The 115,343-nt window shown below is 44.4% G+C and carries 95 protein-coding genes and 1 pseudogene (1 of these 96 cut by a window edge); 44 read left to right on the forward strand and 52 right to left on the reverse strand.

Annotated elements, in window-relative coordinates:
• The first annotated feature begins 225 nt into the window (after positions 1–225).
• From pspA to R7Q39_RS03640, 7 genes and pseudogenes are all read left to right on the forward strand, one after another.
• The gene (pspA, locus tag R7Q39_RS03610; protein ID WP_005378119.1) at positions 226–897 is read left to right on the forward strand and encodes a phage shock protein PspA; all 672 of its coding nucleotides are present in this window, start codon (positions 226–228) and stop codon (positions 895–897) included.
• A gap of 14 nt (positions 898–911) precedes the next feature.
• Positions 912–1,145, forward strand: coding sequence for an envelope stress response membrane protein PspB (pspB, locus tag R7Q39_RS03615; RefSeq protein ID WP_005378117.1), 234 nt, complete (start codon positions 912–914; stop codon positions 1,143–1,145).
• On the forward strand, positions 1,138–1,527 hold the full coding sequence (gene pspC, locus R7Q39_RS03620) for an envelope stress response membrane protein PspC (protein WP_025766867.1): 390 nt from the start codon (positions 1,138–1,140) through the stop codon (positions 1,525–1,527). Before pspB ends, pspC begins: the two co-directional genes overlap by 8 nt.
• A 161-nt stretch (positions 1,528–1,688) precedes the next feature.
• Positions 1,689–2,720 carry an efflux RND transporter periplasmic adaptor subunit gene (locus tag R7Q39_RS03625; protein WP_318075784.1) on the forward strand — a complete coding sequence of 344 codons (1,032 nt, stop codon included), beginning with the start codon at positions 1,689–1,691 and terminating at the stop codon, positions 2,718–2,720.
• A 1-nt stretch (position 2,721) separates the two neighbouring features.
• Positions 2,722–3,820: pseudogene (locus R7Q39_RS03630) on the forward strand (efflux RND transporter periplasmic adaptor subunit).
• Entirely contained in the window at positions 3,817–6,927 is a 3,111-nt protein-coding gene (gene vmeI, locus R7Q39_RS03635) for an efflux RND transporter permease subunit VmeI (RefSeq protein ID WP_318075785.1), read from the forward strand. Before R7Q39_RS03630 ends, vmeI begins: the two are co-directional and overlap by 4 nt.
• Positions 6,928–6,999: 72 nt before the next feature.
• Positions 7,000–7,566: a DNA-3-methyladenine glycosylase I gene (locus R7Q39_RS03640; protein ID WP_005378109.1), complete on the forward strand. Its 567-nt coding sequence runs from the start codon at positions 7,000–7,002 to the stop codon at positions 7,564–7,566.
• Positions 7,567–7,590: 24 nt separating this feature from the next.
• On the opposite strand, the gene R7Q39_RS03645 is transcribed toward R7Q39_RS03640, so the two are convergent.
• The 4 genes from R7Q39_RS03645 to cls form a co-directional block, all read right to left on the reverse strand.
• Entirely contained in the window at positions 7,591–8,451 is an 861-nt protein-coding gene (locus R7Q39_RS03645) for a lipase secretion chaperone (protein WP_054574032.1), read from the reverse strand.
• Positions 8,452–8,463: 12 nt separating this feature from the next.
• Positions 8,464–9,369 (reverse strand): esterase/lipase family protein, encoded by a 906-nt coding sequence (locus R7Q39_RS03650; protein WP_054574033.1) that lies wholly within the window; start codon positions 9,367–9,369, stop codon positions 8,464–8,466.
• A gap of 248 nt (positions 9,370–9,617) precedes the next feature.
• Positions 9,618–10,823 carry a cystathionine beta-lyase gene (locus R7Q39_RS03655; RefSeq protein WP_017820862.1) on the reverse strand — a complete coding sequence of 402 codons (1,206 nt, stop codon included), beginning with the start codon at positions 10,821–10,823 and terminating at the stop codon, positions 9,618–9,620.
• A 211-nt stretch (positions 10,824–11,034) separates the two neighbouring features.
• A complete protein-coding gene (gene cls, locus R7Q39_RS03660; protein WP_005378105.1) occupies positions 11,035–12,489 on the reverse strand; it encodes a cardiolipin synthase in 1,455 nt (484 codons plus the stop codon).
• Between the two features lie 430 nt (positions 12,490–12,919).
• On the opposite strand from cls, the gene R7Q39_RS03665 reads away from it, so the two are divergent.
• From R7Q39_RS03665 to R7Q39_RS03675, 3 genes are all read left to right on the forward strand, one after another.
• The gene (locus R7Q39_RS03665) at positions 12,920–14,290 is read left to right on the forward strand and encodes a sodium-dependent transporter (RefSeq protein WP_042522154.1); all 1,371 of its coding nucleotides are present in this window, start codon (positions 12,920–12,922) and stop codon (positions 14,288–14,290) included.
• A gap of 82 nt (positions 14,291–14,372) precedes the next feature.
• Complete coding sequence (locus R7Q39_RS03670; RefSeq protein WP_054574035.1) at positions 14,373–15,065, forward strand: TIGR01621 family pseudouridine synthase; 693 nt, start codon at positions 14,373–14,375, stop codon at positions 15,063–15,065.
• Positions 15,066–15,096: 31 nt separating this feature from the next.
• Positions 15,097–16,038: a class I SAM-dependent methyltransferase gene (locus tag R7Q39_RS03675; protein ID WP_054574036.1), complete on the forward strand. Its 942-nt coding sequence runs from the start codon at positions 15,097–15,099 to the stop codon at positions 16,036–16,038.
• Positions 16,039–16,251: 213 nt separating this feature from the next.
• On the opposite strand, the gene R7Q39_RS03680 is transcribed toward R7Q39_RS03675, so the two are convergent.
• The 9 genes from R7Q39_RS03680 to R7Q39_RS03720 all read right to left on the reverse strand — a co-directional run bounded on the left by R7Q39_RS03680 (position 16,252) and on the right by R7Q39_RS03720 (position 26,537).
• Entirely contained in the window at positions 16,252–17,307 is a 1,056-nt protein-coding gene (locus tag R7Q39_RS03680; RefSeq protein ID WP_161441608.1) for a hybrid-cluster NAD(P)-dependent oxidoreductase, read from the reverse strand.
• An 80-nt stretch (positions 17,308–17,387) separates the two neighbouring features.
• Entirely contained in the window at positions 17,388–19,049 is a 1,662-nt protein-coding gene (gene hcp, locus R7Q39_RS03685; RefSeq protein WP_161441607.1) for a hydroxylamine reductase, read from the reverse strand.
• 174 nt (positions 19,050–19,223) lie between these two features.
• The gene (norR, locus tag R7Q39_RS03690) at positions 19,224–20,753 is read right to left on the reverse strand and encodes a nitric oxide reductase transcriptional regulator NorR (RefSeq protein WP_161441606.1); all 1,530 of its coding nucleotides are present in this window, start codon (positions 20,751–20,753) and stop codon (positions 19,224–19,226) included.
• 202 nt (positions 20,754–20,955) lie between these two features.
• Positions 20,956–21,435, reverse strand: coding sequence for a glycine zipper 2TM domain-containing protein (locus tag R7Q39_RS03695; protein ID WP_005386695.1), 480 nt, complete (start codon positions 21,433–21,435; stop codon positions 20,956–20,958).
• A gap of 123 nt (positions 21,436–21,558) precedes the next feature.
• Positions 21,559–22,170, reverse strand: coding sequence for a CDP-alcohol phosphatidyltransferase family protein (locus R7Q39_RS03700; protein WP_318075786.1), 612 nt, complete (start codon positions 22,168–22,170; stop codon positions 21,559–21,561).
• Complete coding sequence (locus R7Q39_RS03705) at positions 22,163–22,810, reverse strand: ATP-binding cassette domain-containing protein (protein WP_017820855.1); 648 nt, start codon at positions 22,808–22,810, stop codon at positions 22,163–22,165. Before R7Q39_RS03705 ends, R7Q39_RS03700 begins: the two co-directional genes overlap by 8 nt.
• On the reverse strand, positions 22,776–24,485 hold the full coding sequence (locus tag R7Q39_RS03710; RefSeq protein ID WP_017820854.1) for an ABC transporter permease: 1,710 nt from the start codon (positions 24,483–24,485) through the stop codon (positions 22,776–22,778). Before R7Q39_RS03710 ends, R7Q39_RS03705 begins: the two co-directional genes overlap by 35 nt.
• A 9-nt stretch (positions 24,486–24,494) precedes the next feature.
• Positions 24,495–25,655, reverse strand: coding sequence for an ABC transporter substrate-binding protein (locus R7Q39_RS03715; RefSeq protein ID WP_017820853.1), 1,161 nt, complete (start codon positions 25,653–25,655; stop codon positions 24,495–24,497).
• Positions 25,656–26,090: 435 nt separating this feature from the next.
• Positions 26,091–26,537 (reverse strand): META domain-containing protein, encoded by a 447-nt coding sequence (locus R7Q39_RS03720; RefSeq protein WP_005378077.1) that lies wholly within the window; start codon positions 26,535–26,537, stop codon positions 26,091–26,093.
• Positions 26,538–26,721: 184 nt separating this feature from the next.
• On the opposite strand from R7Q39_RS03720, the gene R7Q39_RS03725 reads away from it, so the two are divergent.
• Positions 26,722–26,970, forward strand: a complete 249-nt coding sequence (locus R7Q39_RS03725) for a DUF1289 domain-containing protein (RefSeq protein ID WP_005378062.1) — start codon at positions 26,722–26,724, stop codon at positions 26,968–26,970.
• A 134-nt stretch (positions 26,971–27,104) separates the two neighbouring features.
• Here R7Q39_RS03725 and R7Q39_RS03730 read toward each other — a convergent pair whose 3' ends face one another.
• Together R7Q39_RS03730 and ushA are read right to left on the reverse strand one after the other, a co-directional pair.
• Positions 27,105–27,326, reverse strand: coding sequence for a hypothetical protein (locus tag R7Q39_RS03730; protein WP_005386686.1), 222 nt, complete (start codon positions 27,324–27,326; stop codon positions 27,105–27,107).
• A 415-nt stretch (positions 27,327–27,741) separates the two neighbouring features.
• A complete protein-coding gene (gene ushA / locus R7Q39_RS03735) occupies positions 27,742–29,430 on the reverse strand; it encodes a bifunctional UDP-sugar hydrolase/5'-nucleotidase UshA (RefSeq protein ID WP_017820852.1) in 1,689 nt (562 codons plus the stop codon).
• 752 nt (positions 29,431–30,182) lie between these two features.
• Between ushA and R7Q39_RS03740 the strand changes: the two genes are divergently transcribed.
• A complete protein-coding gene (locus tag R7Q39_RS03740) occupies positions 30,183–30,698 on the forward strand; it encodes a GNAT family N-acetyltransferase (RefSeq protein WP_017634886.1) in 516 nt (171 codons plus the stop codon).
• A 147-nt stretch (positions 30,699–30,845) separates the two neighbouring features.
• Here the strand turns inward: R7Q39_RS03740 and rplY are convergent, their stop codons facing one another.
• The 5 genes from rplY to R7Q39_RS03765 form a co-directional block, all read right to left on the reverse strand.
• Entirely contained in the window at positions 30,846–31,124 is a 279-nt protein-coding gene (gene rplY, locus R7Q39_RS03745; RefSeq protein ID WP_005378066.1) for a 50S ribosomal protein L25, read from the reverse strand.
• A gap of 283 nt (positions 31,125–31,407) precedes the next feature.
• Complete coding sequence (locus R7Q39_RS03750; RefSeq protein ID WP_025766856.1) at positions 31,408–32,757, reverse strand: ATP-binding protein; 1,350 nt, start codon at positions 32,755–32,757, stop codon at positions 31,408–31,410.
• Complete coding sequence (locus R7Q39_RS03755) at positions 32,747–33,406, reverse strand: response regulator transcription factor (RefSeq protein ID WP_005378073.1); 660 nt, start codon at positions 33,404–33,406, stop codon at positions 32,747–32,749. The genes R7Q39_RS03750 and R7Q39_RS03755 overlap by 11 nt, the downstream gene beginning before the upstream one ends.
• Before the next feature lie 76 nt (positions 33,407–33,482).
• On the reverse strand, positions 33,483–33,908 hold the full coding sequence (locus tag R7Q39_RS03760) for a PepSY domain-containing protein (RefSeq protein WP_025766855.1): 426 nt from the start codon (positions 33,906–33,908) through the stop codon (positions 33,483–33,485).
• 95 nt (positions 33,909–34,003) lie between these two features.
• Positions 34,004–35,755, reverse strand: coding sequence for a DEAD/DEAH box helicase (locus tag R7Q39_RS03765; RefSeq protein WP_318075787.1), 1,752 nt, complete (start codon positions 35,753–35,755; stop codon positions 34,004–34,006).
• Between the two features lie 121 nt (positions 35,756–35,876).
• Here R7Q39_RS03765 and rsuA point away from each other — a divergent pair, with 121 nt between their 5' ends.
• From rsuA to R7Q39_RS03780, 3 genes are all read left to right on the forward strand, one after another.
• A complete protein-coding gene (gene rsuA / locus R7Q39_RS03770; RefSeq protein WP_005388670.1) occupies positions 35,877–36,578 on the forward strand; it encodes a 16S rRNA pseudouridine(516) synthase RsuA in 702 nt (233 codons plus the stop codon).
• 437 nt (positions 36,579–37,015) lie between these two features.
• The gene (locus R7Q39_RS03775; RefSeq protein ID WP_017820848.1) at positions 37,016–38,218 is read left to right on the forward strand and encodes a Bcr/CflA family multidrug efflux MFS transporter; all 1,203 of its coding nucleotides are present in this window, start codon (positions 37,016–37,018) and stop codon (positions 38,216–38,218) included.
• Complete coding sequence (locus tag R7Q39_RS03780; RefSeq protein ID WP_005378053.1) at positions 38,218–38,880, forward strand: DUF2913 family protein; 663 nt, start codon at positions 38,218–38,220, stop codon at positions 38,878–38,880. The genes R7Q39_RS03775 and R7Q39_RS03780 overlap by 1 nt, the downstream gene beginning before the upstream one ends.
• A gap of 30 nt (positions 38,881–38,910) precedes the next feature.
• On the opposite strand, the gene R7Q39_RS03785 is transcribed toward R7Q39_RS03780, so the two are convergent.
• A complete protein-coding gene (locus tag R7Q39_RS03785) occupies positions 38,911–40,362 on the reverse strand; it encodes a DUF2867 domain-containing protein (RefSeq protein ID WP_025766853.1) in 1,452 nt (483 codons plus the stop codon).
• A 94-nt stretch (positions 40,363–40,456) separates the two neighbouring features.
• Between R7Q39_RS03785 and R7Q39_RS03790 the strand changes: the two genes are divergently transcribed.
• From R7Q39_RS03790 to fabV, 8 genes are all read left to right on the forward strand, one after another.
• Entirely contained in the window at positions 40,457–41,833 is a 1,377-nt protein-coding gene (locus R7Q39_RS03790; protein ID WP_005378048.1) for an MATE family efflux transporter, read from the forward strand.
• 187 nt (positions 41,834–42,020) lie between these two features.
• Positions 42,021–42,692 (forward strand): ABC transporter ATP-binding protein, encoded by a 672-nt coding sequence (locus R7Q39_RS03795; RefSeq protein ID WP_005378040.1) that lies wholly within the window; start codon positions 42,021–42,023, stop codon positions 42,690–42,692.
• On the forward strand, positions 42,673–45,126 hold the full coding sequence (locus tag R7Q39_RS03800) for an ABC transporter permease (protein WP_005378038.1): 2,454 nt from the start codon (positions 42,673–42,675) through the stop codon (positions 45,124–45,126). Before R7Q39_RS03795 ends, R7Q39_RS03800 begins: the two co-directional genes overlap by 20 nt.
• The gene (locus tag R7Q39_RS03805; protein WP_025766852.1) at positions 45,126–46,250 is read left to right on the forward strand and encodes a lipocalin-like domain-containing protein; all 1,125 of its coding nucleotides are present in this window, start codon (positions 45,126–45,128) and stop codon (positions 46,248–46,250) included. The genes R7Q39_RS03800 and R7Q39_RS03805 overlap by 1 nt, the downstream gene beginning before the upstream one ends.
• A gap of 330 nt (positions 46,251–46,580) precedes the next feature.
• Positions 46,581–47,732 (forward strand): Na+/H+ antiporter NhaA, encoded by a 1,152-nt coding sequence (nhaA, locus tag R7Q39_RS03810; protein ID WP_005378034.1) that lies wholly within the window; start codon positions 46,581–46,583, stop codon positions 47,730–47,732.
• 717 nt (positions 47,733–48,449) lie between these two features.
• Positions 48,450–49,085 (forward strand): TetR/AcrR family transcriptional regulator, encoded by a 636-nt coding sequence (locus R7Q39_RS03815; protein ID WP_005378033.1) that lies wholly within the window; start codon positions 48,450–48,452, stop codon positions 49,083–49,085.
• 71 nt (positions 49,086–49,156) lie between these two features.
• Positions 49,157–51,439: an acyl-CoA dehydrogenase gene (locus R7Q39_RS03820; protein ID WP_005378031.1), complete on the forward strand. Its 2,283-nt coding sequence runs from the start codon at positions 49,157–49,159 to the stop codon at positions 51,437–51,439.
• Between the two features lie 174 nt (positions 51,440–51,613).
• Positions 51,614–52,816, forward strand: coding sequence for an enoyl-ACP reductase FabV (gene fabV / locus R7Q39_RS03825; RefSeq protein WP_005388648.1), 1,203 nt, complete (start codon positions 51,614–51,616; stop codon positions 52,814–52,816).
• Between the two features lie 78 nt (positions 52,817–52,894).
• Here the strand turns inward: fabV and R7Q39_RS03830 are convergent, their stop codons facing one another.
• Positions 52,895–54,577 carry an aspartate:alanine antiporter gene (locus R7Q39_RS03830; RefSeq protein ID WP_005378028.1) on the reverse strand — a complete coding sequence of 561 codons (1,683 nt, stop codon included), beginning with the start codon at positions 54,575–54,577 and terminating at the stop codon, positions 52,895–52,897.
• Positions 54,578–54,752: 175 nt separating this feature from the next.
• Positions 54,753–55,019 (reverse strand): GrxA family glutaredoxin, encoded by a 267-nt coding sequence (locus R7Q39_RS03835; RefSeq protein WP_005378026.1) that lies wholly within the window; start codon positions 55,017–55,019, stop codon positions 54,753–54,755.
• A gap of 377 nt (positions 55,020–55,396) precedes the next feature.
• On the opposite strand from R7Q39_RS03835, the gene R7Q39_RS03840 reads away from it, so the two are divergent.
• Positions 55,397–56,641, forward strand: coding sequence for an iron-containing alcohol dehydrogenase (locus tag R7Q39_RS03840; RefSeq protein WP_318075788.1), 1,245 nt, complete (start codon positions 55,397–55,399; stop codon positions 56,639–56,641).
• A gap of 76 nt (positions 56,642–56,717) precedes the next feature.
• Here R7Q39_RS03840 and R7Q39_RS03845 read toward each other — a convergent pair whose 3' ends face one another.
• The 5 genes from R7Q39_RS03845 to R7Q39_RS03865 form a co-directional block, all read right to left on the reverse strand.
• Positions 56,718–57,572 carry a MurR/RpiR family transcriptional regulator gene (locus R7Q39_RS03845; protein WP_005378021.1) on the reverse strand — a complete coding sequence of 285 codons (855 nt, stop codon included), beginning with the start codon at positions 57,570–57,572 and terminating at the stop codon, positions 56,718–56,720.
• A gap of 311 nt (positions 57,573–57,883) precedes the next feature.
• Positions 57,884–59,530 (reverse strand): pyridoxal-dependent aspartate 1-decarboxylase PanP, encoded by a 1,647-nt coding sequence (gene panP / locus R7Q39_RS03850; protein WP_151514695.1) that lies wholly within the window; start codon positions 59,528–59,530, stop codon positions 57,884–57,886.
• A gap of 211 nt (positions 59,531–59,741) precedes the next feature.
• The gene (locus R7Q39_RS03855) at positions 59,742–60,254 is read right to left on the reverse strand and encodes a hypothetical protein (RefSeq protein WP_017634875.1); all 513 of its coding nucleotides are present in this window, start codon (positions 60,252–60,254) and stop codon (positions 59,742–59,744) included.
• A 208-nt stretch (positions 60,255–60,462) separates the two neighbouring features.
• The gene (locus R7Q39_RS03860) at positions 60,463–61,368 is read right to left on the reverse strand and encodes a lysine exporter LysO family protein (RefSeq protein ID WP_005378011.1); all 906 of its coding nucleotides are present in this window, start codon (positions 61,366–61,368) and stop codon (positions 60,463–60,465) included.
• Between the two features lie 146 nt (positions 61,369–61,514).
• Complete coding sequence (locus R7Q39_RS03865) at positions 61,515–62,435, reverse strand: HDOD domain-containing protein (RefSeq protein WP_318075789.1); 921 nt, start codon at positions 62,433–62,435, stop codon at positions 61,515–61,517.
• Between the two features lie 370 nt (positions 62,436–62,805).
• Between R7Q39_RS03865 and R7Q39_RS03870 the strand changes: the two genes are divergently transcribed.
• Positions 62,806–63,393 (forward strand): TfoX/Sxy family DNA transformation protein, encoded by a 588-nt coding sequence (locus R7Q39_RS03870; protein ID WP_005378007.1) that lies wholly within the window; start codon positions 62,806–62,808, stop codon positions 63,391–63,393.
• Between the two features lie 193 nt (positions 63,394–63,586).
• Here the strand turns inward: R7Q39_RS03870 and R7Q39_RS03875 are convergent, their stop codons facing one another.
• The 3 genes from R7Q39_RS03875 to R7Q39_RS03885 form a co-directional block, all read right to left on the reverse strand.
• Positions 63,587–64,135: a hypothetical protein gene (locus R7Q39_RS03875; RefSeq protein ID WP_005378006.1), complete on the reverse strand. Its 549-nt coding sequence runs from the start codon at positions 64,133–64,135 to the stop codon at positions 63,587–63,589.
• Positions 64,136–64,426: 291 nt separating this feature from the next.
• Complete coding sequence (locus R7Q39_RS03880) at positions 64,427–64,924, reverse strand: response regulator (protein WP_005378005.1); 498 nt, start codon at positions 64,922–64,924, stop codon at positions 64,427–64,429.
• Positions 64,921–66,861 carry an ATP-binding protein gene (locus R7Q39_RS03885; protein WP_053349539.1) on the reverse strand — a complete coding sequence of 647 codons (1,941 nt, stop codon included), beginning with the start codon at positions 66,859–66,861 and terminating at the stop codon, positions 64,921–64,923. Before R7Q39_RS03885 ends, R7Q39_RS03880 begins: the two co-directional genes overlap by 4 nt.
• A gap of 186 nt (positions 66,862–67,047) precedes the next feature.
• Here R7Q39_RS03885 and R7Q39_RS03890 point away from each other — a divergent pair, with 186 nt between their 5' ends.
• From R7Q39_RS03890 to R7Q39_RS03900, 3 genes are all read left to right on the forward strand, one after another.
• On the forward strand, positions 67,048–68,316 hold the full coding sequence (locus R7Q39_RS03890; RefSeq protein ID WP_005378002.1) for a DUF945 family protein: 1,269 nt from the start codon (positions 67,048–67,050) through the stop codon (positions 68,314–68,316).
• 137 nt (positions 68,317–68,453) lie between these two features.
• A complete protein-coding gene (serC, locus tag R7Q39_RS03895; protein WP_262606587.1) occupies positions 68,454–69,548 on the forward strand; it encodes a 3-phosphoserine/phosphohydroxythreonine transaminase in 1,095 nt (364 codons plus the stop codon).
• 83 nt (positions 69,549–69,631) lie between these two features.
• Complete coding sequence (locus R7Q39_RS03900; RefSeq protein WP_318075790.1) at positions 69,632–70,963, forward strand: D-serine ammonia-lyase; 1,332 nt, start codon at positions 69,632–69,634, stop codon at positions 70,961–70,963.
• A 97-nt stretch (positions 70,964–71,060) separates the two neighbouring features.
• On the opposite strand, the gene cydC is transcribed toward R7Q39_RS03900, so the two are convergent.
• The 3 genes from cydC to trxB form a co-directional block, all read right to left on the reverse strand.
• Complete coding sequence (gene cydC, locus R7Q39_RS03905) at positions 71,061–72,782, reverse strand: heme ABC transporter ATP-binding protein/permease CydC (RefSeq protein ID WP_230238179.1); 1,722 nt, start codon at positions 72,780–72,782, stop codon at positions 71,061–71,063.
• A complete protein-coding gene (gene cydD, locus R7Q39_RS03910) occupies positions 72,775–74,562 on the reverse strand; it encodes a heme ABC transporter permease/ATP-binding protein CydD (protein WP_318075791.1) in 1,788 nt (595 codons plus the stop codon). Before cydD ends, cydC begins: the two co-directional genes overlap by 8 nt.
• A gap of 103 nt (positions 74,563–74,665) precedes the next feature.
• On the reverse strand, positions 74,666–75,625 hold the full coding sequence (gene trxB, locus R7Q39_RS03915; protein ID WP_005377991.1) for a thioredoxin-disulfide reductase: 960 nt from the start codon (positions 75,623–75,625) through the stop codon (positions 74,666–74,668).
• Between the two features lie 359 nt (positions 75,626–75,984).
• On the opposite strand from trxB, the gene R7Q39_RS03920 reads away from it, so the two are divergent.
• Both R7Q39_RS03920 and R7Q39_RS03925 read left to right on the forward strand, forming a co-directional pair.
• Positions 75,985–76,641 (forward strand): 2OG-Fe dioxygenase family protein, encoded by a 657-nt coding sequence (locus R7Q39_RS03920; RefSeq protein WP_005377989.1) that lies wholly within the window; start codon positions 75,985–75,987, stop codon positions 76,639–76,641.
• Entirely contained in the window at positions 76,625–77,860 is a 1,236-nt protein-coding gene (locus R7Q39_RS03925) for a cysteine desulfurase-like protein (protein ID WP_017820831.1), read from the forward strand. Before R7Q39_RS03920 ends, R7Q39_RS03925 begins: the two co-directional genes overlap by 17 nt.
• Before the next feature lie 90 nt (positions 77,861–77,950).
• Here the strand turns inward: R7Q39_RS03925 and R7Q39_RS03930 are convergent, their stop codons facing one another.
• Entirely contained in the window at positions 77,951–78,775 is an 825-nt protein-coding gene (locus tag R7Q39_RS03930; RefSeq protein WP_005377984.1) for a DUF2797 domain-containing protein, read from the reverse strand.
• Between the two features lie 336 nt (positions 78,776–79,111).
• On the opposite strand from R7Q39_RS03930, the gene R7Q39_RS03935 reads away from it, so the two are divergent.
• On the forward strand, positions 79,112–80,449 hold the full coding sequence (locus R7Q39_RS03935) for a GGDEF domain-containing protein (RefSeq protein ID WP_318075792.1): 1,338 nt from the start codon (positions 79,112–79,114) through the stop codon (positions 80,447–80,449).
• A gap of 142 nt (positions 80,450–80,591) precedes the next feature.
• On the opposite strand, the gene R7Q39_RS03940 is transcribed toward R7Q39_RS03935, so the two are convergent.
• The 3 genes from R7Q39_RS03940 to R7Q39_RS03950 all read right to left on the reverse strand — a co-directional run bounded on the left by R7Q39_RS03940 (position 80,592) and on the right by R7Q39_RS03950 (position 84,759).
• On the reverse strand, positions 80,592–81,962 hold the full coding sequence (locus R7Q39_RS03940; protein WP_318075793.1) for a DASS family sodium-coupled anion symporter: 1,371 nt from the start codon (positions 81,960–81,962) through the stop codon (positions 80,592–80,594).
• Positions 81,963–82,181: 219 nt separating this feature from the next.
• Positions 82,182–82,916 (reverse strand): vancomycin high temperature exclusion protein, encoded by a 735-nt coding sequence (locus R7Q39_RS03945; protein ID WP_005388862.1) that lies wholly within the window; start codon positions 82,914–82,916, stop codon positions 82,182–82,184.
• Positions 82,917–83,070: 154 nt separating this feature from the next.
• Positions 83,071–84,759 (reverse strand): NAD-dependent malic enzyme, encoded by a 1,689-nt coding sequence (locus tag R7Q39_RS03950; RefSeq protein WP_005377977.1) that lies wholly within the window; start codon positions 84,757–84,759, stop codon positions 83,071–83,073.
• 213 nt (positions 84,760–84,972) lie between these two features.
• On the opposite strand from R7Q39_RS03950, the gene R7Q39_RS03955 reads away from it, so the two are divergent.
• From R7Q39_RS03955 to R7Q39_RS03965, 3 genes are all read left to right on the forward strand, one after another.
• Positions 84,973–87,327: a helicase-related protein gene (locus tag R7Q39_RS03955; RefSeq protein ID WP_318075794.1), complete on the forward strand. Its 2,355-nt coding sequence runs from the start codon at positions 84,973–84,975 to the stop codon at positions 87,325–87,327.
• A 288-nt stretch (positions 87,328–87,615) separates the two neighbouring features.
• Positions 87,616–87,993 (forward strand): hypothetical protein, encoded by a 378-nt coding sequence (locus R7Q39_RS03960; protein ID WP_005377965.1) that lies wholly within the window; start codon positions 87,616–87,618, stop codon positions 87,991–87,993.
• Between the two features lie 329 nt (positions 87,994–88,322).
• Positions 88,323–89,996 (forward strand): alkaline phosphatase D family protein, encoded by a 1,674-nt coding sequence (locus R7Q39_RS03965; protein ID WP_182039658.1) that lies wholly within the window; start codon positions 88,323–88,325, stop codon positions 89,994–89,996.
• Positions 89,997–90,075: 79 nt separating this feature from the next.
• Here R7Q39_RS03965 and R7Q39_RS03970 read toward each other — a convergent pair whose 3' ends face one another.
• The 7 genes from R7Q39_RS03970 to R7Q39_RS04000 form a co-directional block, all read right to left on the reverse strand.
• Positions 90,076–91,179: a phosphoribosylaminoimidazolesuccinocarboxamide synthase gene (locus tag R7Q39_RS03970; protein ID WP_033905133.1), complete on the reverse strand. Its 1,104-nt coding sequence runs from the start codon at positions 91,177–91,179 to the stop codon at positions 90,076–90,078.
• A 203-nt stretch (positions 91,180–91,382) separates the two neighbouring features.
• Positions 91,383–91,775 (reverse strand): SulA-like leucine-rich domain-containing protein, encoded by a 393-nt coding sequence (locus R7Q39_RS03975; protein WP_005377962.1) that lies wholly within the window; start codon positions 91,773–91,775, stop codon positions 91,383–91,385.
• Positions 91,776–92,187: 412 nt separating this feature from the next.
• Positions 92,188–92,370 (reverse strand): hypothetical protein, encoded by a 183-nt coding sequence (locus R7Q39_RS03980; protein WP_005377960.1) that lies wholly within the window; start codon positions 92,368–92,370, stop codon positions 92,188–92,190.
• Positions 92,371–92,547: 177 nt separating this feature from the next.
• A complete protein-coding gene (locus R7Q39_RS03985; RefSeq protein ID WP_005388848.1) occupies positions 92,548–93,522 on the reverse strand; it encodes a J domain-containing protein in 975 nt (324 codons plus the stop codon).
• 76 nt (positions 93,523–93,598) lie between these two features.
• The gene (locus R7Q39_RS03990) at positions 93,599–94,258 is read right to left on the reverse strand and encodes an OmpA family protein (protein WP_005377956.1); all 660 of its coding nucleotides are present in this window, start codon (positions 94,256–94,258) and stop codon (positions 93,599–93,601) included.
• Between the two features lie 217 nt (positions 94,259–94,475).
• On the reverse strand, positions 94,476–95,171 hold the full coding sequence (locus tag R7Q39_RS03995; protein WP_005377954.1) for a DUF2786 domain-containing protein: 696 nt from the start codon (positions 95,169–95,171) through the stop codon (positions 94,476–94,478).
• 208 nt (positions 95,172–95,379) lie between these two features.
• Positions 95,380–96,060, reverse strand: a complete 681-nt coding sequence (locus R7Q39_RS04000) for a DUF3334 family protein (RefSeq protein WP_005388843.1) — start codon at positions 96,058–96,060, stop codon at positions 95,380–95,382.
• A 263-nt stretch (positions 96,061–96,323) separates the two neighbouring features.
• Between R7Q39_RS04000 and R7Q39_RS04005 the strand changes: the two genes are divergently transcribed.
• Together R7Q39_RS04005 and R7Q39_RS04010 are read left to right on the forward strand one after the other, a co-directional pair.
• Complete coding sequence (locus R7Q39_RS04005; RefSeq protein WP_230238184.1) at positions 96,324–99,359, forward strand: FAD-binding and (Fe-S)-binding domain-containing protein; 3,036 nt, start codon at positions 96,324–96,326, stop codon at positions 99,357–99,359.
• A gap of 73 nt (positions 99,360–99,432) precedes the next feature.
• Positions 99,433–99,894, forward strand: coding sequence for a methyltransferase family protein (locus R7Q39_RS04010; RefSeq protein WP_053306949.1), 462 nt, complete (start codon positions 99,433–99,435; stop codon positions 99,892–99,894).
• 110 nt (positions 99,895–100,004) lie between these two features.
• On the opposite strand, the gene R7Q39_RS04015 is transcribed toward R7Q39_RS04010, so the two are convergent.
• The 6 genes from R7Q39_RS04015 to hutC all read right to left on the reverse strand — a co-directional run bounded on the left by R7Q39_RS04015 (position 100,005) and on the right by hutC (position 107,483).
• Positions 100,005–100,730, reverse strand: a complete 726-nt coding sequence (locus R7Q39_RS04015; protein ID WP_017821813.1) for a DUF3581 domain-containing protein — start codon at positions 100,728–100,730, stop codon at positions 100,005–100,007.
• A gap of 335 nt (positions 100,731–101,065) precedes the next feature.
• The gene (hutH, locus tag R7Q39_RS04020; protein WP_206969815.1) at positions 101,066–102,601 is read right to left on the reverse strand and encodes a histidine ammonia-lyase; all 1,536 of its coding nucleotides are present in this window, start codon (positions 102,599–102,601) and stop codon (positions 101,066–101,068) included.
• Between the two features lie 11 nt (positions 102,602–102,612).
• A complete protein-coding gene (gene hutU / locus R7Q39_RS04025; RefSeq protein ID WP_054578031.1) occupies positions 102,613–104,310 on the reverse strand; it encodes a urocanate hydratase in 1,698 nt (565 codons plus the stop codon).
• Between the two features lie 73 nt (positions 104,311–104,383).
• Entirely contained in the window at positions 104,384–105,394 is a 1,011-nt protein-coding gene (gene hutG, locus R7Q39_RS04030) for a formimidoylglutamase (protein WP_053350426.1), read from the reverse strand.
• A 1-nt stretch (position 105,395) separates the two neighbouring features.
• The gene (gene hutI / locus R7Q39_RS04035; RefSeq protein WP_318075795.1) at positions 105,396–106,646 is read right to left on the reverse strand and encodes an imidazolonepropionase; all 1,251 of its coding nucleotides are present in this window, start codon (positions 106,644–106,646) and stop codon (positions 105,396–105,398) included.
• A gap of 129 nt (positions 106,647–106,775) precedes the next feature.
• On the reverse strand, positions 106,776–107,483 hold the full coding sequence (gene hutC / locus R7Q39_RS04040) for a histidine utilization repressor (protein ID WP_238966562.1): 708 nt from the start codon (positions 107,481–107,483) through the stop codon (positions 106,776–106,778).
• Between the two features lie 248 nt (positions 107,484–107,731).
• Here hutC and R7Q39_RS04045 point away from each other — a divergent pair, with 248 nt between their 5' ends.
• A complete protein-coding gene (locus R7Q39_RS04045) occupies positions 107,732–108,475 on the forward strand; it encodes a sporulation protein (protein ID WP_137281891.1) in 744 nt (247 codons plus the stop codon).
• A gap of 6 nt (positions 108,476–108,481) precedes the next feature.
• On the opposite strand, the gene R7Q39_RS04050 is transcribed toward R7Q39_RS04045, so the two are convergent.
• Positions 108,482–109,459 carry a DUF3187 family protein gene (locus R7Q39_RS04050; RefSeq protein ID WP_238966561.1) on the reverse strand — a complete coding sequence of 326 codons (978 nt, stop codon included), beginning with the start codon at positions 109,457–109,459 and terminating at the stop codon, positions 108,482–108,484.
• A 404-nt stretch (positions 109,460–109,863) separates the two neighbouring features.
• Here R7Q39_RS04050 and thrS point away from each other — a divergent pair, with 404 nt between their 5' ends.
• The 7 genes from thrS to R7Q39_RS04085 form a co-directional block, all read left to right on the forward strand.
• On the forward strand, positions 109,864–111,792 hold the full coding sequence (gene thrS, locus R7Q39_RS04055) for a threonine--tRNA ligase (protein WP_005395892.1): 1,929 nt from the start codon (positions 109,864–109,866) through the stop codon (positions 111,790–111,792).
• A gap of 3 nt (positions 111,793–111,795) precedes the next feature.
• Positions 111,796–112,347: a translation initiation factor IF-3 gene (infC, locus tag R7Q39_RS04060; protein WP_080276913.1), complete on the forward strand. Its 552-nt coding sequence runs from the start codon at positions 111,796–111,798 to the stop codon at positions 112,345–112,347.
• A gap of 120 nt (positions 112,348–112,467) precedes the next feature.
• Entirely contained in the window at positions 112,468–112,662 is a 195-nt protein-coding gene (gene rpmI / locus R7Q39_RS04065) for a 50S ribosomal protein L35 (protein WP_005377932.1), read from the forward strand.
• Positions 112,663–112,702: 40 nt separating this feature from the next.
• Complete coding sequence (rplT, locus tag R7Q39_RS04070) at positions 112,703–113,056, forward strand: 50S ribosomal protein L20 (protein WP_004727974.1); 354 nt, start codon at positions 112,703–112,705, stop codon at positions 113,054–113,056.
• A 189-nt stretch (positions 113,057–113,245) separates the two neighbouring features.
• Positions 113,246–113,563: a heavy metal-binding domain-containing protein gene (locus tag R7Q39_RS04075; RefSeq protein WP_005377919.1), complete on the forward strand. Its 318-nt coding sequence runs from the start codon at positions 113,246–113,248 to the stop codon at positions 113,561–113,563.
• Positions 113,564–113,929: 366 nt separating this feature from the next.
• The gene (locus R7Q39_RS04080; protein WP_005385480.1) at positions 113,930–114,739 is read left to right on the forward strand and encodes a helix-turn-helix domain-containing protein; all 810 of its coding nucleotides are present in this window, start codon (positions 113,930–113,932) and stop codon (positions 114,737–114,739) included.
• Between the two features lie 448 nt (positions 114,740–115,187).
• A protein-coding gene (locus R7Q39_RS04085; protein ID WP_005377913.1) for a TetR/AcrR family transcriptional regulator crosses the window boundary here: on the forward strand, positions 115,188–115,343 show its start. The gene runs 633 nt beyond the window's last position; the window shows 156 of its 789 coding nt (coding positions 1–156); the start codon lies at positions 115,188–115,190; its stop codon lies beyond the right edge, outside the window.

A 115,343-nucleotide genomic window follows, 5' to 3' on the forward strand; every position in this document is an offset into this window, starting at 1 on the left:
TTCTTATTTAACAGCCGAGCCATGATTTAGAGATAGAGTTGGTAAATTTCACCAACAGTTGGTGAAAAACATCATAGCACAATAGTGTGTAACGACAACAAAATGAATAACGCTCTGATTTAAAAGAAAATTATAAGTTGGCACGTTACTTGTTATATATTCAGGGAGACACAAGGTTAATCACCACCTTGTCGAGTTTTAATAGGAAAAAAGAGGAGTTCCGTTATGGGTATTTTTTCTCGATTTGCAGATATCGTTAACTCAAACATCAGTGCATTACTGGACAAGGCGGAAGATCCTGAAAAAATGATCCGTCTTATCATTCAAGAAATGGAAGACACACTTGTTGAAGTGCGTACTAACTCGGCTAAAGCGATTGCAGACAAGAAAGAGTTGGCTCGTAAGGTTGAAACGTTAGAAGAGCAAATTGGCGAATGGGGTCAAAAAGCGAGCTTAGCATTAGTTAAAGAGCGCGAAGATCTAGCTCGTGCAGCATTAATTGAAAAGCAAAAGCTAGAGCAAGTAATTAAAGGCCTCCACACTGAGCAAACCTTAGTGGAAGAAACGATCGATAAGCTTACTGGCGAGATTGGTAAGTTGGAAAGCAAAATTGCTGAAACGCGCGCAAAACAGCAAGCACTAGCAATTCGTAACCAAACTGCATCTAACCGTCGTGATGTGCAAAAACACCTGCACACTAGCCGTACTAATGAAGCGATGGCGAAATTTGAGCAGTACTCACGTAAAGTGGATGAAATGGAAGCGGAAGCAGACCTATATGCTCAAACTGGTAATGCTAAATCGCTAGAACAAGAGTTTGCAGAGTTGCAGGCACAAGACGAAATTGAAAAAGAGTTGGCAAAACTGAAAGAACAGATGTCATCGAAAGATAAATAAGAAAGGAGCCATTTATGTCGGCATTTTTTATAGCAGGACCAGTGATTGTCTTTTTAATCTTTGTCGCTCCACTATGGCTCTTCTTACACTATCGCAGCAAACGCAAAACAGATAGTGCACTGTCGAGCCAAGATTTAGAGCGCCTTCAGGTACTATCTGAAAAAGCGGAAGCGATGCAGTCCCGAGTTGATACATTGGAGCGCATCTTGGATGCTGAGTCACCAACATGGAGACGCAAGTATGAATAATCGAGAACTGTATCGTGATCCAGTAAATGGCAAAATCTCCGGTGTTTGCGCCGGAATTGCCAACTACTTTGGTGCAGAAGTTTGGTTGATTCGTATTGTAGTGATTTCTGCAGCGCTGTTAGGTGGTACGTTTTTGGTATTGTTAGCGTACATCGCGATGGCGTTTATGTTAGAAAAGCAACCAGTAACGTATTCTGAAAATATCAGAGCGCAGCAAGAGCATACGCTCAAAAGTAAGCCTTGGCAGAAAGGGCAAAGCCCTGATCAACTGCTCAGTGTGTTGGAAAGGGATTTTGACCGTCTTGATGGCAAAATTCGTAACATGGAAGCGTATGTTACGTCTGATACATATAGGGTGAACAGAGAATTCAGTAAGCTCTAGGCATTTTGTATCCAAAGAAGATTTAACTGAAGCAGGCATAAAGCCTGCTTTTTTATCACAAATTACTAATTTTAAAGCACTATTAATCTTTTCTGCTCTGGAAGTTCGTTCAAAATTCATCTACTTTAAAAATAATCCCCCAATTTTTATGGATGAATGTAATGAGAAAATTGCTCATTCCTATTGCCATCTCGGCTGTCTTGTCGGGGTGCGGTAAAGAACTTCCTCCTGTTCCTGAACCTGAATCGCGCCCTGCGAAGCTATTTACAGTATCTGTTGGCAATGCCCAGTTTGAGCGACATTTTCCTGCCACGACGGAAGCTGGCGATAGAGCAGTACTGACATTTCGAGTTCCAGGGCTTCTTCAAACGATAGAAGTGAATGAAGGTCAAGTCGTCAGTAAAGGTGATGTTTTGGCATCATTAAACCCAGATGAATATTCTCTGCTCGAACAGCAAGCTCGGGCAAATTTTTTGCTCGCAGATGTGCAATACAAGCGATACCAAAAGCTACGTAAAGACCAAGTAGTATCTGAGCAAGATTTTGATGAGGCAAAAGCGAACCATAACTCGGCAAAAGCTCAATGGAATCAAGCAAAGGCAAACTTAAGATATACCAAACTTGTCGCGCCATATGATGGCACTATTTCGTACATTCCAGCAGAAAACCATGAATATGTTGCCGCGAAAGAAGGGGTGATGAATATTCAGTCCAACCAACTCCTCAAAGTGATATTCCAAATCCCAGACTATCTTCTAAATCGTTACACCCAGGGGAGCGATGTCTCTGCCAGAATGATATTTGATGCGTTCCCCGAGCGAGCCTTTGACTTAACCTTTCAGGAAATCGATACAGAAGCCGACCCTAAAACGGGCAGTTACAAAGTCACGATGGTTATGGAGCGGCCAGCAGAAATAGGCCTTTTGCCGGGAATGTCTGGCAATGCTTACCTCCTGTCCAAAAGTGCAGGAGCGACAAAGATTCCTAACTCCGCGTTGCTAGAAGAGAACGGCAAAACATACGTTTTGCGTGTCGATGAGCAAGGCATTGTGTCCAAAGCCGCAATTGAGATGAATGACAAAAATCAAGTGTTAGCTGGGCTTAACGATGGCGACCAAATCATTATCTCGGGTGTCAGTGTAATTGAACCCGGAATTAAGGTAAGAGCGTGGATTAAGGAAAGAGGGTTGTAATATGAAAGGAATCATCTCTCTAGCGACTTTACTTTCAACGCTTTTTCTCGTTGGCTGTGGGGATAAGGCGCCAGAAAAAGAGCTCGAAACGCCACGAGTTAGGGTTACGTCATTAGCGGGGAAACAAGGTGGACGACAACTTGTACTTCCCTGCGGTTGCGAATGCAGCGGATCGCTCTCATTTGAGCTTCAGAGTGGCAGGAGAAGTCAGCCGCATCATGGTAAAAGAGGGCGACAAAGTCACGAAGGGTGATGTTATTGCAACGCTAGATCCCACGGACTATGAATTGGATGTAGATAATGCGAGTGCGCGTTTTTCTGTTGTCGACAGTCAGTATCGCCGCTCACGCCCTTTGGTTGATAAAGGCCTATTAGCTAAGTCTCAGTTTGATGAAATTGCAGCACAACGACAAATCGCCTTAGCAGAGCTTCAGTTAGCCAAACTTCGTCTATCATTTACTGCCTTAAAAGCGCCCGTGGATGGGATTATTTCGCGAGTTAATATCGACCAATTCGAAAATGTTCAAGTCGGACAGCATATCGTTAATATTCACAGCTTGGAGCGAGTCGAAGTGTTGATTCAGCTTCCAGACCGCCTCTATGTGAACCAACCGCCAACGGAAGAAAGACTCACAGCGATCAAAGCATTGGTGCGCGTGCCCAGCGGTAACGAATATAACGCGACGGTAAAAGAATTTACGACCGAACCCGATCCAACAACAGGTACGTTTACTGTCACACTGTCGCTTCCTATGCCGGAAGAAGAGTACATCCTAGATGGTATGGCTGTTGAGGTAACGTCTAAAGACGAGAATGTTGGGCTTGATCTCAACCTAGGAATTAATGTCCCTATCGAAGCCATTTTTAATGCGGACGGTGACGAGCTAGGACGCGAAAATAAATTTGTTTGGGTGTTAAATGAGAACAATACAGTATCGCGCAAACAGGTGCGAGCAGGTAAGGCATCTAAAACGTCCATTCAAATCCTTGATGGTCTCATGCTCAAAGACAAAGTTGTGATTGCCGGTGTTTCTCGATTAAGGGATGGCATGAAAGTGGAAGTGATACAGGAAATGGCTACGCAGGAGGCCGGTCTATGAGCGATCTTAATAAATCAGCGCCTCAAAGTGATGATGATGTGACCGGTATTGCTGCGTACTTCATCCGAAATCGCGTCATCAGTTGGATGGTCGCACTGATATTTTTGATTGGTGGTATCGCCGCATTCTTTGGTTTAGGGCGTCTTGAGGACCCTGCTTTTACTATTAAAGATGCGATGGTAGTGACCTCTTACCCTGGTGCGACACCGCAACAAGTCGAAGAAGAAGTGACGTATCAAATCGAAAAAGCGATTCAGCAGCTTACTTATGTTGATGAAGTAAATTCGATTTCTAGCCGAGGCTTATCTCAAATCACGGTCACGATGAAGAACAATTATGGCCCTGATGATCTACCACAAATTTGGGATGAGTTGCGCCGTAAAGTGAACGACCTTAAAGGGACGTTGCCTCCAGGTGTGAATGAACCTCAAGTGATCGATGATTTTGGTGATGTTTACGGGATTTTGTTAGCGGTGACTGGCGACGGTTATAGCTATAAAGAGCTACTGGATTACGTCGATTACTTACGCCGAGAGCTCGAACTGGTTGATGGCGTGAGTAAAGTTTCGGTATCTGGGCAACAGCAAGAGCAAGTGTTCATCGAAGTATCGATGAAAAAATTGAGCAGTATAGGTCTTGCTCCGGATACCGTGTTTAATCTTCTTTCGACGCAAAACGTAGTTTCTGACGCAGGAGCGATCAGAATTGGTGATGAGTACATCAGAATTCAGCCGACTGGCGAGTTCCAGAGTGTGGATGAGCTAGGCGATTTGTTGATTACTGAGTCGGGTGCTCAGGGGCTCATCTTCTTGAAAGATGTGGCGGAAATAAAACGTGGTTACGTAGAAGTCCCGAATAATATTATTAATTTTAACGGAAGTCTTGCACTAAACGTCGGCGTTTCTTTTGCTGAAGGCGTCAACGTCGTTGAAGTCGGAAAAGCGTTTGATCATCGCCTTGCAGAGCTAAAGTACCAACAACCTGTTGGTATCGAAATCTCGGAAATTTACAGTCAGCCTAAAGAGGTGGATAAATCGGTTAGCGGTTTTGTTGTCAGCTTGGCTCAAGCTGTCGGTATCGTCATTATCGTACTTCTGTTCTTTATGGGGCTACGTTCTGGGCTACTTATCGGTTTAATCTTGCTGCTGACGGTGCTGGGTACGTTCATTTTCATGAAGTATCTCGCGATAGATTTACAGCGGATTTCATTAGGTGCCTTGGTTATCGCATTGGGTATGCTGGTGGACAATGCCATCGTTGTGGTTGAGGGGATTTTGATTGGTACTCAAAAAGGGCGAACTCGACTCCAAGCAGCGACCGACATTGTTACCCAAACAAAGTGGCCATTACTTGGGGCAACTGTGATTGCGGTAACTGCATTTGCGCCAATTGGACTGTCTGAAGACTCGACGGGCGAATACTGTGGCACTTTATTTACGGTTCTGCTGATCTCTTTAATGTTGAGCTGGTTTACCGCTATCTCGTTGACACCATTCTTTGCTGACATCTTCTTTAAAGGCCAGAAGATTAAACAAGGTGAAGGGGAAGAAAATGATCCATATAACGGGGTTATTTTCGTTATTTATAAAAAGTTTCTTCAGTTTTGTATGCGTCGTGCTTGGTTTACCGTTGTGGTGCTGATTGCGGGATTAGCGGCAAGTGTTTACGGGTTCACCTTTGTGAAGCAAGCGTTTTTCCCATCTTCGACAACGCCGATTTTTCAGTTAGATGTATGGATGCCAGAAGGAACTGATATTCGAGCAACTAACACAACGCTTAAAGAGTTAGAAAGTTGGTTAGCTAAGCAAGAGCATGTTGACCATATCACGACGACCGCGGGTAAAGGCTTACAGCGCTTCATGTTAACGTACGCGCCAGAGAAAAGTTATGCGGCTTATGGTGAGATAACCACTCGTATGGAAAACTACGAAGCGTTAAAACCATTAATGGCGAAGTTTCGAGAGTATTTAAAAGCCAACTACCCAGAAATCAATTACAAGCTCAAACAGATTGAATTAGGCCCTGGTGGTGGTGCAAAAATTGAAGCGCGCATTATTGGTTCAGATCCAACCGTCCTTCGTACGATAGCCGCTCAGGTCAAGGACATCATGTATGCCGATCCTCAGGCAACAAATATCAGGCATGATTGGCGTGAACGAACCCAAGTTCTTGAACCGCAGTTTAACGAGAGTCAGGCACGTCGCTATGGCATTACAAAATCAGATGTCGATGACTTCTTGTCTATGTCATTCTCTGGAATGACGATAGGCCTTTACCGAGACGGCACGACGCTCATGCCTATCGTGGCTCGCTTACCTGAAGATGAACGTATTGATATTCGTAACATCGAAGGCATGAAAATATGGAGTCCAGCACAGAGTGAGTTTATTCCACTTCAACAAGTCACAATGGGTTACGACATGCGTTGGGAGGATCCTATTATTGTGCGTAAGAACCGTAAGCGTATGCTCACTGTGATGGCAGACCCTGATATTCTAGGTGAAGAAACCGCATCGACGTTGCAAAAACGTTTACAGCCCCAAATCGAAGCGATTCAAATGCCTCCTGGCTATTCACTAGAGTGGGGTGGTGAATACGAATCTTCTGGTGATGCTCAAGAGTCGCTGTTTACTACCATGCCAATGGGGTACTTGTTCATGTTCTTGATCACTGTATTCCTATTTAACTCTATCAAAGAGCCACTCATTGTTTGGCTTACCGTGCCACTGGCGTTAATTGGTGTCACCACCGGTTTGTTGGCGCTCAACACGCCGTTTGGTTTTATGGCATTGCTCGGCTTCTTAAGCTTATCGGGAATGGTGCTCAAAAATGGCATCGTATTACTGGACCAAATTGAAATTGAAATGAAGTCCGGTAAAGAGGCTTATGACGCGGTCGTTGATGCTGCGGTAAGTCGCGTCCGTCCCGTTTGTATGGCTGCTATCACGACGATCCTTGGTATGATCCCACTGTTGCCAGATATTTTCTTCAAACCAATGGCGGTTACGATTATGTTTGGTTTGGGTTTTGCGACAGTCCTGACACTGATTGTCGTGCCAGTGTTGTATCGTTTGTTCCATAAAGTGGCAGTACCGAAACAGGCTTAGTGCTACTGATATAACGATGAAAAATATCGCGCCTCTAGCTCATCAGTTAGAGGCGCTTTTTAAGGAAGAATAATGACAGAACAAAAAACGTGTGCGTGGGCGATGAATCACCCATTAGAACGCGAATATCATGATTCCGAATGGGGCGTGCCAGTATATGACGACCAAGTCCTGTTTGAATTTATTACTTTGGAAGGTGCGCAAGCTGGGCTTAGCTGGATCACCATCCTTAAAAAACGCGAAGGTTACAGAGAAGCGTTCGAGAACTACGACCTAGATGCGTTGGAACAAAGAAATGAAGAACGCGCTGAATACATCGTGGAAAACTTCGATGTTGTGAGACATCGCGGAAAGATTAACTCGGTATTTAGTAATGCCAAAGCGGCTAAAGCGTTAATTGCTGAATACGGGAGTTTATCAGACGCGTTGTGGCAGTTCGTGGACGGTGAACCAATCGTCAATCAATGGCAACATATGAGTGACGTACCAGCTTCGACAGAGCAATCCAAAGCCATGAGTAAATTCCTAAAAAAGAAAGGCTTCAAGTTTGTCGGTGAAACCATCTGTTATGCTTTCATGCAAGCCGTCGGCATGGTGGATGACCATATCGTTGGATGTCCTAAAAAGCAGAATAAGTAACGTTTGGCGATTAAGCTAATGTTGTTAGTTCTGGCTATCATGAATACGTTCCAAAGCTTCGATTCGACGCCATTGAGTGGTATCGAAGCTTTGTTTTCTTAAAGCAATGATTTCTGCCTGTTTTTCGTCTTGCCCTAGAAAATCTCTATTCAGAATATTTTGACGCTGCTTTAAGTAAGTGGCGAGTTGAGTCTCAAATGATGCTCTTTGCTCATCAAGCTTTTGGAGCCTCTGCGCTCCGGCATCTCCTACCAGAGCAACACGGGCGATGTACTTGTCTTGTGAATCAAGCTGAGAAGCTTGCTCGAGCTGCTTTGCTAATGCGTTATTGCGTTCACTTTCTCGTATGTAATCCGGTTGTTCTGATAACGCTTGATTGAGAAGGTGTTCTTGACTCTCGCTATCCGATGCCTGTGTTTTAATCGTCAGCTTTTCTAAAGCAAGTTGGCGAAGTCGGTTTTCTTCGTCAAACAATTGGGTTATCTGCACCTCGTTAAAGTATTGAAGCTGTAAGTTCAGTATTGCTTCATTCAGCATGGTTAACTGTTCAAGCGTTAGGTGGTTGTGCTCAAAAGGCTCTAATGCAGAGAGTGCTTGCTTGTAGGAAAGGTAGGTTTGAAAAAGTTTGGCATCAATATTCAGAGTTTGCTTTGCTAAAGTGTCATCATTAACTTCCGCTTTGATCGTATCGAGATCTTCTTCGCCCAGCCGGCTAAGAGAATATTCGAAGAAGTCTTTTGGGGAAGAGACATCGGCGGCTATATCTTGCTGAGATTGCGAATGGTTAGAGGTTATCTCTTGTTGTTTGTCGCTTTGCAACAGAGAAAGCGCTCCCACGCCAAATATCGAGAGCAGGATAAAAGTGGTGAGAGCGACTTTCTTCATTGTGATGACCTCTTATAAACCTTGAAGTTTGAGACGATTTGCATGTTGGCGATAAAGCGTGACTGGATCGGTTTCAAAAAGATGATGAATACCGAGTAGGCCGTTAATTTCATCCAAATGGTTCATTTGATAATCATCACGTATGACTTTGCCCAAATGTGTGCTGCACGCACCAACTAAGCCATCATTTGGCCCATCAAAGGCTAAGCCAAGTACCATCATGGCAGCATCGGTCGGATCGAAAACGTTTGTAAAAGTGGATGATCCGGTCCATGAGTAGTAATAAACGCCATTTGAAGCCAGCAAGTCACCATTACCACATTCACTGGTAGGGACTCCCTCCGGGTAGTGTTGGTTAAACGCTAATGATCCTTCCGTGGTTAATGCTGCTAGTGAGGCTAAAGGGTCTTGGTCGAGATCAGAACCACCTGATAGAAGATTAATAAGAGTAGTTAAGCCTTGCGCCAGTTTTACCGCGAGCTGCTCACTACCCGAACCCTCAGATACGGTGCCACGAACTAAATCTGCCACTTTAGACCCTTTATTAACGCCTCCTATACTCGTAACTGATGCGACTAGGTCAGGACGGACAGAGGCAACATAGCGCGTTGTTGGACCACCATGACTGTGACCAATGAGATTGACTTTCTCTGCGCCTATTGCTGCAAGTAAGGTTTCTACTTGAGCAAGCAGTTGCTCCCCTCGAACTTCGCTGCTATTGGTCGCGGATACCTGTGCAACATAAACCGTAGCGCCATCTTTTGTTAAGGAATGTGGTATTCCGAAAAAGTAATCAACGCCTGCCAGGGTATCAAAACCAAACAAACCGTGAACCAGAACAATCGGATACTTGGTTTGGGTATAACCTGTTGCAGCGTATACGGAGGTTATTGGGACGGTAACTAAGGTAAAAAGCATTAGCGCTATAAATTTGAGTTTCAAAACTATCTCCTTGTGGTATGACCTCTTATGAATGATAAAAAGTAGGAGAGAAACTCTAAATTTGAAAAGCCTATTTATGGCACATTATTTCATTCTGTGACTGCTCAATTGAAAAACAACACAAATGATTAACATCAATTAATGGTTCGAGTGAATGTTAGTTAATTCTAATTAAGTCAGGGGTTTATAAAAACGCCCCGCAATGCAGGGCGATTCAATCATTGTTATAGGGAGACTTCTTTTTCAAGCATTAAGGCGTTATAACGCGCAAAACCAGCCTCTAAATCAGCGATCAAGTCATTTACGTCTTCTAAGCCAATATGAATACGAACCAAAGTACCTTCAAAGTGTGGGTGAGCTACGGTTCTCAGGCTGTTAAAGCTCTTAGGTTCGTTAGCTAGAATGAGGCTTTCATAACCGCCCCAAGAGTAACCCATACTGAAGTGTTTCATACCATCAAGCAGAGCCGTCGTCGCTTTTGGATAAGACGTTTTGAGAACAAATGAAAACAAGCCGTTTCCACCTGTGAAGTCTCGTTTGAAAAACTCATGGCCAGGGCTTGTTTCTAAAGCTGGATGGCGGACATGATCAACTTCTGGGCGAGAAGCGAGCCACTGAGCGACTTTTAAACTGCTTTCTGCGTGCTGTCTTAGGCGAACATCCAACGTGCGAATACCTCGAAGACCTAGGTATGCGTCGTCAGGAGAAACGCACTGACCCATCAGGTAGCTTTGTTCACGAAGCTGATCCCAATACTTTTCAGAAGCCACAGCAGTACCTAGCATGACATCTGAATGTCCAACGATATACTTAGTCGCCGCTTGAATGGAAATGTCTACGCCATGCTCGAAAGGAGAGAAGTTCACGCCAGCTCCCCATGTGTTGTCAAGCATCACAATGATATCTTGCTCGTGGGCAATGCGCGCTAATGTAGGTACATCTTGGACTTCCATGGTTATTGAACCAGGAGATTCTAAGAAAAGGACTTTGGTATTCGGCTGAATCAAGTCTCGGATACCTTCACCGATCATTGGGTCATAATAGGTGGTTTCGATGCCCATTTTCTTCATGATGGTGTTACAAAAGTCACGAGTTGGTTCGTAACAAGTGTCCACCATTAGAATGTGATCGCCAGTTTCAACGAAAGAGAGGATGGCGTTTGAAATTGCTGCCGTTCCACAAGGGTAAAGCGCGCAACCAGCTCCACCTTCAATCTCAACCATTGCGTCTTGGAAAGCAAAGTGCGTGTTGGTGCCTCGGCGACCATAAAACAACGTTTTGTTTGCACGATTAATGGTGGCTTGGTTCTTTTCTGCAACTGTATTGAATACCACAGTTGAAGCGCGTTGAACGGGTGGGTTTACAACACCATTTGTCCACTTTTTATCGCGGCCAGCGGTAATGAGTTTGGTTTTTTTTCCCTCTGACATAAAAGTTCCCTGTCTTAAAGATTGCGGTTTGGAATATTTAAAACATGGACGACGTAGGTTATGCAAGGGAAAAGTCAGCTATCAGCCAATAACAGCCAAGATGAACAGGTAATGATGTCGAGAGGTATCGTGTAGATAGGGAGCTAAAAGAACAAACCTCCAGCAGGATGCATGTAGCGCTGGAGGTTTTTTAGTCGGTGTATTTGAGGTATTAAAGGAGTGGATTGAAGAGATAGAACACTCGCTCTAAGAACCGAGAAAATAGGCTCCTTTTCTCCCATTCTTCCAATACAACAGTGTGAGATTGCTTAATATAGCTATCTTGTAACCAAGACATTTGCTTGGTGAACTCTTCGTCATCAACGGCGAGGGTCACTTCGAAGTTCAGCCACAAGCTGCGCATATCCATGTTTACGGTGCCAACTAAACAGAATTGGTCGTCAATTACGACAGATTTTGTATGCAGCAAACCACCATAAAACTCATAAATCTTGACCCCTGCACTCAAGAGCTCACTATAAAAAGCGCGTGACGCCCATTGTACCATCATAGAGTCATTTTTATGGGGAATAATGAGTTCAACGTCAATGCCTCGTTGTGCTGTCATCTTTAACGTTTCGAGTAAATCAGCATTGGGCACGAAATATGGTGTTGTGATTCGTACCGAGCGATTGGCTTGGTTTATTGCCAATGTTAATACTTGATAGATCAGATATTCCGGCATACCTGGGCCAGAAGGCACAACCTGAATAGGGTGTTGGAATTCACTCTCATCGATCTTGCATTCAGGTAGTCTCGGTAAATGACGTTCGCCAGTTTCGACTTCCCAATCCCAACAGTGGATGGCACTCAATACGTTTACCGTTGGTCCCGTAATGCGAACCATGATGTCCACCCAATGCCCGACGCCACTGTTTTGCTTGAAGTAAGCCGGGTCAACCAAGTTCATTGAACCTGTATAAGCAATTTCATCATCAATTACGATGATCTTGCGATGTTGGCGAAGATCAAGACGACGTAAGAAAATACGCCACATCTTCACTTCTAGCGCTTGAATAACTTCAATTCCAGCATCCTGCATCATTCGATACCAAGGACTTCTGAAAAAACGCGGGCTACCTGCTGAATCGAGCAATAGTTTGACATCTACGCCGCGTTTAGCCGCTTGGATAAGTGCAGAAGCGACAGAGTCAGCCAAACCACCCGGATGCCAAATGTAGAATACCATTCGAATACTGCTCTGCGCGTTTTCGATGTCTTCAATAATGGAATGCAAAATCTCATTAGGTGACTGTTGCAGCGACAATGTATTGCCGCTCAATGCGGGAAGACCAAGGCGGTTGTTACAAAGTTCATCGATTCGGTAGATGTGCCTTCCCATCGTTTCTGGGTTGTGCGCGTTACAGTCGTTAAGTTGACTGAACCACTTCTCGAATGGTGTAAACATCTCTTTCGCACGTTCGGCTCGTTTTCTGCCTAAGTTCAGTTCACCGAAGAGGAAATAACATGCGACACCCAGAACGGGAAGGATATAAATGATCATTAGCCAAGCTAAAGACACGCTCACTGCACGGCGCTTTAAAACGACACGAATGGTCACACCTGCGACCAGTAACCAATATAGCCCAATGCCAGCTAAAGTAAGAAAGTGATAAAACTTGTCCATATACGCTCAGAGTAATATGCCCTTCTAGGATATTAAGCATAAAAGTGGGTTGGGGGAATAGATTTCCCATTTAGACGTGGGATTGACCTTATATGAGGAACGAATTTCATAACAGCTGATTCTGTTATTTTAATGTGAAAAATAAGGTCATTCTTTAACTTTTGAACAAAAAAGCAGCATTTAACCTGCGTAACTCGACACTTGTGCGATAAATGTACTTTTTTGGGGTTCCAATTTTAAAGGGGAGCTGCTTTACTTTCTAGACATAGTGCGTCGAACGCTTATTTTATAAGTGTACAATAATTTTTACATAAACTTTTTAGACGCCTATCTCTATGCATACACAACAAACTAATTTTGGAGAAAAAGCGTGGCTACAACTAATACAGCAGCACCACGTGATACGTGGGGGTCTAAACTAGGCTTCGTAATGGCAGCAGCGGGTTCCGCTGTCGGTTTAGGCAATATATGGAAATTCCCTTACACAGCAGGTGAGAGTGGCGGCGGTGCATTCGTTGCTATCTATCTTATCTTTGTAATTTTTATCGGCTTTAGCGTGATGCTGACAGAGTTCGCTATTGGTCGTAAGACAGGTCTTTCTGCCGTAGGTGCATTCAAAACAACTGACCGACGCTGGACGTTTACTGGCGTTATGGGAGTCTTCAGTGGTCTTTTGATCATGGGCTTCTACCCTGTGGTTGGTGGTTGGGCATTGGCCTACATCTTTAAAGTGGGTGGTGGTCTACTCAGCGCGCCAGAAGCAATTGGCGACAGCTTTGGCGGTTTCATCTCAGATCCGATTCAACCTTTAATGTGGATGGGTGTTTACCTGTTCCTTAACGTCATGATTGTGATGAAAGGGATTTCGGGTGGTATTGAGAAAGCCGGTAAGGTTCTGATGCCGCTTCTGTTCTTAATCCTAATCGTTGTTTCTGTTAAAGGCTTGATGCTGCCAGGTGCAATGGCTGGCCTTGAGTTCTTATTCATGCCGGACTTTTCTAAAGTCGACAGCAACGTGGTTCTTGCTGCACTAGGACAAGCGTTCTTCTCACTTAGCTTAGGTATGGGTTGTATGATGACGTACGGTTCTTACCTGAAGAAGAAAGAGAACCTAGTTCAAACAACCGGTATGGTTACAGCGATGGATACTGGTGTCGCGATTCTTGCTGGTGTTGCTATGTTCCCAGCAATGTTTGCCTTTGGCATGGAGCCTGCGGCAGGCCCTGGTCTTGTATTCGTTGTCGTTCCTCAGCTATTTGCTGAAATGGGCGGTGTGATTGGGTTGCTATTCGCGTTGTTATTTTTCATCGGTTTGACGGTGGCGGCATTAACTTCTTCAGTATCACTATTGGAAGTTGTCGTGTCTTACCTAATTGACGAGAAAGGCATGAAGCGCTCTAACGCAGTTCTGTCTGCAAGTGCAGTTATGGCGGCATTATGTATTTTTGCGTCACTATCGTTAGGTGGAATGGGACCAACGCTGTTTGGTACCGGTGCCTTTGATATCTTCGACTTGCTAACGGACAAAATCTTCTTAGCGGTTGGTGGTATGTTGGTTTGTATCTTTGCAGGATGGCGCCTAAGCCGTGCTGAGCTAGAAAAAGAGATCACTAATGACGGCGAAGTATCCTTCCCGCTATTTGGATTGTGGTACAACCTAGTTAAATACCTGATTCCTGTTGCGATTGCTATTGTTGCCTTCATGGGGATTAAGTCTGGCTTTGATAGTGGCAAAGGTGAAATCATGCTGCTGGGTATCGCAATCATTGGTCTTGCTGGCATTTTCTCGAAGAAGCTTTAGCAAATACCTTGGGGGCAAGCCTCGATAGCTTTGTCCGATAACTTATGTATACTGCTGGCTCCAAACGTGGAGCCAGTTTTTTATGTTCGATATTCTACATACCCATCCCGATTTTCTGATCATCAATAAGCATCCCAACGTCTCTGTTCATAAAGACGATGGCGACACAATGCTGCTGCAAGAAGTGGCTAAGCAGAGTGGTGATCAGCAGCTCTATCTTATCCATCGCTTGGATAAAATGACATCGGGTATTCTGCTCCTCGGACGCAACGCCAAAGCGGCCAGTGCGTTATCGCAAGCTTTTGCTGACCGCCAAGTGGAAAAGTTCTATCTGGCGATTGGCTCTAAAAAGCCGAAAAAGAAACAAGGTTTGGTCGTTGGTGATATGGAGCGTTCGCGCCGTTCATCATGGAAGCTGGTCAACAGCAAAAATAACCCAGCCGTCACCCAGTTTTTCTCTCTTGCGGCAGAGCCCGGAGAGCGCCTATTTTTATGTAAGCCACACACTGGTAAAACGCATCAAATCCGCGTGGCATTAAAATCGGTTGGCTCAGGTATTGTTGGCGACCCGATTTACAATGCAGGCAATGAGGCTGATCGCGGTTATCTGCATGCATTTTCACTTTGCTTCCAATACCGAGATGAGCAATATCGCTTTGTTTGCGACCCACGAGAATACCAAGTGCTGGGTAACAAATGGCACAGTGAAATCGTCTCTCAGGGTTTGGATACTTGGCTTTCCCCTTGGGAACTGAACTGGCCTACGATCAAATAACCGTCACAAAGAAAACTAATAAGAGAACTCGATGCAAGCATCACAACTTCCGCTGTTTTTTCAGCATCTAGAAACCGAGCTCGCGCAAGCTCCGAACGAAATTCGTCGACTGTTTCATGGTCGTGGCCGTCGTTTTGAGGGCTTAGAGCAAATTACCTGTGATTGGTTACAAGGTCAGTTGATCATCAACTTGTTTAAAGAAGTCGACGACGCGTTTCTCGCTGAGCTGAAAAGCGGCCTCAATGCGTTGGCACTATCACCACTGTGGGCAGACAAGCAAGGTCGTACTATGGTTCTTCAGCACCGTTATGCCGATGGTGCGCCTTCAGAAGTGCTTGTCGGTGAATTAGACGCTCGCCCTGTCGTTGAAGAAAGCGGTTTGAAATACCAATTGGATATTGGCCGCAACCAAAACTTCGGTCTGTTTTTGGACATGCGCTACGGTCGTGATTGGGTACGGGAAAATGCGAAGCATAAAAACGTGCTTAACTTGTTTGCTTACACGTGTGGCTTTTCTGTCGCTGCCATTGCAGGTGGCGCAGATAAAGTGGTTAACGTCGACATGGCGAAAGCGTCGCTGTCTAAAGGTCGTGAGAACCACAAGCTAAATGGTCATAACATCAACCAGGTAAGCTTTATGGGACACGATATCTTTAAATCTTGGGGTAAGATTAAGAAATCTGGTCAGTATGATTTGATCATTATCGATCCGCCTTCATTCCAGAAAGGCAGCTTTGCGCTGACTAAAGACTACAAAAAGATTCTACGTCGATTGCCGGATTTGTTGGCAGAAGGCGGTCAAGTGATGGCATGTGTGAACTCACCATCTGTGACAAGCGACTTCTTGATTGAAAGCATGAAAGAAGAAGCGCCAGAGTTGACATTCCGTGAGCGTCTGGATAACCCACCAGAGTTTATGGACGTAGACAGCGAAGCAGCATTGAAAGTGTTGCTGTTTAGCGAGAAGCAATGACGACGAAACGAAAGTTGTACCTATCTATAATACCAGCCGTTTGAGTACGGCTGGCATCTCCGCGATACCCCGTCAATCTGAATAGCGAGACGCGAGTGTGATTCAGAGTCTATTATCAGAGTGAGTTATTCCTAACACGCTGATATTAGATTCCTGACCTCGCCTAGGCTCGTCGCAATGACGGGAAACAATAAAAGATCGATACCAGCAGCATTAACCGATCTGCACTTCAAGATCCGCTTCGATGGTTGATGAGCAGGCGAGCACATAGCCTTGTTCAATTTCTTCTTGCGTCAATGTTTCTAGGCTGGTGGAAGAGACGTTGCCTTTACGAACCTTGCATTTACACGAGCCACAAATCCCGCTTCGACAAGCGACGATTAATGGTAAACCTGCGCCTTCGAGCGCATCGGCCAGTACCTGACCTTTTTGCGCATCAATGGTTTGAGCAAAATCAGGAACAAAAATGTTAACCGTCTCATCGGAGACCGATGTTTCTGCGCCAGTCGCTGGCGTAAAACTCTCTTGGTAGAAGTTCATCATGTCAAAACCAAGGTCATTCAAATAGCCGCGAACATCTTGCATAAACTGGCTTGGACCACACAGGTAAACGGTGCGCTGTTTGAAATCAGGAACAAGCTCTTTAAGCCAGTCGGCATTCAAACGACCTTGTGGGTGCGATGTTCCTTCTCGGTTTTTCAGCAACAGCTTTAAATGGAAGTTGGGATACACAGCGTCGAACGTTTCTAGCTGGTCGTAGTAAATCGTCTCTTCTGGGCTGCGTGCAATATGAAGAAATGCGATGTCCACATCGTTGTCGTTTTCATCTTGATTACTCAGCCAGTGTTTTGCCATCGAAAATACGGGCGTGACGCCGCAACCTGCACTGATAAGCAAGGCTTTTGTTTCGCCATTACGTAAAACGGGTGGGTGGTCAATGCAGTTAAACTCGCCCGCTGGTGGTAATGCTTGAACGGTATCACCGAGCAGCAGCGAGTCAACGATGTAGTTCGATACTTTACCGCCAGATACTCGTTTGATGGTGAGTTGAAGGTGATCGTCTTCATTGATTGAGCTGATTGAATAGGCACGAAACTCCATTTTTCCATCAATTTCGACGCCTAAGTTAATAAACTGGCCTGGCTTAAACTGAAACAGAAGTGATTCGGTTAGTTCGGCCAATTTTATGCTGACGGTGTCGTGTGTTTCGAAGTATTTGTCGATGCAACGGAGTGTGACGGGTTGGTTACCTTGCCATTCAAAAAACATAACAATCTCTTTGGTTGTGGCTATTTTTAGTTCGAAATAGATAGCGCCTCCACGTAAGGAGGCGCGAACAAGCAGGTTTATTAGGCTGCTAGGATGGCTTTTAGATCATCCTGAACATTGCCAATACTGCGCATATCGAACTTCTCTTGGATGATGGCGATTAGGTTTGGCGTTAGGAATGCCGGTGCAGTGGGGCCTGTGTAAATGCCTTTCACGCCCAATGCAAATAGCGTTAGCAAGATAACGATCGCTTTTTGCTCGAACCAAGAAAGCACAAGCGTGAGTGGCAGTTCATTGATGTCACAGTCAAACTCTTTCGCCAGTGCAAGTGCAAGCTGGATTGCAGAGTAAGCATCGTTACATTGGCCCACATCCAATAGGCGAGGAATGCCGTTGATATCGCCAAACGTATTCTTGTTGAAGCGGAACTTACCACACGCCAAGGTCAGGATTAGCGTGTCTTCTGGTGCTTCAGCCGTAAAATCGGTGTAGTAGCTACGTTCCGCTTTATCGCCGTCACAACCGCCGACTAGGAAGAAGTGCTTGATGTTGCCTTGCTTCACTTGGTAGATAACCGCAGGGGCGGCGTTCATCAGTGCATTTCGACCAAAACCAACCGTGATGTGGTGTTCGATTTCATCGTGTTGGAAACCATCTTGCGCTAGAGCACATTCAATCACTTGGCTAAAATCATCGCCTTCGATGTGAGCCACACCAGGCCAGCCAACAATACTACGAGTGAATAAACGGTCTGCGTATTGACCCACATTTGGATTCAACAAGCAGTTTGACGTCATTACGATTGCGCCAGGGAAGTTTGCGAATTCTTTCTGTTGGTTTTGCCATGCGCTGCCGTAGTTGCCGACAAGATGAGGATATTTCTTCAGCTCAGGGTAGCCGTGTGCAGGCAGCATTTCACCATTGGTGTAAACGTTAATGCCTTTGCCTTCGGTCTGTTGCAGGATTTTTTCTAGGTCATGCAAATCATGGCCAGAAACAAGAATACATTTACCTTTTACTGGCTTGACGTTCACCGTGGTTGGTTCTGGATGGCCGAAGGTCGTTGTTTCACCTTGGTCGAGCATTTCCATCACTTTGTAGTTCATCAGGCCGATGCGCATTGAGCAATCAAGTAGTTCGCCGAGATCTTCAGGGTCTGTGCCCAACCACGCCATGATTTCATGGTATTCGGCATAGATATCGTTGTTGGTTTGCTCAAGAACACGTGCGTGCTCCATGTACGCGGCTGCACCTTTAAGTCCGTATAGGCAAAGTAGGCGTAGGCCAATAACATCTTCATGTACTTGGTCCTTACCACGGTTCACCGCGACTTGAGGAGCAAAAGTTAAGGTCGCTTCTGCGCTGTTTGGTAGCTCGAAGTTGGCAACGGCAGGAATGTCAGTAAGGTTGGTGTTTGACAAAGTCGCAGCAGACATTACTTGCTCTTTTAACAATGCTTTGTACGTTGCGGCTTGAGAAGTTAACTCTAGGATGCGTTCAGGGTCGAAGTTAACGTTCGTCAATGTAGAGAAAAATGCCTTGGGTGCCCATTGGTTGATTTCATCGTTAATGATGTTGAATTCAAGTGCTTTTGATGCCCAAAAAGAAACCCCTTGCAGTGTGTAAACCAACACGTCTTGCAGGTCAGATACTTCAGAAGTTTTACCACACATACCTTGTGCAAAAGAACAACCTTTAACAGCAGGGGTTTGAATTGTCTGTTCACATTGAATACAGAACATATTGGGTTCTCCAGTGATTGTTTTAATAGTCGTGATGTTGACCACTAGAGAGCAGAATGCGTGCCAATTATTATCTTGTTGATTTTTAATGATGTTATTTGTTTTTGATAGGGCGAGTGATGTAATTAAGACAACGTAAATGATGTCTTAATTACATCAGCTTCTTGTGGTCGGTTATTTATTGATCCCGAGCTTTTTACCCATCCGATATAAGTTCCCGCGATCCATTTGTAAAAACTCCGCTGCTTTTGCCCAAACGCCACCAGTTTGGCTCAAAGCATGTTCAATTAAATCACGTTGATAGCTTTCTATTAGCTCTCGCATTGGCTGGCTTTCTTTGGGTAAATAATGCGATGTGTTTTTTACATCATCGAGAGCCAATGAGGTGTCGAAATGGTTAAGCATGATCGTGCTTGCGCCTTGTTGAATGGCGTGTAAAGCCGCGCGAGTTAACGTATGTTCGAGCTCGCGTACGTTTCCGTACCAAGGTGAAGACTCCAGTTGAGCCAACACCTTAGGGTGAACGTGCAGGTTGGGCGCATTAAATTGTTGGCGTACTTTTTCTAACAGGTATCCTGCTAAAACGGGCATATCCCCGTCACGGGCACGCAGTGGGGGGACTTGGATTGGGAACACGTTTAAACGGTGGAAAAGGTCTGCTCGAAACGTGCCAGCTTCGACCTCTTTTTCTAATTGTCGATTGGTCGCGGCGATGATGCGCACATTGACCATCAAATGCTGATCGCTACCCACACGTTGCAGCTCGCCTTGCTGAATTACGCGCAGCAATTTTGCTTGCAAAATCATAGGCAGTTCGCCCACTTCATCAAGGAAAATCGTTCCACCGTCTGCCAGTTCAAACTTACCGGCACGGTGGCTATTAGCACCTGTAAATGCGCCTTTGACATGGCCAAACAGTTCACTCTCAGCCAGACCTTCAGGCAGGGCCGCACAGTTGACGTAAATCATCGGCTTATCGCTACGATGAGATTGCGCGTGTACCGAGTGCGCGACCAGTTCTTTACCAGTACCGGTCTCTCCTGTGATAAGTACTGCGTAATCTGATTGAGCAACAGTCGCAATGTTGTTTCGTAACTGGTTGATCTGTGGACTCAAACCCACCATTTCGCCATGTTGAGAACGGGCTTGCTGGATAAGGGTTTGAGTGACGCTTTTTTGCTTCTGGTTTTGCGCTTTGAGCGCTTTTAACTGAGCAATGTTACGCAATGTCGCAGCGGTCAAAGCCGCAAAGGTTTCGATAGCGACAGGATCGATGCCATCAAACGCGCCCACCGTTAGTGCATCCATCGTTAGTGCGCCAACAAGTTGGCCTTCGACATACAAGCTAAAGCCCATGCAATCGTGAACATCAATACATTGGTCTTCAGTTAATAGTGTGCCGTCGAAAGGATCCGGCAGTGAACAATCGGCATCGAAACGCACCGGTTCACGGCTATGAATAATGGCATCTAAGCGAGGGTGCGCCTTGGGGAAATAGCGACGACCTAAGACCGAGCTGGATAAGCCTTTTACCGCGACAGGAGTTAGAAAACCATCCTCATCGAAGATAAACAGGCAGCTCGCATCACATGGGAATACTTGCGCGACCCCATCAATGAGATTTTGATATTGCTGCTCGTGAGAGCGATTTGAGCTGAGGTTTAGCGCGATATTAAGGAGTACGTGGTCAACAGTCGGAGTCATAACAAGCCCAAAGTTATCTGGAATGGGCTCATGCTAGCAACTTGATGTCATTTGAACATCGAAAGGTGTGGGAGATTGATGTTCCATTGACGACGATCAAGTTTGATACGAAAAGAAACGCGCAAGTTAACAAGCCAGTGATGTAAGCTTGCGCGGGTTAGGTGTTTGAATCAAAGCAGGCCAAAGGTTTGGTTCGTCCGAATTAACGAGGAACGACTCTGGCGTCATTACCAGAAACATTGATTTGGACCGCTTGGCCTGGTTGGAAAATCATGTTTGGATTTGCTTCTTGAACAATAGAGATAATCTTTCCGTCCTCTAAACGAATGGTCAGATTCACGCCATTTCTTTTCGCGGTTGCTTCAGCCGCTTTGCTGCCTGCATAGCCACCCAATAGACCACCACCAATGGCAGCGATATCCGAGCCAGAACCGCCCCCAACTTTTGAGCCTAAGATCCCGCCCACGGCAGCACCAGCGATGGTGCCAATGGCATTGGATTGGGTAGAGGCATCAATGGTTACGGGTTCTACTTTTTCTACTGTGCCGTAGTAAACCTGCTGAACTTTGCGAGTGTCGGATGAGCCGTATGCATCTCCGTACGGGTTAGGTGAGCTACAGCCGCCAAGCACGAGCGCACAAGTAATGGTGAGCAACATGCCTAAATTGATCTGTTTTTTCATATAGCCTCCGAATGGTTTCTTCATTCAAAGAGTATATACCCCAATTTAACCTGCGTTTTGGTGCTTTATAAAACAGTGGCTTAGCGGCCTGTCCCTTAAGGAAACGCGATTGTCTAAGCAGTATTAATGATCGTTAAGCGTATGAAACCCTGAATAAATACGTGTAAAAGTAGTAAACCAGCATGCCGCGCCAAAGATATACGCGATGACGGCAAAGTGTTGCGGTAGCAAACAAAATAAAATCAAGCAGCCAATGGTTTCTGTACCTTCGGTTAAGCCGCTCATGTAGTAAAGCGATTTGTTTTTATATACCGGATTATCGATGCCTTGTTTTCCTGCCATGATGGCAAAAGCCAAAAAGCTACTACCAGTGCCGATGAAGGAAAAAATCAAAAATGCGCCTGCAACGGCATTGTGCTCTGGGTTGGCAAGCACAAAGCCAAAAGGAATCAACGAATAGAACAAAAAATCTAAGCTGATATCAAGAAAACCACCCGCATCGGTAATGCCCAGAATCCTTGCCAGTGCTCCGTCTAACCCATCACAGATTCTGTTCAGCAAAATAAACAGCAACGCCAACAAGTACTGTTCGGCGAGCAAAGCAGGCAGGGCAAAACAGCCAAGCACAAAACCAAATACTGTCGTCTGATTTGCAGTGATACCACATTTATCGATATATGTCGCACTGAGTGCCAGCGGTTTGCGGATGAGCTTTATACTCAGGCTATCAAGCATGATTTGTCTCCCACGGCCAGTTTATGCAGCGGCTGCCATCAGGAATATCGTCTTCATCGTGCGTTACCATCAAAGTAGGGATGTTCGCTTGCTGCAATTGTTCGACCACCCAATTGCGAAATTGTACACGCAGGTCTTTATCCAACTTGCTATAGGGCTCATCAAGTAGCGCAACTTTCGGCTTTGCTAGCAGCATACGAGTCAATGAGATACGGGCGCGTTGCCCTCCCGAGATTTGGTCAGGAAAGGACTCTGCTAGCTTGGTCAATGAAATGTTCTTCAGTGCTTGCATGGCGTGAGCTTTACGCTCTTCACCTTTGATTGAGTTTGGTAGCGCGAAGGCAAGGTTCTCCCACACCGTTAAATGAGGGAAGAGCAAATCTTCTTGGAACAGAATACCGACCTGACGCTTATGGGCAGGGAGGGCATCCAACTTTTCGTTATCAAGCGTAATGGCTCCAGAGTAATTGAACTCGGCGGATAGGTGCCCGGCAATGGCATCCAACAAAGTGGATTTACCACAACCGCTAGGCCCCATCAGGGTAACGATTTCACCTTTTTCTACGGTCATATTAAACGCCGAGAAAAGCGCGTCGCCATTGGTTTTACGGATGGCGAGGTTTTCGAGACAAAGACTCATTCAGTAGTAAACCTTTTATAGACAAGCGGCGATACGTCCTGTGCAAGTGGCTAAGCAGTATCGCAAAAGAGAAGAACATGAATGGCAGCAGAGCTTGCCAAATGGCGTAAATAGCGGTGACACGTCGGTCAAAACCACTGGATAGTGCAACGGCTTCGGTTGTGATGGTGCTAATGCGCCCAGCCCCTAGCACTAATGTAGGTAGGTATTGCGCTAGGCTGACACTAATACCGACAGCCCACGCGAATGCAATCGCAGGTAGGAGGATTGGCAGTTTCACTTTTAACCAAGCTTGCATCGGTGTTTTACCCAAGCTGAGTGCGACGCGAGTTAAGCTGTTATCGAAGCTGCGCCACGGCCCGTCTAGCGAGAGGTAAATAAATGGGAATGCGAAGAACACATGCGCCCAGCATACCCAAAAGAAATACGCGTTACTGTTTAAGTACAGTGTTACCACTTGCATACCGAATAGCACCGATAATTGAGGAATCAGCATCGGGATGGCGATGATGTAACCGGGTATCTGCCAGCGATAACGAAGGCGATACTCATGTGCTATTAAAGCAAGAACTAGCGCGATAGTCGCGCTGATCAGGGCGATTGACATACTTTGCTCTAGAGTCCCTAGAATACTGTGCCATTCGTATTCCCAAAAACGCAGGCTGTAACGGCTTGGGAGCAAATCTGGAAAGCGCCAACGTTGAGCAAAGCTCCACAGCACCATGAGTGGAATCATTAGAAGTGCAAGTAGCGCAATCAGTGAAAATAGGGTTTTACCGGGTAAACGAAACCCGTTTCGACCAGAGTACTGCCAGCGTTTGAAGCCTTTGGTCGTTAACCATTCCACCAATCGAGCGAAACCAATCAAAAGACTAGCCATCACAAACAGTATTACTGCGCCAGCGGCCGCTCTTGGTAGGAGCGATAAATCTGGATCGTTAAACCATTGCCATACCAAAACCGCAAACGTCGGCGGGTTGGTAGGGCCAATAATCAGGGCGACATCGACAACGGACAAACTGTAAGCCAATACCGCCAGCATTGGGAAACGAAGTTTTGCTAACCATTGCGGAAATACGCATTTCCACCACGCTTGCGCCGAACTATAGCCCATCGAGTGACTGACTTTTTCAACCTTATCGACTTTCAATTGCTGAAGGATCGGAATACTCATCAACAATAAAAACGGCACTTCTTTAATCGCAAGCATGATGACCAAACCGAGTGCATGTGGGTCTTTAATCAACAATGCTAAGTCATTCACCGTTTGTGCATTCGGGTCGTAACCAAACAGTTGGTTGAGAACACGAACGCCCATACCAGTTGGGGCAAACAAGAACGCAAAGCCAATTGCAAACGCGACGTGCGGCATCGCGAGAAGTGGGGAAAGGCTAACTTCAATTTTTCGCCAAAACTTGCTGCCCCAAGACGCCTGTAGAATGGCAAACGTGATGAAGCAAGCCAAGTAGCTACTGAAAATGGCGGAGTAGAAAGTAAGCCCGATGGATGTCCAAACACCTTCCCAATCAAAGACGGCATTGAAGCCATCAAAAGAAAAGTGGTGTAGACCGATAGGAGGTACATAACCGAGCGCAGAGACCACCACTCCAAGTAGTCCCGGAATGGTAGGCAAAATACAAACTGCGATAATGACTAAATACAGCGCTCTTAACATGGATTCTTACTAATTCCCGTAGCGTTTCAACCATTCTTTTTCCAACGCCGCTTGCCAACTTGGATGTGGCTCAGCGATGGATTTGAATTGTTGAGTGTTTTTGGCCGAACCAGTTAGGTATTGGTTGCTTAGTACCGAAGGGTCGCCCCAGATGTTTAGGTTACCTTTGCGAGACTGTGCTTCAGGGCTCAATAAAAAGTTTATCGCAACTTGTGCACCAGCACTGGCATTTGCGTTCCAAGGAATCGCTAAAAAGTGGATATTTGAGAGTGCTCCTGCGTCCATTGCGTACGCTTTGGTGCTCTCTGCAAGATTACCGCTCGACTGCGCAGAGAAAACCGCGTTCGGGTTAAAGGTAATCGCCAGGTCAGTCTGACCATCATCTAGTAGCTGAAGGGTTTCTGCTGTACCGCCTGGAAACTGCTTACCACCGCGCCAAGCGACTTTATGGAACTCATCTAGATAAGACCACAGCGGTTGAGTGACTTGTTCAAACGTGTCATCGGTAATTGGTTGTTGCAGCTCAGGGGCGTTGTTAGACAGTTCAATGAGTAATGCTTTGATAAAGCTTGTGCCATGAAACTCTGGTGGTCGAGGGTAAGTCAGGCGATTCGGGAACGCTTTTGCATAGCTCAGCATTTCTGAGAATGATTTTGGAGGGTTATGGAGGGTTTGCTCGTCATGGATAAACACTAATTGTCCTACTCCCCAAGGTGCTTCTAGACCTTCTGTTGGCTCGGAGAAGTCCACATCAATTGGTAGAGATTTATCCACATATTGCCAGCTTGGCAAACCTTCGACAAAAGGACCAAATAGCAATTGGTTATCCTTCATTGATTTGAAGTTTTCGCCATTGATCCAAACCATATCAACACTACCACCGCTGTTTTTGCCTGCCGCTTTTTCTGCGATAAGTCGAGTAGTGGTCTCAGAAATATCAGTTACTTTAACGTGGTTTAGCGTCACGTTATAACGTGATTTTAGCTCTCTACTCGCCCACTGTATGTAGCGATTAATTTCTTGGCTCCCGCCCCAAGCATGAAAGTAGACGGATTGCCCGTCGGCTTGCTGTTCGATTTTTTGCCATTCGCTATTCACTGATGAATCGGCAAAAGAAGGTGTCGCAAAAGTCGTGGCTAAAATGCCAATGCTGCTGAGTAGCTTTTTCATATCTATTCCGTGTTATGTCTTTTGGTTCTTGCTTTCGTTTCTATTGACGTTTTCGCAAGTCGTTCCGCTCTGTTACAAGGATAGTAATTCATCTCTCTCTATTATCAATGCCAATCCCAAACGGAATCACTCATTGATTCAAAGAATTACTCTCAATGTGAAGCAAAACGAATAAAGGACAAATTTGGTGTCATTTTAGGAGCGGACCGTTTGTTTGAGGATATTCTTTCAAGTAATTGAAAATTATTGTCCCCAGAGATATGAATAGGTTGTTTTACAGAGCAAAATTGATGTCTAAAGCATGGAATTGAGGGCGAAAAGAGAAAGAAAGTTGGCCATTTAAATGACTTTAGCATGCATGACTAACGATTCATCGATATAAAAAAAGCAGCCGTTTGGCTGCTTTAAGATACTATCTGGTTTACTTAGTTGGGATTAGTTTACCCAGTCACGTAGTGTAAACGTCAATTCGTGATCGGCACTTTTCAGAACAAGACCATCTTTAGTTAGCGTGATATCGCTCCAGTTAGATAGTGTTTGTGTCATTGCGTTTTCGATCTTCATTTGATCTTCCATACACATCTTCATGGTCATGCCCATTTTTTCGATGCGTAGTTGGTTGTTTTTCAGCTCGGCTTGACCGAAGAAGTTGTTACAACCTGCGTTGCCGTTTGCGGTTAGATTTTCACCGATTTCTAGGCGAGCCGCTTTTTGGTGTTCGTCTAGAACGATATTTTTGCCATCAACTTGAACAAGTTCCCAGTTGTGGTGCTGCAAATCTTGAGCCGTTATTTCTTTCACATCATCACCGTTGCTAGCACAAGCAGTCATAAGAACAGGGAGAGAGATTGCTGTAACTAACGTTTTTAGGCTAAGCTTCATTTTATAGACTCCGTTTTTATAAACGCGGTAAGTATAAGTAATAAAACACTGTTTTTGTCAGCATAAGGTTATGGTTTCGTATGTTTTTGACATAACGAAGTATATAGCAAGTTTTGTTGCTGACTAATCTTCTCATTATTTAAACTAGGCCAATACGCCCTAATATGGAAAGAGCGGTTTTAGTATGGAGCAACTGGAGTTTTTTACTGTCCCAAGCCCTTGTGTTGGAGTATGTACCTCCGATGAAAAAGGGTATTGCAAGGGGTGTATGAGAAAGAGAGAGGAAAGGTTTAATTGGCTTAACTTAACCCCCGCTCAGCAGTTGCACGTTATTAAGTTGTGTCGTCAAAGGTACAGAAGAAAGATGTTGGCAGGGAAGACGAAGCCAGAACAGCTTCAAGATGAGTCATCGCCTCAACAAGACTTATTCTAGAACTCTTGTTCAGTCTGTGGGTTACGCCTTCGCTTTCGGTTCTGATTAGGCTTTTACATATTCCCGGTCCGGCAAGGTGTCCTTTAAGAACCGGGAATCTCCTATCCATTTTCCCTATAAAGCGGTAATTGGCGTTATTTCATCGACCAACGGTCGCTAACCCAGCCTCCCGCTTGTTCGTCGAAGTGATTTCCTGAAAATCGATGATTGAATTCAACATCTAATTTACTTGTTGGGCGTTCATCCATGAGTTGATGAATGTATCTCGCCATAGGATCCGTACAAGCTTCACGCTCTCTACGGGTAACTACTTCTTTGATCATTTGGAGTCTGTAGCTATTGCTGGCTCGTTTCATTTTTGACCTCCAGAACTCGATGGCAGCAGTTTGAACACATTGACGTCCAGATCGCTGCTCATTAGTGTGCGCGTGGAGGCACATCACCATCGTTTGAAGTCCAAAGACAAATTGTTTGAGAGCAGTGTTTGTAACGCCATTCACATCTTTCTCAGAATCATTGACTGTGCGATTGAAAATGTTTCGCGAAATTTAGCCGATGAACCTGCATATTTAAAAGACCTTATCAAACATAGAAGCCCAACACAGGGGCGTCAATAACACAAATGAACAATTTTTGAACATATTGTGAAGGTGGAGAGTTTTCAGTAATTTATCGAAAATAAAAAACCGAAGCACAAAGCTTCGGTTTTAAGGAAAGCCCTGACGAAATTGCTTGTAAAAGCTCTTAGCGCCAGGGGTAAGGTGTTGAGTATTAGCTACCAGTTGCAGGACAACCTTTTACTGGTTGGCCATTACTGAAGTACTTGACGTTCTCTAAGTTCTTGTTGTAGTTATCCGCAGAGATTTGTGGGTTGTTTACGAAGAACTCGCGCAAAACGTATGCATCGGTTAGCTGTGTAGATTGAACATCGATGATTGGATAGTTATCGCCACCAGCAGCACTGAAGCTGATTACAGAGAATGTGTACGTTTCGTTTAGATCGAAGCCTTTATTGTTAATATCGGTAATGGTTACTGAGCCAGCATCACAGTTTACATCTAAAGTGATGTTATCTAGTTGAGCGTAAGCACCAGACCCTGCAGATTTCGTCGCAACCACGTCTAGGTATTCTTTAACTTCTTTACCTGTCATAGTTGCTTTAGTCACGAAGTTACCAAATGGCTGAACCGTTAGTACGTCACGGTAAGTGATATCACCATCTTGGATTGAATCACGCACGCCGCCAGAGTTCATCACACCAAAGTCAGCATTTACCGTTTTGTAAGTACGGTATGCCTCGCCGAGTAGGTGACCTAGGTTAGTTTGTTGAGAGCGAACTACGTTACGATCACCTTCTAACTTACCCGTCGTATTAGAAATCTTCTCATCTAATAACTCTTGACCTTGTTGTTGGTATGGCAGTAGTAACGCTTTTACTGTTGCATCTTGTTGAATTCGTTCACCGATAACTTCATCGTTTTCGTCTAGAAGGTTTACAGGAATCAGTGCGTAGTTCGCTAAGTGAAGCTTGCCGTCGTAGTATTCGAAGTCTGCACGACCCACATATTTACCCCACTCATGCGCTTGCATAATCCAAGTGCCTTTTTGTTGGTCTGGGGCACAATCATCCCCAGGTTTGAAATCAGCATACTCATTGGTACCTGGTTCCATACATACAGGGTTTTGCGAGTGACCACCGATGATAGCGTTTAGCTGTCCTTCTTCAAGAGAGCGAGCGAGTTTAACGTCACCTGGTGCTTCACTACCGTTTTTGCCGTCTTCGTAGTGACCCATGTGCGTCGTTGCAAATACTAGGTCTACCTTTTCGTTCTCTTCGATTTCCTTCAGTACCTTTTTGATTTCTACTTGAGGGTCTTCGAAGTGGATGTTTGATACGTTGTCTGGATTGACTAGCTTCGCAGTGTCTTGCGTTGTTAGACCAATAACAGCGATCTTAAGGCCGTTGATAGTAAATACTTTGTAAGGGTCGAAGTAACGCTCGTTTGTATCTTTTTTATAGATATTCGCAGCCAGCATAGGGAAGTCAGCTAGCTCGGCTTGCATATCGAGAATATCTAGTGAGTTATCAAATTCGTGGTTACCGACAGCCATTGCATCGTAACCAAGTAGGTTCATCCCTACGAAGTCTGGAACCGCATCTTGCATGTCTGATTCTGGTACACCGGTATTAATATCACCGCCAGATAGCAGAATGGTTTCACCGCCTTTTGCTTCGACTTCTGCGCGGATAGATTCGATTAAAGTGTGACGCGCAGCCATGCCGTATTCGCCGTCGCTGTTATGCCAAAAGCGACCATGGTTATCGTTAGTGTGGAGAACGGTGAACTTTGTACAAGAATCTGCAGTCTCGCAGGTTACTGGAGAATTGTCGCTGTCTGAGCCGCATCCTGCTAGCGCAGCGCCCACTGCCACTACCAAAAGAGATTTGGAAAACTTCATAAGGGATCCTTTCTTTGTGATTTTGTTATTGTTACGGCGTGAAATATACGGAATTAATGTGAAACTTTAGTGATCTATCTCTTATTTATACTTCTATCGGAGAAATGAATTAATAAGCCTGCAAACTACGTCTATAAATAAACAGAATTGGTATTTAGTATTTATTTTATATAGCTAGCTCTATTTTTTGTGAGGTAGTTAATTGAATGTGTGTTGTTTGTGTGAATCAATGCGCATTTTTGCGAAGTATTACGCTGATTTTGGTGATTATTTTGCCAAGTTTATGTTTTTCCTAATAGGTATGACACAAATCGTTATAAATTTTCGCTCTGATGATGAGGGGTGGCGGTTTGTATGCATAATGAACAGCACAGAGCTTAAACTCATTTGATCATGGCTTTATTCTGCCAAACTCTATCAAAAATTGTATTTATCTCTTTACTATAATTGCGATCGTTTAGAAACCTTATGCTTTAAGCATCGTTTATTTATCCTCATCCGATACCTTATCGTGCTTATTCCGCATTTGACACTCGAATGTTTAAACAAATAGATTCAACCTAATGAGTCAAAATGAAAAGTAAATAATGGATCATTCTTCTTCGAATATTATGATGTGAACTATCATTTAATTAATGAAAATGAAATGGATTAATGTAAAGCGTTGCGACTGTAGCTGTTATCTTTGAGCTTTGGTTTAAAGGGTAGGGTTAAAAGAATTTGTAAGTGGTGAACGCTAATAAAGGATGCTTATGAGATACACAGTAAGGGACGCACTCAAAAAGGAAGCAGCCCAAATCGCCAAGATACACGTTGATTCTTGGCAGGTGGCGTATAAAGGATTAATGCCAAAGAGCTACATAGAGCAGTTTACGATTGAGCGTCGAGAAAGGATGTGGGCGCGAGTGATGACGGAGCAACTGGCCCAATTGATCGTAGTTGAGAGGCAAGGAGAAATTGTTGGCTTTTTAAGTTACGAGTTACCTAACCACACCAGCGAAGATAAAACGGCATTAGTGACATGTTGCTACGTTACGCCGCTACATTATGGGCAAGGAGCAGGAAGTGCACTGTTAGATGAGTTAGAGACACGTTTGCTCTCTACGTCAGTTATGCAGATCAGTTTGAAAGCACTGGATACTAATCAACAGGGGCTTAACTTTTACAAGAAGTGTGGTTTTGTGCGTACTGGAGAGGAAGAGTCGGAAGTGATTGAGAGTATGACGCTGACCGATCTCACTTTAGTGAAGTATATTGCCCGTTCATAAATCAAATGCTATATGCCAAATATAGTAAAACCCCGGAGGTGGTAAGACTCCGGGGTTTTGAAATTTTGTAGATGTCTCGGTTGGTAAGTCCGATTATCTTTTATGCAAAAGGTTTGGATTTAATCCGATTAATTCCTTGGTAGGGAATTAGATACGGATGAAGTCCATGTGTTCAACTTTTGGCTTGAACGCGTGACGTTGAACGTCTTGTGGCTTAACTTTAACTTCTTTGCCATCGATAACTAGAACGATGCCTTCGTAGAATTCAGGCTTGTCCATTTGGTTTACGATGTCGTCGTGGTTAAGAACGATAGCTACTGCTGCTTCTTCACCGCCGTATACAACTGCAGGGAATTTGCCAGCGTGACGTAGGCGGCGGCTCGCACCTTTACCTAGTTCAGTACGTACTACTGCTTCGAATTTCATAGTATTTACTCTCAAATTAGTAAAAATCAAATGTTCACAATCAACAATGCGACCTTGTTGTTCGTGGTAAAGCTTGAAACAGGAACTGTTCAAGCGAGCGCGGATACTATCATTCCACTTATAAATGGGCAACCCAAATCGTATCCAAATCAACAAAAAGGTATGATTTAGCGGGGTGGAAGGCTATCCCTTTTAACGCTTTGCTTGGATTTTGTTCACATCGACTTCATTTTCATCGGTTTACTGATCAAGGTCCGAAGAACAAAGTTTACTGTTATATGCTTTATGTTCGGCTGAGATGTAAGACTAAAGATGCTTTTAATCCACCCAAAGCGCTTGTATCCAATGTTAATTGACCTCGGTAACTGTGTGCCATTTCACTGACTATGTTTAGACCAAGACCTGAGCCAGGGGTTGTTTCATCCAATCTAACTCCTCTCTTGATTACTTGACTCAGTTTCTCTTTAGGGATGCCTGGCCCATCATCTTCAATAATGATGTGTATATTTTCCTTATCCTGAGAGGAGTGCACACGAATCATGCTGTTGGCCCACTTATAGCCATTTTCTAGCAAGTTACCTAGCATTTCATCGAGATCGGTCTGCTCTACTGCTACATTCAGCTCTGAATCAAGTTCATTAATTAAGGTAATGCTTCGGCTCGCATACACTTTATCAAACGCCATTGAGATAGCATCCACACGATCTGCTGGGTTCGACTTCACTGATAATATGTTCATCGATCCGGCCATACGGGCACGACCCAAATGGTAATCGATATGGTCTTGTATTTGATTGATTGGAGCTCGGAGACGGGATTGTGCCTCAGGTTCTAATGTCTGAACTTCATTTTTTAGAACAGAAAGTGGCGTTTTAAGTGCATGAGATAGGTTACCTGCATGATTGCGAGCTCTCTCTAGCAATTCTTGGTAATGGAACAGCAGAGCATTGAGGTCGAAGATTAGAGGAGAAATCTCTTTTGGGTAGGTTTCTTCTAGACTCTTTTTATTACCAGACTTCAGCTCGGCTAATTCTTTTTGTAGCTTTGTAAGCGGACTCAATGACCAAGCAATTTGCAGTAAAATGACGGTAAGTACGCCCGCGAATAATAAACCCAAAATAAGCCAAAGTTGGCCGATTAACGTCTGAAGGGTATTTTTAATGGGCTCTTCGTCAATACCAATAATAATGTGAATAGGACCATCGTAATCAGGAAGATACAGCGCTTTTTCTAGCGTAATTAGTTTTTCGCCTCTTGCTCCATACGCATCTTTATCCAAACCTTTGTATTCGATTTTTTTGTCCCACAAAGAACGAGAACGTTCGAGGCTTGCCTCTGTAGAGGCACTCCAATACAAACCACTGTAAGGTCGGTTAAATCGAGGGTCTGATAGCTGAGCTGTGAGTGAAAGATGCCCGGTGTTATCGACTTCTAACTGTGCGGCGACTTCATCCATAAAAATGCTGAGCTGTGAGCGAGTGTCATCAACCATATAGTTGTAGACCTGCGTCGGTATCGTCACACCAGCGGCGAGGATCATTGCCGTTAACCAAACGATCGCCGCTAAAACGAGGCGACTTTTGATACTCAGTCGTTTTATTGCGTTTAACGGTAGCCTGTTTCTATTCGGCATTTAATTGGTATCCCAACCCTCGGACAGTTTTGATGATCTTTGGTGCGATTTTTTTACGAATTCGGCCGATAAAAACTTCGATTGTGTTGGAGTCACGATCAAAGTCTTGTTTGTAAATGTGCTCGACGAGTTCGGTTCGAGAAATTACTTTTTCTGGGTTATGCATAAAGTAAGCGACCACTTTATACTCCAGCGCCGTTAAGCTTACTGCTTGCCCTTGCCACATGACTTTAGAAGTGCGCGTATCCAAGCTCAAGTCGCCAATTTGCATCACAGGAGAGGCGTTACCTGATGCTCTTCGCAGTTGTGCGCGAATACGAGCGATAAGCTCAACCATTTCAAACGGCTTAGTTAGGTAATCGTCTGCACCTGCGTTTAAGCCTTCAACTCGCTGCGTTAGGGTGTCGCGAGCGCTTAGAATCACGACAGGAGTATTAATGTTTTCATCTCTGATGCCTTTTAGGACGGTAAGACCATCCAGTTTTGGCAAGCCGAGGTCGAGAACAATGGCGTCCCATTCTTCCGAAGTCGCGCGATACAGAGCGTCTATGCCATCTTGGGACAATTCTGGTACCCAGCCGGTACTTTCTAATGTTTCGATGATTTGCTCGCCTAAACGAGGATCATCTTCAACAACAAGTATTTTCATATTGATGATTCTTATTATGTTTGGATTTTTATCGAAGTAAGTTACGCATCGTGTCTGGATTACGCATTAGACAAGTTTAGTTGTTTTGCGGCTTTAACGCTTTGTTAAAGCTGCGACCTTTGATCTCAAGCATTTCCAGCGTGGCGGCGTCGTACTCAACTTTCAGGACGCTATTGTTGTACAGAATTTTCAATTCATACACCCAAGCACCTTCATCTTCTTCAAGCTCGACCTTGATGATGCGGCCGTATAGGTCGTTTTCTACTGCGGCGTAAAGTTCCGAAAATGGTCGTATATATCCTTGTTGAACCGCGCGATAGACCTCATCTTGATCTTCATCGAATTCGATGCGTGTTCCTGGCTTTTCGACATCTTGCACGATGGCGTGGCCATTTTGTGATGTGTACTCGTTGCCATGCTTGGCAAAACTTGGTGCACACATGAATGTCGTGATAAGGCCGAAAAGTAACGCAGAATGTAGAGAAGTCGTTGCTTTATACATAGTCAAACCTTTTCTGGAGCGTTAGCCGCAGTATATCGGAGATAGATGAACAGAGAGTGAATCAGCTAATTAAGTTTTGCCATGTGTTGTCGATGTTATTTCAACTCATCTTCAAAAATCTTATCTCGCAGCTTCCAAAAGCGACCAGATTTTCTAGCAACAACAAACTGAGGCAAACGGAAACGATGTTGATTAGCGACAACGCGTGTCGGTGAAGCCTCTTCAAAAGGGCGATGCTTGTCTGCTAAGTGGGGGCGTACGAACTGATCTTTAAACGTTTGTTTTTGTTTTTTGGTACTCAATGTCCAAAACTCATGAACTAACGCATTGCCTTCGCCTTGGTATGGTTCACCAGAATACGTCACCTTTAGCTGAGATTTACCATCACTGGACTTAAATACAGATAGGTCCATTTCTGTGCATTCAAAGATCAATGCATCTTTGAGATTAAGGGCTTCTTTTAGCTTTTTATCTGGGTCAACGAGCGTCGCGTCACACTCATGACAAATTCGTGCAGCGATATCGTTGTCCGCACCACATTCACCGCAGTATTTGGCGCGAAAACGGTAGCCACAGTGTTTACGTTCGCCAGTGTCTTCATCTTCAAAGTAACCTTGGCAACGTCTGCCAAAATGTTCAACCAAGAAACCGTTACTATCCAACTTACCCCAGAAATTGTTATTGAATCCGCAAGCCGGGCAAGGAATCGTGATAATTTCACTGTCAGAGTCTGGTTTGGGATCACCGACTTCAGGTTGGTATAAATCGTAGCTGTTGCCTGCGTAATCAAGCACTAAACATTCTGATTTTCCGTCTGATAAGCGTAATCCTCGTCCTACTATCTGTTGGTACAGACTGACTGACTCTGTTGGTCGCAAAATCGCGATTAAATCGACATGCGGCGCATCAAACCCGGTTGTCAGTACCGAAACATTGACTAAGTATTTTATTTGACGATTCTTGAACGCTTGGATGATCGCATCGCGCTCCGGCGTAGGTGTATCACCAATGACGATTTCAGTTTCGCCTTCTGGCAATAAACTGTGTATCTCCTGTGCGTGTCGAACAGTTGCAGCGAAGATCATGACACCTTGACGCTCTTTCGCATATTGCATGATTTGCTCAACAATTTGTGGAGTCGCACGTTTGGCTTTATCGATCACCATATCCATTTCTGCTTCTTTGTAGCGTCCGGTGTTAGCGGGCTTCAGCTGAGAGAAGTCGTAAGACAAAACGGGCGCATCCATCATGCGGGCTGGAGTGAGGAAGTTTTCGTCGAGCAAGTAACGGATCGGCAGTTCGAAAATACAATCGCGGAAGAATCGAGGCTCTTCGGTTCGCACTTGACCTCGGGTGTGATACTGATAAATCCAGCCCATTCCTAAACGATAGGGCGTTGCAGTTAGTCCTAGCACCTTAATGCCAGGGTTCAGTTCTCGTAAGTGAGTAATAACTTTTTGGTAGCTGCTGTTTTTGTCATCTGGCACACGATGGCACTCATCAATAACGAGCAGAGAAAACTGGTTTTTGAACGAATCTAAGTTACGTACGACCGATTGAACCGAAGCAAACACGACTTGCTGGTCAGTTTCTTTTCGTCCCAATCCTGCTGAGAAGATGGAACCTTTTAAACCATAACCTTCATACTTTGCGTGGTTTTGCTCGACCAGTTCTTTTACGTGGGCGAGGACTAACACTCGTCCTTTCGCAAGGCGAGCAAGTTCTGCGATCACCAAGCTTTTTCCTGCACCGGTTGGCAGCACGATCACTGCTGGTGTCGAGTGTTTACGAAAGTAATGAATAACGGCTTTAACCGAGTCGGCTTGATAAGGACGAAGTGTGTACATGAAAATATGTGAAATTGCTCAACTATTCGAACGAGGAACGCTATAATACCTGACTTTTATACCCAAGTGACCTTTAAACCAAGATTTAGAGATCACTTGGGTATAATTCAATGAGGTATTCATGCGTTTAGATAAATATTTGTGTGACGCTCTGGGTGCAACACGCAAACAGGCAACAAAGATCATCAAAAGTGGAGACATCACTGTTGACGGTGAGGTTCAAAAAAGTGGTGCATTTAAAGTACCTAAAGGTGCGGAAGTGATGTGGGAAGACCGTGTTATTGGTGCTCCTGGTCCTCGTTACATTATGTTGTATAAGCCTGCTGACTTTGTTTGTTCACATGAAGATGGCTACAACCAAACTGCATTCGCATTGCTTGATGAGCCTAAAATTGAAAACCTTCACTTTGCGGGCCGATTAGATGTCGACACAACTGGTTTAGTGTTGATTACGGATGATGGTAAGTGGTCTCACCGTATTACCTCACCTAAGCATAAGTGTGAGAAAACGTACCGTGTTTGGCTCGTCGATGCTATTCAGCCTGATTATGCGGAAAAGCTCGAACAAGGCATCATTTTGCGCAATGAATCAGAAGCAACATTGCCTGCTCGTTTGGAAATCGTGAACGAGGCCGAGAATGAAGTATTGTTAACTATCGTGGAAGGTAAGTATCACCAAGTGAAACGTATGTTCGCGGCGTTAGGAAATAAAGTTGAGTACTTACATCGTGAGCGTATTGGTTCTATCGAACTTGATGAGGCACTAGAACCAGGTGATTATCGCTACCTCACGCAAGAAGAAATTGATTCTATTTGGAATTAATTGTCGGCATGGGAAATTCTTTAGTTCCTAATAGGAACTAGTCTTTTGGTAGGAATTGGCTCAAAATAAATTTTCCTACCAAAATTAGTGCCTAGACAATTCCGGTGTGCTTACTCATCTCAGTGATACGCCTTTGCATTTAGCTGAGGCATGCATACTCTTATTGCAAAGCCTTCGGCTACGGTGAATGGAATGATGGTGTCAACGCCATCATTTTTACTGCATTGTGTTTGTTTCCCATAAACACATTTCGCTTTCACATGCTTTTCTATGTCGAGTTCGTCAAGGTCACACCTTGGTACATATTTGCCCTTATGATTCTCGAACGTTGGATAGAACAGGTTTTTGGCTTCTACATTCAGCGATATGAGAACTGTCCGTTATTTTCACTTTGTTCTGCAAGTATTGACGGTAGGGCTCCAACAAGAGGTAAAAGAATGACAGAAAAAGCTCAAAGTGCTCCGCAATCCCAAATCAGTTTTCTATTGTTTCTGGTACTAGGAGCGATTGGTGCTTTGACGCCTTTGGCGATCGATATGTATTTGCCTGCGATGCCGACAATTGCGAAAGATTTGGGGGTCGCGCCTGGCGCGGTTCAGATTACGTTGACGGCTTATACCGCGGGTTTTGCGATCGGCCAGTTAATTCACGGGCCGCTCGCCGATAGCTTTGGTCGCAGACCTGTGTTGATTTTAGGCGTACTTTTCTTCGGCTTGGCTGCCGTTGTGAGTGCGACAACAAATGGCATTGATGCGCTGACCTATGTACGTACGGCACAAGGTTTTGCTGGCGCGGCAGCGGCGGTCATTATCCAAGCCGTCGTGCGTGACATGTTTGACCGTGAAGACTTTGCACGCGCAATGTCCTTCGTTACTCTGGTCATTACTATTGCGCCGTTGGTGGCACCGATGATCGGTGGCCATCTCGCGATTTGGTTTGGTTGGCGTTCCATTTTTTGGGTACTAGCTATTTTCGCTGTAGTTGTGATTTTTCTCGTACTTTGGAAAATCCCTGAAACGTTACAGCCTGAAAATCGTCAGCCTCTTCGTTTCCGCACGACGCTGAGAAACTACGCCAGATTATGCTCCAATCCTGAAGCGATCGGTTTGATGCTCTCAGGTGCGTTTTCATTTTCCGGAATGTTTGCATTTTTGACGGCGGGTTCGTTTGTTTATATTGATTTATATGGTGTTCGACCAGACCACTTTGGTTACCTATTTGGTTTGAACATTGTGGCGATGATCATCATGACCAGTATTAATGGTCGCTTGGTGAAGAAAGTTGGTTCCCATGCCATGCTTCGTTTTGGGTTGTTCGTGCAACTTTTGGCGGGGATTGGTTTATTCGTAAGTTGGTTAATGGACTTCGGATTATGGGGCATTGTACCTTTTGTTGTGCTGTTTATCGGTACATTGTCGACGATAGGTAGTAACGCGATGGCGCTGCTTTTAAGTGGTTACCCATCAATGGCGGGTACGGCGTCGTCTCTAGCGGGGACATTAAGATTCGGTATCGGTTCATTGGTTGGTGCGCTGGTGGCATCACTGCCCGGGAATGTTGCTTGGCCGATGATCATCGTAATGTTTGCTTGTTCTGTGCTTTCAGCACTGTTTTATTGGACTTTAGGAAGAAAGGCGTAATGTCGAATTACACCAAAGAAATTCAAAACTTGGTTAACTCAGCACTTGAAGAGTTAGATCAAGAGCATCGCTCAGGTAAGTTAGCCAATGCCCCTGTTGCGAATAACCATTATTTAGTGCGTTGGGTAACAAAGGCGCTAAAATCACAACGTTTCGGACGTACGGTAGGCGATGACTTAACGCGTTGGCAAAAAGCAGGTCGCTCAAAGGGGAACGATGCTGGTTTGTTGTTTATCTTCAAGCGTATTTCTGCTTTTTATGCGCAATTCTTCCCTGAAGGTGAAGACTCCAAAGTGTTCAAAGATTCAGATATTGAGTCTTTTCTTGATTTGATGGAGCAAGCAGGCTGGGAAGTCTCGACGTCTGAGCAACTGATTGGGTGCGGCAAAGTACAAATCTTCACTGAAGGTCAAAACTCTTTAGCGTTATGTGCAGACCAATGCGAAAGCTGTTTTGATGGCGAGTTGCTCGTAAAGCCAATGAGTTGGTTTGTACGTGGCAATCATGCTGAGTTTGTTGAGAAAGCAGCGCAAGCGGGCTTTATGGTACATAAGGTAACAGACTACAAATCGATGGTGAAATACCATGGCGAGTACCTTATTTTTCCAGCAAACGAAGGCAACCAGTTAGCCGAAATTCCACTCTCGTTCAAAGCTGACTAAAGTGACATTTTGAGTGTTTAGAAGCCCCTGTTATTGGGGCTTTTTGTTTTCTAAACGGTTTGCTTCTTTCGCGATGGCTTTGACCATGCCTTTAAATATGAAAAGATGGGCTGGCATCATTGCAAACCAATAAAGCAGCCCAAGAAACCCTTGCGGGTGCCACCAGGCGGTAATATCCAGCTCTCGTTCGTCACCGAGATCTTTGATGGTAATTTCTAAACGCCCAAGGCCTGGGCCTTTCATACCAAAAAACAGTGAAAGAAACTGATTATTATCGCAGCGAATCACTTTCCAAGAGTCAATAAAATCACCGACTTTAAGCTCTGGTCCAGGAGGAGAAACGCGAATCGGTTTTCCGCCACCAAAAAAGATATCGAGCCATTCACGTGTACGCCACAAGATGTTGGCAAAGTAATAGCCTTTTTCGCGACTCCCGATCTTTTGCGCCACTTTCCATAATGCCGCAGCGGAGGCATGAGTTTTAATGCTCGCTCCAGCTTGTTTTGGGTAATAGCCATATCCTGGTTGCCATCGACGAAGCGCTGCGGGTTCAAACCCCCAGACATTACTGCGTACAAATGTGCCTTCATCTTGAATGGTATCAGTTACCGCTTGCTCGTAGCTGATCAGCGTTTGAGGAAATCGTTCTTCAATCGCTTTGGAGTCTGCAATGTAGTTGTGCTCTAAGCCCGCAAGTAATGCTTTACCGATACTAGTTGGCACTGAGGTAACTAAACCTAGCCAGTACGATGCCATTTTCGGAGTAAGTAGCGGGGTCGACCACAGCCGATACGGCTTGTTCGTGATTCGGCAAATGACTTTGAACTGCTCGCGGTAGCTAAGTGTATCTGGCCCTCCAACTTCATAAATTTCACTTTCTTCTGGATAGGGAGCTTCTGCTAACTTCAACAAATAGTGGTTGAGATTGGGCAAGGCGATAGGGTTCGCTTTTGAGTCGACCCATTTAGGCGCGATCAAAATAGGTAAGTTGTAGACAAAGTCACGCATGATTTCGAAAGCGGCAGAGCCGGGACCGATGATAACGCCAGCACGCAATTCAGTTACTGGAACACCAGACTGTCGAATTATTTTTCCCGTGGCTTTACGAGCGGCTAAATGGCGAGAGTTTCCGGTTTGAGGTTGAATGGCACTCAAATATACAACATGCTCGACGGAGCTTTGTTCCAACGCATATTTGAAGTTCAAAGCAAGGTTTAGTTCGTACTCAACAAAGTCATCACCTTGAGCCATCCCGTGCACGAGAAAAAAGACTAAATCAAAATCGTTCACTACAGCCTTCGTGGTCTCTGCGTCAGCCAAGTCGAGATACCTTAACGTTAAATTAGGGTGAGGCTGAGTTCTTGACTCTAAATAATCAATATGTCGCGCCGCTGCTGTGACGGCGTAACCTTTATCTAAAAGTAACGGAAGAAGTTGAGAGCCAATGTAACCCGAGGCGCCTAGCACCAACACCTTTTTCATTATCTGTCCTTTTATCGTTGGTGGAATAAACACCACAGAGTATAATCATGAGACACTTTCCCCATTCTATCAATAAGTTGTCGTTGGAGCGCTTGTGACTTTTCTTTCTCAACTCTCAATACACGCAGATAAAGCATTCTTACGTCGTTTATTTGCAATCGCGTTACCAATTACACTGCAAAGCATGATGTTTTCTAGCAGAAGCCTCGTCGATGTTCTTATGCTTGGTCAACTTGGTGAAGCTGAAATTGCCGCTGTTGGAGTTGCTGCGCGCGCGACTTTCGTCACCACCATCATGTTAGTTGGGGTGACAACGGGCGGTGCGTTGTTAACCGCTCAATATTGGGGGGCTGGCGATAAAGTTGGGGTGCGTCGCAGTACCGCTTTAACATGGATGATCGCAATGATGTTTGCTGCGATTGCTGTTGCTTTGTTTGTTGTTTTTCCACAGCCCATCATGAGTTTGACTACCGATTCACAAGAAGTGATTGAGCTAGGGGCCAGCTATCTCATTATTTCGTCGGTTAGCATGTTTGCTGTTGCATGTGTGGCCAGTATGTCGGTGGGCCTAAGGGCGATGCACCAACCAGGCCTAAGCACTTTTTTTAGTGGTATAGGCATTTTATCTAATGTGTTTCTTAACTGGGTTTTAATTTTTGGTCAATTAGGCTTTCCTGCTCTGGGTATTACGGGAGCAGCGATCGCAACGGTAATCAGTGGCGCGATCGAAGTAGGTTGCTTGTTTGGTTATCTATGGTTGAAAAAACACATAATCGCATTTGGTTGGGATGATATACGCGCAGGATTGGTCTTAGATAAAATTACGCGTTTCTTGAGCCTCTCTTTGCCAACCACATTTAACTTCTTGGCGTGGGCTGGTGGGCTGTTTGCTTATCACGCCATCATGGGGCAAGCAGGTGTACAAGGTTTGGCGGCACTTTCCGTAATGACACCTGTTGAGTCGATCGCATTGGCGATGATGATTGGTTTATCGAATGCGGCTGCAGTTCTAGTCGGGAACCAGCTCGGCGCTCGTAATTTTGAACCCGTTTATTATCAAGCATGGGCTACGGTCATTTTGAATGTGCTTATCGCATTTGTGGTCGCCGTCTTGTTGATAGTGTCAAATCAATGGATCCTTAATGCGTTTAGTGCACTGACAACAGACACTCGCGAGCTAGCTGAACAGTTTATGGTGATTCTTGCGTTGGGTGTCGTGCTACGCTCGGTGCCGATGATGGCGATTGTTGGTGTATTACGCGCGGGCGGTGATGTTAAGTTTTGTTTGTATCAAGACATCTTGGCGCAGTGGGTGATCGGGATTCCACTCGCAGCATTTGCAGCGATTTATCTCAATTGGGATCCACAATGGGTTTACTTACTCTTTTTGACGGAAGAAGTTGTGAAGTGGGCGATTTGCTTGCCAAGAATGGTTAGCCGAAAATGGATGAAAAACCTGATTGGCCAGTAAGGAGGAACAGAGTTTATTTTGGCTGCAAAAATCTGCTCAAAACGTCAACAAAATTAGAAACAGAAAGTGAATCGAGTTGCATTTGTACTTCCATAGTGTGATCAAGCATTCAAAATACTTTCTACTAACAGGATTTTAGTGTAGATTCTGATCCCAATTTTTAAACACCATCCGAGCGGCATAATCAATGTTAAAACTGTCAGACCTATGTAAAGGCTATGTAGACGGGGGAGAGTTTCACCCTGTATTACAAGGGGCAGAATTAACATTGCAGCAAGGCGACCAAGTTGCTCTGATGGGAGAAAGTGGTTCGGGTAAAAGTACTCTGCTGAATTTAATCGCCGGATTAGATACTGCTGACTCTGGTGAAGTGCAGTTTCCAAATTTTGCTATGCATGAAGCACCGGAGCATTTAAGAACCCTTTATCGCCGCAACAATATTGGTAATATCTTCCAACAATTCAACCTGCTTCCTACACTTAATATTGCCGACAATATTCGTTTTTGTCGTCAGTTAAAAGGTCTGCCGGAAGATAAAGAGTTGTGGCGTCAAATTCTTTCTGCTTTGGACTTAATGCCATTGCTAGGACGTTATCCGGAAGAGGCGTCTGGTGGTCAGCAACAACGTGCGGCGATTGCTCGCGCCCTTTATATGGAACCTAAAATCCTGCTTGCTGATGAGCCAACTGGTAGCCTAGACGAGCGAAACGCAGAAGCAGTAATGCGCTTATTAACGAGTCTCGCTCGCCAATTGGAGTGTACTTTGCTGTTAGTGACGCACAGTGAAAAAGTGGCCGCCCATATGGAAGGAAAGATTCGACTTCAAGGAGGGCAGCTACATGTTATGGCCCGTAGTTAAGGCACTACTCGGTCATTACCGTCGTTACCCTCTACAAATTATTCTTGTCTGGCTGGGATTAACTTTAGGCGTGTCCCTCCTTGTTGGTGTTACTTCTATCAACCAGCATGCAAAACAAAGTTATGCAACTGGGGAAAAACTTTTCTCTAATCCTTTGCCATACCGAATCCGAACGAAGCACTCTGCCAATAAAATTCCTCAAGGTTTCTATATTCAGTTACGTCGAGCTGGGTTTAACCAATGTGCACCGTTTGACGTGCTTCATCTAGATGCCAAGACCGATATGAGCCTGATGTTGGTGGGGATAGATCCTGTCGCGATGATCCCACTACAACAAGGAAAATCGCTAGGTGAGATGCCTGTTTTATCACTAATGAAGCCTCCTTATCCTATTCTTGTTAGTCAAGATTTGGCCGCTTACATGAGTTGGCAGGATGGGGACTTCATTGAGATGAATGACGGAAGCCGTCTTGGGCCTATTCAAGTAGATAAGGACAAGATGCTTTCGGGTACTCGGCTGGTTACTGATATATCGTTGTTGCGTATGCTCAAGCGGAGCTCAGGTTTGTCTGCGATTTCTTGTGGTGAAATGCCAGAGGAAAAGCTGATAGCACTGAAAAACATGCTGCCAAACGGAATGACGCTCGTTAGGAATACGCGTACAGAGCTTGAGTCGCTAACTAACGCATTCCATATGAATCTCACCGCGATGGGAATGCTGTCGTTTTTGGTCGGGTTGTTTATTTTTTATCAAGCGATGTCTCTGTCTTTCATCCAGCGACAACGTTTGGTAGGTATTTTGAGACAGACTGGTGTTAACGGAACACAGTTAGCGCAAGCTTTATTACTAGAGTTGTCTTTGCTCGTCTTTATTGCGTGGGCGTGTGGTAACTTTTTTGGCTTGATCTTAGCAAATGAACTTATCCCAGCAGTGTCTTCGAGCCTGAGTGATTTGTATGATGCCAACGTAGGCTTAACCATAGGATGGTCATGGCAATCTAGCTTATATAGTCTAATCATGGCAGCGATGGGTGCGTTGATATCGTGTCTGTGGCCATTAATCCGTTTGTTGAAGTCACAACCAATCCGCCTTTCTTCTCGACTGTCGCTAATGCGATTTGCTGGAAGAGAGTTCTCTTGGCAGGCGCTTGCGGCATGTGCGTTTTGTGTCGCTGCAATAGCGGTGTATCAGGCGCCGAAAACACAAGAAACCGGCTTTGCTATTATTGCTCTGATGTTGGTTAGTGTGGCGTTGTTTATGCCATTTATTATGTGGCATATGTTCCAAAGTTTTTCTTATACCATGCGATGGGTTCGTGTCCGTTGGTTTTTTGCTGATGCAGCAGCCAGCATGAGCTATCGCGGTGTGGCTACGATGGCGTTTATGTTAGCGCTGGCGGCAAACATTGGTGTAGAAACAATGGTCGGAAGCTTTCGAGATACAACCGATAAGTGGCTAAATCAGCGATTAGCCGCTGATGTGTACATCTATCCGACCAACAATTCAGCCGCTAGGATGAGCGCATGGCTCCAGAATCAGCCAGAGGTGAACTCGGTTTGGTGGCGCTGGGAAAAAGATATGCCGACCGAGCATGGTGCTCTGCAAGTTGTGAGTACGGGCTCTTCTGAAGGTGAGTTAGACTCACTTACCGTCAAGTTAGGTGTCCCAAATTACTGGTATCAACTGCACGCTACCAAGAGCTTAATGGTCAGTGAGTCGATGGCCTTGAAGCTGGATATCCGCCCTGGCGATTTCATTAACTTGCAAGAACCGCTTGGTGGTGACTGGCAAGTCGTAGGCGTTTACTACGATTATGGAAACCCATATAACCAGGTGATGATGTCGCACCGGAATTGGCTGTATGCATTTGCAGGTACGGGTAATGTTGGTCTTGGCGTAGTATTAAAAGATAACGTCAATGGAGAAGGGCTGAAAAATCGCTTAGAGAATGTATTCCGTCTCCCGCAAGATCGTGTGTTTGATAACGGTAATATTTATAGCCAAGCAATGAGAGTGTTTGATCATACCTTTGCGATAGCAGGAACCTTGGGCAATATCACGCTGATTATTGCAGTGTTTGGTTTATTCTTTGCGACGTTGGCAGGAGAACTTTCACGGCAGCGGCATTTTTCCTTATTAAGGTGCATGGGTGTGTCCGGAAAAGAACTTGTCGTATTAGGTGGTTTGCAGCTATTCGTCTTCGGAGCCATTTCTGCGATTATTGCAGTGCCGCTCGGCTTGGCGCTCGCACATTTGATCGTTGATATTATCATTAAGCAATCATTTGGCTGGTCTCTAGAGCTTCAAACGATTCCATGGGAGTATGCTCAAACCATTGCTTGGGCGATGCTTGCCATCATGGTTGCTGGCGCATTGCCAGTTATTAGAATGATCAAAAGTACACCGATGAAGTCATTAAGGGACGCGTTGTAATGAAAAAAATGGGCTCTAAAAAACGCTTGTTGGTTTCAACGCTCATTGTTGTTACGTTCGCTTTTCTGACTGGGGCTGCTTTTTACTCAACTTTTTGGTTAGAGGCGACAGCAACACGAGAAAGCGAACTTGATTCTATCTTAACGCGTGAAAATCAAACGATTTTCGAGCCTGTACTACCTAATGAGCATGTCTCTTTACCCTCAGACTTTCGCTTTCATCCCGAGTACCAGCATGAATGGTGGCACTACTTTGCGAAGCTAAAAGATGAGCAAGGCAAGATCTACAATGTTCAATGGAGCTATTTCAGGGTTGCGACGGACGAGCGAGAAACCAGCGGTTGGCAGAACCCTCAATTGTACATTTCACATGTTGTCGTCAGTCATGGCTCGCATGTATGGAAAGAGCAACGGGTAGCTAGAGGAGGGATAGGCCAAGCTGGTATGATCAATCGTCCTTTCAGGTTATGGATTGATAATTGGACTTGGCGATCACTCGGTGCGACGCCTTTCCCGGGTAACTTGAATGTGAATACTGATACGTTTGGACTTGAGCTCAATACCATGACAAACGGCCCCTTTGTCGTGAATGGAGACAAAGGTTTCCAAGTTAAACATGCGTTGCAATCTGTTGCTTCTTTCAGCTTCAGTGCTCCATTTTTAAAAGTAAAAGGCAGCTTAAGCTTAAATGGTAAGCGATTCTTAGTGACGGGTTCTGCTTGGGCGCAAAAAGAGTGGGGCAGCGGCTTAATTGGTGAGGGGCAACAAGGCTGGGATTGGTTTGTTTTCAATTTAGATGATGGTCGAGCATTAACTGTTAGCCGTTATCGTCACCATGGGCAAACACCGCACGTGTTTGGCACGTTGTCGACACGCTCAGGTAAAGTCATCAACCTCTCAGACGATGATATCAGTATCAAGCCAATGCAAGTGACCAGTTTATCCAATGGAAGAAGGTTACCTTTGCAATGGATTATCAATATTCCGAAGCATCAAATTAATTTGACTACCCGCATTATCAAGTCAGATATGTGGCTACCCTTTGTAATACCTTACTGGGAAGGGCCTACTTTAGCCTCCGGCTCCAATGAGGCTTGGGGCTTTATGCAGCTGACAGGCTATTGAGTTGTGAAGAAAACCACCCCCTGCGGGTGGTTTTTTAGTGCGCGAAGCTTCCTGGCTTTTTCTCAAAAGTACGGGGTTATCATGATGGTACAAGCCGTGTTATGCTGATTTTCTCATCATCTTGATAAATATTTGGTGCGACAAGTACAAATACGATCTCCGATCAAAATTGAGTGTCATGTTGGAAAATGCGATGTATAGTAAACTTAACATCGAAAAAACCGAAGTTTATACTCTGAAGAAGCGATTATTCTAAAGTTTTCGACAGCTATACACTCTTATCACTCTTTGTTAATCGTTTATTAAGATAATAAATATAAGGACGAAACCATGAACGATGTCATTCGTGACTTTTTCAAAATGGAATCAGCAGGTGGTATTCTTCTTGTAATTGCAGCGGCAATTGCGATGACCATTGCTAACTCACCGCTGGGCGAAACTTATCAATCTGTACTGCATACTTATGTATTCGGTATGTCAGTTTCTCACTGGATTAATGATGGCCTAATGGCTGTTTTTTTCTTACTTATTGGCCTTGAAGTGAAGCGAGAGCTACTTGAAGGAGCGCTAAAATCAAAAGAAACCGCAATTTTCCCTGCGATTGCAGCGGTTGGTGGTATGTTAGCCCCTGCTCTTATTTACGTTGCGTTTAATGCTAACGACCCAGAGGCGGTTTCTGGCTGGGCCATCCCAGCTGCGACGGATATTGCATTTGCTCTAGGTATCATGGCGCTACTAGGTAAGCGCGTACCAGTAAGCCTTAAAGTGTTTTTGTTAGCTCTCGCTATCATCGACGATTTAGGCGTGGTTGTTATTATTGCACTGTTTTACACAGGTGATCTTTCTAGCATGGCGCTGCTTGTTGGCTTCATCATGACTGGTGTCCTGTTCATGTTGAATGCGAAGGAAGTAACGAAACTGACGCCATACATGATAGTCGGCGCGATCTTATGGTTTGCGGTACTTAAATCTGGTGTTCACGCAACACTTGCAGGCGTAGTGATCGGCTTTGCTATTCCTCTTAAGGGTAAACAGGGCGAACATTCTCCACTTAAGCACATGGAGCACGCACTTCATCCATACGTGGCATTTGGTATCTTACCTCTATTCGCATTTGCAAATGCGGGGATTTCGCTAGAAGGCGTATCGATGTCAGGCCTAACTTCAATGCTGCCATTAGGTATTGCTTTGGGGCTACTGGTTGGTAAGCCTCTAGGTATCTTCACCTTTAGTTGGGCAGCTGTGAAAATGGGTGTAGCTAAGTTACCGGAAGGCATTAACTTCAAGCATATCTTTGCGGTCTCTGTGTTGTGTGGTATCGGTTTTACAATGTCTATATTCATTTCCTCTTTAGCGTTTGGAAATGTAAGCCCTGAGTTTGATACCTATGCTCGACTCGGTATCTTAATGGGCTCGACGACAGCCGCGTTACTTGGCTACGCGTTACTGCACTTTTCTTTGCCTAAGAAAGCGCAAGCGTAAGATACACACTGTTTAGTAAAGCCTCCCATTCGGGAGGCTTTTTTATGTCTGCAGATCGGCACATCAACTACTTCAGGATGGTTACTTTTGTGACCAACTAAGGTCTAGCTTATGGAGTTGGGGCAAATCATCGAAAGAGGCGCTTGGCAAATCTATAGGCGAAAAAAAGCCCAGCCGAAAATTTGACTGGGCGGATACAAACATAGGAGTTAATAAGAAAAAAGCAGCAACGTAACAATTAGATGGAAACAAGTTTGACGGCCAGTGAAACTTCAAATGCCCTAACTGTTACGTATATTCAGACCGAGCCTTTTCCAAACAGTTCCATTTTTTTTCAAAAAATTTCTACTTAATGCTTTCTAGCTTCTTACACACCCGAAAGTAATAGAAAAATCGAGATGGATTACCAACTTGGCGAAGTTACTAACTTCTGTGTTTCTCATTTTATCTCCCCTAGAACCGAAGATGTATTTCATACTCTCGTCGCTCACTCCAAGCCGCCAAGGCTATTGTTAGCATTTCAATTGCGATGGACTGAGAAGTTTGATCGTTTTCTTCTGACAAGCTTCACTGGAGTATTCGATTGAATTTCAAAAGATTAGATCACACCTTTTACTGTCTGGTCAGACCAATTGGTTAAAGTGTGATGTTAATCATTTGTTAATCTTAAGTTTCGGGAGTATATTTTCAAACAGTTGTTTAATACGAGTGATTAAAATGGCCCCGAGAACATCAACAAAAGAAAAAATACTCGATGTCGCAGAAGGACTCTTTGCTGAACATGGCTTTAATGATACTTCGCTAAGAACGATAACAGGTAAAGCTAACGTTAACTTAGCATCGGTAAACTATCACTTTGGCGATAAAAAAACGCTGGTTAGAGCGGTTTTAGATAGGTATTTAGAAGCACTAATGCCGAGCATTAAGACTTCATTAATTGAGCTAAACACGCGCGATAGCTACAACATGGACGATGTCTTTGAGTCATTGCGATTACCTTTACGTACATTAAATGATGTACGCCCAAATGGTACTGCGCTATTTATGTTGTTAATTGGCCGCGGTTATACAGACGTTCAAGGTCATCTGCGCTGGTTCATTACCACCAGATACGAAGAGGTACTGAACCTTTTCACTTTCTCGATAATGAAGGCGAACCCGGAACTATGTGAAGAACAGTTGTTTTGGCGACTGCACTTCACGTTAGGAACCTGTGTATTTACGATGGCTTCAAGCCAAGCTCTTTCGGAGCTGGCAGAAAGTAAGTTTGAAAAGGAAGTCGATGTGAAATCTGTCGTCGATTTACTGATTCCATATTTGTCAGCAGGAATGTCAGCAAAGCAGTTGGCATAAGACAAATAAGAAAGTTAAACCAATAATAAGATTATACCCCGAGCGGTTACGTGAACAAAAGGATCTGAACTATGAGCTCTCTACGAAGAAAATGGATTAGTGACCCGGCTTTTAAAGTGTTCAAAAAAGTATTGCCACCTCTGTCTAGCACCGAGAAAGAGGCGATGGAAGCGGGTAGTGTATGGTGGGATGCCGAACTATTCTCAGGCAAGCCAAACTTCACAACATTGCATCATTATCCAACGCCTACACTGACGGCAGAAGAGCAGTCATTTATGGATAATGAGCTTGAAACCCTGCTAGAAATGCTTGATGACCAGAAGATTGTCAAAGAAGACAGGGATTTACCGCCTGAAGTATGGGAGTACCTACGTAAAGAGCGATTTTTCTCTTTGATCATCTCGAAAGCATATGGTGGTCGTGAATTTTCCGCTTTGGCGAACTCAACCATTGTTTCTCGTATTGCGACTCGAAGTATCAGTACCGCGGTATCGGTAATGGTACCGAACTCTCTTGGCCCTGGTGAGCTGCTATCGCACTATGGTACGCAAGAGCAAAAAGATTACTGGTTGCCTCGTTTAGCTGATGGTACAGACATCCCTTGTTTCGCCCTAACTGGCCCTGAAGCGGGTTCTGATGCAGGTGGCATACCTGATCAAGGCGTGGTTTGTTACGGCACCCATGAAGGCAAAGAAGTGCTTGGCGTGCGAGTTAGTTGGAATAAACGCTACATCACGCTTGCGCCAGTTGCGACAGTGCTCGGGTTAGCATTTAAACTGCAGGATCCTGAAGGGCTACTTGGAGACAAGAAAGAGGTTGGCATTACATGTGCGTTGATTCCCGCTGACCATGAAGGTGTCGAGATAGGCGAGCGCCATGATCCTCTGGGGTCTGCGTTCATGAATGGCCCAACTCGTGGTGAAGATGTCTTCATCCCTATGGACTGGTTGATCGGTGGCGCTGATTACGCAGGTAAAGGTTGGCGTATGCTGGTTGAGTGTCTTTCTGCTGGTCGTGGTATCTCTCTTCCAGCGCTTGGCACAGCGATTGGTCACCTTACTACACGTACAACAGGTGCTTATGCTTACGTGCGTAAACAGTTTGGAATGTCGATCGGTAAGTTTGAAGGTGTTGCAGAAGCAATGGGGCGCATTGGTGGTCTTACTTACCTACTAGAAGCGACGCGTACGCTAACGACGACTTCTCTCGATATGAAAGAAAAACCTGGGATTGTAACCGCGATTGCCAAGTACCACATGACGGAAATCGCGCGTACCATTCTAAATGATTCGTTTGATATCCATGCGGGTCGTGCGATTCAAGATGGTCCAATGAACTATCTTGCTAAACATTACCTTGGTATCCCGGTTGCTATCACTGTTGAAGGCGCGAATATTCTGACTCGTAACCTGATGATTTTTGGTCAAGGTGCGACTCGATGTCACCCATATGTTCTAAAAGAAATGGAAGCTGCGGCGAATCCAGATTCTGAACAAGGTGCGAAAGAATTTGACAACTTACTCTTTAAACACATCAAGCACGCTCTCGGTAATACATTCGGTGCATTTGGTGCAGCACTAACTGGTTCTCGATTTGTTAACGCGCACATGAGTGGCCCAACCCAGCAATACTACAAAGACATTACTCGTCTCAGTCGTGCACTTGCAGTAAGTGCAGACTTTGCGATGTTAACCTTAGGTGGAGACTTGAAGCGTAAAGAAATGATCTCCGCACGTTTGGGTGATGGATTAAGCTATCTATATATGGCATCTGCTGCCTTGAAAAAGTATGAAGATGAAGGCCGTCAACAAGGCGATCTAGACTTCGTTCATTACGCTGTTCAACACTGTTTGTATAACGCTTCTAAGTCATTAAATGAGGCTTACACCAACTTCCCTGTGAAATACGTTGGCGGTGTGCTTAAGGGGCTATTGTTCCCGCTTGGTAATCATTTCAATAAGCCAAGTGATGAGCTGTGTGTGAATTTGGCTGAAGCGATGATGACGCCAGGTGCGCAACGTGATCGACTTACGCATCTTTGTTACATCGGAAAATCAGAGAATGACAGCGTAGGCTTAATGGAGAATGCATTCCTTGCAATGTACGACATTAAACCTTTGGAGCGTAAACTTATGAAGGCTGCGAAGGATGGTAAAGTGGCTCGTAAAGGTCTGCTGCATGACCGTTTGCAGCAAGCATTTGAAGCAGGCGTGTTAACTGAGCAAGAAATTGATCAAATCATGGCTGCAGATAAATTGCGCTACAAGGCGATTCAAGTTGACCACTTTAGTCATGACTTTTCTGAAGTGCGAACTCATAGCCCAAAAAAGTCGCAGTTGAATCCGGCGGCATAATAGACAACTAATGTTAAGAAAAGCACCTCAATGAGGTGCTTTTTTGTATTCTTGGGGAGTGGATGATGGGATAGTGCTCCAACCACTTGCCTTTTAAGAGCATTTTTACAGAAATTAGATGCGAAATCCCAACGAAACTTTTATCCTAACAAGGTTTTTTAAAGGAAGTTGAATATGATCATCAAACCTAGAATTCGTGGATTTATCTGTACTACAACGCACCCTGTTGGTTGTGAAGCTAACGTAAAAGAACAAATTGCGTACACCAAAGCGCAAGGTCCAATCAAAAACGCACCTAAGCGTGTTCTTGTTGTTGGTGCATCAAGTGGCTACGGTCTATCTTCTCGTATCGCTGCGGCATTTGGTGGCGGTGCATCAACTATCGGTGTTTTCTTCGAAAAAGAAGGTACTGAGAAGAAACCAGGTACAGCAGGTTTTTACAATGCCGCTGCTTTTGAAAAGCTAGCGCGTGAAGAAGGTCTGTACGCAAAAAGCTTAAACGGCGACGCTTTCTCAAATGAAGCGAAACAGAAAACTATCGAGCTGATCAAAGAAGACTTAGGTCAAATCGATATGGTGGTTTACTCACTGGCATCTCCAGTACGTAAAATGCCAGAAACTGGTGAATTAGTTCGTTCATCTCTTAAACCTATCGGTGAAACTTACACATCAACGGCTGTTGATACCAACAAAGATGTGATCATCGAAGCTAGCGTTGAGCCTGCAACAGAAGAAGAAATCAAAGACACTGTCACTGTAATGGGCGGTGAAGATTGGGAACTTTGGATCAATGCGTTGTCTGATGCTGGTGTTCTTGCTGAAGGTTGTAAGACCGTCGCGTACAGCTACATTGGTACTGAGCTAACTTGGCCAATTTATTGGGATGGTGCACTAGGTAAAGCAAAAATGGACCTAGACCGTGCAGCGAAAGCGCTAAACGACAAGTTAGCAGCAACAGGCGGCAGTGCCAATGTTGCGGTACTTAAATCTGTTGTAACTCAGGCGAGTTCTGCAATTCCTGTTATGCCACTGTATATCGCAATGGTATTCAAGAAAATGCGCGAAGAAGGTGTACACGAAGGCTGTATGGAACAAATCTACCGTATGTTCAGCCAACGTCTATACAAAGAAGACGGTAGCGCGGCAGAAGTTGATGAGATGAACCGCCTACGTCTGGATGACTGGGAACTTCGTGACGACATTCAGCAGCACTGTCGTGAGCTATGGCCTCAAATTACGACTGAGAACCTAAAAGAGCTGACTGACTACGTTGAGTACAAAGAAGAGTTCTTGAAACTATTTGGTTTCGGCGTTGAAGGCGTAGATTACGAAGCGGATGTGAATCCAGCAGTTGAAGCAGACTTCATTCAAATCTAATCGAATCACAGACTAGATAACCAATAAACAAAAGGCGCTCATTGAGCGCCTTTTTGTATTTCATAGTCAAAGTGAGTATTAACTTAGTATTATCAGAATCGTACCAGCTAGCGTCATTAAAATATTCGCAATCGCATAGGTACCCGCATAACCAAGGGCTGGGATGGTGGACTTAGCGTAGTCGTTAACGACATCCATAGCTGGAGCGCAAGTACGGGCGCCAATAATGGCACCGAAGAGCAGGGCACGGTTCATCTTGAGTACGTGTGCGCCAACTAAGTAAGCCAGAACCACAGGCACAACACTGACAATAAATGCCAAACCAATGACTTTTGGTCCTACTTGCGTTAGGTGCTCGAACATCTTTCCACCTGCACTTAGACCAATTCCCACCATAAAGAACATTAACCCTAGATCTTTGACCATATTCAGCGCCCCTTGTGGGACATAACCGAAAGTAGGGTGATTTGCTCGTAAGAAACCAAGCGTAATACCGGACAACAGAAGACCCACCGCATTACCCAAACTGAAAGACACCTGACCGAACGTCATTGTGATGAGGCCAAACAGAATACCCAAAATAAAGAAGCTACAAAAAGCGAGCAAATCGGCCATTTGACTGTGGATCGAGATGAAACCGATTTTTTCCGCCAGTCCATGTACTCGGCTTTTCTCGCCGCTCACTTGAAGGACGTCCCCTTTAGCGAGCACAATGTCTAAGTCCATAGGCATTTCAATCTGAGCGCGAACTACGCGGTTTAAGAAACAGCCAAACTCAGACAAATTCAAATCCGATAAACGCTTACCAGCGATAGCGTCACTTTTTACGACGATTTCTTCTTCAACGATGCGCAAATCAAGCAAGTTACGGTCGAATACTTCTTTACCATTACGGAAGCTAGGGTCTAAGCGAGCATGGCTGTCAGGGAAGCCAACCAGTGCAATTTCATCTCCCTCTTGCAAGATAGCATCACCATCTGGGTGGGCGAGAATACCATTGCGACGGATTCGTTCAATGTAACAGCCAGTTTGACGATAAATACCCAGTTCTCGCAAGTTTTTACCATCAGTCCAGTCAATTAGCTCTGGGCCCACTCGGTAAGCTCGAATAATGGGTAAATACACTTTTCTCTGGCTTGAATTTCCAAGGCCACGCTCTTGTGCGATTTGCTGCGCGGAATCAGAAAGGTTTTGTTTTTGCAGTTTTGGCAACAATTTAGCAAACATGATCATGCTAATTAAGCCGACCAGATAAGCCATCGCGTAGCCTACGGATAGATTTTCTAATACCAGAGAAAATTCCATATTCCGCGGTATAGTCGCAAGGCCAGAGTTAAGAGCATCTTGTGCACCAACCAGTACTGGCGTTGCGGTCAATGCGCCTGCCATCATACCGGCGGATAAGCCAAAATCGAGGCCGAAATAGTGACTCAAGCCATACGTTAAGCTGACCGCAGACACGAGAACAGTCATGCTTAAAATAAAATAATGCTTACCATCTCTGAAGAATATACCAAAAAAGTTTGGTCCAGCTTCAATGCCAACGCAGTAGATAAACAGCATAAAGCCAATGGTTAAAGCTTCTGCATTAAATGAGAAACCAAGGTGGCCCATTACCAAAGAGGTAATAAGAACGCCAATAGAGTTGCCTAATTGTAATTTGCCAAATCGAATTTTTCCGATGGCAAGGCCAATGGCTAATACGACGAAGATTAGAAGGATAGGGTTTTGCTCGAGAAGGTATACGACGTCTATGTTCACTGTGTGGCTCGGTAGAGTGTGTGCCAAAAAAGATTAAGAACTGTGAATTGTAACTAAATATAGCAAAAAGATAAGTGAATTTTTTTAGGTTTTACCATTAGTTGACTTAACGTAATAACCAGCTGAAAAATAATAAAAAAGCCGCATGAAGCGGCTTTTTTGAAAACAGTCTTTATTACTCGTCAAATAGACCTAGGTGCTCTTTCGCGTATGCTTCGAATTCGTCGCAGCCACCGATGTGCTCTTGGTCGATAAAGATCTGAGGAACGGTTTCAACTGGTTTACCAACTGTTTTCTCAAGATCTGCTTTAGAAATACCTTCAGCGTGAATATCAACGTAACGGTAGTTGAAGTCATCACGTTTTGCTTTTAGCGTTTCTGCGTGCTCTTTTGCACGAACACAGAAAGGACATGCAGGGCGACCAAAGATAACAACGAACATAATCTTATTTCTCCTAAATCTATTCTTTTTTGAAAGCGTACAAAACATAGCGGCTGAGTGCGCTTTCTTTTGTTGGAGTAACTATGCCCGATCCAGATACGGAAATAAAGCGGCAATTACCTCTTGGTTCTATAGGTGAAATCTATCGAATAAAAACTAAACGCGTGTTCTTATTTTACGGCTCTGAAGTATGTGAAGTGACGCATAAAAAACATACATTCTAAAGGGTTAATGATGGCAAGGTGGAATTGGTCAATTTTTTTTGTTTAAAAAAATAGCAATCTATTTTGGCTATACGCAAATAACTTCAACTCTAACATAAGTGTTAAATCAGAGGGCGAGAGGTTATTTGGGTATATTCTTTTGGGAGGGTGTGTATGTTTCAGTTTATGACTGCAACAAGGATTATATTTGGTGAAGGTGCACTTCAATTTTCATTATCCGTTATTAACCAATTTGGCTACAGTGTTTTGCTGGTTACTGGGCAGGATACCCAACGAGCCGCCCCCATTATCCAATATCTTAAAGCTCAAAATATGCGTTACCAGCACGTAGCTATCGTTGGAGAACCATACATCACGATGGTAGAAGAGACCGCAGTGCTCGGTAGAAAATTCCAACCTGATATGGTGGTTGCGATAGGTGGTGGCAGCGTCATCGATATGGGCAAAGCCTTAGCTGCTATTATTCCCAATCAAGGCAATGTTTACGATTACGTAGAAGTGGTAGGAAGAAGCGTCCCTTTAAAAGCAAAGCCTCTTCATTTTATTGCAATTCCTACGACAGCAAGCACCGGTTCAGAAGTGACCAGAAATGCTGTGCTGAAATCTGGACAAGATAAAGTGAAAGTGAGTCTTCGAAGCCCTGATATGCTCGCAGACGTTGCCATTGTAGACCCGACACTTACTTACGGGACCGACCAATACACATCTGGACGTGGCGCAATGGATGCGTTCACTCATTTAATGGAAGCGTATGTGTGTGGTGAGCCAAACCCTCTTACTGATATGGTCTGCGAAGAGGGGCTACGCCGTTTAAGCCGTTCAGTGATTGCCGCTTGTAAGCAAGATAATCATAAGGCGCGCTCTGATTTATCGTTCGCTGCATTGCTTGGTGGTATGGCGATTACTAATGCCAAATTAGGTGCCGCTCATGGGTTAGCATCGGCGTTAGGAGGCAAGTTAGACGCCCCCCATAGCGTTATTACGGCTCGCCTAGCTCCGCACGTGATGCAGGAGAACATTAACGCCGCTAAACTCGCGGGTAGGAATGATGTGATAAGTCGTTATCGCAAGCTGGCCCAATTAGTCACCGAGCGAGTAAACGCTAACGAACACGATGGAATTCTTTGGGTCAATATGGTGCTAGATAAGTTAGCGTTACCGCTACTGGCTCAATTTGGAGTATGCGAAACCTCTTTTGAGCAAGTGGCGAACGATGCGCTTAAGTCAATGGCAATCAAAGGGAATCCTTTACCTCTTAATCAGGAACGTTTGATTTACATATTGCAGCAAGTCTGTGATTGTTGCGGAGAGTGTGTAGCAGAGAGTGCACAACATGTCAGTTCTGTTGAAGTACTGGAATCAAGAACGGACTTATCGAGTGTCAACGACTTAGGGTGATTGCTCCCTTAGCAGCATTAAAACAAAAGGGGAGCCTTGAGTTCCCCTAGATAAAGTATTGACTAAGCTTTAGTGCTTAGTACTGGCTTAGTTTGTCATAGCGACTGTCTTTCAACGCATCTTTTACGCGTTTTAGGTTCTCACGGAAACCTGTACCACGGCGAAGAGTGAAGCCAGTTGCTAGCACATCAATCACTGTCATTTGTACAACTCGGCTTGCCATTGGCATGTAAACGTCGGTATCTTCTGGAATATCGAGCGTGATGGCCAGCGAGCTTGCCTTTTCTAGAGGAGAATCCTTCGCTGTAATCGCAATAACCGTTGCGCCATTTTCACGAGCAAGGTTCGCTATTTCTACCTGACTCTTTGTTCGACCGGTATGAGAAATAAGAACCACAACATCATTATCACTGCAGTTGATACAACTCATGCGCTGCATAACAATATCTTCAAAACAAGTAATTGGAATATTAAAGCGAATAAACTTGTTTTGTGCGTCTCGGGCAACAGAAGATGATGCACCAAGGCCAAAGAATGAAATGCGCTTCGCTTGCGTTAGTAAATCGACCGCACGGTTCACTTGCATTGGATCTAGGCTATTTTTCGCGACATCTAAACACGCCATCGTCGATTCGAAAATCTTATGGGTGTACGCGTCTGGGCCATCGTCTTCTTCCACATTACGGTTAACGTAAGGGGTGCCGTTGGCTAGGCTCTGTGCCAAGTGAAGCTTAAAATCTGGAAAGCCCTTGGTGTCCAGACGACGACAGAAGCGGTTTACAGTGGGCTCACTAACGTCGGCCATTTTAGCCAGCGTTGCAATGCTTGAATGAATTGCAGTTTGTGGAGACGCCATAATTACTTCCGCAACTTTGCGCTCTGACTTACTGAAATTCTCCAGGTTTTTTTGAATTTTTTCTAATGTATTCATAGTGTTCACGAGGGTATAGAGAACAACTCGCTGGCTCTGCTAACGAAAGGAAACACGAAGATTCCGGAGTAGAGTGGGGCGTTAACGAAAACAACCAGCGCCATAGAATCAGTATAAACCTGATCTTCAATCAGTCTAAACCAATAACGGGTACTATTTAGTGAGAATTTGACAGGCCTCAAACAAAATGTTGTAAAAACTACAGAATTGGATGTGTAAACGAAGTTTTGTTGCGCTAGTCGCACGATAATGATGTTTGAGTTACATCAAAACGAAAAAAAATTTCAAATTGATGTAACTCGATCTGGCTGTTAAGACGATTGAATATCAACAACCAGCTGTTGAATTCTTTTCATCAAATTCGGTGCTTGCTTGGCGATTTCGCGTTGTTCATCAAGCACTGAGCTCAAAATTTCTTTTGTGGTCAGTGGATTTGCCAAAACCACTCGAAACACTATCGTATTCATGCGCTGCCATTGGTCTGGGTTCAGTCTTGTACGTGAAACGAACGATTTGCCCGTTTCGCGCTGACGCTTTTGAATAAACTGTGTTAACTCATTGATCAGCTCATTCAGTTGTTCTTTTTGTGAGCCTTCTGCTTGTGCTAATACTTCACGGATGAATGGCGGCAAATAACGGTATGTGAGCAGACAAAGCTCTGGTTCAGAAACTAACTCGAAATCATCTTGCTGTTTGATTAAATCCGCAAAGTATCGAGCTTTTTCAATGCTTTGGTCAATCAGAAGCTCGTAACCTGGGCGACTTATGATGTGCATTGCGGCGTAGACCAACATCGCCATGCCCGAACGTGAGCCTTCTAGTGTATGGCTGCCTAGGTCTTTTGAACCTTTGCGCAATATATATTGAGCGTGATGCTCTATGGATTTCATTGCGTCAGGGTCTTTGAACAGAACCATACCAGCGCCCATCGGGATGTAGAGCTGCTTGTGCGCATCAATAGTTACTGAGTCTGCCATTTCCACACCTTTAAGAAGGTGACGGTGATGGTTAGACATAAGTGTTGCGCCACCCCATGCGGCATCCACATGGAAGTGACAGCTGTGAGCTTGGCAGACTTCAGCGATTTCAGGCAATGGATCAACATTACCTGTCTCTGTTGTGCCAGCCACACCAATAACAGCAATAGGTTTGATGTTTTGTTTTTCGAGCTCAACAATTTTCGCTTTAAGGTCGTCGACAATAATACGGTTGTTGGCATCGGTTTTAACCGCAACCAAGCCCTCTTGGCCTAGCCCTAATACATCGGCTGCTTTCTTAAGGGAGTAGTGACCACGCTCAGACACTAGCACCGCTAAGCCATCATAGCCATAGTGCTTCATGGCTTTAAAAAGGCCTTCCTTCTCAACGCCTTTAAATGAGCCATTGGCTCTTAACGCTTTGTTACGTGCTACCCAAAGCGCAGTGATATTGGCAATGGTGCCGCCGGAACAAAATGCGCCTAATGAGTGGTTTGCACTGTGCATCCACTGATTGTAAAAAGTATCATTCTGACCATATATCAAGCGATGCAGCATACCCAAAACTTGACGCTCAAGTGGCGTAAAGGCTTTGGAAGTCTCTATTTTTACCAGGTTTTGGTTTAAGGCGATCATGATCTTTGACAGTGGCATCAAGAAATAAGGCAGTGCCGATGTCATATGACCAATGAAGCTTGGTGAAGATGTGTGAACTGAGTGCGACACCAAAGTGTCGAGTAAGTGCTCTGTATGATCTGACACGAACTCTGGCTGCTCAGGAATCTGAGCAGAAGAAAAGTCTTTTTCGATTTCGCGTAAAGGCTTTTCTTCTGCCACGATGTGTTCACGAAGAAATTGATTTAGATTTCGCGAGAGGCTCTCGTCAATTTTAGTTAACGTTGAGTCCGGACCTTCTGGGACAGTGAAGATCTTTAGCAAGCTCTCAAAGCTAACATCAGCGGTTTTTTGTTCCTTAACCATAGCAAAGAATCTTTGTAGTTATTTTGGTAATGCGAGCGGCACAATCTAAACTAAAACGGGCGCAAAGTCCCGTTTTAATTGTTGAAACCCAAGTTGTAGAAATGAAAATTTTAGGTGAAGGTTACGATATTCACATTAAAAAATTCTAGATTGAGTACGTTAAAACACTCTGATGTTATCGAATGCTAATCAACGACTAATGCGAGCAATCTTAGTCACATTTCTGCTTTTCAATCTTTTCTATTGACTGATTGTACTTATTAAGTGCGGTATCAATTTGTTGGGGATGACTAAGCAGATCAGCGAATGCTGAACGAAGCTCGTAGTTTTTTGGATGGTTAGTTGATTGACGGTCGCTAAATGTCTGTTTTGCAACTTCACCTAACTTATCGCTTCGGGTCGCTAACTGCTTAACGTCATGTTGCTCTAGTTTTAACCATGCTTCGATTGGCTGTTCCGTCGCAACGCGGCTAGGGTCGTTCTCTAGAAAGTAGTGAACCGCTTCGCGGTTTAATTCAAAGTGATGTTTACGTCCATCCAAGAACCATTGGCTAACTTCTTTCAGATCTGGATATTGGGTAACCGTCAAATCAACAAGATCTTGATACCACTGTAGTGAGGCATCGACGTAGCCATCGTATTTGCTAGCAAGACATTGTTGATCTGCGGCAAGTGTAAAAGTTGAGCTTGTAGCGAGGAGCGCTGCAACGACAAAGCGTTTCATTCTTCTTCCTTCTGGTTGTTATCCCTTTATTAACGCAATGCGCATCATTTGATGTTTCTCCCTTCTTTCTATTTGGTCGTGACAAATCGTTGGGCTGAATGACGAAAAGAAAGAGGGGTCTTGCCAAAAAATATTGACCACTTTGACGTTAACTGGGTATTTAAATTTTTGCCGTATTGTAATGGATGTTAAAGCGAAAACCTGAGATCTAGCTAGCAAGTGATACAAAGAAAAGCATCATAACTGGTACCAATAAACTCAAAATAAAGCCGCTAACGATAGCAACAGGAACACAACGCACACCACCGGTGGTTTGAATAACGGGTAGGGTGAAGTCCATTGCTGTTGCACCGGCATAACCGATTGCGGTGCACGGATAGCTACGAATAAAGAGAGGAATGGCAACCAGTGCGACTAGCTCTCTCATCAATTCAATCAAGAACGACGCGCCACCAAATACCGGACCAAAAGCGTCACCCATTAAAATACCTGCGAGTGAATACCAGCCAAAACCTGAAGCCATTGCGAGTGCTTGATAAAGAGGAAGATCCAAAAGCACCGCTGCAAGAACGCCACCAAGCATACATGTTGCGATGACAACAGCCGCAATGGCCATTCCTTGTTTATTTAATAGGATTTGACGCAGAGTAAGTCCACTATTGCGCAGCTGAATACCAATAAAAAATAGAAGTAGAAAGAGTATCCATTCGCTTGCTGTATCTACCCAACTTAAATCAATGGGTAACAGCAGGCCAACCACTAACCCGCCGCCAACGACCACGATAAGCTTAACAGACTCTAAAGCCATCGAAGATAACGGTAACTTCTTTTGATTCTGATTGGTCTGGAGTGGAATAATTTTATCAATAATAGGCAGAGCCAACAGGTTGCAGGCACTTAGACACAAAAAAAACGTACTCGCATAGAGGAGAATACTTTGTAAGTTGCTGCTTAAATTATCGAGCGCCGCTAAGCTAAGACCCATCAACGACAAAATGACGTAAATAAGGTAGGACGTTGACTGATTGATCTTCTCCAATAACGAAGATCGAGATATAGGAATTAGATACCCCACCACAAGCGGAGCGAAAATAAATAGCATCCCTGAGAACATAAAGCTCAATGATTCCTTTTTGAGATAACATCAACACGCATAAATCAAATTATCTATCGGTTGAAATTAGAGACATTTCACCACACACAGCCCAGCCTTGAGCGAATCGTTTTATCACGGATAAGGTATTATCAGAAAACGATAAATTACAAACCGCTAGCATTCAGTACAGCACGGATTTGATCATTGAAGTCAGTATCACTCATGTTACTAAGTTCATACAAGACTTCTGCACCAGTTAAGTTGAATTCAACTTCATGTTCGTCAAGGCGTTCATCGTGATTGCGGAACATCAATAAATGATGCGCAATTCTAGCGATGTCGAGATAACTCACTTCTGGTCGCGTTAATTCGTATTTTTCGTTTGAGGATACTTCTCTGAAGTCGTTGTCAAACCCCCAACGCTCAAGTACCAGTTTACTTGTGGCAGAACAACGTGTTTGGAAGATCTGCAATGCAATATCTGGGTCTAAGTAATTGCCCCTATCTAAGTACAAGTGGTACTCATTAATTAGGCAAAATAACCCTATATCGGCTAATAGACCGACCAATAACGCCTTTTCTTGCTCTAGATGACCATAAGTGCCTGGCTCGTGGCTACGAAACGATTGAACCAACATCACCATGACGGCACCGAGCTCACGCGATATCGCCGCACTCTTCACCAAGATGGCATTGCATTCTTTAGTGAGATTAACTGAGTGTTTAAGTTGCTCGATCGCTTGTGCGGTAACAATATCACGTACACGAAGTATTCCGAGACGAGATACCGCTGTAGTTAAGTCGTTGCAGGTGATATTTCTGCGATTGAAAATCACAGAGTTAGCGACTCGTAAAACGACCGCTGCTAATCCGGGATCTTCCAATAAACAGTTAGCAACATCGGCAATCGTGGTGTGTTCTTCGACACATAACTGCTGAATTTTAAGCACGACATCAGGAATAGGAGGTAACGAAATCTTACCCGTGGCGATGGACTGTTCTACCAGCTGAGCAAACTCGGATTCCAGTGCGTTTATAAGCTTATCTTTATTATTTGGCAGCCAAAAAAATGATAAATGTTCCATTGTGACGCTGTACTTGAGATCTTTCGTACAGTGTACCCTTACAGCGTATTCTTTATCAATTAAATGCGTATTATGTGCCCGTAATTGCCAGCGAGATCATAATGATGGCGTGTTTTAGGCATGCTATGCGTCAAAAAAATATCACCACACAAACAATAAGTGTGAAACTAATCACGTATGCAGAATTTATACTTTTTTTATATGTGACCTATGTCCTAACTTATTTTTCAACGTTAAGTATGATTAAGCAAGTTGGTGAGCACAACTCACAAAAATATCGCCAACAAATCGACATTTATAATTCGCTATAAGCTGCTGTTTATCTGGTGACATCGCTAATCGGGGTAATTTATTCAGATTAAAGAGGTCAATGGACATGACAGACCAAGCTTTTTTTAAATATGTACGCACCTTCAGTGAGTACCAAAAACGTTCTATGTTCGGTGGTATTGGTTTATTCACCGATGATGCTATGTTTGCGCTTGTCAGCAATGATTGCTGCTACTTACGTGGTGGTAATGGGCTAGATGAAGTGTTTACTCAACTGAGCTGTGAGAAGTATAAGCACGTCAAAAAACAGACGACGGCAACCGTAAATTATTATGATGTAACCGATTTATTCGAATCCGGATATGTAGGGCTTGATGAACTGGTACAGAAATCAATTGAATACTCAATTAAGGAACGGAAATATCAAAAGTCCTCTGCCAGTAGACGCTTAAGAGACTTACCCAACATGCAACTAACCCTTGAACGTATGGTCAAGAAAGCCGGTGTTGATGACGTAGAAACCTTTTTAGAACTTGGACCTGTAAAAGTCTTCAACAAAGTTAAAACAGCTTACGGTAATGATGTTGATGTAAAGCTACTGTGGAAATTTGCTGGTGCAACTGATGGCGTACATTGGAAACTGATCCAAGAGCCGCGTAAAAAACAGTTATTGGCACTGTGTGACTAAGCGAAGCTGATCGCACAATGATTGACTCGTTTCGATGGAGTTAGCGGGTCGTAAAGGCAAGTGTGAAAAGCGGAAAAAGGACGTTGAAGTTTTTTACCACTTCATTGAGTTAGTCATTAAATTAGACAAAAAAACCGAGGCAGAGACCTCGGTTTTTGTTTTTTTAATTTGCTCTTTTCTTACAGCACAAATCTTAAAACTTAAAACGCGTAGTGAACATTACCTGATCACCGTAAAAATCGTTGATACGTGCTTCAGCACCCAAAGAGAAAAGCTCTGTTGAGTGGAATCGAGCGTAGGCAGAGCCAGTCCAATCGTCATCGTTATCGATAGAAACGTAGCCGACTTTGCCGCCTACTTCTAATTGAGGGCCCAACCATTGGCGAACACCTAAGTTCAGCTCCATACCAACATCTGTGCTGCTCTCATTCGAAGGTTGCACAACGCGCATTAGCATTTCACCAGTAAGATCTGCCCAGTTGTTTAGCGGAGAATGGAAGCCAAAGCCTGCAGCTGAGTCAAAATCACTTTCAAACTCAGAGTCAATACGAGCAATAACATGCGCGTTCGGGTGAATTGATTTGCTGAATCCAGCACCAAATGTCACAGGACTTGCGCCAATACGTGCTTCGAAATAGTCGTAGCTAAAGTTGCTCATAGTTGCTGGCGCATTGCGATCGTTTGCAGCTAGGGCATGGCTTGATGCCACTAGTAAGGCAGCGGCTAATAGTGTTTTACGCATAACTAACGATAAACCTTGTTCATTATTTCCATGGATTCAAGCAACCACTTGAACCGTAATCTGATTTGTCCGACATCATAATAAAAAGGAAGGTCCACGACCAACAAAAATGTGTCGATGTTTTGTCAATTAACTTAATAGTTCCTTGGTTTAAGCAAAAACTACGCCATATACGTAGTGTCCGAGAATTTCACTCGGACAAGTAACGATGTTTTTCTAACCTCATTCGACTATGCGAGGTTAGGTGGTGCAATGAGCATCGTTGAGTTCAAGTTAGAACCAAACACTTTATTACTCGCCAAAGCTTGCTCTTCTTTCTGCCATGGCGTTGAGGATTGCCTCAGAATCAAGGATTTGAGTCCAGGATAGCAGGTTATCATCATTCTCAATCACAAACGCGGTAAGCTGAGACACGATTGCTTTTCTCAATGCTTCACCTTTCCAAGGTTTGGCAATGTAATAATCGAGACTCGCGTTATTTACGGCTTCTACGGTGTCTTCCAAACCAGCTTGTCCTGTGAGTAAAACTTTGCGCGCTGCTTTTGTGTCACCATTTTGACTGAGTTCGATTAAGAAGCTGATCCCAGTTTGTTCCGGCATAATGTGGTCACATAAAATGAGCGCAAGCTGAACTTCTTCTTCCGCCATCTCCTCAATCACTTGCCGAGCTTCAGTCACCGATTCCGCTCCTTCGACGACAAAGTTCTCCTCGAAGGGAGCAAGATCTTGGAGCACGCTATCCAAGACTTCTCGTTCGTCATCGACACATAAAATTAGATACTTGGTCATGTTTCATCTCCTTCTTCGATGACTGGTAACCAGACGGTCATTCGTGTGAACTGGCCGATCTCTGATTCGACGTCAATCCACCCTCTGTGTGCTGTTACGATTTGCTGGCAGATGGACAGCCCGATGCCTAAGCCAAAATTACCTTCTTTTTTTGTGGTGAAGTTCAGCTCGAAAATGGCGTCTCTTTGCGATTCAGGAATGCCACATCCATTATCTTCAAAGGAGATAACGGCATAATGTGTGTGCTCTTTTTCTATAAGGCGTGTTTGTATGTTTAACACACCTTTCTCTGGAAATGCGTCAATGGCGTTAGAGACCAAGTTCGTCCACACCTGTTGGAGTGCGATCGGTTGACAAAGGATGGAAGGCAAGTTTGCATAGTCGGTTGAAACTTGGTGCATTTTTAATTTGTTCTCGAAAATCACCAAGGTGTCTTCAATGCCCTCATGAATATCGGCATAGTGCAGGGTCTCATCATCTGACCGAGCATATCCTTTCAGGCTTTTTACCATATCAGCAATTCGTGCTGCACAGACATTAATTGAGCGAAGTGTAGAACCTGCTTTGTGGTATTGCTCTAGTGTATTGAGAGCATGATAAGACGCTTTCTGCTTTCTCGTTAGTTGGGTAAGTAGCTCTTGATCGGACTCTAATCCAAGGCTCACCACTTTTTTTGCCAATGCTCGGTCTGGAAGAGTATGGCTAAGCGCTTTTACGCGTGATCTGAGCTCGGCGGTTGAAGCGGGTTTTGAGGTTTGCGCTTTGCTCAGTAATTCAATGCCTTTGCTTTGTATATCGGAACTGGGCGCATCGTTAAGTAATCGTTCTAGCGTATGCGTTAAATTCTCTACGCCCCTCAATATCGCGGCTACTGGATTGTTTAGTTCGTGTGCCACTCCCGCAACCAATTGGCCAAGCATCGCCATTTTTTCTCTTTCAATGAGCTGCTGGTGGGCTGATTCTAAAGATTCGAGCGTTTTTTGAAGTTGCAGTTTGGTGTTGATGCTTCTTTGCAATCGGCGGTTGAAGTGGCGTAAAAGCAAGTTTGTAAAAAGAGGCAGTAAGTTTGAGTCGCTTTGCATCACTTTATTGAATACGTTGCGATCGAGTTTGATAACTTCTGTTTTGGTTAGTGTTAGAGCTGTCGAGAAAGAACATTCCCCAGTAACAAACGACATGCCTCCGACAATATTCCCTTTGTTATGGCGTACAACCTCTCGCTGCATGCCTTGCTCATCGCGCTTGTACAGAGCCACTTCACCTTCGGTGATAAACCACAAAAAGCAATTTGGCTCGCCTTCCACGGTTAATAAGTGTTCAGGTGAGTATGTACGGCACGCTCTTGTTTCGTCATTATCTTTGAAAAATTGCTGGAGAGCGGAGATCACTTGCTCGGCTAACTCGGCATCAGACATCGAGTGGTAGTCGTGTAAGAACCCGGCTTGATAATGGCTCATCTGGTTATTGATGTGCGCTCGCAACAAGCTGTGATGATCCAATATCTGACTGTAACTTAGCAGGTCTTCTTTGCCATTTCGCAAGATAAATTGGGTCAGCTCTTTTTGCACTGTGTTAAATAAGACGTGATCTGGCAAAGGTTTAGTGAGGCAGTGGTCGAGCCTGCCCTCATTAACGGCAGTGAGAATTGCCTCTATATCAGACGAGCAGCTAATAAGAATTTTTCTTGCTTGCTCGGTATGTGGCATCCGGTCTAAACCAATAAGAAAATCCACGCCGTTAAAATGAGCGTGATGGCTCGCTATAACTAAAGCAACAGTCTGTTCTCTTTCTTCTAGATACTCTAAAGCGCTTTGAGCCTCTTCTATCGATTCGACAGAAAAAATATCAAACTTACTTGAGAAGGCAGACAGCTCCAATCGAAACTGTTCAGCACTGATTGGGTTGTTGTCGAGACACAACACAGCATAACGATTCACAGATGTTTTAGCTCCGGTTAAAACTTCGCCACGCAAACTTTAACAATAAAAGGACATGATGAGTGGGAGCCAAGTATGATTCCTGATTAATGGACTAGAATAAGCATCAATAGTCTGATTTGTCTCAATGTTTTCTCCGCAGGTGGTTTGGGGTAGACTGACCGAAAATATCTAATAAGTGACGTTATGCAAAATCTTAAAAAAATCGGCGCCATTGGTGGTGCTATCTCATTAGCACTGTGTTGGCCATTGGCTGTCGGACAAATTGGTCAGTCCATCATTGAAGATGGTATTACCAATATGAATGATGAAATGATTAAAGGTGAAGTGGTCGAGTATCAGCGTGGCTACTTGTCTTCAGTCGTGCTGACTCGTTATTCAGTTGTTGATCCTGAGCTTAAAACTCAGCTAGAGCGTGATGGTATGCCAACGACGTTTGACGTAACCAGTGATGTTAGCCACGGTCTAACAAGCCTAACAGCAGATTCAAAATTGGTGGACAATGACTTTTTGCCTCTCACGATGCATAGCCAGACTCAACTAAATGGCAATACAGCATTTATCCTCGACCTAGACAGCTGGCATTATCGTAACGAAGCGCAAGGTGTTTCTGTTTCTACAAGCCCTGCAAAAGTAACAGGTGATGTGACGGTATTGGGTGATCTCAATTACCAAGTTTCCGTTCCTTCTGTTCAAGTGGATTTTGAAAACGGTGAAGAGCTTCATCTGAATGCATTGACAGGGCAAGGTAAAGGAAAGCAAGCAAAAGGCTACTGGTTAGGCGAGCAATCTTTCTCTCTAGAGAAGCTGGATGTGGTTGATGCGAACTTGACGCCTGTCTTTTTGATTGAAAATGCGAGCTACCGTGGTAACACTACGATGAGTGAGTCTGGTGATAAGCTGAACAGTCAATTAAACCTAGATGCTAAGAAACTACGTTTAACTGATGGGACGGATGTCGATAACTTTAAGTTGGATTTCTCAATTGCAGATGTGGATAGCCAGTCTTTTGATCAAATTATGTCTATCTATCAAAGCTCTCCTATGCTAGATGAACAGGAAATTGCGAATTTATTGCCGCATGTCGATACGCTGTTTAGCAAAGGTTTTGATTTATCCGTGAACGAGCTTTCACTCGCGTTCGGTGACGGCAAGTTCCACAATGAGTGGCAACTATCCATCCCTGAAGGTACTGAGCATATTTCTCAAGATCCAATGAAGTTGGTGACGGCCACTACTGGTGAACTTAGCACTTACTTCTCTGATGAATTAGTAACGCATTACCCATTTATTCAAGAAGGGATTGATGAGCTCCTTATTATGGAGTTGATCGAAAAAGTAGAGGGCGGTTATCAATTAAAAGCAGAAATTGGTGAAGGCAAATTGAAGTTCGAAAATGGGCATGAGTTCCCATTGGTGGCTCTACTTATGCCTGCTTTGATGCAACAACAGTAATTCGTGTTGTTGCGAATTTGTTCCAATTCAACGCTTAGTCTTTAAAAAGAGGTCGTAAGACCTCTTTTCTTGTTTTTATCACTGCGAAAACGTGATATTAATTTCGTAATATTTACATAGCAGGAGCAATGAGCATCATGGAACAAAATACGGACAACGTATTTAACTTCAGTGCAGGGCCAGCAGGCCTGCCTAAAGCAGTTATGCAGCAAGCACAACAGGAACTAATCGATTGGCAAGGCCTTGGTACTTCGGTCATGGAAATCAGCCACCGAAGCAAAGAGTTCATCAAAGTTGCAGAAGAAGCCGAGCAGGATTTACGTGATCTTCTGAATATTCCGGACAACTATAAAGTACTGTTCTGCCAAGGTGGTGCTCGTGCTCAGTTTGCTGCTGTTCCTCTAAACTTACTTGGTGATGCCGATACGGCAACTTACATCGATGGTGGTTATTGGGCTGAAAGCGCGGTAGCTGAAGCGAAAAAATACTGCGAACCAGACGTGTTTGATGCAAAAACAGAAATCAACGGGAAAGTCTCGGTTCTACCTGCAAGTGAATGGAAAATTGCTCCAGAAGCGGCTTACGTTCACTTCTGTCCAAATGAGACCATTGATGGTATTGAGATTAACGATCTTCCTATCACCGACAAACCGATTGTTGCTGACATGTCTTCGACAATTCTTTCTCGTGAAATTGATGTGTCGAAATACGGTGTGATTTACGCGGGCGCTCAGAAAAATATTGGTCCTTCCGGCATTGCTATTGCTATCGTGCGCGATGATTTATTAGGTATGGCGAAGCAGGTACTACCAAGTATTTTGGATTACACTGTTTTGGCAGAAAAAGAATCAATGTTCAACACGCCACCAACCTTTGCATGGTACCTGTCTGGTCTTGTTTTCAAATGGCTGAAGGCACAGGGCGGAGTAAAAGCGATTGAGCAAGTGAACCGAGCTAAAGCCGCGCTACTGTATGATTACATCGATCAGTCTGATTTCTACCGTAATGGCGTGCACTCAGCAAACCGTTCTTTGATGAACGTGCCATTTCAACTTGCTAAGCCTGAACTGGATGCAACCTTCCTTGAGCTAGCAGACTCTAAAGGGCTGAAAGCGCTAAAAGGTCACCGAGCAGTTGGTGGTATGCGAGCATCCATTTATAACGCAATGCCGCTAGAAGGTGTTCAAGCGTTAGTAGACTTCATGCAAGAGTTTGAGAAAAACTACGCGTAAGCTCAAACTGATAGTTGTTCTCCAAAGCGTCGCTATTGCGGCGCTTTTGTTTATCTCAACTCACATCATTCCAGGAAGGTAAAATGACCAAGGCAAATATTGAAGCGCTGACTAAGCAGTTCCCACTCTTGGCAGCACTTATTGATCTTGAAGAGGTTTGTTGGTTTAACCCCCATATCACTTCCTTGGAGGAAGGCTTACCTCATGTCGGGTTAGATGCAAAAGATATTCAAGCGGCGAGTGAACGGCTAGCACGATTTGCGCCTTATTTGATGAAAGCGTTTCCCGAAACGGAAACGTCGCGTGGCGTTATTGAGTCCGCAGTGGTGGATATTCCCAATATAAAAGTGCGTTTGGAGCAGCAATACGACACACCAATATTGGGCCATTTAATGCTCAAAAAAGACAGTCATTTGCCAATTTCTGGTTCGATCAAAGCGAGAGGTGGTATTTATGAAGTGCTCACTCATGCAGAAAAGTTGGCGTTTGAAGCCGGCTTGCTCTGTGAAAGCGATGATTACAGCAAATTGTTCAGCAATGAGTTTCGGCAGTTTTTTAAGCAGTACAGTATTGCAGTTGGCTCAACCGGCAATCTTGGTATGTCCATCGGCATCATGAGTGCGAAGCTGGGTTTTTCAGTTTCAGTCCACATGTCTGCGGATGCGCGGGAATGGAAGAAAAATAAGCTCCGGTCGCATGGTGTTAATGTCGTAGAGCACCAAGAAGATTATGGTATTGCTGTCGAGCAAGGTCGTAAAGAGGCAGAAAAAGATCCCAACTGTTTCTTTATCGATGATGAAAACTCACGGACGCTCTTTCTAGGTTACTCTGTTGCGGGTGAGCGTCTTAAGCAGCAGTTTGATGACTTGGGAATCGTTGTTGATGAGCATCATCCATTGTTTGTTTATCTTCCTTGTGGTGTTGGCGGTGGACCTGGTGGGGTGGCATTTGGCTTGAAGGTAGCATTTGGCGAGCATGTTCACTGTATTTTCGCAGAGCCAACGCACTCACCGTGCATGCTGTTGGGCGTGCATACAGGCTTGCATGACGATATTTCGGTACAAGATTTGGGTATCGATAACATTACCGCCGCTGATGGTTTGGCAGTAGGTCGTGCCTCGGGATTTGTCGGAAGAGCGATGGAAAGGCTACTTGATGGTTTTTACACCATTGATGACGCTCGTATGTATCACCACTTGGGTGAGTTAAGTGAACTGGAAGGTATTAGTCTAGAGCCTTCTGCATTAGCCGGTATGATTGGGGCAGTGCACGTCTCGAATAACCATGCTTATCAGTCTCGAATGAAATTTGACGAAGAAAAACTCAAAAACGCAACACATCTTGTTTGGGCAACAGGTGGGGGCATGGTTCCGGAAGATGAAATGGCGGCTTATCTCAAAAAATCTGGTCGGTAAATCAGCACTGTATACGTGCTTAATTAGGTAACTAATAATACAGGAATAACAAAAGGGCTCATCGTTTGATGAGCCCTTCTCGTCACTGAAAATCGAATTATAGAGATTGTAATAGCTGGTAGTAACGACCTTTTTGAGCGAGTAGCGTTGGATGGTCGCCTTGTTCGATGATCTCACCTTGTTCCATCAAACAGATGCTATCCATACTTTCTAACTCTATCAGTCGGTGTGTAATGAATACTACTGTCTTATTAGCAAAGTGTTCATTGAAAAGCGCCATCACTTTTTGTTCCGTACGCTTATCGAGGCCTTCAGTCGGTTCATCTAAGAGTAGGATTGGGGCATCACGTAGCAATGCTCGAGCAATACCGATTCGGCGTTTCTCACCACCAGATAACTGACGGCCGCCGTCGCCTAACCAAGCGTCTAACCCCGGCTCTTCAAGAAGTCCGCCAAGCTCGACTTTTTGTAAAATAGTAGACAGTTGCTCATCACTTGCGTCCGGAGCGGCCATGAGTAAGTTGTCACGTAGTGTCCCGTTTAGTACATCTACGCGTTGACTGACCACAGTCATTGCTGCTCGCAGGTCCGACTCGCTCCAATCTTGCAGTTTTGTACCACCGATTCGAACTTCACCTTGGTTAACATCCCAGTAGCGGCAAAGAAGCTGAATCAGTGTTGATTTACCTGAACCTGTTTGACCTACAATTGCAGTTTTAGTGCCCAGCGGTAGTGAGAGTGACAAGTCTTTCAGTACCTTTTGCTGACCGTCAGGGTAAGTAAAATCTATGTTGTCGAATTCAATGTCTAACGTTGTGTCTTTATGTTTCGACTGCTCAGGGAAGACAACGTCAGGTTCAGCCAAAATTACTTCATTTAAACGACGAGCAGAGGTCAACGTTTGACCGAGATACTGGAATGCGCCCGCGATAGGCATCAGAATCTCAAAGCTCGCCATGGTTGCAAACGCAAACAGCGCAATCCAAGGATCAGGAGCACGACCACCTACGCCGTCTGCAGCAAACCAAAGCATCACAACCAGTGTAAGGCCGTTCACCAGCATAAGCAGGCCTGAAGCCATGCCCGTTAAATTCGCGTTCACAAATTGGTTAGACAGCAACTGCTTCTGCTTCTCTAGAATGAGATTACGATAACGTTCTTCTGCTCCAAAGGTACTCAGTTCACTGTAGCCTTGAAGCCAGTCCAGTGTCGCCACTCGAAATTGCGCTTTATGATGAGTGAGATTCTCGCCATTATTTTTACCCAGTTTATAGAACAGCACTGGCCATACAAACAACATGACGGTAAGAATCGAGCCAAGCAGTAGGGCGAGATGCCAATCAAAGAAAGCCAGGATAGCCGTTAAACACAATATGCCAAAAATACCAATCACGACAGGGCTGATAAGTCGAAGGTAAACGTGATCCATCGCGTCTACGTCCGCTACTAGGCGGTTGAGCAGATCGGCATCACGCATCGTAGAAACACGACCCGGAATCAGTGGTGCAAGTTTCTTAAAGAAGAAGATACGTAGATCGGTAAGCAGCTTGAACGTTGCATTGTGGCTAACGACACGTTCTCCCCATCGACCTGCGGTTCGAGCCATTGCAGCGCCGCGTACCCCGGCACCTGGTAACATGTAGTTGAAGGTCTCACGAGCAACCGTCAAGCCTGCCACCGCTGCGGCTGAAATAAACCAACCTGATAGCGTTAATAAGCCAATAGACGCCGCTAAGGTCAGAAATGCCAGTAGCATACCTAGCGAAAGACCAAACCAGTGTTTTTTATAGAGTTTTAGATAAGGGAGTAAATCACGCATCTAAGTTCCCCTTGTCTGTTTCACGTTGTGCGAGGTTCGCTTCCAACATGTCTTTAAATAAGCCATCTTCTGTCGACAGTGTGGCGTAATCACCACGTTGAACAATCTGGCCGTCCTGCATAACAAGAATTTGCGATACGTTTTGTAAAGGCGCAAGTTGGTGAGTAATCATCAAATTCGTTGTGGCATGCGCATACTTGTTAATGCCTTCCATCACGAGTTTTTCACTGCGAGCATCTAAGCTTGCGGTTGGTTCATCTAATAACCAAAAACGACCATTTTGTAGCATGGCGCGAGCCAGTGCTAAACGCTGCGCTTGGCCGACAGATAAACCACCAGAACGATCAGATATCGGATAATCCAACCCATGCATTTCAACAAATTCAGCAGCGTGAGAGTCATTCAACACAGAATGTACGTCTGCATCCTGAATATTGTGCTTACCTAGTGTGATGTTATCTCGAATGCTACCGTGTAATAGCATCGGGTTTTGACCAATCCAGCTTACTGCCTCTCGCCATGTGGCTAGATCCAGTTGCGACAATTCGCAGCCATTAATTTTTAAGCTACCTTGATAAGGCATGAAACCGAGGATTGTGTTTACCAAACTTGTTTTACCTGCGCCACTTGGTCCAACTAAAGCCGTACTTTTGTTGGCTTCAAGAGAGAAGGATAGGGGACCTGCGAGCTGCTTACCTTCCGGACTAAAAATGGTTAACTGGTCCGCTTCAATATGGATAGGGCTGTTTTTATCTAACGCTTGGGTACCATCTTTGATTTGATCGACTTCCAAATCCAGAAACTCGACAATGCTTTCTGCTGCGCCAACCGCTTGCTGTTTTGCATGATAGAACGTGCCCAAATCGCGTAATGGCTGATAAAACTCTGGAGCAAGAATCAGAATGAACAAACCAGCAAAGAGCGTAACACCTGTGCCGTAGTAGCCGAAGTCCAGCTCCCCGATATAACTAAAGCCAAAGTAGACAGCGGTAATTGCGATAGAAATGGAAGTGAAAAACTCTAACACCGCAGAAGACAGAAACGCGATTTTCAGAACGTCCATGGTACGAGTACGAAAGACTTCTGAAGCACCCTTTAGCGTCTCAGTTTCAGATTTTGTTCTATCGAATAAGCGAATGGTTGTCATTGCTTGCAAGCGGTCATAAAAGTGACCCGACAAACGCTGCATCGCTTTAAAGTTTTTACGGTTTGCTTCTGCGGCTTTCATCCCAACCAGTGCCATGAAAATAGGCACCAGTGGTGCAGTGACCAGGAAGATCAAGCCTGCTGCCCAGTTTACTGGGAATACGACAACCAAAATGATGAAAGGCACTAGTACCGATAATAACATTTGAGGCAAGTAGCGTGAGAAGAAATCTTGCATATCTTCTACCTGCTCTAAGATGAGCGTTGCCCAACTGCCAGCAGGTTTGCCTTTGATGTAAGCTGGCCCAAGTTTATGAACTTTATCTAAAATGAGTTGGCGAATATAAACTCGAATTTGCTCCCCGCAACGGTAACCGGCAAGCTCTCGACCCCAGGTACAAGCAGCTCGACCGATAACCGTGCCACCGAGCCCAACAAAATGCCAAATGAGGTCGGCTTTGTCGACTTGGTCAATGATTAACTGGTGCAGAATGGAGGCGAGCAGGGCTGCTTGAGCCAATAAAAACACGCTTGAAAGTACGCCTAGGCCTATCGCAATCATAAGCCAGCGCTTGGCTAACTTACTTTGTTGCTTCAGCCACTTATTCAAGCTGCTTTGCTTTTTCTTATCCATCGTGAAGGCTTAATGATAATTGTTTTAATGAGGCGGTAGTATACAAAAGAAAACCCAGCGGGAATACCGCTGGGCTTTAAGGATATGACACAAATGTGAAAAGTTATTTGTCACCAAGTGAGTCTAAGAAACGTTCAGCATCTAATGCAGCCATACAACCTGTACCTGCAGAGGTGATCGCTTGACGGTAGTTGTGGTCCATTACGTCGCCAGCTGCAAATACACCTTCGATACTAGTTTGTGTTGCGTTGCCTTCAAGACCTGATTGAACGATGATGTAGCCATCTTTCATGTCTACTTGGCCTTCAAAGATTTGTGTGTTTGGCTGGTGGCCAATTGCGATGAATGCACCCATTACATCGATATCTTCTGTCGCACCGCTGTTCACGTCTTTAATGCGGACGCCCGTTACGCCCATATCGTCTCCCAGTACTTCATCGAGAGTGCGATCGGTATGAAGAACGATATTACCGCTTTCAACTTTATCCATCAGACGTTTCACAAGGATCTTCTCTGCGCGGAATGAATCGCGGCGGTGGATCAGGTGAACTTCTGACGCAATGTTAGATAGGTATAGCGCTTCTTCAACAGCCGTGTTACCACCGCCCACAACTGCAACTTTCTGATTACGGTAGAAGAAACCGTCACAGGTTGCACAAGCAGAAACGCCGCGACCTTTAAATGCTTCTTCAGACTCAAGGCCAAGGTATTTTGCTGATGCGCCGGTAGATATGATTAAGGCATCACAAGTGTACTCACCTGAGTCGCCTTTTAAACGAAATGGGCGTTGTGATAGCTCTACTTCATTGATGTGATCAAATACGATTTCAGTTTCGAAACGCTCGGCGTGTTCTTTCATGCGATCCATCAATGCTGGACCTGTCAGTCCCTCAGCATCGCCTGGCCAGTTTTCAACTTCAGTTGTGGTGGTTAGCTGACCACCTTGTTGCATTCCCGTTACAAGCACAGGGTTTAAGTTTGCACGCGCTGCGTAGACGGCAGCTGTGTATCCTGCAGGACCAGAACCAAGAATTAATAATTTACAGTGTTTTACGTCGCTCATTATGGCTCCAAAAAGGGCGTAACATTTCCCTCGATTGTATGGAAATTCTTAGTGCTTTAAAAGCATAAACAACGATTGTGATCGAATAATTGGTTATAGATTAGAACCCACTAAATATTGATTGAGAACGTTGACTTCTAGCATAAAATTCTATTCGTAGTAGAGAAGTCTAGTTTCAAATATTGTCAAAGCGTAAAACTGAAACATGGCTCTGTTTTTGTGGTTTGGTTTGGTTTGTTATGTTGTTTTCGTCGTTTTGTTGAAGCTATCAACGTTAAAAGCTGGTAATTGCAGAATATTTGCGTAACCTAGTGTGTAAATTAAATGTTAATTAATGTGCCTCATTAAAGGAGCAAATGATGTTACATTCACGTGAGAATACTCTACATTTAACACAGCTCAGCATGGCAGCAATTGAGCAGCTTTCCCCATCGTTTGAAGAACTGCCTCGTACCGAACATGCAGATGGTCAGTATCGACTACGACGTTATTCTGTGGTTGGTTTTGATAACGGCAAAGTCATCGACTTAAATAAAAATAGCTTTGTTCAATCCTCTGATATCAACCGATTTCAAGGTGATGTAGTAAGACAATTCGAGCCAATTGAGAAGGATATTCTTACCAGCGATGGATTTCGAGAAATGTGTGAATTGTTTGTCAATGCGAATCATCTGCCAAACGGTCAAGAAATAGAAATTCACCAAATCCGTATCAGGGCACTGGAAGAAGAAACCCAAGTAGCACCTGAAGGTGTGCACCAAGACGGTTTTGATCATATTGCAATGGTTGGTGTGGGACGCCATAACATCATCGGTGGCGACATCATGCTGTACAGCAGCCATAACCAAGCCCCATTTTTCCGTAAAGTGCTAGAAACCGGAGAGGTCGCAATCTTGGCTGATAGCAAGCTGTGGCATAACGCGTGCCCAATCCGCTCTGTTATTGATGACGAAGCGGGCCATATGGATGTATTTGTACTTACTGCTACGGATAAGCGTAATGAACTTCAATCTTAATCAGATCAGAGAGCAATTTCCGGCGTTGGCTCAATACCACAACGACAAGCCCGTGACGTTTTTTGATGGTCCAGGTGGCTCACAAGTGCCTCAACCAGTACTAGACAGCATGGTTGGGTATTTAGGTCGTTTCAACGCTAACTTAGGCGGGCATTATTTTTCTAGCCAAGTGACCGTTGACGTAATGCAAAATGCGCGTGAGTCGGCTCAGGCTCTACTTAATGCCCCTTCATCTGGCAATATTGTCTTCGGTGCCAATATGACCTCACTAACCTTTCAGCTTAGTCGCGCGATTAGTCGAGATTGGCAAGCAGGAGATGAGATCATTGTCTCCGCTTTGGATCACTATTCAAATGTATCCAGCTGGCAGCAAGCGGCAGAAGATAAAGGCGTTACGGTTCATCAAGTTCGTATCAACGAAGAAGATTGTACGCTTGATATGGAGCATTTAAGCCGCCTTCTTTCTGATAAAACGCGCCTTGTCGCTGTGACTTATGCATCGAACACGACGGGTTCTATTGTGGATGTACAGCAAGTAGTCAGCATGGCGCACAATGTTGGGGCACAAGTTTATGTGGATGCCGTCCATTATGCGCCTCATCATTTGGTTGATGTTCAAGCGTTAGGTTGTGACTTTTTAGCTTGCTCAGCTTACAAGTTTTTCGGACCGCACGTTGGTATTGCTTACATAGCCGATCAGTGGCTCCACAGTATTCTCCCTTACAAAGTCGAGCCTGCCACTAATATAGGCCCTGGTCGATTTGAAACAGGAACGCAAAGTTTTGAAGGTCTTGCTGGTGTCGTTTCTGCGGTTGAGTACCTGGCTCAATTTGGTGAAGTCGGTTTACCTCTTCGCCAACGATTGGAGCAAAGCTACCAACTGTATGAACAACATGAGCAGCGCTTGAGTGAGCGTTTCTTACAGCGTTTGAATGCATTAGATGGTGTCAATCTATTCGGTATCGCAAAGGAAGATAGCCAACTCCGCACGCCAACTTTTGCGCTAACGTTTGACCGATATTCTCCAGAGTTCATCGCGAAAACACTGGGTGAACATAACATTTGTGTATGGAATGGTCACTTTTATGCGTTGGGCTTAGTTCGTCAACTTGGTTTAGAAGAATCGGGTGGTGTAGTGCGAATTGGTTGTATGCATTACAACACAATAGAAGAAGTCGATATGTTATTCGATGTGCTAGAAAGCATCCTTGACGCATAACTAACGATTTCTTCCTAATAGAAAAACAAAAGCTCGAGTCAAACTCGAGCTTTTTTCATTTTTATTTGAATCAACGCGTTCTGCAAGCGATTACTCACTAACTTCAACTTCATAGGAAGTGAATTTTCTTACATTAATAACGCCGGTATCAAAGATGAGGTATTGACCTTTGATGCCTTGCAAAGTGCCAGTAACAACCGGGTTTTTATCGAAGTTATGCGAAGTGATCTTCGTTGGGTGCTGTTGTACCGGGTAGCTAAGGTCGGTAATGCTTTCGTTTAATACTTCAATGGCATCTTCGCCGAATTGCTGTTTTATCTCGGCAATTTTCTCTTCGACTAAAGGCAATAGCTCAGCAAAACGGTCCTGCAATGCCATAGGTTCACCGTCACCTTTTAGCAGTGTGCGCCAATTGGTCTTGTCTGCGATATGTTTCGCCAGTTCAACTTCAATTAAACCGGAGATATGGCGAGTTTTTACTTTAAAAATTGGCAAGCCCTGAGTCGCGCCTTGGTCAATCCAACGAGTCGGGATTTGAGTATGACGAGTAATACCAACTTTTAAGCTGGATGTGTTGGACAGGTAGACAAAGTGATCCACCATGCAATTCTCTTCACCCCATTGTGGTTCGCGACAAGTCCCTTGATCGTAGTGGCAGGTCTCTGGCTTCATGATACACATGTCGCAGCTTGCTAGCTTTTTCATGCATACAAAACAGTGGCCTTGCGAATAACTCTTTTTCGTTTTCTTTCCACATGAGCAACAAAAAATATTGCCAGTGTGAGTCAGTGTGAGCGTTTTACCCAGAAACGGAGTTAAGTCGATCTCTTCCTCACCGACAGGAAGACGGTAGTTGACGGCACCGTCCAGAGAAGCACGCATTTTGTTTAGCGTGCCAGTTGCAATTAATGACATGACATTACTCATTATTGTGTTTTTGCACAGTATATACTGAAGTGGAGAAGAGGTGCAGGGTTGACAGGAGCTTTAAAGTAAATGTCTTGCACTAAATTATTATGCATCGTGTTTTATTTTCTAAAAATTATGGCTGTGAAATGCTTCGCAAATAGAAGTTGAGCTGCACTTTTTAGAAATTTTAAAACGTGATAACGGTTCAAAATCCGTTACTATGTGTCGAAACTAAGAATTGAATGAGAAAGTGATTTTATTTCTTGATAAATCACCTTGATTTCATTTTTTGAAATTATTGAACCTCACGTATTGCATATAATCTCAGCAGGTCACTTGCCCATGAAGTGGATCCATAACTTTATCTTTGCTCTTTCTATTTGCACTATCAGTTTGGTTGCCCTTTATAGTGTGCTTGGCGATACGCGAAAGCTGACCATTACACCTGAGCATTTCAATATCTATGCAACTAAAGATGCCAGTGAAGGAGGTGTGAGTGAGGCTGATATCACATACGATCGGCAAAGCCTAGTTCTTAGCTGTGAACTAAAGCAGAGCTCGTATGCTTGGCCTTACTGCGGAATCTCGGTTTATACCGATTCAGCAACGCCAACACAGGGTATTGACCTTTCCAACTACCATACGATTCGATTGAAGGTGCGATATGAAGAGGCAGGAATAGGGACTAACCCTAGCCACGACCTACGTTTGTATCTTCGCAATTATAATTCTGAGTATTCCAAGCCGGACGACGAGTACACCATTAAATATAATGGCATGCAGTTTTCTCCGTCGGGTTCGAGCGATATTGTCGAAATTCCGATTAAAAATCTTCAGGTGATGACCTGGTGGTTAGCAGATAACGGAGTCGCGATTGAGCACTCTGCACCTGAATTTTCAAACATCACACGTATTGATATTGCAACTGGGTCTGGTGCGGCACTTGGTAAACATAGAATTGTGATTGATAAAATTGAGTTTGAAGGCGCTTACCTTGCGCAAGAAACATTGTTGTATGCATTATTACTCTCTTGGATGGCGCTTGGACTGGCTTTTTCACTGCATGAGTTACGAAAAAATAGAGTGGCTTATGAAAAAGCACAAAAGCGTCACCGTCATTTGGAGAAGGTTAATGATACTTTGCGAGCTCAAAACTATGAGTTTGCAGAGTTAGCGCATCGAGATGCTTTGACGGGCGCGATGAACCGATATGCTGTGCAACACTGGCTGGAACAACAATCTCGTCAGGTTCGCTGGGGGCATAACACCTTCAGTATTCTCTATTTGGACTTGGATAAGTTTAAAAAGGTGAACGACAAATTTGGGCACCAAATGGGGGATGACATATTGCGCGAATTTGTCATGGTGGTAGCGACTTCTATTTACTCAGACGATCGACTCGTTCGTTGGGGCGGCGAAGAGTTTGTCGTATTTTGCCCTGATACCAATATTGAACAAGCGTTAGAGAAGGCAGAAATGATTCGCAAAAATGTGGAGGATCATTTGTGGGTGCACGGTGAATCATTAACTTGCAGTATTGGCATTGCCCAAATGCAGAATGAACGCGTCTCAGAAACCATGGCGAGAGCTGACGAAGTGTTGTATCAGGCGAAGCGCAATGGTCGCAACCGAGTGGAAGCTCATTATGGTTTACTTGCTTGCGAAAAGAAGCAAGCCTGATAGCCGTTCACTGAAAGGAAAGAAAAAAGGTGGCCAACTGGCCACCAAGAGGGAAACTGCTGAACACCACTTAGGGGGGAAGTTTGGGTTATCGATACGATTACCGTGAGCAGCAGTGTAGTGCTAATCGAACTTGCTATTTTTACCAGAACAACCAAGCGAAAAGCGTTAGTGCAGCAATACACGCAATGTTTAATACGAAACCAATTCGCATCATTTCTTTTTGCTTGATATGACCCGTACCGAACACAATCGCGTTTGGAGGTGTTGCAACTGGTAACATAAATGCACAAGATGCAGCGACGGCAATCAGTGCAGAAAGAATAACCGGAGACATGCCTAAGGCTTCTGCAATGGTCGCAAATACAGGGACAAGTAGCGCAGCACTGGCGGTGTTACTCGCAAACTCAGTTAAGAAGACAACAAAAGCAACCACTGCAAGAATCGTTAAGAGAATACCGGCTTGCTCAAGGAAGCCTGACAAGCTATGAGCCAAAAATACGCTTGTTCCGGTTGCTTTTAGGACGTTACTCAGACAGATACCACCACCAAATAGGATTAACACACCCCAGTCGGTTGTTTTCTCGATATCTTTCCACTCGACGGCGCGAGAAGCACCAAGTAGAAGGATGGCGCCAATAGCTACAAGAGTATCGAACTTCGCGAAGCCACCCAGCATAGCGTTAATAGGCTTACTGAATATCCACAACGTCACGGCCAGTAAGAAAATCGCCAACGTAATCATTTTGCCGTTTGTCCATTCGACTGGTTGATGGTCAAGGTCAAACTTGTGGCTAAGGTCAGGCTTAGTCATCGTGTACAATACGAGGATAGCGATTGGCATTAATACTAGGGAAATAGGTACACCAAACTTCATCCATTCAGTGAAGCTAAGGCCAACTTCAGCTGCTGCAATTGCGTTTGGTGGGCTACCAACCAGTGTTGCAATACCACCAATTGAAGCACTGTAAGCGATACCGAGTAGAACAAACAAAAAGGTGTTGTGGTTTTTCTTGGCGTCTAGCTTTGTCATCACACCCAGCACAAGCGGTAACATCATCGCGGCGGTGGCGGTGTTTGAAATCCACATTGACAGGCCAGCACTCACACCAAATAGCATGAATACAGCGACAGACATTTTTCCTCTTGCCAGCAATAGTACTTTATCTGCAATCGCTTGATCTAACTTTTGTTTATGTAGAGCCGCAGCTAGTGCAAAACCACCCAAAAATAGAAAAATGATGGAGTTGGAAAAGTTATTCAGTGCGGCTTGAGTGTTGAACACACCCAAAAATACCGCAAGTAGTGGTATGAGCAGCGCAGTAATGCTGACGTGAATCGCTTCGGTTAGCCACAGAATAGCAACAAAAACTAAGATGCTCAGGCCGGTTACTACTTGTGGTTCAAAGGGTAAGGTATTAAACAAGATAATGAACAATAGGATATTCGCGTTCAAAATCATGCTGTTGCGAGTGAAGAACCAATTCTTCAATGTCACAGCGAGTGCGGTCATGGGTAGTGCTCCTTTTGCATTGCCTTTTGTCGGTTTTTTTATGGCAAAGTAACTGACTTGTAGTTATTTATTGATGAAATGTTACTTTGAATGCGAAAAAGAGTTTTGCCTGAATCGTAGAGCAAATTAGAAAGTGTGATGTTGAGAATTGGAAATGGGTAGAAAACTACCCATTTGTTTTATAGAAATGTTACTAGGCTTGTGAGCCACGTTATTCCTCTATTCGACGGGGACTTGAAGAGGCTCGTTAGCTGCTTTATTTGGCTCTTTTACTGCAACGATAGGTTCTTGAGGGCCAAGAAACTTAGGCTGCGTATTGATAATGTACAGGTCTAAAAACGCTTTCACACGGGCTAGCAGTTCTCGAACACGCATCGATGTTTTTTGCTTATTGGCCGTCGGCCCTGCTACCGCGAGACACTGTGCATCAATGCTGTAAGCATCAGCGATGAACAGTGCGCGTTCACAGTGAAAGCGCTGAGTCACAATCAGAAATCGCTCCGAAGCAAAAATTTTTTTCGCTCGTACAATCGAATCTAAGGTACGAAAGCCAGCATAATCAAGGTGAATCACTTCTTCAGGCACGCCTGCTTTAAGTAAGTCGCGTTTCATTGTCCACGGTTCGTTGTATGAACGGTGGGCGTTATCACCACTCAATAAAAACTGTTTTACTTTGCCTTGGTTGTAAAGCTCAATCGCCGCATTAATGCGATGAGTGTAGTAAGTGTTGAGGATCTTTCCGATGTATTTACTGGTACCAAGAACTACGGCAACCTCATGTTGAGGGATTTGCTCGTATTCAGTGAAAATGCTCTCTTTGGCTTGTAAAACCACCCACCGGTCGATGGCTATAACAGAAACAAGCAGACTAAGTGCAGAGATCGACAAAATCAAAGCAAATCGCTTCCAGGAAAATTTCAGCTTCCACTTTGATCTTATGCGAGAAAACAACAAAACGTTTTATATCCTTAACTAAAAATGTAGTTCTCATCATATCTGATAGAAACAAAAAGAGAGAAGCCCATTTATGCCAAAATCTGGTTAGGATGATAAAAAAATAAAAGCCCCTACATGGTAGGGGCTAATTATTAAACGAATTGTCTCAAGCTTAGAACGCAGTGCGTTTGTAGCGGCGGTAAACAGGTTGCCAGAACGACTGTTCAATTGCCACGTTCAATGCTTCATCAGTAATTTCTAATGCGACACCTTGTTCAATTGCCTTTTTACCAACGGCAAATGCGATTTTTTTCGACACTAAGTGGATCTCTTCCAGTGGTGGAAGTAGTGCACCACGACCATTGATTGCTAGAGGAGAACATGTTGCTAGCGCGCGACTTGATTCCATTAGCATCTCGTCAGTGACACGTTTTGCATTGACAGCAAGTACACCAAGGCCAATGCCTGGGAAGATGTAGCTGTTGTTACATTGTGCAATAGGGTAAGTGCGACCTTCATGAACCACTGGCTCAAATGGGCTACCTGTTGCAACCAGTGCTTCACCATTTGTCCAACGAATGATGTCGTTCGGTGTCGCTTCCACGCGGCTTGTTGGGTTCGACAGTGGGAAGACAATCGGACGCTTACAGTGTTTATGCATTTCTTCGATGACTTCTTGGCTAAATAGGCCAGGAGCACCAGAAACACCAATTAGTACCGTTGGCTTGGCGTTACGCATTACATCGAGTAGTGAGAAGCCATTTCCTTCATTTTCCCACTCTTTCGTATTGGTATGCTTTTGCACCAAGCGTTGTTGGAAATCAAGAAGGTTAGGCATGCCTTCTTGTAACAGACCCCAACGGTCAACCATGTAAACTTGTGAGCGAGCTTGCTCGTCAGAAATTCCTTCCGATACCATTTGTGCGATGATCGCTTCTGCGATACCACAACCAGCAGACCCTGCCCCTAGGAAGGTAATACGTTGTTTAGAAAGCTGAGTTCCTGCTGCTTTACAAGCTGCAAGTAGAGAACCAACAGTAACAGCTGCAGTACCCTGAATATCATCATTGAAGCAACACACGCGGTCTTTGTAACGCTCTAGAAGAGGCATCGCATTTTTCTGAGCAAAGTCTTCGAACTGGATCAAAGCATCAGGCCAACGGCGCTGTACCGCTTGGATAAACTCTTCTACAAATGCATCGTATTCTGCACCCGTAATACGAGGATGACGCCAACCCATGTACATCGGATCAGCTAAGCGTTGCGGGTTATTGGTACCCACATCAAGAACGATTGGTAGCGTGTAAGCAGGGCTGATACCACCACACGCGGTATATAGTGACAGTTTACCGATTGGAATACCCATGCCGCCGATACCTTGGTCACCCAAGCCAAGGATACGTTCGCCATCTGTCACAACAATCACTTTAACGTTGTGGTTTGCTGCGTTGTTCAGCAAGTCGTCAATACGGTCACGGTTCGGGTATGAAATGAACAGACCGCGACCACGACGGTAAATGTTAGAGAAGTTTTCACATGCTGCGCCAACAGTCGGCGTGTAGATGATAGGCATCATCTCAGAAATGTGATTTTGCACTAGGCGGTAATACAATGTTTCGTTGGTGTCTTGGATGTTACGCAGATAAATGTGCTTATCCATATCGCTTTCGAAACTTTTGTATTGCTGGTAGGCACGTTCCACCTGCTCTTGGATAGTTTCGGTCGACTCTGGAAGCAGACCTTCTAAGTTGAATGAACTACGTTCTTCAGCAGAGAATGCACTGCCTTTGTTCAAAAGAGGGGTTGCTAAAAGAGCCGGACCCGCATATGGAATATATAGTGGGCGTTTATCGTTGTTCATTGGGTGCCTTATGTAGGGTTGAAGGATGCGCACCAAATTTTAACGGGTTCACTATTTAGTTGTAAACATGCGTTGATGCACATCAATGTAATGTCGCAAAAAAATTCAGATACCGACGAAAATATCGGCAATATTGGTTGTTTAGAGATACCTAAAGCAGGATTTTTTTACTTGGGTATAATGTTTTGCATCATCAAATCAAATCCAATTTCTATGTTTCAACTACCTATCGACAGCCTGCAAGCCGAGTTTGACCATCATGTAAACCTTAACCATCTTGTGGTGGAAGCCGAAACCGGGTCGGGTAAATCTACCCGCTTGCCCATGTGGGCGGCAAAACACGGACGCGTTCTGGTTATTGAACCACGTCGAATTGCTTGTACCTCGCTGGCTGAATTTCTTGCGGAGCAATCTGGAGAGCCAATAGGTCGCAAAGTCGGTTACGCGATCAAGCTTCATGCCTACTTTGATGAAAAAACCGAAGTTGTATTTGTGACTCCGGGGGTTGCACTGCGTTGGTTTTCGGAAAACAAGCTAGCAGACTTTGATGTCGTGATAGTGGACGAATTTCACGAGCGACGCTGGGATATTGATCTATTAACCGCCATTTTGAAGCAAGAAAATCAACATCGATTGATCGTCACTTCCGCTACCTTAGAAGGCGAAAAGCTAGCGCGTTACCTGGATGCTAAGCGTCTGCGTTCGGAGGGACGTTGCTTTCCAGTCACGGTGACACATCGTTCTACAGACAGCCGCTATTTACCGAACAAAAAGGGATATGAACAGGAAGTTGTCGGAGCGGTAAAAGAAGCACTGGAAGATGAAGATGGCGATATTCTTGTTTTTCTCCCAGGACGTAAAGAGATCGCCCAATGCGCGCAGATCCTACAAAGCAGCAGTGATGTCATGGTGGTTAAACTTCATGCCTCGGTCAGTGATGAAGAACGACATCGTGCGCTGACGGTACAAAAGCAACGGAAAGTCGTATTGGCAACCAACGTCGCGGAAACCTCTCTGACCATTCCTAATATCCGTGTGGTAATCGATAGTGGTTTAGAGCGCAGAACTGTACAACGAAATGGACGTACAGCACTGACATTAACCAACATTTCTAAGGCCAGTGCCGCGCAGCGAATGGGGCGAGCAGGTCGCGTTACCGAAGGGGCTTGTATTCGTCTATATGGTGAGCACGCGCCTTTAGAGTTGGTGACACCTCCAGAATTACACAGAGAAGAGCTCGTCGAGCCCATGCTGGCAGCGGCTTGTTGTGGGTACCGTCTCTCAACACTCGATTTTCTCGACTCAATTCCCCCAAAGTCGCTAGAGGCATCTCATTCGACGTTGTTATCCATGGAAGCGATTGATGAGGATGGCAATGTCACGCAGCACGGGAGAAAAGTATATCCACTACCCATTGATGCACTGTTTGCCGATCTCGTTACCAGAATTCAAGCGAAGCCAGAGAAGGAAGCAATGATTGATTTGGCTGCCGCCTTATCTGTGCCTGCGCAGCTCTATCAGCGACAAAGTGGTGAAGTCGCTGAGCTTCTGTCTCAAGAGGAACCATACGGGTGTGATGCCTCTTTGCTTATCCGTTTGGTTCGAGGGGAGCGACTTCCGGGCATTGTCATTGATGCCAGCGCACTCGAAGAGGCACAAGGTTTAGCGAAACAAATGCGAGAAGTATTTGAATTACCGGAACTTGACGTTGCCTCTCGATATAAACGTGAAGCGCTCTTTTTCTCCATCGCCTCATTGCACCCTGAGCTTGTGTTTGTCCGACGAGCTCGTCGAAGGGATGCTCTAGGAAATGGCGTAGTCGAGATGCTGGTTGGGCGTAACAGCCGCTTTCCTGACAAAGAAGAAGCGGCAATCGTGCTAGATAGCCATAGCGTGCCAGGACGAGGCGTTAAGCAAACACTGAACCTCGCATCGGTTATGATGCCTATCCCGCTGACATTATTACGCGAACTTGAATTTGGGGAGTGGCAACAAGGTGAGACGAATTATGAAGAGGAGACCCCAAGAGCAACAATGCACCTGGTCTACGCCGGGCGAACAATCTGTACTGAACATCAAGCGTTAAAAGGTGATGTTGCTGTTCAGTCTATTGTCGAAATGATAGAAGACGAGACACTGTTACCAGGTTTTGCTTCTCAAAGAAAACAGCAAATCCAACACTGGAAACTCTACAACGCATTGGGCCTTAATGCCGAAGGAGAAGAGGTTAACGACTTGGCCTCCTTGACATTTTCTAGCTGGTTAAAGGATCAGTTGGAAACATTAGGCGTTGAAAACACCGATGATATGGCGTTGTTTGAACCAGAAGACTTAAAATTTAACGGTGTTCCAGAATGGGAATACGACGATTTCACGGAGCAGTACCCTTTAGAACTTTCGCTGCCAGAACTCCAACTAGATGTCGAGTATTACGCGTCTCGTAAGCTGGTACAGGTCGTTTATCGAGAGGGAAACCGTAAGGGAGACCCGAAGCGTTGGGAGCTGCCACGTTGGGCTGGTTGGAAGATACAGTATAAAAAGGCCAGTCGAGTGATTGATGTAAAGTAGGTCGGGGGATGACGTTGTGACAAGAATTGATATTTTCTTGGTGAATCTATAATGATTTCATATTGATATCGTTACTTACGTGTTGTTTTTAGTTTCTTAATTGAAATATTAATCAATTGAATGCTTATATATGGCGAAGCTGTACATCAGTTGTTACAAAGCTGGTTTTAATATTTCCTTTTGTATGTAAATTAGGGCATAAAAGACGAATGTTTTATATCCCATTGCTATATCAAAACAGTTGAACGATATTTGGTATATCTCATTTTCGAGTGTCGGGGGCATAGAATGGATCAACAAGGAAAGACGTGCATTGAATTCGACTACACTAGCTTTTTAGGGGCGACAGGTAGTAAAAAATGGACCTTCTTAGAGGCATTTGCCACCATCGCGCCTATTTTCGGTTTGATGTGGAAACAGAACATTGCGGAATTGAGCAAGCCTGAAGATCGGTTGTGGGATGCCGCATTAAAATCGATGTCTTCTCGTAAAAGTGATGAATCCAATTTGGTCCGCTTAACCCAGTTAGCTAAACATGAAGGGATCAATGAATTGCGAGTCGTTATGCCATATTCGCTCGATGTTCAGCAAATCGAGTACATAGAATCTCGCAGTCAGTTGAAGGTGGATACGTCAGAACAAGATGTTCTTAACATCAAGTTTTAGGCTGAGTATTTCCACTTCATCGATGTACTACTTAACAATAGTGCAATGAAAAGCGACCTCAAAGTAGGTCGCTTTTTTATTTTGAGGTTTTTGTCACAGGTCTTGGAAGTGTGATGAATATAGAGTATTTGCACTTAAATTAACAAAAATGTAACGTTTGGAAATGCAATTGTCATAACTAGCTTCTAACTTTGTGTTTTTAGGACAAATTACCGACTAAGTGGTTGGTACTGTAAGTTCGAATTAACGTCCCTTATTGGCACACAAGGATGATTGAGTCACCACGTCATTTGGGCATAAAAACAAACACAATAAGAAAGGAAGTCAATATGTCTTTGTCTCGTCGAGACTTTATGAAAGCTGCCTCTTCAACGGCGATTGTTACCGGGCTGGTGGGTTGTGGTAGCGATGCTAGTGAATCTGTTGCGGTTACCTTTGAGCACGGGGTGGCGAGTGGAGATCCTACTCAAACACAAGTAATCATTTGGACTCGAGTTACGACCTCAGCAAGCTACGCAGATGTAAGCTGGCAAGTTTCTTCTAATGAAAATTTTACTGATATCGTACAAAGTGGCACTTTCGCTACAGATACGAGCCGAGATTTTACGGTAAAAGTTGATGTTCAAAACCTCAACGCAAATTCTCACTATTACTATCGATTCATGGTTGGAGATGTCACTAGCGAAGTCGGGCAAACTCAAACATTACCAGAGGGTGGTGTAGAAAAGGCATCCATGGCCGTTGTTTCTTGTGCAAACTATCCTGCTGGTTATTTCCATGTGTATCGAGAGATCTTAAATCAACATGAGCAAGAACCGTTTGATGTGGTACTTCATCTCGGTGATTACATTTATGAGTATGGGGCTGGTGGCTACGCTAGTGAAGATGCTGAGGCACTAGTGCGAGAGCCAAGCAAAGGCACTGAATGCATTACCTTAGATGATTACCGAAAACGGTATGCGCAATATCGCCAAGATGCTGATCTGCAAGCGTTACATGCGAGCCTACCAATGATTGCAGTCTGGGATGACCATGAGCTTGCAAATGATAGTTGGAAAAATGGTGCGGAAAACCATCAAGAAGAGGAAGGCAGCTTTAATGATCGTCGTGCAGCTGCGGCTGCCGCGTGGACAGAATGGTTGCCCGTTCGTGAAAACACTTTCTCAAACATGCTGATTTACCGTCAGTTTTCGTTTGGAAGTTTAGTCAATTTGATGATGCTCGACACGCGACTTGTGGGGCGTGATAAACCGTTGGATTATTTCTCGCTCAGCTCACCAACGATGGAAGCTATTGGCGGTTTAGTTGCTCAGTCGCGCAGTCAAGACCGAGAGCTGTTAGGCGGTGACCAACTCGCTTGGCTGATGGATGCGTTCAGTACGCACGACGCAACTTGGAATGTGCTAGGGCAACAAGTGTTAATGTCTCGTATGGAGTTGCCAAGTTCGGTTATGACCGCGATGTTTCAATTGTTTACTGCCACTGAAGAACAAAAAACAGAGGCGTTATTAGCGGTAAACTCTGCGATTACGGGTTATCTCTCTGACCCAAGTTTAGATACCATTGCTTTGCCATATAACCTAGATGCATGGGATGGTTACTACGTTGAGCGAGAGAACGTTTATCAACTGGCCAAAGCCAGCAGTGGTAACTTTGTCTGTTTGGCAGGAGATACGCACAATGCATGGGCAAGTGAGCTTAAAGACGTATCTAAGCATCCTATCGGGGTAGAGTTTGCGACTAGCTCTGTGAGTTCCCCTGGGTTAGAGGCCTACCTCGCGTTAGACCCTGTCGCGATCGCTCAAATGGAATACACGCTGCCGCACTTAGTGTCAGAATTACAGTGGGCAGACATCAAACAGCGTGGCTTTATGCGCGTTACTTTTACGCCCGACAAGGCAGAGTCGACCTGGTATTTCGTATCAACGATTAAAGACAAAACATATCAGGTGACGACCAAGTCAGCCTCCACAACTGATGGTACTACGTTAAATATCGGCTAAAATGAGCCTAATACGAAAAAAGTCCGCAGGCTATTGCGGACTTTTTATTGGAAAGCGTTTAGCTAATCTAGCGACAGTGCTAGTCAATCAATCCGTATTCTTTGCTCAGAACCTCGATGATTTCCGCTTTCGGATTCTCACTCAAATGAATCGGCTTGCCTGTAATCTTCTCGGCAATACCAATGTAAGTGCTCGAAATCGCCATCAAAGATTCGACGGGCAAAGCATTATCACGAGCGAGAGCTTCGCGCTCAGGCATACGTTCTTTGTTTAGCAAGATATCTGGGTCAGGGAAGTGGTTAAGTAGGAACTGGCGGAAACCTTCTTTTGAGTTCTCTACGATGTGACCTGCTTGGTACTCTTTAGCATCCCATATACGAGACGAGTCTGGTGTACCCACTTCATCCATGTAAATCAGCTTTTCATTGCCAGCAGCATCATGAACATAACCAAATTCGAATTTGGTATCGACAAAGATTTGGTCTATTTCTTCTAACGCTTGGCTGATAACGTTAAAGCCTTCTTTCAGCAATTTTTCGTAGAGTGCGATATCGTCAGCGCTTGAGAAGTTAAATGCTTCGTAGTTGTCTACGATGTTTTGACGAGTAATATTCACGTCATCCGCTTCTGGCACACCGGGAATGCCTTTTAGAATGCCTTTTGTGGATGGGGTCATTAGCAACTCTGGCAGTGCTTTGTCTTTTTCTAACCCTTCAGGAAGTTGGATTCCACAAAACTCGCGCTCGCCATTTGCGTAAGCGCGCCACATCGAACCCGTGATGTATTTGCGGCAGATGGCTTCGATTTTTACCGGTTTGGCTTTTTGTACAATCCAAACAAAAGGGTGAGGAATGTCTAGAATATGGCTATCTGCTAAGCCATTTTCTTTGAACAGTTTGAACCAGTGATTAGAAATCGCATTAAGCGCAGCCCCTTTACCCGGGACACCATTAAGACCACCTTCAGCATGCCAAATACAATCGAATGCAGAGATTCGGTCGCTAATCACCATGATAGCCAAAGGCGCATCTGGAGCGACATTGTATCCTTTTTCTTTGATCAGTCGGGCGCTGTCTTCTTCAGTTAACCAGTAAACTGAACGAACTTTTCCACTATGAACGGGTTTATGGGTGCGAATTGGCAGGTCGTCATTGACGGCAAGTACTTGATTAGCAAGGCTCATTGCGACATTCCTATCATCTTAATCAAACGTCAGAAAGAGAAGATATTCAGCAAAATGTGGGCGCTGAATAAATCGAATGTGGGCATCATACCAGAACTATTTTAACTCGCCAGAGAAAAAGCAAACGTTTGCCTGTTTTCTTTAATACAAAAAAAGCCCCCTTAAAAAGGAGGCGAGATGCAGGATGGATAACGTCGAACTTATTAGTGGTACTTATTAACTCTGCCTTCGACGAAAAAGACTTCACACTGATAGCGCTGCGCCATGTCGCGCAACATAGATTGATTCATAAGTGCAATTTTATTTGATGCGACAACAGCACTGGCATTACCTGATCGGATGGCTTTTATCACGATCTCGACTTCTGAAAGCTGTTGAGAGGGCTTCATTTGAATCACGTTTTTACAGCAAATATTAGAAGCAGTGAGTTGTTCAAAGTCTGGACGAGGGCAGTCTGCTGTAAACAAAATCCATTGTTTCTGCTGCGATAAAACAGCCAGCTTAGATAGAAGCTGATCCGAAACGGCCATGGGCTTAGTTGCTTGTGCCAATACGTTGTAGCGAGAGTATGTATGAGATTGACTTTGTAACTGCATCTTACTGTTCCTTTATACATGCTGTATGTGTATACAGTAGTTTGTTTTGGCGACCTGATCAACCAGTTTCTCAAAAGTTATTTGCGGTTTTTTGAAAAGGAAATAAAAGGATTTTACTTTAAGTAATTGAATTTATTTGTTTATTTTTCATTTCTGATATGTCTAACATCAATTTAAAAATGTGAGGTGAGTAGAAAGTTGGACGAGAGACATACAGGGGTTTACTACTGTATATACAGGTGTTTTTCACGGACAGTGGTTTGTATACAGTGGAAGAGGGCTGATAACCGATGCGACATGCTATGTAGGATAGGAGGGAATACGAGATAGAGATTGGAAATAGGCTTGGGCGATCAAAAAAGCGCCTTATAAAAGGCGCTTTTGAAAATCAGTTCCGTTGATTCCGTCTTGCTTAGCTCGCTCGTTGCAAACGTTCGCGCATTTGCAATTCGCCTTGGTTAAATAGGCGCACGTCGATTTTCGCCATATCGTAACAAGCTTTACATGAGTAGTGGTGCTTGCCATCTAAATAATCGTGACGAGTTACAAGACTAGGTTTTTTACACCAATCACAGGTGCCTTCTTCAGTGAACATTGATTTTCTCCCCACCTAGATTAATTTGAGTCGTTAGGTGTTATTTTGCGCCGGGCATTATGGCATAAAAGCGCGACTTAAGTTAAATGTCTGTTAATTTCTTTGAGAGGGAGATCGATTGCGGTGCTTGATTATATGGGAATAAAAGCATGGCAGCCAAAGTATCCTGACCTATTTTTACTGTTTTGTAACATTTTGTGAGACGAGCTTAAAGGCATGATTGAGTCGCTTCATTTCTTCTTCACTGCCCCTTGTGTCAGGATGATAAAGCTTTGATAATTGTCTATAGCGTAGCTTGATTGCCTGTAAATCAGGGATGGTTTGTGGTGTGTAGCCAAACATAGCACACGCGACGCTTAGCTTATGGTTTTCTGCCTGAGTTTTGGATTTCTTAAATTCTCTGAATACTTTCTCTAACTGACGCTTCAGTTGCTTGTTCGTAAACTCTAGCTCTTTTATTTTTTCCGCCATTCGTTGATTTTGGCTTTCCTCTTTGGCTTCACGCGCTTTTCTATTCTGCTTAAGTTTTTTGATCGCGAGGAAACTTAAGCCGCTGATGATGAGGATCGCCGCTAGCCAAATCAGCCATAGAAACTGCGAGTGTTTTACTTTGGGGGTTGCAACTGTGCTTTTCTCTTCTTGTGTTTGCTCTGCTTTTTTATCGAGCGACTTTATTTGCGAGACTTGTTTAGCTCGTAGTTGGTTGAAGCGCAGCTCTAACAGTTGATTATAAGCTTGTTCTGCTGCTGGATTATGCTGAGAAGCCATTTGATACAAGGCTTCAGTCAATTGAGAAGTTGTGACCTTACCTGGATTGCGCTGAATAAAATCGGCGAGAAGAAAGCCACGATCGGTTGGGTCATTGAGTGCGATAGAGGTTAGCCAATATAACGCTTGTGTTTCATTTTTTTCGCCATTTATCCCTTTAGCAAAGTCGTTCGCGAGCTGTTTTTGTGCAGGGAGGTAACCTTGGTTGGCGGATTGCTCTAGCCAGTAGCGCGTTTCTGGTGAGGCTTCAGCTTCGTTTGATGCCAATAATTGTTGTGCGTACTCGTATTGTTCGATGGGGTCATTTGGAGCTTGAGAGGCAAGTGAGTAGCCAGAAAAGCTGAGGCTAAATAAGCAGAGTAGGGCAGACGTTTTGACAGACATTAATATGTCAGGCCTAACGATAATGGTTAGGCCTGCTCCGGTAATTTTTTATTATTACCGTTATGGTGCAACCAAATTACTTCAGTGGCAAGATCTGGATTTCAACACGACGGTTGCACGCACGACCTTCAGAAGTTTGGTTTGAGCAAATTGGGTTACGTTCGCCGTAGCCGCGTGCAATTGCACGACCAGGTGCAACGTTTTGAGATACTAGGAATTGACGTACGGACTCTGCACGGCGCTCTGACAACGTTTGGTTGTATGACTCACTACCTGTGCTATCCGTGTAACCGTCAATAACGAGACTGGTATCTGGGTACTCAACTAGGATGCGAGCAACACCGCGTAGAGTGTTATGGATACTAGCATCAAGCTGGTAAGAGCTTGAAGAGAAGCCGATACCGTTTTCCATACGCAGTAAAAGCTGATTTTCACCAACACGCTGAACTTGTACGCCAGAGTTTAGCAAAGCGCGACGTAATTCCGCTTCTTGTTGGTCAAAGTAGTAACCAACGCCAGCGCCAGTCGCTCCGCCTGCGGCTGCACCAATGAGTGCATGCTGACGACGTTCTTTAGCATCATCACCCGTTGCTAGGCCGATTGCTGCGCCAGCGATCGCACCAATAAGCGCGCCTTGCGTGGTGGAGTTAGTTTCGTATTCACCCGTTGTTGCATTTTGGCGTTGAGTGGCTTGACAGCCAGTAAGAGCTAGCACTAGAGCTAGTGCAATAGGCATCTTTTTCAAGGGAAAATCTCCGTATAAAACTGAGGCGAAACCATGCCTCATAATGGGATGCGAATTATGAATAAACAAGCATTAATATTTGTTATGAGAAAGTAAGATTGATAAGAGTTTCTGTAAGAAAATTCCTATCAATACTGCCAAAGCTCTCAAAGTAAGCCCCATCGACATCGAAGTCATTGCTGCTTATGTGAATCCTTTACTATTCTGGCTATTTCGATGAATCGCCCAACATTTTGCGTGCTTGTTCGCCGCCCACTCCACGATTAACTGAAACCTTTCTACCTTTCTTTAAGCCCACTTCGTAGTCTTCAGTTAGGTTTTTCATCGCTTCTTTCAATTGCTTCTTGAACGTTTCGCGGTCAATGTTTTGGAATTCTTTATCAATATAGTCATTAATTTTATTGGCCGACTCTTCATCTGGAGAAATAATTGGCAATTTTTCAATCGCGCCTTCCACCCAGCCAGATACAAATGAGTTCACACGGCGAGTCACTTCCTGAGAAGAGGTGCCGGTGCCAGCAAAGCTGTTTCGGAATTGTCCGGTACTTTCGTTCATCTCGCGATAAACAATATCGAAAGCAAATGCAGCAAAAATAGCGCGATCTGCTTCACCGATAAATTCGACACGTTTGAGCCCTTTGTGATTCAACAATACTGCTTCGACACCGAATTTTGTGTTAATGCCGCGAATCACTCGCAATATGGTAGAACTGATGTTCGCTGGTAGCAGATGAGAAGATTGTGTTTTTCCCATTCTGATGAACTCAATATCGTCTTTATCGAGACCATATTTAAGCATGAGGCGATGTGCCATTTTGATAGCATTGGCAGCCTCATTAACATTAGCGGAATTGCCCAGTTCTAAGCACTTGGCGATTTTTTTCAGAGCTTTTTGTTTATCCATCGACAACCAGTAACGAAAGCAGAAAATTTATGAAGTCAGACATATTACCTTTTTTGACATAAAAACGAAATACAAGGTGGGACTGAAGATAATTTCTGCACATAAAAATAAGCCTCGCATTAAGCGAGGCTGGCGTTTTAGTTCGTCGTAATCAGTATGAAGTCGTACTTGTGTCTAAGAAGCCATTCTTCATTAAGATTCGTTAGAATTACAACCCGAGCTGGTTGAGCAAGTCATCGGCATCATCGTTTGATCCCGACGATTTAGATTCTTTCTCAGCCAACTGTTTACGTGTTGCCTCTAAAATGTCGTCTGGGTTTTCGTCTTCAGCAACTTCAAACTCTTCCAGTTGGATGAACTCAGTTTTATCCATTGCTAGTTCGAGATAGAAAATATTGTTGTTTTCGGTGGAGAACGTCACTCTGCGCGCTTGAGGGCGGTCAAGGTTGGTATCAACTTGTAAGATAACTTGCTTATTCAGCGCTAGCATTTTTGGTTGGTTTTGTGTGATGTTCGTTTGCAGGTCTTTACGAATTTTATTAGTGAAGTCTCCGACCAGTTGATTCATGAGTTCACCCAGAACATCGCCTACCTCGTCAGAAGTATGAGATATTGCCAGTTCTTCTTCTGGCATGCCCATATTACGCATGTAGTTGGTGTAGATCTCCAGTGCGGCTTTTGCCGTAAAATTAATCACAACTAGCCCGGTAAATCCGCCATCAAACAGAACAAAACAGCCAAAATCTGGTTTGAGGCTAGTCTTGTGGATTTTTTGCACCATTGCTGAATAATTTACTTGAGAAGATGTCGCCGAAGTAAGTACGCCAGAAACAGACTGGCAAAGTTTGAGAAGGATATCTTCAGTGGTCACAATTTTATTTTTTTTCATTCTGAAAACTCATCTAGAAACGCGATTCGTTCCCCAATGTAAGGCATCAAGCGTGAAAAAATAAAGCATAAGTTTAATTATTGTATCGAGATTCTGATTTGCTCGTCTTTTTAAATGTTGTAAAGTGACGAAATTCAAAGAATATTACTTCACTAACTCTTTTGTGGTGTTTTTTTTCGCTTAGCGCCAATTTGTATGAGAAGTGAGCAAATAATTACACAACCCGCAGCTGATCGGATCAGCGTCGTAGGGGCAGGAAGCAAATGTTACCAAGATTACACTCGCAAACTGATGTCGATCCTCTTGTTCTTAGTTTTCTGAAAGAGCTTGAGCACGCCGGATTCACTGGTGATATCGAAAGCCAATATTCAAGCCGACTAGCGGTTGCCACTGACAACAGTGTTTACCAGCAACTTCCTCAGTCTGTCGTTCATCCCAAAACGACAGAAGATGTTTCTCTCCTCGGGAAACTGAGCAATAAAGAAAAGTACGAACGAATTACCTTTTCACCTCGTGGTGGTGGCACAGGGACCAATGGTCAGTCGCTAACCAAAGGTATTGTGGTGGATATGTCTCGTCACATGAACAAAGTGCTTGAGATTAATGAGAAAGAAGGCTGGGTTCGTGTACAAACTGGTGTAGTGAAAGACCAGTTAAATGACGCTGTTCGCCCTTATGGCTACTTCTTCTCTCCAGACTTATCTACCAGTAACCGTGCAACGATTGGCGGCATGGTCAACACCGATGCTTCTGGTCAAGGTTCTCTGAAATACGGAAAAACATCCGATCATGTTTTGTCGCTACAAGCGGTGTTTGCTGATGGTTCAATTTTAGAGTCGGACTTGTCTCATGGTTACCCAAAAGAAGGCGAGTTTGCTGCCAAGGCGCTACGTGTAACGGAATCCGTATGTCGTGAAAAACGCCAGCAGATCGTAGATAAGTTTCCTCCTCTTAACCGATTTTTAACGGGCTACGATTTAAAAAATGCCTTGAATGAAGAAGGTGACCGTTTCGATATCACACGAGTACTGTGCGGCGCTGAAGGTTCATTGGCATTCATTACCGAAGCGAAGCTTAACCTGACGCCAATTCCGAAAGCGCGTACTTTGGTTAACGTTAAATACAACAGCTTTGATTCTGCACTGCGTAATGCACCGTTTATGGTAGAAGCGAAGGCGCTGTCTGTAGAAACCGTTGACTCAAAAGTGCTTAATCTCGCGAAGCAAGATATCGTTTGGCACACCGTGAGCGATTTACTTACCGATGTTCCAAATAAAGAGATGCTTGGCATCAATATGGTGGAATACGCAGGTCAGGACGAAGAGGAAGTTGCTGCTCAGGTTGCAGCGTTGACCGCCAAGCTCGATACCATGTTGGAAACAGAAGAAGCGGGCATTATCGGCTACCAAGTTTGTAACGATGTAGCGAGCATTGGGCGTATTTACAACATGCGTAAAAAAGCGGTGGGTTTGTTAGGCGCAGCAAAAGGTCGTGCTAAACCGGTCGCATTCGCTGAAGATACCTGTGTGCCACCAGAAAACCTGGCGGACTTTATTGTAGAGTTTCGAGAACTGTTAGACAGCAAGTCTCTGAATTACGGCATGTTTGGTCACGTCGATGCTGGGGTGCTTCACGTACGTCCTGCGTTGGATTTGTGTGACCCGCACCAAGAAGCATTGATGCACGAAGTGTCTGATGAAGTGGTCAAGCTGGTGGCGAAATACGGCGGTTTGATGTGGGGTGAACACGGCAAAGGTTTCCGTTCAGAATATGGCCCTGAGTTTTTCGGCGACGAGTTGTTTACTGAACTGAGACGTGTGAAAGCGGCATTCGATCCACACAACAAAATGAACCCGGGCAAAATCTGTACACCGCTGGATAGTGATGCAGAGCTTGTCAAAGTTACCGATACCAAACGTGGTTACTATGACCGTCAGATTGACGTTCAAGTACGTGACAGCTTTAAACAAGCGATGGAATGTAACGGTAACGGTTTGTGTTTTAACTATGATACCAGCTCGCCAATGTGTCCATCGATGAAAGTAACAGCCGATCGTCGTCATTCACCAAAAGGTCGTGCAGGTTTGGTTCGTGAGTGGTTGCGTCAGCTTACTGAGCAAGGCATTGATATTCTTGACTTAGAAAAGCAAACACTAGAAAACAAAACATCAATCAAAACCATGATTGACCGCGTACGTCATTCTATCAATCGTCGTCACGAGTATGACTTCTCTCACGAAGTGTATGAAGCGATGAATGGTTGTTTGGCGTGTAAAGCGTGTGCGAGTCAGTGTCCGATTAAAGTCGATGTTCCGAGCTTTCGCTCACGCTTTTTAAACATCTATCACTCTCGTTATCAACGTCCTGCAAAAGACTATCTGGTTGCCAACATTGAGACTATGCTGCCGATGATGGCGAAAGCGCCAGGTGTCGTAAATGGTGTTTTGAAGCAGTCGTGGGTGAAAAGTTTAACGGCATCTACGGTCGGGTATGTCGATGCGCCGTTGTTATCAGTACCCACCTTGAAACAACGAGTAGAGTCGCTGACAACGCCTTATGATCTGCAAGCGCTCAGTGGTTTGTCTTCGTCTGAAAAGAGCAAGCATGTTTTAATTGTTCAAGACCCATTCACTAGTTACTACGACGCTGATGTCGTTGAAGACTTCGTTAAGTTATTGAAAAAGCTGGGTATGAATCCGGTGCTTCTGCCGTTTAAGCCGAATGGTAAAGCACAACACATTAAAGGGTTTTTACGTCAGTTTAAGGACACAGCAGCCGACACAGCGAAGTTCTTGGCGATGGTAGCGGATTTGGATATCCCATTAGTTGGCGTCGATCCTGCTTTGGTGCTGTGTTATCGAGACGAATACGCTGAAGTGCTTGGCAGTAAGCGAGGTGATTTCGATGTACTAACAGCCCACGAATGGCTTTACCCAAGACTAGAAGCGTTTGAAAGCGGAGAGCATAAGGCGCAGGAACCTTGGTATCTGTTTGCTCACTGTACTGAGAAAACCAAAATGCCAAATGCGGAAAAAGAGTGGGGCGCTATTTTTGCTCACTTTGGTGCAGTTTTGAATACGGTACCTGTTGGTTGTTGTGGTATGGCGGGTACGTTTGGTCATGAGGTTGATAAGTTGTCGATGTCGAAAGACATTTACAATTTAAGCTGGAAGCCAAGCTTAGATAAGTTGGATAACGAGAGATGTTTGATTACAGGCTATTCTTGCCGCAGCCAAGTTAAACGCTTTGAAGGAACGAAGCCCAAGCATCCCGTTCAGGCATTGTTAACTTTGTTGTAATCGGACTAAATCAAGCCCAGTTTTACTGGGCTTTTTAGAAACCGTATTTAGACCCTTTCAAAGGATATGAATCTTGAAAAAACTTGAACTCAAAGTCCCACCTGTTGTGGTGTTTTTGTTGGTCATACTTTTGATGTACGGACTTAAAGTTTTGACGCCGAGCATGAACATTCGAGTACCCTTTGTTGAATTTGTAGTAGGTGTATTAACTTTGTTGTCTGGCTACATGGGCATTGCTGGCGTGTATGAATTTCGCAAAGTAAAAACCACAGTAAACCCAGTAAAACCTGAAGCGGCATCTTCTGTTGTAAGAACTGGTGTGTTTGCCTTTTCACGCAACCCTATGTACACGGCATTATTGCTTCTAATCATAGCAACTGGTTTGTGGTGGCAGCACTTGAGTGTGGTGCTTTGTGGCGTGATATTTGTCAGTTATATGAATCGGTTTCAAATCAAGCCTGAGGAACGCGTTCTAGAGCGATTGTTTGGTGAGGAGTATGTGGATTATAAAAATCATGTTCGTCGTTGGCTCTAAGCATTGCGTTTAGTTTTGTTTGGATGAGACATAAAAAGAAAGCCCAACGATCGACGTTGGGCTTTCTTTTAGTAAACACGTTTTTTGAGCGCTTCTGATAGGGCAGTCGACTAGGCTGCCTTAACGAACTTTGCTAGGAATGCGTCCTTACGTTCATTAAAGCGGCGTACAAGGTCGTCAACCGCTTCTTGGTCATATGGCTTCAAGCCACTTGCAACCATGCGCTTAATACCTTTACCAACGACTTCACCGTCTTCTTTAAACGCAAAGTTTAAGGTGACTACACCTCGTTTTCCTTCTACGTCGAATGTTGCGCCAGTGAAATCCACCTCTGGATGCGTAAGGTCTAAGCGTGAAAATTCGACTTCCATGCTTTCATAAATAACTAATGGACGCTGGCAGTTAATCATCATTTGCTTCTCTTCCATAAGAGGAACCATGATGTGAGGGAAGTTCATACCAGAAAATTGCACGTAATTTGTCACTACATGCTCAATAAATGCCGGATCGTGGTTAGTTTCACCTTCACGGGACATGTGTAAGTATTCTTTACCTGCCTCGTCAACAACAGCGCTTTCTTTGTCACACTTATTTTCAATATGAAGTGCTACACCATCGTTTACCATGCCAGAGAAGTTAAAACGCATCTTTTGGCTAACGCCTTCTTTACTAAGAAGCACAGCGAAAAGTAAATCCCCAGGGACACAAAAGCGTTTGTTGTCTTCATCATGAATTGGGTTGTAGTCACCTGCGACACGTTTTGCAAAGTGGCTTGCTTGTTCGCGAGTGAACTGAAACTGGTGATTAGTGTTTGAAAAATAAGGTGTTAGAAACATAATTTTTACGTAGTAACCAAAACTGTGTGGGATTATATGCGAATATCTGCGTAGCAATGGTCCATCCAGTGAAAACTTCACCGTATCCTAACAATAAGACACTATTTCGGCGGATAAACCGTTAAAAACGCATACTTTAGCAACGCTTTTATTTGTGAAAACAATAAACAACGACCTTTTCGCTCGCCTATCTTTTAAAGTATAGCCATCAAAGTAGACTGGCGTTCATAAATAGTGCCATCAACATGTTTAATCGTATGTAAAAAGGCTCCACGCAGAACGTAGAGCCTTCAAGTCATCATCTGGTTATTCGGTGAAATGCCAGTTATGCTTAATTATCGAACACTTGGTAACAAGCTCTCTGGCATGAGTGTATTGTGGATAGCCAGCTTAAGCAGAGTGTTTGCCTGTTCAATGTCTGGAGCAAAGTAGCGATCTTTATCGTAGAACGATACTCTGTCACGCAGCATTTGTTTGGCAATCTCGATACGCTCAGAAGACTTGTTTGGTGCTCTAAAGTCTAGGCCTTGTGCTGCTGAGAGGTATTCGACCGCCAGAATGCCGCGAGTGTTTTCTCCCATTTCTTTCAATCTGCGAGCCGCGAAGGTTGCCATTGAAACGTGATCTTCTTGGTTTGCTGATGTTGGCAAGCTGTCTACTGACGCTGGGTGAGCGAGCGTTTTGTTTTCACTTGCTAACGCAGCAGAGGTAACCTGAGCAATCATGAAACCAGAGTTCACACCACCATTGTCGACTAAGAACGGTGGCAGTTTTGATAGCGCGCTATCGATAAGTAATGCCATACGACGTTCAGACAAGCTGCCGATCTCGGCAATCGCAAGTGCTAGGTTGTCGGCTGCCATTGCAACAGGCTCCGCGTGGAAGTTACCGCCAGAGATGATGTCACCATCTTCAGCAAACACCAACGGATTATCTGATACGGAGTTCGCTTCTACTTGTAATACTTCCGCCGCATTGCGGATTTGCTGTAAACACGCACCCATCACTTGAGGCTGACAACGCAAAGAATACGGGTCTTGTACTTTTTCACAGTTAGTGTGCGAATCACCTATTTCACTCGATGTGTCTAACAAATGACGGTATGCGAGTGCTGCGTCCATTTGGCTGCGATGACCACGTACACGGTGAATGCGCGGATCGAATGGACGTCGGCTGCCTAGAGCGGCTTCAACAGACATTGCACCACAAACGGTTGCTGACGCGAAAAGGTCTTCCGCGATAAACAGGCCTTCCAATGCGAACGCTGTGGATGCCTGAGTCCCATTTAGTAGCGCTAAGCCTTCTTTTGGCGCCAGAGTGATAGGCTCTAGACCTGCGATTTCTAATGCTTCTTGCCCGGAAATGATATTACCGTTGTGGCGAGCTTGTCCTTCTCCCAGTAATACTGTGCTCATATGGGCTAGAGGAGCTAAGTCACCTGATGCGCCAACAGAGCCCTTTTTAGGTACGCAAGGGTAAACTTGTGCGTTGACTAGGTCGGTCAGCATATTAATGACTTTTAGGCGAATCCCAGAAAAGCCACGAGACAGACTATTGATTTTTAATACCATCATCAGACGAACCGTTTCATCTGACATAAACTCACCGATACCTGCCGCATGAGAAAGAACGATACTGCGTTGCAGTGTTTCTAAATCTTCTGGTGCTATTCGTGTGTTAGCCAATAGCCCAAAACCAGTGTTAATTCCGTAAACCGTTCTATCTTCCGCGATGACTCGGTCTACGACCTGTGTGCTTTCTTCAATGGCCGGAATGGCTTCAGGATCCAAAGTAAGGTTGACTGGTGAACGGCTCACTTGGCGTAGTTCGTTTAAGCTAATATGACCTGGCTTTAGCGTTAAATTTAACATCTCTTTCATCCTTACTTGAGCTTCTTCAGTTCTTCGTTGAGCATTGGCAAATCTAGCCCTTGCTCTGCTGCACATTGTTTAGCTATATCGTATCCCGCATCAGCATGACGCATCACGCCTGTTGCTGGGTCGTTATGCAGCACGCGGGCAATACGTTGTGAGGCATCTTCACTGCCGTCACAGCAGATAACCATACCTGAGTGTTGCGAGAAGCCCATACCTACGCCACCACCGTGGTGCAGTGAAACCCAAGTTGCGCCGCCCGCCGTGTTGAGTAGCGCGTTTAATAATGGCCAGTCTGATACGGCGTCAGAACCGTCCATCATACCTTCGGTTTCACGGTTCGGGCTTGCTACAGAGCCAGAATCTAAGTGATCTCGACCAATGACAACGGGCGCTTTAAGTTCGCCATTTTTCACCATTTCGTTGAATGCTTGACCAAGACGCTCACGATCTTTAAGACCAACCCAGCAAATACGCGCAGGTAAACCTTGGAACTGGATGCGTTCGCGAGCCATATCTAGCCAGTTATGTAAGTGCGGATTATCTGGAATTAGCTCTTTTACTTTTTGGTCGGTTTTATAAATGTCCTCAGGATCGCCAGAGAGAGCAGCCCAACGGAAAGGACCGATACCTTCACAGAATAGAGGACGAATGTAGGCTGGAACGAAGCCAGGAAAATCGAATGCGTTTTCTACGCCTTCTTCCAAGGCCATCTGGCGGATGTTGTTACCGTAGTCGAGTGTTGCGGCGCCGCGATTTTGCAGCTCTAACATCGCTTGAACTTGCACAGCCATGGATTTTTTCGCTGCTTTTACGACCATTGCTTCATCTTGCAAACGCATTTCTGCTGCGTGAGACATGCTCCAGCCTTGTGGTAAATAGCCATTGAGCGGGTCGTGTGCAGACGTTTGGTCTGTTACGACATCAGGCGTGATATTACGTTCTACCAGCTCAGAGAAAACGTCTGCTGCATTACCTAGTAGACCAACCGATACTGGTGTGTCTGACTCTTTAATGATAGCTAGCGCTTCATCTAAAGAAGTCGCTTTCTTATCGACATAGCCTGTACGCAGGCGGTAATCGATACGTGATTCATCACACTCTACTGCAATCATGGAGAAGCCCGCCATTGTACCAGCGAGAGGTTGAGCACCACCCATGCCACCAAGACCACCTGTTAGAATCCAACGGCCCTTTGCTTCACCGTCAAAGTGTTTTTTTGCAACAGATACGAACGTTTCGTATGTGCCTTGTACGATACCTTGCGAGCCAATGTATATCCAGCTGCCAGCGGTCATTTGGCCGTACATCATCAAGCCTTGTTTATCTAGCTCGTTGAAGTGTTCCCAGTTTGCCCAATGCGGAACAAGGTTTGAGTTTGCGATAAGCACGCGTGGGGCATTTTTATGAGTAGGGAAAACACCAACAGGCTTGCCTGATTGAACTAAAAGCGTTTGGTCATCTTCGAGTCTTTCAAGTACTTCAACAATCTTGTCGTAACATTCCCAGTTTCGCGCTGCTCGGCCAATGCCGCCATATACAACCAGTGAATGTGGATGTTCTGCAACATCAGGATCAAGGTTGTTCATCAGCATACGAAGAGGGGCTTCGGTTAGCCAAGATTTTGCGCGCAGTTTATCTCCGTGAGGTGCACGAATTGTTCTGCTTGTATCAAGTCGTGGATCTTGTCCCTGGCGCTGTGTCATTTCAGACTCCTTTAGTTTCTCGTGATGACCAAGTACTTGCTTGGTCGTAATAATCAGTGGCATCTGGGATGCATTATGGTTTGTGCTGTTTTTCCGCCATCGCGTTGGCGATATCCCAACACAAACGGGCAGCTAATCGTGCAGTTTGACTATCGACGTCATAATTTGGGTTGTATTCGGCGATATCAGCCAGCATTAGCTTATTTTTGTAATGAAGAATTCGATCTAAAAAGGGTGCAATAGTGTCGTAACTCACTCCCCGAGCTGCTGGTGCGCTGACTCCAGGTGCGGTTGCGGCAGGAAATACATCCAGATCAATGGTCAGATAGAGGTAGTCACAGTCGTCAATAAAATGCTGAAGCTGAGTTAAGTGATAACTGTGGTTTAGGTAGCAGAGCTGATTGTCCTCTACATACCAAACATTTAACGCATCTGCTTTTTCAAATAGCGCTTTAGTGTTGCTACTGCGGCTTACACCAATACAAGCGTAATGAAAGTCCCAATCGTTGCGTTGGCAAAAATGATGAATTTGGTTGAAGGGGGTGCCAGAGCTTGGTCTTATGTCGGTGAGGTTGCTCTCAAATGCGCGCAAATCGAAATGAGCATCGAAATTAATAATGCCGATTTTAGGCTTCTTCTCTGGATGGTGCGCTTTAAAATATTCTGCTAAGCCGGAAAACGAGGCCCACGCAATCTCATGCCCACCACCTAGCACGATGACTGGCGTATGGGGCAGTGCGCTTGAAATGGTTGCTGCACATAGAGCTTGGCTCTCTTCCAGTAAGTCGTCTTCACACACCACAGTACCTAAGTCATATAGTGGGGCGTCTTGGTGCCATGCTAAATTAGCGAGTGCTCGTCGGATTAAGTCTGGCGCTTTTTTCGCGCCAATGCGTCCTTTGTTTCTCGCAACGCCAGCGTCGGTAGCAAAACCGAGTAATGAGACGCCATGCGCAACGGCACTCAACTCATCTGCTTTTTGGCGTTGAACAACGTGATGAATTCGCTGACCAAGCTTGCCGTCCTCGGCATCATGACGGCCTTGCCAATGAAATAGGGGAGAGTGTAGGTCGAATTGAGACATATTATTGGCCTCCGTGTGAAATGTATTCACCATTTACTATACGACCTACCAGACGTTTTGCTCCGACTTGATAGCTTAAATCCGCAGGGCTTTCGATATCCCAGATAGAGAAGTCCGCATCAAACCCTACTTTGATTTCGCCACGTGAGTTTTGATAACCCAGAGCTTTGGCTGCATGTTGCGTTACACCACGCATTGCTTCTTGCGGTGTAAGGCGAAATAGTGTGCACGCCATATTCAGCATGAGTGTGAGATCAGAAAATGGTGATGTACCTGGGTTGACGTCCGTAGCAATTGCCATCGGCACGTTATGCTCTCTCAACAACTCAATCGGTGGTAACTGAGTTTCTCTTAGAAAATAAAAAGCGCCAGGCAATAGAGTGGCGACAGTGTTTGATCGAGCAAGTGCTTTAACACCTTGCTCATCTAAAAACTCGATGTGATCCGCTGACAGACCGTTGTATTGCGCAGTGAGGGCTGTACCACCGAGATTAGAAAGCTGCTCAGTATGCCCTTTAACCTTTAAGCCGTGACGTTTTGCAGCTACAAACACTTTTTCTGTTTGTTCAAGATTGAAACCAATCGATTCACAAAAAACATCGACACTCGTAGCTAATTCTTCCTTTGCGACAACAGGGATTATGTCCTGACAAATGTGCTCAATATAATCATCTGCACGACCTTGGAACTCTGGCGGAATGGCGTGAGCGGCGAGAAGTGTAGTGGTGATTTTAACTTTGCGCTCTTGTTCAAGCATTTTGGCTGCACGGAGCATTTTTACTTCATCATTCAGTGTCAATCCGTAGCCTGATTTCACTTCGACAGAAGTGACGCCGCTCGCGAGTAGCCCGTCTAAACGTGGCAACGCTAACTCAACTAATTGCGCTTCGGTTGCTGAACGCGTCGCATGCACCGTTGAAAGTATCCCACCGCCTTGTTTGGAAATTTCTTGATATGGCACGCCGTTTAAGCGCATTTCAAATTCGTTGGCACGATTGCCCGCGTAAATAAGATGAGTGTGGCAGTCGATCAAACCTGGCAGAACTAACTTGCCTTGAAGGTCGATACTCTGAGCGTAATGTTGGGCAGACAGCAGAGACTCGGTTTGCGGTGCGTCTTCACCAATGGCACAAGTACTGATCGCAACGATTTTTCCAGATTGAATACCAATGCGCGCTGGAGGCGTTGGAAGGTATCCGCATTCTCCCGATTGCATGGTAACTAGACGTGCGTTTTCAATCAGCAAATCCATGTTTGTGTCCCTGTGTTTATTTGTATCATTAAATGTATATACAAATAAATAGAACAAAATAAGAACACTGACAAGATTGATGTTGCTAAAATGTGATCAAAACGTAGATCTAGAGGACAAACCTTGTCCTTAAATGAGCACTTTTGAGCTCAGCTTATATTTGTTACCAGGGTGATAAAGTAGGGCGGTACTGACTAACTTATCTTGGCTCCACGTTCTGCGATTCAAGAGAAGGCAAGGTTCATTGGCTTGCATTTTTAAGTCTTGCTTAATACGGCTTTCAGGCAAAATTGCCTCTACAGTATGTTCTATCGCGCTGAGTGGGCAATTATCTGACAGGTATTGATTTGGAGTGATTTGTGTGAAGTCTTGATTTAAATAACTCGGGGCATATTGGCTATTCACCCAGCGGAGCTCCAATTGAATCGGCGTTTGGTCTTCATAGTGAATAATTTCACTGTAAAACACTGTCGTGCCTAGCATAACGCCGAGTTTTGTCGCAATGTTGTCATCTGCTTTTATGGCAATCTGTTTGAGCACTTTACTGCCATACTTTCGCCCTCTATCGCTGACTTCTTCGGCAATGTTTCGAATGTCTAGCAGGGGAGATTCTGACTTTTCACCAGGATCACACACGAACGTGCCTAAGCGTGGGCGACGTTGTAATCGGCCCTCATTTACTAAATCCCGAATTGCTTTGTTCACTGTCATTCTACTGACACCAAATTGCTCGGTAAGCTCAATCTCGGTGGCGATGCGATGACCAACTACCCACTCTCCAGCATCAATTTTATCCAGGATAAATTGTTTAATTTGAATGTAGAGCGGTGCAGACATAATGATTTCCCTTTATTTGACTATACAAATACTGCTGAATTTAGGTACAAATTGCAAACATTTCTCGACGAATGTACCGCTTAGTGACCGAACAATCCTATTGCAGGGCTGAATGACTCTTGCTGCTGAGCATTATTTGGCTTGATGATTGAATTCAAGCATTTTCTTGTGGTCTATTGCTTGCACAGCAGAAAACAATTGTGTAAACAAACGATTATTAGAAGAAAAGTCGCTAAAAAAGGAAAAATATGTTTAAAAAATTGAAAGCATCACTGGGGATCGGCTCTGCAAAAGTAGATACCATTTTGGACGAAATGAGCGTGTTTCAAGGAGCGACGCTGAAAGGGCATGTTCATATCAAAGGCGGAGACGTCGAACAACAAATTGATGCTATTACGATTAAATTGAACACGGAAATGAAAGTCGAAGTGGATGATAGCGTAAGTTACCAAACCTTCACTATTGATCAATTGAAAGCAGTTGACCCTTTTGTGATTCAACCTAATGAAGAAAAGCAGGTTCCGTTTGAGCTAAAACTGCATGATGAAACGCCAATTACTGCGGTTAGCGCACTTAAGAATCAATGTCATGTTTGGGTCGAGACGACGTTAGATATTGATTTTGCGATTGACCCGCGTGACCGTGACTATATTGAAGTGAAACCACTACCAGTAGCATCTCGGGTTATTCAAGCGATCGAGCAAGCTGGCTTCACTATGGTTAAAGCCGATGTTGAAAAAGGCTTTTTGCGCGGTGGCTCGTTTGCCTCTCGCTCTGGTATTTATCAAGAGCTAGAGTTCCGTAACAGCGGCTTTATCTCATCAAAAGAAATTGAGCTCTCTTTTATTCTGGAAGGGCAGGTCATGCATTGTTTGGCAGAGATTGACCGTTCGCTCAGCTTGGCTGGTGACCAATATCGCTCGTTTACGTTACCGATCAATGCAACCGATGCTCAAGTCGCTGTCGCAGTTGCACCAACGCTAAATCTATAGCTCTCATCAACTTGATGAAAATATGTACCGATATCCTATTGTGAAAGCGATATCGGTACTGTTATCCATGTTTCTTGCGTTCTCTACGGCTAAAAACTCAAGCGCTGAATTTTCCATTAGATATCGATAGCCTAATACCAGTTCATTAGAGGCATCAGTAAACTCTGTGGGCCCTTCTGTTGAGCCTTGATACCAATGATATTCCAACATCAGGTGATGGTTATCTTCTAAGGCATAACGGTACCCACCTGCAATGGCAATCGTATTATGTCGATAAGGCAGATCGAGCAAGGCACGGTCATCCGAACGAAAAGTCATGCCAATCATCGAATAAAATGCATGAGCATCACTTAAGTAGCTGTAGTTTAATTGGAAGCCTTGCTCGAAACTGCTGCCTTGAAAAGTGCCGTGAGCCACATCGTTAAAATACAAACTGCCGCCAATCGATAGGCCGTGATGTTCATTTTGGAACACTTGATACTGTAAGTAAGTAGATAGGTTATTGGCCAGTGTTTGTCCTTCGAAATCATCTTCAAGCACATCATATTGCGGCATTGAAATGTAAAAACGATCTCTGTCTACTTTATCCCGCCCATTTTGTCCGATACCGAAAAGTTTATGGAAGCTTTTCGTCAGTCCATCTAAATGGTTGTCAGCGGCAAAGACCCATCGATAGTTGAGCTCCCACTGCCAACGGTTGCTGACTTGCCATTTGCTGCCTAATTCGATTTGATTGTGGTAATAATCCAGTGCGTATTCATCAGTATGAGCCCAAACACTTGCCACGGTTCCCGAACCATAGGCTTCGACAAAACCAGAGGGCAGACTGTGTCCTGAACGTAGTATGTTGGTGTGACTAACCACTTGCATTGGGGATTGTGCGTAAGAACGCAGCGGGCCATATAAGTTATTTGATGCGAAGGCTTGCAAAGAACATATCGAGGTGCTTAGAAGCACCATAAAGCGCGATTTGAAATAGACCATGATGAATACCTACATACAAACTACTCTATAAAACAACTATATACCTAAATCGCACGTTGAGCTCTCGCCCAGCGTGTTAGGCTTTGTATCGGTTCACACGTAATAGGGGATATTGTAATTTGTTGTGTAAGTTCATTGAGGGGCAATTCCATTCATCAGCTATGCGGTCTCTTAAAAAAAGCATGATCAGATTGTCGTGACGGGTCTGCGGTTAAGTTCTTATGACAAAACAAAATCGCGCTTTGCATTCTAAATGTGAGCTAGGTACAATCCCATTTTCGATAACGGTCCGGTATTCGTGTTACCGAGAGGCCTTTATTGACTCTCAACTATTTTCAACAAATAGCTTCTAATTTGAATAACATGTGTTGCTTGGTGTGCAACACCACTGTAAAGGACATAGCATGCCTATTATTACTCTTCCTGACGGCAGTCAGCGTCAATTTGACAACCCAGTTTCTACTATGGAAGTTGCGCAATCGATCGGTCCTGGTCTTGCAAAAGCAACTATCGCTGGTCGTGTAAACGGTAACCGCGTTGATGCGTGTGATCTAATTGAAGAAGACGCAAGCCTTGAAATCATCACAGTTAAAGATGAAGTAGACGGTCTAGAAATCGTTCGTCACTCTTGTGCTCACCTTCTTGGTCACGCTCTTAAGCAGCTTTACCCTCAAGCTAAAATGGCGATCGGTCCAACCATCGACAATGGCTTCTACTACGATATCGACTTAGACGAATCTCTAACGCAAGAAGATCTTGAAAAGATTGAAAAGCGTATGAAAGAGCTAGCGAAAACCAAGTACGAAGTGGTTAAGAAAAAAGTAAGCTGGCAGGAAGCGCGTGATACGTTTGAATCACGTGGCGAACCATACAAAGTGGAAATCCTAGACGAAAACGTATCTCGTGATGATCGTCCAGGCCTTTACCACCATGAAGAATACATCGACATGTGTCGTGGTCCTCACGTTCCTAACATGAGCTTCTGTCAACACTTCACTTTGCTGAATGTTGCAGGTGCTTACTGGCGTGGTAACAGCGACAACAAAATGCTTCAACGTATCTACGGTACGGCTTTCCACGACAAGAAAGCACTGAAAGCGCACCTAACTCGCCTAGAAGAAGCGGCGAAGCGTGATCACCGTAAGATTGGTAAGCAACTAGACCTATTCCACATGCAGCAAGAAGCACCGGGTATGGTGTTCTGGCATCACAATGGTTGGTCTATCTTCCGTGATCTAGAAGTATTCATCCGCGCTAAGCTAGATGAGTACGGTTACCAAGAAGTGAAAGGTCCACTTATGATGGACCGTGTTCTTTGGGAACGCTCTGGGCACTGGGACAAATACGCTGATGCAATGTTCACAACTTCTTCTGAGAACCGTGAATACGCGATTAAGCCAATGAACTGTCCAGGTCACGTACAGATCTTCAACCAAGGTCTAAAATCGTACCGCGACCTACCGCTACGTATGGCTGAGTTTGGCTCATGTCACCGTAACGAACCATCTGGTGCACTACACGGTATTATGCGTGTACGTGGCTTTACTCAGGATGACGCTCACATTTTCTGTACTGAGAGCCAAATTCAAGAAGAAGTAACAAACTGTATCAAGATGGTGTACGATACGTACCAAACATTTGGTTTCGACAACATCGTAGTGAAACTGTCTACTCGTCCAGAGAAACGTGTAGGTTCAGATGAAATCTGGGATCAATCTGAAGAAGCATTGAAGCAGTCTCTTGAATCGATGGATATCCCATACGAAATTCAAGAAGGCGAGGGTGCGTTCTACGGTCCTAAGATTGAATTCACACTATACGATTGTCTAGACCGTGCGTGGCAGTGTGGTACTGTCCAGCTAGACTTCAACCTACCAGGTCGCTTAGGTGCAACTTATGTAGGTGAAAACAATGAACGTCTTGTACCGGTAATGATTCACCGTGCGATTCTAGGTTCACTAGAGCGCTTCATCGGTATCCTTATCGAAGAATATGCTGGTTTCTTCCCAACTTGGTTGGCGCCAGAACAAGCAGTTCTTATGAACATTACTGATAAACAGTCAGGTTATGTTCAAGAAATAGTACAAAAACTACAAAAAAGTGGAATTAGAGCTAAAGCGGACTTGAGAAATGAGAAGATTGGCTTTAAAATCCGCGAACATACTTTGAAGCGTGTACCGTATATGCTTGTTGTTGGTGACCAAGAAATGGAAGCTGGCGAAATTGCAGTGCGTACTCGTAAAGGTAAAGATCTTGGTAAATTTAAAGTGGATGATTTTATTGCATACATCCAAGACGAGATCTCTAGCCGTAAGCTCAATCTGGAGGAATAAGCTATTAAAGGCGGAAGACGTGGCCAACAGCCGGTAAAACAAAACCCGCACCGTATCAACGGTGAAATTCGTGGTATTCGTGAAGTTCGACTAACAGGCGCTGACGGTGAATCAGTTGGTGTTGTATCGATTCAAGAAGCCATTGCAGCTGCTGAAGAAGCTGGTATGGATCTCGTTGAGATCAGTCCTAACGCCGAGCCACCTGTTTGTCGTGTGATGGACTATGGTAAGTTCCTCTTCGAGAAGAGCAAAACTGCTAAAGAGCAGAAGAAGAAGCAAAAGCAGGTCCAGATCAAGGAAGTAAAATTCCGTCCTGGAACTGATATTGGAGACTATCAGGTAAAACTACGCAACCTGACGCGTTTCCTTGAAGAAGGCAACAAAGTGAAAGTAACAATTCGCTTCCGTGGCCGAGAGATGGCACACCAAGACATCGGTGTTGACGTTCTAAATCGTCTTAAGGAAGATACTGCAGAAATTGCTGTAGTTGAATCTTTCCCTAAGAAGATTGAAGGTCGCCAGATGATCATGGTGCTAGCCCCTAAAAAGAAGTAATTAACGGCTCATCAAGTAATTAAAACCTAGCCGCTTTCCTTTATATAAAGGCATATGGCTGGGTTTTGTTCGCCCTAATTACGTTGTTTATTAAACCTACTCAATGCGGAGTTATTCATCATGCCTAAGATGAAAACCAACAAAGGTGCTGCTAAGCGTTTTAAGAAAACTGCTGGTGGTATTAAGTACAAGCACGCTACAAAACGTCACATCCTGACTAAGCGTACTACTAAGAACAAGCGTCAACTACGTCCGAATGCAATCCTTCCAAAATGTGAAGTGGCTGCAGTAATCCGTATGTTGCCATACGCTTAATTCTTTTTAGTTATCAATCGTTTAGTTTAGGAGAAGCATAATGCCTCGCGTAAAACGTGGTGTACAAGCTCGTGCACGTCATAAGAAAGTTCTAAAACAAGCTAAAGGTTACTACGGTGCGCGTTCACGCGTTTACCGCGTAGCTTTCCAAGCAGTTACTAAAGCTGGTCAATACGCTTACCGTGACCGTCGCGCTAAGAAACGTCAATTCCGTCAACTATGGATTGCACGTATCAATGCGGCATCTCGTCAAAATGGTCTATCTTACAGCCGTTTCATCAACGGTCTTAAGAAAGCATCTATCGAGATCGACCGTAAGATCCTTGCGGACATCGCAGTATTCGACAAAGCTGCATTTGCAGTTCTAGTTGAAAAAGCGAAAGCTGCTCTTTAATTAGCAGTTTAGGATTAAGAGAAGGAGAGCATTAGCTCTCCTTTTTTATTGCTAAAATTTATACCCAAATGACTTTTAGCTTGGCTATTTAGAGTATTGTTTATCAGTCTTCTCAATTTATTGGTTAGCATCTTATGTTAGTTATAAGGTAGCTTGGGTATAAATTTTTACGTTTATAAGGGATTAAAAATGATCTACACAACGACCGAAAGCATTCCTGGCAAGCAGATCTCTGAAATCAGAGGGGTTGTAACTGGTAATGTTGTTCAATCAAAGCATATTGGCCGTGACCTCATGGCGGGTATCAAGAGCATTGTTGGCGGCGAAATTCGTGGTTACACGGAAATGATGACCGACGCGCGTGATATTGCTATACAGCGCATGGTGGCGGACGCTGAATCTAAAGGTGCCGATGCAATAGTAGGGATTCGATTTACCACAAGCTCAATCGTAGATGGTTCTTCGGAAATTTTGGCATTTGGTACTGCAGTGAAACTAGCGGACTAGTCTACTTGAATAGCATTGCAAAAATGCTAATAGAGAGCGGTGAATTATTATGCATTTACCGTTCTGTTCCTTTTAGGTTAATTATTCTAGATTTTTGTAGAGAGAATAGGTTTATATTCTCAACTTTACGTTACTATTAAAATTAATCACGATGACTTAGAGTAATTGCTTCACTTTTATTTTGCATATTATTTTATATCTATAATGAAATTGAATTCATATTGAATTTTTCATTTGTTGTGTGAATTCTCTTTTCGGTATATTAATTCATGTTTTTCTTATAAAAATATGAACTTATACCTTGCCAAGCGGTTCTAAATTGTTACAAATACTATACAGCTGTAACATTGCCAAAAGGAATTGTAGATGAGAGATCTGACTCCCGAATACTTGCTAGCCGCATTACGCCAAGCGATTAAAACAAAAGGGCTAACATATCGAGAGCTATCTGAGAAAATGGGTATGCCACTATCTACCTTTAAGAGACATCTTACAAGCACGAATCTCGCTTTAGATAAGTTGCTGGAATATTGTAGAGCGGTTGATTGCACGTTAGATGAACTACAAAAGCTCGCAAATCAATTGCAAGGTGAAGACGAGGATTACTTTAGTCGCACACAGGATGAAGTATTCTTTCAATTCCCTCACCTTTACGACTTTTATCGTGAATTGAGAATGTTACGAGGTAAAGACGGCTATTCTATTTTAAAGAAAAAGTATGACTTGTCTGAGCAGAGCATGTCCGATTACTTAAAAGCATTAGAGTTGTTGGATCTCGTTTACGTTGATGAAGATAAAAATATAACGCTGCACGGGCCTTTATATTATAGCTATGCAGAGAACTCCAAGCTCAACGACAAATATACAGAAATCATAAAAGAGCAGACGACTACCCACGATAAGTGTGTTCGCGTTGCTTTGGCGCGTATGAAAATTACCGAAGAACAGCTTTTGTTACTGGAAGATCAAGTCGCAAAGACCGTCATCGATTTTCATTCCAAAAATGTTGTAGCAGAGAACTTTAATGTCTCTGATTTTACTAATATTGTTCTACTTGCTGGGCCACATCAGCCAGTCACATTCTCTGACGGCATTATTGAGACAGAGGGGCGATTTATTGATGATATTCGTTATGCCATCGCAGCTGCAGGTGATAAGCCAAGCCTATCGATATAGATTTTGAGCCTTTTTTGAAGAGAGTTTCTGAAAGGGCGTTGCAAAAGAAAAAGCCTAAGACAGCAAATACTTTGTAAGTAGGGCATTCAGCGGTGTTTGCTCTTAATTCAGACTTAAAGTGTTTTGGGCTTATTTCGAATAATACCTGTTCAGCATCTACTTTCGTTATTTTTAACATGCTGATTTCCTTCGTTGTTCCTCCCAAAGCCTCTCTCGCTTCCTCTACAAAGAAACCATTCTCGTTGAACCAAGCATCCAGTAGCTACTTGGGTATGCATAATTGGTAGCTATTTATCTTCTAATTATAAATTCATACTTGAAATGTTTGTTTTTTGATCTATCATGACGAAGTGTCATTTATGACGGTTCGTCAACTTTGGTTGCGTTCCTGTATTAAAGAATCGTGTTACAATTATTGGGAGTGTGTTGGTATACGGATCAAAGGATTATGTTTAACTTTCGCTGTAAAAAATATAGCAAGCAAGACGGATGTCGTGTGTCTTCAGGGCTAACAAAAAAGCAACAGGCGATTGCTGATCGTGAGATAGAGCTTATTCAATTGGCTAAGTCTTTAGTTCAAGAGCAAGGCTTTGCCAACTTAACG

It is taken from the genome of Vibrio sp. 947 (assembly GCF_033339115.1).
GTDB lineage: Bacteria > Pseudomonadota > Gammaproteobacteria > Enterobacterales > Vibrionaceae > Vibrio > Vibrio alginolyticus.

Coding starts and splice junctions, on each gene's coding strand:
- pspA (WP_005378119.1), top strand. CDS start 226: ATGGGTATTTTTTCTCGATTTGCAGATATCGTTAACTCAAACATCAGT.
- pspB (WP_005378117.1), top strand. CDS start 912: ATGTCGGCATTTTTTATAGCAGGACCAGTGATTGTCTTTTTAATCTTT.
- pspC (WP_025766867.1), top strand. CDS start 1,138: ATGAATAATCGAGAACTGTATCGTGATCCAGTAAATGGCAAAATCTCC.
- R7Q39_RS03625 (WP_318075784.1), top strand. CDS start 1,689: ATGAGAAAATTGCTCATTCCTATTGCCATCTCGGCTGTCTTGTCGGGG.
- vmeI (WP_318075785.1), top strand. CDS start 3,817: ATGAGCGATCTTAATAAATCAGCGCCTCAAAGTGATGATGATGTGACC.
- R7Q39_RS03640 (WP_005378109.1), top strand. CDS start 7,000: ATGACAGAACAAAAAACGTGTGCGTGGGCGATGAATCACCCATTAGAA.
- R7Q39_RS03645 (WP_054574032.1), bottom strand. CDS start 8,451: ATGAAGAAAGTCGCTCTCACCACTTTTATCCTGCTCTCGATATTTGGC.
- R7Q39_RS03650 (WP_054574033.1), bottom strand. CDS start 9,369: ATGCTTTTTACCTTAGTTACCGTCCCAATAACCTCCGTATACGCTGCA.
- R7Q39_RS03655 (WP_017820862.1), bottom strand. CDS start 10,823: ATGTCAGAGGGAAAAAAAACCAAACTCATTACCGCTGGCCGCGATAAA.
- cls (WP_005378105.1), bottom strand. CDS start 12,489: ATGGACAAGTTTTATCACTTTCTTACTTTAGCTGGCATTGGGCTATAT.
- R7Q39_RS03665 (WP_042522154.1), top strand. CDS start 12,920: ATGGCAGCAGCGGGTTCCGCTGTCGGTTTAGGCAATATATGGAAATTC.
- R7Q39_RS03670 (WP_054574035.1), top strand. CDS start 14,373: ATGTTCGATATTCTACATACCCATCCCGATTTTCTGATCATCAATAAG.
- R7Q39_RS03675 (WP_054574036.1), top strand. CDS start 15,097: ATGCAAGCATCACAACTTCCGCTGTTTTTTCAGCATCTAGAAACCGAG.
- R7Q39_RS03680 (WP_161441608.1), bottom strand. CDS start 17,307: ATGTTTTTTGAATGGCAAGGTAACCAACCCGTCACACTCCGTTGCATC.
- hcp (WP_161441607.1), bottom strand. CDS start 19,049: ATGTTCTGTATTCAATGTGAACAGACAATTCAAACCCCTGCTGTTAAA.
- norR (WP_161441606.1), bottom strand. CDS start 20,753: ATGACTCCGACTGTTGACCACGTACTCCTTAATATCGCGCTAAACCTC.
- R7Q39_RS03695 (WP_005386695.1), bottom strand. CDS start 21,435: ATGAAAAAACAGATCAATTTAGGCATGTTGCTCACCATTACTTGTGCG.
- R7Q39_RS03700 (WP_318075786.1), bottom strand. CDS start 22,170: ATGCTTGATAGCCTGAGTATAAAGCTCATCCGCAAACCGCTGGCACTC.
- R7Q39_RS03705 (WP_017820855.1), bottom strand. CDS start 22,810: ATGAGTCTTTGTCTCGAAAACCTCGCCATCCGTAAAACCAATGGCGAC.
- R7Q39_RS03710 (WP_017820854.1), bottom strand. CDS start 24,485: ATGTTAAGAGCGCTGTATTTAGTCATTATCGCAGTTTGTATTTTGCCT.
- R7Q39_RS03715 (WP_017820853.1), bottom strand. CDS start 25,655: ATGAAAAAGCTACTCAGCAGCATTGGCATTTTAGCCACGACTTTTGCG.
- R7Q39_RS03720 (WP_005378077.1), bottom strand. CDS start 26,537: ATGAAGCTTAGCCTAAAAACGTTAGTTACAGCAATCTCTCTCCCTGTT.
- R7Q39_RS03725 (WP_005378062.1), top strand. CDS start 26,722: ATGGAGCAACTGGAGTTTTTTACTGTCCCAAGCCCTTGTGTTGGAGTA.
- R7Q39_RS03730 (WP_005386686.1), bottom strand. CDS start 27,326: ATGAAACGAGCCAGCAATAGCTACAGACTCCAAATGATCAAAGAAGTA.
- ushA (WP_017820852.1), bottom strand. CDS start 29,430: ATGAAGTTTTCCAAATCTCTTTTGGTAGTGGCAGTGGGCGCTGCGCTA.
- R7Q39_RS03740 (WP_017634886.1), top strand. CDS start 30,183: ATGAGATACACAGTAAGGGACGCACTCAAAAAGGAAGCAGCCCAAATC.
- rplY (WP_005378066.1), bottom strand. CDS start 31,124: ATGAAATTCGAAGCAGTAGTACGTACTGAACTAGGTAAAGGTGCGAGC.
- R7Q39_RS03750 (WP_025766856.1), bottom strand. CDS start 32,757: ATGCCGAATAGAAACAGGCTACCGTTAAACGCAATAAAACGACTGAGT.
- R7Q39_RS03755 (WP_005378073.1), bottom strand. CDS start 33,406: ATGAAAATACTTGTTGTTGAAGATGATCCTCGTTTAGGCGAGCAAATC.
- R7Q39_RS03760 (WP_025766855.1), bottom strand. CDS start 33,908: ATGTATAAAGCAACGACTTCTCTACATTCTGCGTTACTTTTCGGCCTT.
- R7Q39_RS03765 (WP_318075787.1), bottom strand. CDS start 35,755: ATGTACACACTTCGTCCTTATCAAGCCGACTCGGTTAAAGCCGTTATT.
- rsuA (WP_005388670.1), top strand. CDS start 35,877: ATGCGTTTAGATAAATATTTGTGTGACGCTCTGGGTGCAACACGCAAA.
- R7Q39_RS03775 (WP_017820848.1), top strand. CDS start 37,016: ATGACAGAAAAAGCTCAAAGTGCTCCGCAATCCCAAATCAGTTTTCTA.
- R7Q39_RS03780 (WP_005378053.1), top strand. CDS start 38,218: ATGTCGAATTACACCAAAGAAATTCAAAACTTGGTTAACTCAGCACTT.
- R7Q39_RS03785 (WP_025766853.1), bottom strand. CDS start 40,362: ATGAAAAAGGTGTTGGTGCTAGGCGCCTCGGGTTACATTGGCTCTCAA.
- R7Q39_RS03795 (WP_005378040.1), top strand. CDS start 42,021: ATGTTAAAACTGTCAGACCTATGTAAAGGCTATGTAGACGGGGGAGAG.
- R7Q39_RS03800 (WP_005378038.1), top strand. CDS start 42,673: ATGTTATGGCCCGTAGTTAAGGCACTACTCGGTCATTACCGTCGTTAC.
- R7Q39_RS03805 (WP_025766852.1), top strand. CDS start 45,126: ATGAAAAAAATGGGCTCTAAAAAACGCTTGTTGGTTTCAACGCTCATT.
- nhaA (WP_005378034.1), top strand. CDS start 46,581: ATGAACGATGTCATTCGTGACTTTTTCAAAATGGAATCAGCAGGTGGT.
- R7Q39_RS03815 (WP_005378033.1), top strand. CDS start 48,450: ATGGCCCCGAGAACATCAACAAAAGAAAAAATACTCGATGTCGCAGAA.
- R7Q39_RS03820 (WP_005378031.1), top strand. CDS start 49,157: ATGAGCTCTCTACGAAGAAAATGGATTAGTGACCCGGCTTTTAAAGTG.
- fabV (WP_005388648.1), top strand. CDS start 51,614: ATGATCATCAAACCTAGAATTCGTGGATTTATCTGTACTACAACGCAC.
- R7Q39_RS03835 (WP_005378026.1), bottom strand. CDS start 55,019: ATGTTCGTTGTTATCTTTGGTCGCCCTGCATGTCCTTTCTGTGTTCGT.
- R7Q39_RS03840 (WP_318075788.1), top strand. CDS start 55,397: ATGTTTCAGTTTATGACTGCAACAAGGATTATATTTGGTGAAGGTGCA.
- R7Q39_RS03845 (WP_005378021.1), bottom strand. CDS start 57,572: ATGAATACATTAGAAAAAATTCAAAAAAACCTGGAGAATTTCAGTAAG.
- panP (WP_151514695.1), bottom strand. CDS start 59,530: ATGGTTAAGGAACAAAAAACCGCTGATGTTAGCTTTGAGAGCTTGCTA.
- R7Q39_RS03855 (WP_017634875.1), bottom strand. CDS start 60,254: ATGAAACGCTTTGTCGTTGCAGCGCTCCTCGCTACAAGCTCAACTTTT.
- R7Q39_RS03860 (WP_005378011.1), bottom strand. CDS start 61,368: ATGTTCTCAGGGATGCTATTTATTTTCGCTCCGCTTGTGGTGGGGTAT.
- R7Q39_RS03865 (WP_318075789.1), bottom strand. CDS start 62,435: ATGGAACATTTATCATTTTTTTGGCTGCCAAATAATAAAGATAAGCTT.
- R7Q39_RS03870 (WP_005378007.1), top strand. CDS start 62,806: ATGGACATGACAGACCAAGCTTTTTTTAAATATGTACGCACCTTCAGT.
- R7Q39_RS03875 (WP_005378006.1), bottom strand. CDS start 64,135: ATGCGTAAAACACTATTAGCCGCTGCCTTACTAGTGGCATCAAGCCAT.
- R7Q39_RS03880 (WP_005378005.1), bottom strand. CDS start 64,924: ATGACCAAGTATCTAATTTTATGTGTCGATGACGAACGAGAAGTCTTG.
- R7Q39_RS03890 (WP_005378002.1), top strand. CDS start 67,048: ATGCAAAATCTTAAAAAAATCGGCGCCATTGGTGGTGCTATCTCATTA.
- serC (WP_262606587.1), top strand. CDS start 68,454: ATGGAACAAAATACGGACAACGTATTTAACTTCAGTGCAGGGCCAGCA.
- R7Q39_RS03900 (WP_318075790.1), top strand. CDS start 69,632: ATGACCAAGGCAAATATTGAAGCGCTGACTAAGCAGTTCCCACTCTTG.
- cydC (WP_230238179.1), bottom strand. CDS start 72,782: ATGCGTGATTTACTCCCTTATCTAAAACTCTATAAAAAACACTGGTTT.
- cydD (WP_318075791.1), bottom strand. CDS start 74,562: ATGGATAAGAAAAAGCAAAGCAGCTTGAATAAGTGGCTGAAGCAACAA.
- trxB (WP_005377991.1), bottom strand. CDS start 75,625: ATGAGCGACGTAAAACACTGTAAATTATTAATTCTTGGTTCTGGTCCT.
- R7Q39_RS03920 (WP_005377989.1), top strand. CDS start 75,985: ATGTTACATTCACGTGAGAATACTCTACATTTAACACAGCTCAGCATG.
- R7Q39_RS03925 (WP_017820831.1), top strand. CDS start 76,625: ATGAACTTCAATCTTAATCAGATCAGAGAGCAATTTCCGGCGTTGGCT.
- R7Q39_RS03930 (WP_005377984.1), bottom strand. CDS start 78,775: ATGTCATTAATTGCAACTGGCACGCTAAACAAAATGCGTGCTTCTCTG.
- R7Q39_RS03935 (WP_318075792.1), top strand. CDS start 79,112: ATGAAGTGGATCCATAACTTTATCTTTGCTCTTTCTATTTGCACTATC.
- R7Q39_RS03940 (WP_318075793.1), bottom strand. CDS start 81,962: ATGACCGCACTCGCTGTGACATTGAAGAATTGGTTCTTCACTCGCAAC.
- R7Q39_RS03950 (WP_005377977.1), bottom strand. CDS start 84,759: ATGAACAACGATAAACGCCCACTATATATTCCATATGCGGGTCCGGCT.
- R7Q39_RS03955 (WP_318075794.1), top strand. CDS start 84,973: ATGTTTCAACTACCTATCGACAGCCTGCAAGCCGAGTTTGACCATCAT.
- R7Q39_RS03960 (WP_005377965.1), top strand. CDS start 87,616: ATGGATCAACAAGGAAAGACGTGCATTGAATTCGACTACACTAGCTTT.
- R7Q39_RS03965 (WP_182039658.1), top strand. CDS start 88,323: ATGTCTTTGTCTCGTCGAGACTTTATGAAAGCTGCCTCTTCAACGGCG.
- R7Q39_RS03970 (WP_033905133.1), bottom strand. CDS start 91,179: ATGAGCCTTGCTAATCAAGTACTTGCCGTCAATGACGACCTGCCAATT.
- R7Q39_RS03975 (WP_005377962.1), bottom strand. CDS start 91,775: ATGCAGTTACAAAGTCAATCTCATACATACTCTCGCTACAACGTATTG.
- R7Q39_RS03980 (WP_005377960.1), bottom strand. CDS start 92,370: ATGTTCACTGAAGAAGGCACCTGTGATTGGTGTAAAAAACCTAGTCTT.
- R7Q39_RS03985 (WP_005388848.1), bottom strand. CDS start 93,522: ATGTCTGTCAAAACGTCTGCCCTACTCTGCTTATTTAGCCTCAGCTTT.
- R7Q39_RS03990 (WP_005377956.1), bottom strand. CDS start 94,258: ATGCCTATTGCACTAGCTCTAGTGCTAGCTCTTACTGGCTGTCAAGCC.
- R7Q39_RS03995 (WP_005377954.1), bottom strand. CDS start 95,171: ATGGATAAACAAAAAGCTCTGAAAAAAATCGCCAAGTGCTTAGAACTG.
- R7Q39_RS04000 (WP_005388843.1), bottom strand. CDS start 96,060: ATGAAAAAAAATAAAATTGTGACCACTGAAGATATCCTTCTCAAACTT.
- R7Q39_RS04005 (WP_230238184.1), top strand. CDS start 96,324: ATGTTACCAAGATTACACTCGCAAACTGATGTCGATCCTCTTGTTCTT.
- R7Q39_RS04015 (WP_017821813.1), bottom strand. CDS start 100,730: ATGTTTCTAACACCTTATTTTTCAAACACTAATCACCAGTTTCAGTTC.
- hutH (WP_206969815.1), bottom strand. CDS start 102,601: ATGTTAAATTTAACGCTAAAGCCAGGTCATATTAGCTTAAACGAACTA.
- hutU (WP_054578031.1), bottom strand. CDS start 104,310: ATGACACAGCGCCAGGGACAAGATCCACGACTTGATACAAGCAGAACA.
- hutG (WP_053350426.1), bottom strand. CDS start 105,394: ATGTCTCAATTCGACCTACACTCTCCCCTATTTCATTGGCAAGGCCGT.
- hutI (WP_318075795.1), bottom strand. CDS start 106,646: ATGGATTTGCTGATTGAAAACGCACGTCTAGTTACCATGCAATCGGGA.
- hutC (WP_238966562.1), bottom strand. CDS start 107,483: ATGTCTGCACCGCTCTACATTCAAATTAAACAATTTATCCTGGATAAA.
- R7Q39_RS04045 (WP_137281891.1), top strand. CDS start 107,732: ATGTTTAAAAAATTGAAAGCATCACTGGGGATCGGCTCTGCAAAAGTA.
- R7Q39_RS04050 (WP_238966561.1), bottom strand. CDS start 109,459: ATGGTCTATTTCAAATCGCGCTTTATGGTGCTTCTAAGCACCTCGATA.
- thrS (WP_005395892.1), top strand. CDS start 109,864: ATGCCTATTATTACTCTTCCTGACGGCAGTCAGCGTCAATTTGACAAC.
- rpmI (WP_005377932.1), top strand. CDS start 112,468: ATGCCTAAGATGAAAACCAACAAAGGTGCTGCTAAGCGTTTTAAGAAA.
- rplT (WP_004727974.1), top strand. CDS start 112,703: ATGCCTCGCGTAAAACGTGGTGTACAAGCTCGTGCACGTCATAAGAAA.
- R7Q39_RS04075 (WP_005377919.1), top strand. CDS start 113,246: ATGATCTACACAACGACCGAAAGCATTCCTGGCAAGCAGATCTCTGAA.
- R7Q39_RS04080 (WP_005385480.1), top strand. CDS start 113,930: ATGAGAGATCTGACTCCCGAATACTTGCTAGCCGCATTACGCCAAGCG.